The organism is Pseudomonas sp. BN411, from assembly GCF_029871235.1.
Taxonomy (GTDB): Bacteria; Pseudomonadota; Gammaproteobacteria; order Pseudomonadales; family Pseudomonadaceae; genus Metapseudomonas.
The window spans coordinates 1-110,834 of the sequence record NZ_SSOM01000069.1 but is presented as its reverse complement, the minus strand read 5'-3'; the positions used below and the strand labels follow the sequence as shown (position 1 = coordinate 110,834).

At 64.2% G+C, this 110,834-nt stretch carries 109 protein-coding genes, 1 pseudogene and 1 riboswitch (1 of these 111 running past the window's edge); of the genes and pseudogenes, 48 read left to right on the top strand and 62 right to left on the bottom strand.

Annotation, left to right across the window (positions count from 1 at the left end):
- The 4 genes from E8F06_RS16225 to E8F06_RS16210 form a co-directional block, all read right to left on the bottom strand.
- Nucleotides 1-974, bottom strand: partial view of a histone deacetylase family protein gene (locus E8F06_RS16225; protein WP_280369067.1) — the 5' portion only. The gene continues 67 nt to the left of window position 1, outside the view; 974 of the gene's 1,041 nt are visible here — the first part of the coding sequence; it begins with the start codon at nt 972-974; its stop codon lies beyond the left edge, outside the window.
- Between the two features lie 348 nt (nt 975-1,322).
- Nucleotides 1,323-2,342: an AraC family transcriptional regulator gene (locus E8F06_RS16220; RefSeq protein WP_280369065.1), complete on the bottom strand. Its 1,020-nt coding sequence runs from the start codon at nt 2,340-2,342 to the stop codon at nt 1,323-1,325.
- Nucleotides 2,343-2,347: 5 nt separating this feature from the next.
- Nucleotides 2,348-4,084: a bifunctional isocitrate dehydrogenase kinase/phosphatase gene (gene aceK, locus E8F06_RS16215; protein ID WP_280369063.1), complete on the bottom strand. Its 1,737-nt coding sequence runs from the start codon at nt 4,082-4,084 to the stop codon at nt 2,348-2,350.
- A 171-nt stretch (nt 4,085-4,255) separates the two neighbouring features.
- Nucleotides 4,256-5,170 (bottom strand): LysR family transcriptional regulator, encoded by a 915-nt coding sequence (locus E8F06_RS16210; protein ID WP_280369060.1) that lies wholly within the window; start codon nt 5,168-5,170, stop codon nt 4,256-4,258.
- 107 nt (nt 5,171-5,277) lie between these two features.
- Here E8F06_RS16210 and E8F06_RS16205 point away from each other — a divergent pair, with 107 nt between their 5' ends.
- Together E8F06_RS16205 and E8F06_RS16200 are read left to right on the top strand one after the other, a co-directional pair.
- Nucleotides 5,278-7,020 carry an amidohydrolase gene (locus tag E8F06_RS16205; protein WP_280369058.1) on the top strand — a complete coding sequence of 581 codons (1,743 nt, stop codon included), beginning with the start codon at nt 5,278-5,280 and terminating at the stop codon, nt 7,018-7,020.
- A gap of 104 nt (nt 7,021-7,124) precedes the next feature.
- Entirely contained in the window at nt 7,125-7,856 is a 732-nt protein-coding gene (locus E8F06_RS16200) for a TorF family putative porin (RefSeq protein WP_280369056.1), read from the top strand.
- 206 nt (nt 7,857-8,062) lie between these two features.
- Here E8F06_RS16200 and E8F06_RS16195 read toward each other — a convergent pair whose 3' ends face one another.
- Entirely contained in the window at nt 8,063-8,980 is a 918-nt protein-coding gene (locus tag E8F06_RS16195) for a LysR family transcriptional regulator (protein ID WP_280369054.1), read from the bottom strand.
- 106 nt (nt 8,981-9,086) lie between these two features.
- Here E8F06_RS16195 and E8F06_RS16190 point away from each other — a divergent pair, with 106 nt between their 5' ends.
- The 3 genes from E8F06_RS16190 (at nt 9,087) to E8F06_RS16180 (ending at nt 12,709) form a co-directional block, all read left to right on the top strand.
- Entirely contained in the window at nt 9,087-10,832 is a 1,746-nt protein-coding gene (locus E8F06_RS16190; protein WP_280369052.1) for an amidohydrolase, read from the top strand.
- 104 nt (nt 10,833-10,936) lie between these two features.
- Entirely contained in the window at nt 10,937-11,668 is a 732-nt protein-coding gene (locus E8F06_RS16185) for a TorF family putative porin (protein WP_280369050.1), read from the top strand.
- A gap of 132 nt (nt 11,669-11,800) precedes the next feature.
- Nucleotides 11,801-12,709: a DMT family transporter gene (locus E8F06_RS16180; RefSeq protein ID WP_280369047.1), complete on the top strand. Its 909-nt coding sequence runs from the start codon at nt 11,801-11,803 to the stop codon at nt 12,707-12,709.
- 137 nt (nt 12,710-12,846) lie between these two features.
- On the opposite strand, the gene E8F06_RS16175 is transcribed toward E8F06_RS16180, so the two are convergent.
- Nucleotides 12,847-13,932 carry a polyamine ABC transporter substrate-binding protein gene (locus E8F06_RS16175; RefSeq protein ID WP_280369045.1) on the bottom strand — a complete coding sequence of 362 codons (1,086 nt, stop codon included), beginning with the start codon at nt 13,930-13,932 and terminating at the stop codon, nt 12,847-12,849.
- A gap of 211 nt (nt 13,933-14,143) precedes the next feature.
- Here E8F06_RS16175 and E8F06_RS16170 point away from each other — a divergent pair, with 211 nt between their 5' ends.
- Nucleotides 14,144-15,802: an MFS transporter gene (locus E8F06_RS16170; protein WP_280369044.1), complete on the top strand. Its 1,659-nt coding sequence runs from the start codon at nt 14,144-14,146 to the stop codon at nt 15,800-15,802.
- Nucleotides 15,803-15,993: 191 nt separating this feature from the next.
- Here E8F06_RS16170 and cysK read toward each other — a convergent pair whose 3' ends face one another.
- The gene (gene cysK / locus E8F06_RS16165) at nt 15,994-16,968 is read right to left on the bottom strand and encodes a cysteine synthase A (protein WP_280369042.1); all 975 of its coding nucleotides are present in this window, start codon (nt 16,966-16,968) and stop codon (nt 15,994-15,996) included.
- Nucleotides 16,969-17,191: 223 nt separating this feature from the next.
- Here cysK and E8F06_RS16160 point away from each other — a divergent pair, with 223 nt between their 5' ends.
- The 5 genes from E8F06_RS16160 (at nt 17,192) to E8F06_RS16140 (ending at nt 20,745) form a co-directional block, all read left to right on the top strand.
- Nucleotides 17,192-18,037, top strand: a complete 846-nt coding sequence (locus tag E8F06_RS16160; RefSeq protein ID WP_151135431.1) for a MoxR family ATPase — start codon at nt 17,192-17,194, stop codon at nt 18,035-18,037.
- Nucleotides 18,038-18,110: 73 nt separating this feature from the next.
- Complete coding sequence (locus E8F06_RS16155; protein WP_280369039.1) at nt 18,111-18,506, top strand: GFA family protein; 396 nt, start codon at nt 18,111-18,113, stop codon at nt 18,504-18,506.
- A gap of 28 nt (nt 18,507-18,534) precedes the next feature.
- Complete coding sequence (locus tag E8F06_RS16150) at nt 18,535-19,713, top strand: VWA domain-containing protein (protein ID WP_280369037.1); 1,179 nt, start codon at nt 18,535-18,537, stop codon at nt 19,711-19,713.
- An 80-nt stretch (nt 19,714-19,793) separates the two neighbouring features.
- The gene (locus E8F06_RS16145) at nt 19,794-20,288 is read left to right on the top strand and encodes a PaaI family thioesterase (protein ID WP_280369035.1); all 495 of its coding nucleotides are present in this window, start codon (nt 19,794-19,796) and stop codon (nt 20,286-20,288) included.
- Nucleotides 20,289-20,364: 76 nt separating this feature from the next.
- Nucleotides 20,365-20,745 carry a MerR family transcriptional regulator gene (locus E8F06_RS16140; RefSeq protein WP_280369033.1) on the top strand — a complete coding sequence of 127 codons (381 nt, stop codon included), beginning with the start codon at nt 20,365-20,367 and terminating at the stop codon, nt 20,743-20,745.
- Here the strand turns inward: E8F06_RS16140 and E8F06_RS16135 are convergent.
- The 4 genes from E8F06_RS16135 to E8F06_RS16120 all read right to left on the bottom strand — a co-directional run bounded on the left by E8F06_RS16135 (nt 20,742) and on the right by E8F06_RS16120 (nt 23,687).
- The gene (locus E8F06_RS16135) at nt 20,742-21,728 is read right to left on the bottom strand and encodes an NAD-dependent epimerase/dehydratase family protein (RefSeq protein WP_280369030.1); all 987 of its coding nucleotides are present in this window, start codon (nt 21,726-21,728) and stop codon (nt 20,742-20,744) included. The genes E8F06_RS16140 and E8F06_RS16135 overlap by 4 nt on opposite strands.
- A gap of 191 nt (nt 21,729-21,919) precedes the next feature.
- Entirely contained in the window at nt 21,920-22,693 is a 774-nt protein-coding gene (locus E8F06_RS16130; protein ID WP_280369028.1) for a class II glutamine amidotransferase, read from the bottom strand.
- Between the two features lie 3 nt (nt 22,694-22,696).
- Nucleotides 22,697-23,143: an HIT family protein gene (locus E8F06_RS16125; protein ID WP_280369025.1), complete on the bottom strand. Its 447-nt coding sequence runs from the start codon at nt 23,141-23,143 to the stop codon at nt 22,697-22,699.
- Between the two features lie 64 nt (nt 23,144-23,207).
- Nucleotides 23,208-23,687 (bottom strand): MFS transporter, encoded by a 480-nt coding sequence (locus tag E8F06_RS16120; protein WP_280369023.1) that lies wholly within the window; start codon nt 23,685-23,687, stop codon nt 23,208-23,210.
- A 95-nt stretch (nt 23,688-23,782) separates the two neighbouring features.
- On the opposite strand from E8F06_RS16120, the gene E8F06_RS16115 reads away from it, so the two are divergent.
- A complete protein-coding gene (locus tag E8F06_RS16115; RefSeq protein ID WP_280369020.1) occupies nt 23,783-25,825 on the top strand; it encodes a S9 family peptidase in 2,043 nt (680 codons plus the stop codon).
- Here the strand turns inward: E8F06_RS16115 and E8F06_RS16110 are convergent, their stop codons facing one another.
- Nucleotides 25,826-26,152, bottom strand: a complete 327-nt coding sequence (locus tag E8F06_RS16110; protein ID WP_280369018.1) for a hypothetical protein — start codon at nt 26,150-26,152, stop codon at nt 25,826-25,828.
- Nucleotides 26,153-26,285: 133 nt separating this feature from the next.
- On the opposite strand from E8F06_RS16110, the gene E8F06_RS16105 reads away from it, so the two are divergent.
- Together E8F06_RS16105 and E8F06_RS16100 are read left to right on the top strand one after the other, a co-directional pair.
- Nucleotides 26,286-26,660, top strand: a complete 375-nt coding sequence (locus E8F06_RS16105) for a YajD family HNH nuclease (RefSeq protein WP_280369015.1) — start codon at nt 26,286-26,288, stop codon at nt 26,658-26,660.
- 41 nt (nt 26,661-26,701) lie between these two features.
- Entirely contained in the window at nt 26,702-27,397 is a 696-nt protein-coding gene (locus tag E8F06_RS16100) for a type 1 glutamine amidotransferase domain-containing protein (protein WP_280369012.1), read from the top strand.
- Between the two features lie 510 nt (nt 27,398-27,907).
- Here the strand turns inward: E8F06_RS16100 and E8F06_RS16095 are convergent.
- The 6 genes from E8F06_RS16095 to dapA form a co-directional block, all read right to left on the bottom strand.
- Nucleotides 27,908-29,131: a hypothetical protein gene (locus E8F06_RS16095; protein WP_280369010.1), complete on the bottom strand. Its 1,224-nt coding sequence runs from the start codon at nt 29,129-29,131 to the stop codon at nt 27,908-27,910.
- 124 nt (nt 29,132-29,255) lie between these two features.
- On the bottom strand, nt 29,256-29,705 hold the full coding sequence (locus E8F06_RS16090) for a YcgN family cysteine cluster protein (RefSeq protein ID WP_190832661.1): 450 nt from the start codon (nt 29,703-29,705) through the stop codon (nt 29,256-29,258).
- Nucleotides 29,706-29,798: 93 nt separating this feature from the next.
- The gene (locus E8F06_RS16085) at nt 29,799-30,728 is read right to left on the bottom strand and encodes a D-2-hydroxyacid dehydrogenase (protein WP_280369009.1); all 930 of its coding nucleotides are present in this window, start codon (nt 30,726-30,728) and stop codon (nt 29,799-29,801) included.
- Complete coding sequence (locus tag E8F06_RS16080) at nt 30,728-31,021, bottom strand: YcgL domain-containing protein (protein ID WP_190832665.1); 294 nt, start codon at nt 31,019-31,021, stop codon at nt 30,728-30,730. Before E8F06_RS16080 ends, E8F06_RS16085 begins: the two co-directional genes overlap by 1 nt.
- A gap of 47 nt (nt 31,022-31,068) precedes the next feature.
- Entirely contained in the window at nt 31,069-32,196 is a 1,128-nt protein-coding gene (gene rnd / locus E8F06_RS16075; RefSeq protein ID WP_280369007.1) for a ribonuclease D, read from the bottom strand.
- Between the two features lie 129 nt (nt 32,197-32,325).
- The gene (dapA, locus tag E8F06_RS16070; RefSeq protein ID WP_280369005.1) at nt 32,326-33,180 is read right to left on the bottom strand and encodes a 4-hydroxy-tetrahydrodipicolinate synthase; all 855 of its coding nucleotides are present in this window, start codon (nt 33,178-33,180) and stop codon (nt 32,326-32,328) included.
- A gap of 414 nt (nt 33,181-33,594) precedes the next feature.
- On the opposite strand from dapA, the gene E8F06_RS16065 reads away from it, so the two are divergent.
- Entirely contained in the window at nt 33,595-34,656 is a 1,062-nt protein-coding gene (locus tag E8F06_RS16065) for an SMP-30/gluconolactonase/LRE family protein (protein WP_280369003.1), read from the top strand.
- 107 nt (nt 34,657-34,763) lie between these two features.
- Here E8F06_RS16065 and E8F06_RS16060 read toward each other — a convergent pair whose 3' ends face one another.
- The gene (locus tag E8F06_RS16060; RefSeq protein WP_280369001.1) at nt 34,764-35,573 is read right to left on the bottom strand and encodes a lysophospholipid acyltransferase family protein; all 810 of its coding nucleotides are present in this window, start codon (nt 35,571-35,573) and stop codon (nt 34,764-34,766) included.
- 126 nt (nt 35,574-35,699) lie between these two features.
- On the opposite strand from E8F06_RS16060, the gene E8F06_RS16055 reads away from it, so the two are divergent.
- The 5 genes from E8F06_RS16055 (at nt 35,700) to E8F06_RS16035 (ending at nt 40,687) form a co-directional block, all read left to right on the top strand.
- Complete coding sequence (locus E8F06_RS16055; protein WP_280368999.1) at nt 35,700-36,176, top strand: Lrp/AsnC family transcriptional regulator; 477 nt, start codon at nt 35,700-35,702, stop codon at nt 36,174-36,176.
- A 203-nt stretch (nt 36,177-36,379) separates the two neighbouring features.
- On the top strand, nt 36,380-37,555 hold the full coding sequence (gene metC, locus E8F06_RS16050; protein WP_280368996.1) for a cystathionine beta-lyase: 1,176 nt from the start codon (nt 36,380-36,382) through the stop codon (nt 37,553-37,555).
- A 106-nt stretch (nt 37,556-37,661) separates the two neighbouring features.
- Nucleotides 37,662-38,516, top strand: coding sequence for a sulfurtransferase (locus tag E8F06_RS16045; RefSeq protein WP_280368994.1), 855 nt, complete (start codon nt 37,662-37,664; stop codon nt 38,514-38,516).
- Nucleotides 38,517-38,758: 242 nt separating this feature from the next.
- A complete protein-coding gene (locus E8F06_RS16040) occupies nt 38,759-39,238 on the top strand; it encodes a hypothetical protein (protein ID WP_280368992.1) in 480 nt (159 codons plus the stop codon).
- 180 nt (nt 39,239-39,418) lie between these two features.
- Complete coding sequence (locus tag E8F06_RS16035) at nt 39,419-40,687, top strand: outer membrane protein transport protein (protein ID WP_280368989.1); 1,269 nt, start codon at nt 39,419-39,421, stop codon at nt 40,685-40,687.
- Nucleotides 40,688-40,742: 55 nt separating this feature from the next.
- Here E8F06_RS16035 and E8F06_RS16030 read toward each other — a convergent pair whose 3' ends face one another.
- The 3 genes and pseudogenes from E8F06_RS16030 to E8F06_RS16020 form a co-directional block, all read right to left on the bottom strand.
- Nucleotides 40,743-41,297 carry a redoxin domain-containing protein gene (locus E8F06_RS16030; RefSeq protein WP_280368987.1) on the bottom strand — a complete coding sequence of 185 codons (555 nt, stop codon included), beginning with the start codon at nt 41,295-41,297 and terminating at the stop codon, nt 40,743-40,745.
- A gap of 171 nt (nt 41,298-41,468) precedes the next feature.
- Nucleotides 41,469-42,673 (bottom strand): annotated as a pseudogene (locus tag E8F06_RS16025) (MFS transporter).
- Between the two features lie 43 nt (nt 42,674-42,716).
- Nucleotides 42,717-43,130 carry a MarR family winged helix-turn-helix transcriptional regulator gene (locus tag E8F06_RS16020; protein ID WP_280368985.1) on the bottom strand — a complete coding sequence of 138 codons (414 nt, stop codon included), beginning with the start codon at nt 43,128-43,130 and terminating at the stop codon, nt 42,717-42,719.
- Nucleotides 43,131-43,302: 172 nt separating this feature from the next.
- On the opposite strand from E8F06_RS16020, the gene E8F06_RS16015 reads away from it, so the two are divergent.
- Both E8F06_RS16015 and E8F06_RS16010 read left to right on the top strand, forming a co-directional pair.
- On the top strand, nt 43,303-45,120 hold the full coding sequence (locus E8F06_RS16015) for an acyl-CoA dehydrogenase C-terminal domain-containing protein (RefSeq protein ID WP_280368983.1): 1,818 nt from the start codon (nt 43,303-43,305) through the stop codon (nt 45,118-45,120).
- A gap of 76 nt (nt 45,121-45,196) precedes the next feature.
- On the top strand, nt 45,197-45,571 hold the full coding sequence (locus E8F06_RS16010; RefSeq protein ID WP_348532258.1) for an endonuclease domain-containing protein: 375 nt from the start codon (nt 45,197-45,199) through the stop codon (nt 45,569-45,571).
- Nucleotides 45,572-45,707: 136 nt separating this feature from the next.
- Here the strand turns inward: E8F06_RS16010 and E8F06_RS16005 are convergent, their stop codons facing one another.
- The 11 genes from E8F06_RS16005 to btuB form a co-directional block, all read right to left on the bottom strand.
- Nucleotides 45,708-46,439, bottom strand: coding sequence for an adenosylcobinamide-GDP ribazoletransferase (locus E8F06_RS16005; RefSeq protein ID WP_280368979.1), 732 nt, complete (start codon nt 46,437-46,439; stop codon nt 45,708-45,710).
- Nucleotides 46,436-47,002, bottom strand: a complete 567-nt coding sequence (cobC, locus tag E8F06_RS16000) for an alpha-ribazole phosphatase family protein (RefSeq protein WP_280368977.1) — start codon at nt 47,000-47,002, stop codon at nt 46,436-46,438. The genes E8F06_RS16005 and cobC overlap by 4 nt, the downstream gene beginning before the upstream one ends.
- Nucleotides 46,999-48,057 (bottom strand): nicotinate-nucleotide--dimethylbenzimidazole phosphoribosyltransferase, encoded by a 1,059-nt coding sequence (gene cobT, locus E8F06_RS15995; RefSeq protein WP_280368975.1) that lies wholly within the window; start codon nt 48,055-48,057, stop codon nt 46,999-47,001. Before cobT ends, cobC begins: the two co-directional genes overlap by 4 nt.
- Complete coding sequence (gene cobU, locus E8F06_RS15990) at nt 48,054-48,575, bottom strand: bifunctional adenosylcobinamide kinase/adenosylcobinamide-phosphate guanylyltransferase (RefSeq protein WP_280368973.1); 522 nt, start codon at nt 48,573-48,575, stop codon at nt 48,054-48,056. The genes cobT and cobU overlap by 4 nt, the downstream gene beginning before the upstream one ends.
- 87 nt (nt 48,576-48,662) lie before the next feature.
- Entirely contained in the window at nt 48,663-50,120 is a 1,458-nt protein-coding gene (locus E8F06_RS15985; RefSeq protein ID WP_280368971.1) for a cobyric acid synthase, read from the bottom strand.
- On the bottom strand, nt 50,117-51,109 hold the full coding sequence (gene cobD, locus E8F06_RS15980; RefSeq protein ID WP_280368969.1) for a threonine-phosphate decarboxylase CobD: 993 nt from the start codon (nt 51,107-51,109) through the stop codon (nt 50,117-50,119). The genes E8F06_RS15985 and cobD overlap by 4 nt, the downstream gene beginning before the upstream one ends.
- Nucleotides 51,102-52,010, bottom strand: coding sequence for an adenosylcobinamide-phosphate synthase CbiB (gene cbiB / locus E8F06_RS15975; protein ID WP_280368967.1), 909 nt, complete (start codon nt 52,008-52,010; stop codon nt 51,102-51,104). The genes cobD and cbiB overlap by 8 nt, the downstream gene beginning before the upstream one ends.
- Nucleotides 52,007-52,657: a 5,6-dimethylbenzimidazole synthase gene (bluB, locus tag E8F06_RS15970; RefSeq protein ID WP_280368964.1), complete on the bottom strand. Its 651-nt coding sequence runs from the start codon at nt 52,655-52,657 to the stop codon at nt 52,007-52,009. Before bluB ends, cbiB begins: the two co-directional genes overlap by 4 nt.
- A complete protein-coding gene (locus tag E8F06_RS15965; RefSeq protein ID WP_280368962.1) occupies nt 52,654-53,943 on the bottom strand; it encodes a cobyrinate a,c-diamide synthase in 1,290 nt (429 codons plus the stop codon). The genes bluB and E8F06_RS15965 overlap by 4 nt, the downstream gene beginning before the upstream one ends.
- The gene (gene cobO, locus E8F06_RS15960) at nt 53,943-54,554 is read right to left on the bottom strand and encodes a cob(I)yrinic acid a,c-diamide adenosyltransferase (RefSeq protein WP_280368960.1); all 612 of its coding nucleotides are present in this window, start codon (nt 54,552-54,554) and stop codon (nt 53,943-53,945) included. The genes E8F06_RS15965 and cobO overlap by 1 nt, the downstream gene beginning before the upstream one ends.
- A gap of 13 nt (nt 54,555-54,567) precedes the next feature.
- Nucleotides 54,568-56,490: a TonB-dependent vitamin B12 receptor gene (btuB, locus tag E8F06_RS15955; protein ID WP_280368959.1), complete on the bottom strand. Its 1,923-nt coding sequence runs from the start codon at nt 56,488-56,490 to the stop codon at nt 54,568-54,570.
- A 31-nt stretch (nt 56,491-56,521) separates the two neighbouring features.
- Nucleotides 56,522-56,736: riboswitch (cobalamin riboswitch) on the bottom strand.
- A 260-nt stretch (nt 56,737-56,996) separates the two neighbouring features.
- Here btuB and E8F06_RS15950 point away from each other — a divergent pair.
- Together E8F06_RS15950 and E8F06_RS15945 are read left to right on the top strand one after the other, a co-directional pair.
- A complete protein-coding gene (locus E8F06_RS15950) occupies nt 56,997-57,284 on the top strand; it encodes a type II toxin-antitoxin system Phd/YefM family antitoxin (protein WP_280368957.1) in 288 nt (95 codons plus the stop codon).
- A complete protein-coding gene (locus E8F06_RS15945) occupies nt 57,268-57,609 on the top strand; it encodes a type II toxin-antitoxin system RelE/ParE family toxin (protein WP_280368955.1) in 342 nt (113 codons plus the stop codon). Before E8F06_RS15950 ends, E8F06_RS15945 begins: the two co-directional genes overlap by 17 nt.
- Before the next feature lie 96 nt (nt 57,610-57,705).
- On the opposite strand, the gene E8F06_RS15940 is transcribed toward E8F06_RS15945, so the two are convergent.
- The 8 genes from E8F06_RS15940 to ttcA all read right to left on the bottom strand — a co-directional run bounded on the left by E8F06_RS15940 (nt 57,706) and on the right by ttcA (nt 63,187).
- On the bottom strand, nt 57,706-58,452 hold the full coding sequence (locus E8F06_RS15940) for an NAD-dependent deacylase (RefSeq protein ID WP_280368953.1): 747 nt from the start codon (nt 58,450-58,452) through the stop codon (nt 57,706-57,708).
- Complete coding sequence (locus tag E8F06_RS15935; RefSeq protein WP_280368951.1) at nt 58,453-58,773, bottom strand: hypothetical protein; 321 nt, start codon at nt 58,771-58,773, stop codon at nt 58,453-58,455.
- A gap of 5 nt (nt 58,774-58,778) precedes the next feature.
- Nucleotides 58,779-59,429 carry an O-methyltransferase gene (locus E8F06_RS15930; protein ID WP_280368949.1) on the bottom strand — a complete coding sequence of 217 codons (651 nt, stop codon included), beginning with the start codon at nt 59,427-59,429 and terminating at the stop codon, nt 58,779-58,781.
- A 7-nt stretch (nt 59,430-59,436) separates the two neighbouring features.
- Nucleotides 59,437-59,961, bottom strand: coding sequence for a C40 family peptidase (locus tag E8F06_RS15925; protein WP_280368946.1), 525 nt, complete (start codon nt 59,959-59,961; stop codon nt 59,437-59,439).
- A gap of 143 nt (nt 59,962-60,104) precedes the next feature.
- Nucleotides 60,105-60,725: a C40 family peptidase gene (locus tag E8F06_RS15920; protein WP_280368943.1), complete on the bottom strand. Its 621-nt coding sequence runs from the start codon at nt 60,723-60,725 to the stop codon at nt 60,105-60,107.
- Nucleotides 60,726-60,794: 69 nt separating this feature from the next.
- A complete protein-coding gene (locus E8F06_RS15915; protein ID WP_280368941.1) occupies nt 60,795-61,559 on the bottom strand; it encodes an NAD-dependent deacylase in 765 nt (254 codons plus the stop codon).
- Between the two features lie 42 nt (nt 61,560-61,601).
- Nucleotides 61,602-62,273, bottom strand: a complete 672-nt coding sequence (locus E8F06_RS15910) for a DNA-3-methyladenine glycosylase I (protein ID WP_280368939.1) — start codon at nt 62,271-62,273, stop codon at nt 61,602-61,604.
- A gap of 89 nt (nt 62,274-62,362) precedes the next feature.
- Nucleotides 62,363-63,187, bottom strand: a complete 825-nt coding sequence (gene ttcA, locus E8F06_RS15905) for a tRNA 2-thiocytidine(32) synthetase TtcA (protein WP_280368937.1) — start codon at nt 63,185-63,187, stop codon at nt 62,363-62,365.
- Nucleotides 63,188-63,287: 100 nt separating this feature from the next.
- Between ttcA and E8F06_RS15900 the strand changes: the two genes are divergently transcribed.
- The 3 genes from E8F06_RS15900 (at nt 63,288) to E8F06_RS15890 (ending at nt 65,260) form a co-directional block, all read left to right on the top strand.
- A complete protein-coding gene (locus tag E8F06_RS15900; protein ID WP_280368936.1) occupies nt 63,288-63,887 on the top strand; it encodes a DNA-J related domain-containing protein in 600 nt (199 codons plus the stop codon).
- 155 nt (nt 63,888-64,042) lie between these two features.
- The gene (locus tag E8F06_RS15895; RefSeq protein WP_280368934.1) at nt 64,043-64,642 is read left to right on the top strand and encodes a Yip1 family protein; all 600 of its coding nucleotides are present in this window, start codon (nt 64,043-64,045) and stop codon (nt 64,640-64,642) included.
- A gap of 126 nt (nt 64,643-64,768) precedes the next feature.
- Nucleotides 64,769-65,260: a SprT family zinc-dependent metalloprotease gene (locus E8F06_RS15890; RefSeq protein ID WP_280368932.1), complete on the top strand. Its 492-nt coding sequence runs from the start codon at nt 64,769-64,771 to the stop codon at nt 65,258-65,260.
- 162 nt (nt 65,261-65,422) lie between these two features.
- Here E8F06_RS15890 and E8F06_RS15885 read toward each other — a convergent pair whose 3' ends face one another.
- The 5 genes from E8F06_RS15885 to E8F06_RS15865 all read right to left on the bottom strand — a co-directional run bounded on the left by E8F06_RS15885 (nt 65,423) and on the right by E8F06_RS15865 (nt 71,912).
- Entirely contained in the window at nt 65,423-66,604 is a 1,182-nt protein-coding gene (locus E8F06_RS15885; RefSeq protein ID WP_280368929.1) for a CaiB/BaiF CoA-transferase family protein, read from the bottom strand.
- A gap of 29 nt (nt 66,605-66,633) precedes the next feature.
- A complete protein-coding gene (locus E8F06_RS15880; protein ID WP_280368927.1) occupies nt 66,634-68,277 on the bottom strand; it encodes an AMP-binding protein in 1,644 nt (547 codons plus the stop codon).
- Between the two features lie 52 nt (nt 68,278-68,329).
- On the bottom strand, nt 68,330-69,160 hold the full coding sequence (locus tag E8F06_RS15875; protein WP_280368924.1) for an amidohydrolase family protein: 831 nt from the start codon (nt 69,158-69,160) through the stop codon (nt 68,330-68,332).
- A 78-nt stretch (nt 69,161-69,238) separates the two neighbouring features.
- Nucleotides 69,239-70,378 carry an acyl-CoA dehydrogenase family protein gene (locus E8F06_RS15870; RefSeq protein ID WP_280368922.1) on the bottom strand — a complete coding sequence of 380 codons (1,140 nt, stop codon included), beginning with the start codon at nt 70,376-70,378 and terminating at the stop codon, nt 69,239-69,241.
- Between the two features lie 238 nt (nt 70,379-70,616).
- Nucleotides 70,617-71,912 carry a dicarboxylate/amino acid:cation symporter gene (locus tag E8F06_RS15865; protein ID WP_280368921.1) on the bottom strand — a complete coding sequence of 432 codons (1,296 nt, stop codon included), beginning with the start codon at nt 71,910-71,912 and terminating at the stop codon, nt 70,617-70,619.
- 323 nt (nt 71,913-72,235) lie between these two features.
- Here E8F06_RS15865 and E8F06_RS15860 point away from each other — a divergent pair, with 323 nt between their 5' ends.
- Entirely contained in the window at nt 72,236-73,234 is a 999-nt protein-coding gene (locus E8F06_RS15860) for an AraC family transcriptional regulator (RefSeq protein ID WP_280368919.1), read from the top strand.
- Between the two features lie 125 nt (nt 73,235-73,359).
- On the opposite strand, the gene E8F06_RS15855 is transcribed toward E8F06_RS15860, so the two are convergent.
- The 3 genes from E8F06_RS15855 to E8F06_RS15845 all read right to left on the bottom strand — a co-directional run bounded on the left by E8F06_RS15855 (nt 73,360) and on the right by E8F06_RS15845 (nt 76,072).
- Entirely contained in the window at nt 73,360-74,706 is a 1,347-nt protein-coding gene (locus E8F06_RS15855) for an ATP-binding protein (protein WP_280369118.1), read from the bottom strand.
- A gap of 17 nt (nt 74,707-74,723) precedes the next feature.
- The gene (locus tag E8F06_RS15850; RefSeq protein ID WP_280368917.1) at nt 74,724-75,401 is read right to left on the bottom strand and encodes a response regulator; all 678 of its coding nucleotides are present in this window, start codon (nt 75,399-75,401) and stop codon (nt 74,724-74,726) included.
- Nucleotides 75,402-75,466: 65 nt separating this feature from the next.
- Complete coding sequence (locus E8F06_RS15845) at nt 75,467-76,072, bottom strand: outer membrane beta-barrel protein (protein WP_151135549.1); 606 nt, start codon at nt 76,070-76,072, stop codon at nt 75,467-75,469.
- A 390-nt stretch (nt 76,073-76,462) separates the two neighbouring features.
- Here E8F06_RS15845 and E8F06_RS15840 point away from each other — a divergent pair, with 390 nt between their 5' ends.
- The gene (locus E8F06_RS15840; RefSeq protein WP_280368915.1) at nt 76,463-77,179 is read left to right on the top strand and encodes a 4'-phosphopantetheinyl transferase superfamily protein; all 717 of its coding nucleotides are present in this window, start codon (nt 76,463-76,465) and stop codon (nt 77,177-77,179) included.
- A gap of 316 nt (nt 77,180-77,495) precedes the next feature.
- Here E8F06_RS15840 and E8F06_RS15835 read toward each other — a convergent pair whose 3' ends face one another.
- On the bottom strand, nt 77,496-79,112 hold the full coding sequence (locus E8F06_RS15835; protein WP_280368913.1) for an ATP-binding protein: 1,617 nt from the start codon (nt 79,110-79,112) through the stop codon (nt 77,496-77,498).
- A 15-nt stretch (nt 79,113-79,127) separates the two neighbouring features.
- Nucleotides 79,128-79,850, bottom strand: coding sequence for a response regulator (locus E8F06_RS15830; protein WP_280368911.1), 723 nt, complete (start codon nt 79,848-79,850; stop codon nt 79,128-79,130).
- Nucleotides 79,851-80,565: 715 nt separating this feature from the next.
- Here E8F06_RS15830 and E8F06_RS15825 point away from each other — a divergent pair.
- The 5 genes from E8F06_RS15825 to E8F06_RS15805 all read left to right on the top strand — a co-directional run bounded on the left by E8F06_RS15825 (nt 80,566) and on the right by E8F06_RS15805 (nt 87,577).
- Nucleotides 80,566-83,457 (top strand): ribonucleoside-diphosphate reductase subunit alpha, encoded by a 2,892-nt coding sequence (locus E8F06_RS15825; RefSeq protein WP_280368908.1) that lies wholly within the window; start codon nt 80,566-80,568, stop codon nt 83,455-83,457.
- A 252-nt stretch (nt 83,458-83,709) separates the two neighbouring features.
- Complete coding sequence (locus E8F06_RS15820) at nt 83,710-84,957, top strand: ribonucleotide-diphosphate reductase subunit beta (protein ID WP_280368905.1); 1,248 nt, start codon at nt 83,710-83,712, stop codon at nt 84,955-84,957.
- A 206-nt stretch (nt 84,958-85,163) separates the two neighbouring features.
- Nucleotides 85,164-86,081 carry a hypothetical protein gene (locus E8F06_RS15815; RefSeq protein ID WP_280368903.1) on the top strand — a complete coding sequence of 306 codons (918 nt, stop codon included), beginning with the start codon at nt 85,164-85,166 and terminating at the stop codon, nt 86,079-86,081.
- 101 nt (nt 86,082-86,182) lie between these two features.
- Nucleotides 86,183-86,716, top strand: coding sequence for a transposase (locus tag E8F06_RS15810; RefSeq protein ID WP_280368900.1), 534 nt, complete (start codon nt 86,183-86,185; stop codon nt 86,714-86,716).
- A gap of 405 nt (nt 86,717-87,121) precedes the next feature.
- Nucleotides 87,122-87,577, top strand: a complete 456-nt coding sequence (locus E8F06_RS15805) for a BRO family protein (protein ID WP_280368898.1) — start codon at nt 87,122-87,124, stop codon at nt 87,575-87,577.
- Nucleotides 87,578-87,688: 111 nt separating this feature from the next.
- Here E8F06_RS15805 and E8F06_RS15800 read toward each other — a convergent pair whose 3' ends face one another.
- The 4 genes from E8F06_RS15800 to E8F06_RS15785 form a co-directional block, all read right to left on the bottom strand.
- On the bottom strand, nt 87,689-88,093 hold the full coding sequence (locus tag E8F06_RS15800) for a hypothetical protein (RefSeq protein WP_280368896.1): 405 nt from the start codon (nt 88,091-88,093) through the stop codon (nt 87,689-87,691).
- A gap of 624 nt (nt 88,094-88,717) precedes the next feature.
- Nucleotides 88,718-89,377, bottom strand: coding sequence for a twin-arginine translocation pathway signal protein (locus tag E8F06_RS15795; protein ID WP_280368894.1), 660 nt, complete (start codon nt 89,375-89,377; stop codon nt 88,718-88,720).
- Nucleotides 89,378-89,665: 288 nt separating this feature from the next.
- Entirely contained in the window at nt 89,666-90,544 is an 879-nt protein-coding gene (locus E8F06_RS15790) for an alpha/beta fold hydrolase (RefSeq protein WP_280368891.1), read from the bottom strand.
- Between the two features lie 5 nt (nt 90,545-90,549).
- Nucleotides 90,550-90,951, bottom strand: a complete 402-nt coding sequence (locus E8F06_RS15785; protein ID WP_280368889.1) for a radical SAM protein — start codon at nt 90,949-90,951, stop codon at nt 90,550-90,552.
- 446 nt (nt 90,952-91,397) lie between these two features.
- On the opposite strand from E8F06_RS15785, the gene E8F06_RS15780 reads away from it, so the two are divergent.
- The 4 genes from E8F06_RS15780 to E8F06_RS15765 all read left to right on the top strand — a co-directional run bounded on the left by E8F06_RS15780 (nt 91,398) and on the right by E8F06_RS15765 (nt 94,615).
- Nucleotides 91,398-91,631, top strand: coding sequence for a hypothetical protein (locus E8F06_RS15780; protein WP_280368887.1), 234 nt, complete (start codon nt 91,398-91,400; stop codon nt 91,629-91,631).
- A 436-nt stretch (nt 91,632-92,067) separates the two neighbouring features.
- Nucleotides 92,068-92,577, top strand: a complete 510-nt coding sequence (locus E8F06_RS15775) for a DUF417 family protein (RefSeq protein ID WP_226282374.1) — start codon at nt 92,068-92,070, stop codon at nt 92,575-92,577.
- Between the two features lie 130 nt (nt 92,578-92,707).
- Nucleotides 92,708-93,592 (top strand): LysR family transcriptional regulator, encoded by an 885-nt coding sequence (locus E8F06_RS15770; RefSeq protein ID WP_280368883.1) that lies wholly within the window; start codon nt 92,708-92,710, stop codon nt 93,590-93,592.
- Nucleotides 93,593-93,778: 186 nt separating this feature from the next.
- The gene (locus tag E8F06_RS15765) at nt 93,779-94,615 is read left to right on the top strand and encodes a bifunctional allantoicase/(S)-ureidoglycine aminohydrolase (protein ID WP_280368880.1); all 837 of its coding nucleotides are present in this window, start codon (nt 93,779-93,781) and stop codon (nt 94,613-94,615) included.
- A 127-nt stretch (nt 94,616-94,742) separates the two neighbouring features.
- Here E8F06_RS15765 and E8F06_RS15760 read toward each other — a convergent pair whose 3' ends face one another.
- Nucleotides 94,743-95,636 carry a LysR family transcriptional regulator gene (locus E8F06_RS15760; protein WP_280368878.1) on the bottom strand — a complete coding sequence of 298 codons (894 nt, stop codon included), beginning with the start codon at nt 95,634-95,636 and terminating at the stop codon, nt 94,743-94,745.
- Nucleotides 95,637-95,722: 86 nt separating this feature from the next.
- Here E8F06_RS15760 and E8F06_RS15755 point away from each other — a divergent pair, with 86 nt between their 5' ends.
- Both E8F06_RS15755 and E8F06_RS15750 read left to right on the top strand, forming a co-directional pair.
- Nucleotides 95,723-96,505 carry an NAD(P)H-dependent oxidoreductase gene (locus E8F06_RS15755; RefSeq protein ID WP_280368876.1) on the top strand — a complete coding sequence of 261 codons (783 nt, stop codon included), beginning with the start codon at nt 95,723-95,725 and terminating at the stop codon, nt 96,503-96,505.
- Between the two features lie 152 nt (nt 96,506-96,657).
- On the top strand, nt 96,658-97,986 hold the full coding sequence (locus tag E8F06_RS15750) for a hypothetical protein (RefSeq protein WP_280368874.1): 1,329 nt from the start codon (nt 96,658-96,660) through the stop codon (nt 97,984-97,986).
- A 14-nt stretch (nt 97,987-98,000) separates the two neighbouring features.
- Here E8F06_RS15750 and E8F06_RS15745 read toward each other — a convergent pair whose 3' ends face one another.
- The 3 genes from E8F06_RS15745 to E8F06_RS15735 form a co-directional block, all read right to left on the bottom strand.
- Entirely contained in the window at nt 98,001-98,852 is an 852-nt protein-coding gene (locus E8F06_RS15745) for a CAP domain-containing protein (protein ID WP_280368872.1), read from the bottom strand.
- A 363-nt stretch (nt 98,853-99,215) separates the two neighbouring features.
- Entirely contained in the window at nt 99,216-100,982 is a 1,767-nt protein-coding gene (locus tag E8F06_RS15740; RefSeq protein ID WP_280368869.1) for a diguanylate cyclase, read from the bottom strand.
- A 141-nt stretch (nt 100,983-101,123) separates the two neighbouring features.
- Nucleotides 101,124-101,873, bottom strand: a complete 750-nt coding sequence (locus tag E8F06_RS15735; protein WP_280368867.1) for a TIGR01458 family HAD-type hydrolase — start codon at nt 101,871-101,873, stop codon at nt 101,124-101,126.
- Between the two features lie 208 nt (nt 101,874-102,081).
- Here E8F06_RS15735 and E8F06_RS15730 point away from each other — a divergent pair, with 208 nt between their 5' ends.
- The 3 genes from E8F06_RS15730 (at nt 102,082) to E8F06_RS15720 (ending at nt 103,692) form a co-directional block, all read left to right on the top strand.
- Nucleotides 102,082-102,558 carry a YbhB/YbcL family Raf kinase inhibitor-like protein gene (locus tag E8F06_RS15730; RefSeq protein WP_280368865.1) on the top strand — a complete coding sequence of 159 codons (477 nt, stop codon included), beginning with the start codon at nt 102,082-102,084 and terminating at the stop codon, nt 102,556-102,558.
- A gap of 200 nt (nt 102,559-102,758) precedes the next feature.
- Entirely contained in the window at nt 102,759-103,463 is a 705-nt protein-coding gene (locus E8F06_RS15725) for a YebC/PmpR family DNA-binding transcriptional regulator (protein WP_151132535.1), read from the top strand.
- Nucleotides 103,441-103,692 (top strand): hypothetical protein, encoded by a 252-nt coding sequence (locus E8F06_RS15720; protein WP_280368864.1) that lies wholly within the window; start codon nt 103,441-103,443, stop codon nt 103,690-103,692. The genes E8F06_RS15725 and E8F06_RS15720 overlap by 23 nt, the downstream gene beginning before the upstream one ends.
- Before the next feature lie 93 nt (nt 103,693-103,785).
- Here E8F06_RS15720 and E8F06_RS15715 read toward each other — a convergent pair whose 3' ends face one another.
- On the bottom strand, nt 103,786-104,685 hold the full coding sequence (locus E8F06_RS15715) for a DMT family transporter (protein WP_280368863.1): 900 nt from the start codon (nt 104,683-104,685) through the stop codon (nt 103,786-103,788).
- Between the two features lie 131 nt (nt 104,686-104,816).
- Here E8F06_RS15715 and E8F06_RS15710 point away from each other — a divergent pair, with 131 nt between their 5' ends.
- Nucleotides 104,817-105,254, top strand: coding sequence for an Lrp/AsnC family transcriptional regulator (locus tag E8F06_RS15710; protein WP_280368861.1), 438 nt, complete (start codon nt 104,817-104,819; stop codon nt 105,252-105,254).
- Nucleotides 105,255-105,379: 125 nt separating this feature from the next.
- Nucleotides 105,380-107,227: an ABC transporter ATP-binding protein/permease gene (locus tag E8F06_RS15705; protein WP_280368859.1), complete on the top strand. Its 1,848-nt coding sequence runs from the start codon at nt 105,380-105,382 to the stop codon at nt 107,225-107,227.
- Nucleotides 107,228-107,384: 157 nt separating this feature from the next.
- On the opposite strand, the gene E8F06_RS15700 is transcribed toward E8F06_RS15705, so the two are convergent.
- On the bottom strand, nt 107,385-107,708 hold the full coding sequence (locus E8F06_RS15700; protein WP_280368858.1) for a carboxymuconolactone decarboxylase family protein: 324 nt from the start codon (nt 107,706-107,708) through the stop codon (nt 107,385-107,387).
- A gap of 174 nt (nt 107,709-107,882) precedes the next feature.
- Between E8F06_RS15700 and E8F06_RS15695 the strand changes: the two genes are divergently transcribed.
- Entirely contained in the window at nt 107,883-108,671 is a 789-nt protein-coding gene (locus E8F06_RS15695; RefSeq protein WP_280368855.1) for an SDR family oxidoreductase, read from the top strand.
- A gap of 45 nt (nt 108,672-108,716) precedes the next feature.
- A complete protein-coding gene (locus E8F06_RS15690) occupies nt 108,717-109,481 on the top strand; it encodes an alpha/beta fold hydrolase (protein WP_280368851.1) in 765 nt (254 codons plus the stop codon).
- On the opposite strand, the gene E8F06_RS15685 is transcribed toward E8F06_RS15690, so the two are convergent.
- A complete protein-coding gene (locus tag E8F06_RS15685; protein ID WP_280368848.1) occupies nt 109,478-109,792 on the bottom strand; it encodes a putative quinol monooxygenase in 315 nt (104 codons plus the stop codon). The genes E8F06_RS15690 and E8F06_RS15685 overlap by 4 nt on opposite strands.
- A gap of 158 nt (nt 109,793-109,950) precedes the next feature.
- On the opposite strand from E8F06_RS15685, the gene E8F06_RS15680 reads away from it, so the two are divergent.
- Entirely contained in the window at nt 109,951-110,541 is a 591-nt protein-coding gene (locus E8F06_RS15680; RefSeq protein ID WP_280368846.1) for an NAD(P)H-dependent oxidoreductase, read from the top strand.
- Nucleotides 110,542-110,834: the final 293 nt, after the last annotated feature.

Sequence of the window (110,834 nt, the reverse complement as noted above, 5' to 3'; positions counted from 1 at the left end):
TAGCCGCCTTCCATGATGAACAGGGTCGGCAGGCCCAGTGCGGCGATGCGCTGGCCCATGCGGATGTAGTCCGGCGAGTCCAGCTTGAACTTGGAGATGGGGTCGTCCTTGTAGGTGTCCACGCCGAGGGAGATCACCAGCGCGTCCGGCGCGTAGGCAGCGATCTTGCGGCAGGCATCGTCCAGAGCGGCGGACCAGCCGTCCCAACCGGTGCCGTGGGGCAGCGGGTAGTTGTGGTTGAAGCCGGCTCCCTCGCCTTCGCCGCGCTCGTCGGCATGGCCCAGGTAGTAGGGGTATTCCACCAGCGGGTCGCCATGGATCGAGGCGAAGAGCACGTCGCTGCGCTCGTAGAACAGCTCCTGGGTGCCGTTACCGTGGTGGTAGTCGACGTCGAGGATCGCCACGCGCTTCGCGCCCTGGTCGAGGAAGGCCTGGGTGACGATGGCGGCGTTGTTGAAGAAGCAGTAACCGCCCATGAAGTCGCTGCCGGCGTGGTGTCCCGGCGGACGGCAAAGGGCGAAGGCGGTGTTGGCGCCCTGGCGCATATGGTCCTGGGCGGTCAGCGCCACCTGGGCGGAGCTGTACACGGCCTGCCAGGTGCCGGCGGTGATGGGCGCCTCGGTGTCGAAGCAGTAATGGCCGAGCTGGCCATGCAGCGCGGTAGGAATCGGGCCGTCGCGGCGCAGGCGGCGCGCCGGGAAGGTGCTGGGCAGCATGTCGCAGCTGTGGCCTTCGGCGGCCCAGCGGGCCCAGGCACCCTTGAGGAACTCCACGTAGGCAGCGTCATGCACCCGCAGGATGGGCTCCAGGCCGAAGTCCTTCGGCTCGATGACTTCACCGATTTCCTGCTGGCGAACCCGCGCCAGCACGGTGTCCGCACGGCTGGGCATTTCGAAACAGGGCTGGAGCTTGCCGTCGACCAGTTCCGACTGGCCAAAGTGGAGACGGTGATCGTCGCTATAGACGGTCAGCATGGAGGGCACCTCATCCGGGTCTTGTTATTGGTGGTTGGATTCTGTGGGGGATCGGGGGTATTTGCGCAGAGGTTCGGGCGGCCAATAGGGGATCAATATGGCCAACTTCAATGGCCAGCAACCCCTTCCACTTCGCTGCATTTCGCTAGCCCCGTAGGTTGTGGCTGAGCTACGCGAAGCCCAACATCCTGGCCCGCCGATGACTCCGCTGTTGGGCTTCGCTGCGCTCGCGGAACGCCGCCCGGCCCAACTTACGAGCCATGGCGCCAATCCAACACCAGAGAGGGCGGACCTGCGGTCCGCATTGCGATTGAAATCGCCCCCACAGGTTCTCCCTACTCCCCTCCACTACCCCCGGAAATGGCTCGGCGGCTGGCCGCTCCAGCGCTGGAAGGCGTGGCGCAGGCTGGCAGTTTCGCTGAAGCCGAGCGCCTCGGCGATGCGGTAGATGGGGATGTCGCCCTGCTGGAGCATTTCCTTGGCGCGGGTGAAGCGCAGTTCGTCCAGCAGTTGCTGGTAGCTGGTCTGCTGCTGGGCCAGGTGGCGACGCAGGCTGCGCGAGGAACAGTTCATCTGCTTCGCCAGTTCCTCCAGCCCCGGCGGGTCGGCCAGGCGGGCGGCGAGCAGGCCGCGCACCCGTTCCAGCCAGGCGCGGCGGGCGGCGAACTCGACGTTCTGCCGGCGGCATTGTTCGAGCATTTCCTTGTGGGTCACCGGGTCGGCGAGCGGCAGGCGGCGGGTCAGCCAGGCAGCGTCGAAACCGATGGCGCTGCGGTTGGCGCCGAAGCTCACCGGGCAACCGAATCCCCGTGCATAGGGCCGCGCCATGCCGCTGCCGGAGGGATAGTCCACCTGCACCGCGTGCAGCGGCAGGGGCTGGCCCAGCAGGTCGGCGAAGGTGACCTTGAGCGAGCCCAGGCAGACTTCGGTGTTGAACGCCCGTAGCGACTCGTCCTCGCTGTAGCCGGTGGCGGTGAGCCAGGCGATGTCGCCATCCTGCTCCAGCGCCAGGCGGAAGTAGGTACCCAGCAGCACCGGGTAGCTCAGGCCGACGCGCAGGGCCTCGCCGAAGGTGGGCGCGGACAGCATGGCGTAGCCCAGCAGGCCGTAGGCGGAAATGCGGGTGCGCAGACCAAGGGCCAGGCCCATGGCCGGGCGCGGCGCCAGGCGCGCGGCGTTGGCGTAGACCTGCTGCTCCTGCTCGGGGTTGACCAGCTTTTGCAGTTCGGCGAGGTCCTGTTCGCTGATGCCACTGCCGGCCAGCAGATCGCAGGCAGCGATGCCCTCTTCCTGCAGCAGCGCCACGGTGAGCGCCGACATGTGCAGCGAGTTCAGCCAGGTGGCGCGGGAGAAGGTGTGCTCGACCATGATCCTTACTGGATGGCCTCGGTGAGTTCTCGTTCCTGGCGCCTGTAGGGGAAGACGTCGATCACCTTGCCGGAGCGGATGGCGGCCTGCAGGGTCTTCCAGTACTCGGCGTCATAGAGCTCGCCATGGAGCTTGGCGAACAGCCGGCGCTGACCGATGTCGGCGAAGAGGAAGCGCGGGAATTCCTCGGGGAATACGTCGTTGGGCGCCACCGAATACCAGGGCTCGGCGGACATCTCGTCCTCCGGGTAACGCGGCGGCGGGATGACGCGGAAGTTCACCTCGGTGAGGTAGCAGATCTCGTCGTAGTCGTAGAACACCACGCGGCCGTGGCGGGTGACGCCGAAGTTCTTCAGCAGCATGTCGCCGGGGAAGATGTTCGCTGCCGCCAGCTGCTTGATGGCCAGGCCGTAGTCGTAGAGCGCCTCGTGCACCTGGGCGTCGCTGGCGCTTTCCAGGTAGATGTTCAGCGGGGTCATGCGGCGCTCGGTCCAGCAGTGGCGGATGAGCACCACATCGCCCTCCAGCGCTACGGTGGACGGCGCCACCTCCAGCAGTTCGGCCAGGCAATCCGGCTCGAACTTGGACCTGGGGAAGCGGAAGTCGGCGAACTCCTGGGTATCGGCCATGCGCCCTACCCGATCGACGTTCTTCACCAGGCGGTACTTCTCGATCACGGTGTTGCGATCCACCGTCTTGGCGTGGGCGAAACGGTCCTTGATGATCTTGAACACGGTATTGAAGCCCGGCAGCGTGAATACGCTCATCACCATGCCGCGCACGCCGGGCGCCATGATGAAGCGGTCGTCGGTGTTGGCCAGGTGATTGATCAGCGCGCGGTAGAACTCCGACTTGCCGTGCTTGTAGAAGCCGATGGAGGTGTACAGCTCGGCGATGTGCTTGCCCGGCAGGATGCGCTTGAGGAAGCCGACGAACTCGGCGGGCACGGCCACGTCCACCATGAAGTAGGAACGGGTGAAGGAGAAGATGATCGACACTTCCGCTTCGTCGGTGATCACGGCGTCGGCCTGGATGCCGCGGCCCTCGCGGTGCAGCAGCGGCAGCACCAGCGGCCATTGCTCGTCGCGGGTGTAGATGCGCCCCACCAGGTACGCGCCCTTGTTGCGGTACAGCGGCGAGGCGAAGAGTTCGATGCACAGTTCCGGGTCCTTGCAGACCCAGTCCGGCAGGTTCTCGCGCAGCTGGGTTTCGAGGCGTTCCAGGTCGCCGGCGCGGTCGTCGTAGGGCACGTCGAAACGGAAGTCATCGAGCACCGCCGAGAGCGCCGCATGCAGCCGGCCTGCGGGGTGGTAGCTGCGGGTCTGGGGCGCACGCTCGTGGGCCCGTAGCGAAGGCCGGGTGGTGTGGATGAACATGCAGCCGTCGCTGATCAGGTCGTGGCTGAACAGGCTGCAGAAAATCGAGTTGTACCAGGTCTCGGACAGTTCATCGTCGAGGCGCAGGTCGATCAGGCCGATGTAGGCGCTTTTCACCAGCGGCCAGAGCTGCACGTCCAGCAGTTCATCCACCGCGTAGGCCGCGCTCAGCCGTTCGCTGGTTTCACCGACCTTTATCTCATAGAGAGCAATCCGCTCGGCCGCCGCAAGCTGCGTGGCCTGCCACTGTGCCTCCTCGAAGCGGGCGCGGGCGCCATCGGTGATCTGGCGGAAATGCTCACGGTAGTCGTCGAACCCTTCGAGGATCAGTCGGGCGATGCCTTCGGCCGGCCATTGCTGCGCCATGTTGATGTCTCGGCTGCGGAAACGGGAAAGGCGAGCTTATCCAGAAAAAATTGCGCGTTGTAGGGGCGAATTCATTCGCCATGGGTGGCGTAGCTACCCCCTTTAGCCGAAAGGGCAGGCCTGTGGCCTGCTTAGCGATTGAAATCGCCCCCACAATGTGGAGTCACGCAGTCAGGCAATCCCCTTCTCCCGTATGTACCCCTCCAGCATCTCGATAAACACCCGAACCTTGCGGGTGCGGCGGCGGTGGGCCAGGTAGAGGACATGAACCCAGGGGCCGAAGGCGTCGGGCTCCAACTCGTAGTCGGTCATCACGCGCACGAGTTGGCCGTTGGCCAGATAGGGCGCCGCACTCCAGCGCGGAAGCACCTGCAAACCGTGGCCGGCCAGCAGGCAGGCGAGCAGGAAGTCGTAGTTATCGCTGGCCATCCTGGGCACGGGTTGCGGCAAGCGTATGCGCTCGCCGTCGCGCCACAGCCACCAGAAGTGCCGGTGGAGCAGAGGGTGCTGGAAGATCAGCCAGTCATGCTGCAGGTAGGTTTCCAGGGTCACCGGCAACCCTTTGCGCTCCAGATAACCGGGGCTACCGCACAGGTAGATGCGGTTCTCCGTCAGCGGCCTTGCAATCAGCCCCGGCAGGTCGGTGGGGCCATCGCGCAGGGCGAGGTCGTAGCCACCGTCGATCAGGTCGACGAAGGCGTCGTTCAGGTCCACCTCCAGGCGCACCTGGGGGTGGGCATCCATGAAGCGGCAACAGACCTCGTTGAGAAACGCCGGGCCGAAGGATGGCGGCGCGGTAAGGCGCAGCGTGCCACGCAGTTCGTGCTGCAACTGGTCCACTTCCTCGCCGGCCAGTTGCAGTTGCATCAACGCCTGCCGGGCGCCCTCCAGGTAGATATGCCCGGCTTCGGTCAGCGCCATGCGTCGGGTGGTGCGTTCGAACAGCCGCACGCCCAGCTCGTTTTCCAAATGCCCTACCGCTTTGGTCAAGGCCGAGGGCGTCTTGCCCAGCTGTTCGGCGGCGCGGCTGAAGCTGCCGTATTCGGCAGTGGCGACGAACATGGTGAGCGCGCTGAGCTTGTCCATCTATCTGTTCCGGTTCGGCACAAAAGTTGTGCGAGAACATAGCATTCTGCCGCTTCACCGGCTTGGTTAGGCTCACCGCCAGACCAACAAGAACCGGAAATCACCCGATGAAAACCTTCGCCCCTACCCTACTGGCCGTCGCGCTGGCTTGTTCCTCAATGGAAAGCTTCGCGGCGGTCGATCTCATCCTGCACAACGCCAAGGTCTACACCGCCGAACCCGGCCAGGCCCTGCAACAGGCCGTGGCCGTGGAAGACGGCAAGGTTCGCGCTGTCGGCAGCAACGATGACGTACTGAAACTCAAGGAATCCGGTACCCAGGTGATCGACCTCGGCGGCAAGGTGCTGATGCCGGGCTTCATCGACTCCCATTCCCACGCCATCTTCGGCGGGCTGGAACTGGATTCGGCCAGCCTCGGCGGGCAGTTGATCCCTGCGGCGGAACTGGAGCAGCGCCTGCGCCAGTGGCGCGACAACGGCAAGGCGCGGCATGGCGATGTGCTCAGCGTCAGCGGCATGCCGTCGGCCGCCTGGGGCGAGGTGGCTGAGCTGGAACAGCGCTTCAACCAGGGCGAATGGGCCGAGGTGCCGATCTTCTTCATGGGCTGGGACCACCACACCGGTTGGGCCAACCGGGCGATGCTGAAACGCGCCGGCGTCGACGCCGCCCTGGTGAAGAGTTTGAAGGGCGAGGCGCAGGCCACCATCGGTCATCACGACGATGGCCAGCCCAATGGTTTTCTCGCCGACGCCGGCCTGGACCCGGTGATGGCGCAGCTGCCACCGGCTACCGCCGATCAACTGCTGAAAGCCGCCCGCTCGGCACTGCGCTACAACCTCAGCCTGGGCATCACCGCCTGGATGGACCCGGCGGCCAACGCCGCGCCGGGCGAGCCTCTGTTCGACTTCAAACCCACCGCCCAGACCTTGGGTGTGTTGCCGGCCTACAAGGCACTGGCCGAGAAGGGTGAGCTGACCGCCCACGTCGCCGCCCTGCTGGTGGCCAACCCGAAGAGCCGTCCCGCCGACCTCGACACCCTGGACAAGGTGCGCCAGCAGTTCCAGGGCGTGCCCAACCTCACCCTGCCCGGCATCAAGGTCTTCGCCGATGGGGTAGCCGAAGTTCCAGCACAGACTGCGGCGATGCTCGATCCCTACAAGAATTCGAACAAGCGTGGCGAGCTGCTGATCGACCCCGCGCACTTCGGCGAATTGGTCAGCGCGGCCGACGCCCGTGGCTGGCTGGTGCATGTCCATGCCATCGGCGACCGCGCGGTGCGCGAATCCCTGAACGGCATCGAGCAGGCGCGCAAGGACCGTCAGAGCGGCATCGCCCACTCGGTCACCCACCTGCAGATGGTCAACCCGAAGGAATTCGCCCGTTTCAAGCCGCTCGGTGTGATCGCTTCCATGCAGCTCTACTGGGCTAGCGCCGATGAGGTCAGCATCGACCTGGTGCAGCCCTACATCAGCGCGATGGCCTTCCAGTACCAGTACCCGGCCCGTTCGCTGCTGAAGAATGGAGCGACCATTTCCGGCGCCAGCGACTGGCCGGTGACCACCCCCGAACCCTGGAAAGCCATCTACCAGGCGGTCAGCCGCAAGGGGCCCAAGGGCGTGCTGAATGCGGACGAGGAGATCGACCGCGAGACGATGTTCCAGGCCTACACCCTCAACTCCGCCCGCACCATTGGTCTCGACAAGCAGATCGGTTCGCTCGCGCCCGGCAAGCAGGCGGACCTGATCCTGCTGGACCGCGACGTGTTCCAGGTCGAGCCCGAAGCCCTGCGTGACACCCAGGTACTGAAAACCTGGTTCGCCGGCCGTGAAGTCTTCAACGCCTCTCTCTAACGACCAGTAACCACCTGCTCCGCACTCATCCCCCGCCACTTGGCGGGGGTTGGCGGAGCCTTGCCTGCATCTGCCCGAACAATCACAACAACGGGAAACCCTCGATGAAACGCTTCACCTTCCTAGCGCTCGCCCTGGCTCCGCTCGCCTGCCAGGCCATTGAACTGAACGACGAATTCTCCCTGCAGGTCGATCTCGCCCTGCTCAGCGACTACCGCACCCGCGGCATCTCCCAGACCCAGAACGATCCAGCGGCCCAGGCCAGCGCCACCCTGCTGCACAGCAGCGGGCTCTACGCCGGCGTATGGACCTCGAACGTGGACTTCGGCTTTGGCCTCAAGACCCGCCAGGAAGTGGATTACTACGCCGGCTGGTACTGGCAGGCCACCGACGAGGTGAACCTGGACCTCGGCTACATCAAGTACAGCTACCCGAAGGAAGGCCAGTTCAACCAGAGCGAGGCCTACGCCATCCTCGGTGCATACGGCTTCAAGCTCGGCGCCCAATACTCCAATGACGCGAAGAACCTGATCGGCGAGAAGCAGGACACCTTCTACAGCTACGTCAGCTACGAGAACACCCTGCCCCTGGATGTGGGCCTGAAGCTGCGTTACGGGCGCAATGACTTCAAGGACCCGCTGTTCTGGTCCGCCCAGGGCGAAAGCTCCGACGCCTATCACGAGTGGGAAGCCAAGCTGACCCGCGACTTCGTCGGCGTCACCTGGGGCCTCGCCTACATCGACACCGATCTCTCCGAGTCGGAGTGCGCGAGCTACTACGGCTTCACCGATGTGTGCAGTTCGACCTGGGTGGCGAGCGTGAGCAAGCGTTTCTAGAGGGCTGCCTTGGTAGGGTGGAAATCGCTCTTCATTTCCACCATCGGTGTGGCACCTGACTCCGACGGTGGACCGTGTGGGGCGAATTCATTCGCCAAGGAGCACGCAGTGCTCCCTCAGGCGTCAAAGGGCAGTCCTGCGGACTGCTTAGCGAATGAATTCGCCCCCACAGGTAATCTCCCCCACAGGCAATCAGCACCAATCCTTCACGCCAACCCGCGCTCCGCAAGAAAACCGGCCAGGTAGTCGATGAACGCCAGCACCTTGCCGGTGGCGCGGCGGTGGCTGGGGTAGACGGCGAGGATCTGCGCGCCGAAGACGTCGGGGTCGATCTCATAGTCGGCCATCAGGCGCACCAGCCGACCATCGGCGAGATAGGGGGCGGCACTCCACAGCGGCACATGGTAGAGGCCGACACCAGCCAGGGCGCTGGCCATCAACAGGTCGTGGTTGTCGCTGTCCATGCGCGGCGTCGGCGGCCTGGGCAGGCTCAGGCGCTGTCCGTCACGTTCCACCCACCACCAGGTGCGATCCAGGGCGGCGTGGTAATAGAGCAGCCAGTCGTGCTGGTCGAGGGTTTCCGGCGTCACCGGCGTCGGGTTGCGGGCGAGGTAGGTCGGGCTGGCGCACAGGGCCAGGCGATTGCTCCCGACCGCCCTGGCGATCATCCCCGGCTGGTCGCTGCGGCCCTCTCGCAATGCGAGGTCGTAGCCGGACTCCACCAGATCGACGAAGTCGTCGGACAGGTCCACCCGCAGGCGAATCTGTGGGTACTCGGCGAGAAAACCGACGCAAACGTCATCGAGAAAGGCCCTCCCGAAAGCGAGCGGCGCCGTTAGCCGCAGGCTGCCATGCAGGCCGTGCTGCAACTGGCCCACCTCCTCCCCCACGTCCTGCAAACGCTGCAGCACCTGCCGGGCGGTTTCCAGGTAGACCCGCCCGGCCTCGGTCAGCACCGTGCGCCGGGTACTGCGCTCGAACAGCAGCACGCCGAGGTCATCTTCCAGATGGCTGACGGCCTTGGTCAGGGCCGAAGGGGTCTTGCCCAGATGCTCGGCGGCACGGCTGAAACTGCCGTGATCCGCCGTGGCGACGAACATGCTGATGGCGCCGAGCTTATCCATGGGTTTTGCCATTCCGGAAAAAAGGTTTTGCACATTTCGGGCGTTCTGCCAGCCCGGGCCAGCCGCTAGTCTCGCTGCCAGATCAATAAAAACAAGGGGATTCCCAATGAAAGGCTTCACGCCCACCCTGCTGGCCATGTCGCTGGCTTTTTCCTCGATGGATTCCATGGCGGCCGCCGATCTGGTGCTGCTCAACGGCAAGCTGTATACCGCCGACCCTTCCCAACCCTCGGCACAAGCCATGGCGGTCGAAAACGGTAAGGTGCTGAAGGTGGGCACCGACGCCGAAATCAAGGCCCTGGCCGATGCGTCCACCCAGGTCATCGACCTGGCGGGCAAGCGCCTGCTGCCGGGGCTGATCGATACCCACTCCCACGCCATCTTCGGCGGCCTGGAAATGACCGCGGCCAACCTCGACAGCGAAGAGAACGTAGCCCTGGCGGATCTGGAAAAACGCCTGCGCGGTTGGCGCGACGACGGCACCGCCCGCCATGGCGACGTGCTCAGCGTGGCCGGCGTGAGCTCCACCTACTGGAGCAAGGCCGAGGAACTGGGGAGCATCTTCAACAACGGAGAGTGGGCGAAGGTGCCGGTGGTGTTCATGGGCAGCGATCACCACACCGGCTGGGCCAACCAGGCCATGCTCGACCGCGCCGGGGTGAACGCCGCGCTGGTCGCTTCCCTGCCGGAAGCCGAACGGGGCACCGTGGGCACCAGCAAGGACGGCAAGCCCAACGGTTTCGTGGTGGATGCCGGCTGGGACCGCATCGCCGCCGCCATGCCGCCAGCCAGCGCCGATGAGCTGCTGCGCGCCGGCGAGGCCGCGGTGAAGTACAACAACAGCCAGGGCATCACCGCCTGGATGGACCCGGCCGCCAACGCCGCGCCGGGCGAAGCGATCTTCGCGCTCAAGCCCACCGAGAAGTCCGTCGGCGTGCTGCCAGCCTACAAGGCGCTGGCCGACAAGGGCGAGCTGAGCGCCCACATCGCCGCCCTGCTGGTGGCCAACCCGAAGAGTCGACCCGCTGACCTCGACACCCTCGACAAGGTGCGCCAGCGCTTCCAGGGCATCCCCAACCTGACCCTGCCCGGCATCAAGGTGTTCGCTGACGGCGTACTGGAATACCCGGCGCAGAGCGCGGCGCTGATCGACCCGTACAACAACTCGCAGAAGAAAGGTGAGCTGCTGATCGACCCGGCGCATTTCGGCGAGCTGGTGAGCGCGGCGGATGCCCGTGGCTGGCTGGTGCACATCCACGCCATCGGTGACCGCGCGGTGCGTGAATCCCTCAACGGCATCGAGCAGGCGCGCAAGGATCGCCAGAGCGGCATCACCCACTCGATCACCCACCTGCAACTGGTGAATCCGAAGGAGTTCGCCCGCTTCAAGCCGCTGGATGTGATCGCCTCCATGCAGTTGCTCTGGGCCTCGGGCGACGAGTACACCCTGGACATGGTCAAGCCCTACGTCAGCGCCTTCGCCTTCCGCTACCAGTACCCGGCCCACTCTCTGCTGCAACAGGGCGCGACCATCGCTGGCGCCAGCGACTGGCCTGTGTCCTCGCCCAACCCCTGGCAGGCGATCCACCAGGCCATCAGCCGCGAAGGTCCGAAAGGCGTGCTCAATGCCGACGAGCGCATCGACCGGGAAACCATGCTCCAGGCCTACACCCTGAACGCCGCCCGCACCATCGGCCTGGAACAGCGGATCGGCTCGCTCAGCGCCGGCAAGCAAGCCGACTTCATCATCCTCGACCGCGACGTGCTCAGCGTCGATGACAAGGACCTGGCCGAAACCCGCGTCCTCAAGACCTACTTCGCTGGCCGCGAGGTCTTCAGCGCCCCGCTCTAAGCACCCAGCTCCTCCCGCTCCACGCCCTGCTCCCGGCGCAATGCCGGGGGCCGGGCGGAGCCTTGCCCGCATCTGCCATAACAATCACAACAACGGGAAACACCATGCGCCGCATCACGCTCCTCGCCCTCACCCTGGCCCCGCTCGCCTGTCAGGCCGTGCAACTGAATGACGACTTCGCCCTGCAGATCGACCTGAACCTCGCCAGCGACTACCGCACCCGAGGCATTTCCCAGACCCAGAACGATCCCGCTGCCCAGGCCGGAGCCACACTGCTGCACAGCAGCGGTCTCTACGCCGGGGCCTGGACCTCGAACGTGGATTTCGGCTTTGGCCTGAAAACCCGCCAGGAAGTGGACTACTACGCCGGCTGGTACTGGCAGGCCACCGACGAGGTGAACCTGGACCTCGGCTACATCAAGTACAGCTATCCGAAGGAAAGCCAGTTCAACCAGAGCGAGGTCTACGCCATCCTCGGTGCCTATGGATTCCAACTGGCGGCCTACTACTCCAATGACGCCTCCACGGTGTTCGGCGAAGACCAGGACGCGCTCTACACCTACGTCGGCTATCAGACCAGCCTGCCCCTGGAAGTCGGCCTGGAACTGCGCTACGGACGGATGGACTTCAAGGACCCGATGTTCTGGTCCACCAATGGCGACAGCACCGACAGCTACCACGAGTGGGAGGCGAAGCTGACCCGGGACTTCGTCGGCGTCACCTGGGGCCTCTCCTACATCGACACCGACCTCTCCGAGGCCGAATGCGCCAGCAACTACGGCTTCACCGATGTCTGCACGGCGACCTGGGTGGCGAGCGTGAGCAAGAGCTTCTGATAGCTGTTGCTGTTGTGGGGGCGATCCCCCGCCCTGCCCCGAAAAACTGTTCCGCCAATTTGAAAGCAAGTTGTGGATTGCGCCGCCTTCCCGGGCGGCGCATCTTGCCGGCTCCACCGCCCGGAGCCTGCCATGAAACCCGCCGACCTCGTCCGCCTGCTGAGCCTCGCCGCCATCTGGGGTGCCAGCTTCCTGTTCATCCGCATGCTGGTGCCGGAAATCGGCGCGCTGCCCACGGCCTTCCTGCGGGTGCTTCTGTCGGCCATCGGCCTGGCGGTGATCCTGGCTGTGCTGCGCAGCAACTGGGACTTTCGCGGCAAGCTGGGCAAGACATTGGTGATCGGCATCGTCAGCTCGGGCGTTCCGGCAGCGATGTACGCCCTGGCGGCCAAGGTGCTGCCGGCCGGCTACTCGGCCATCTTCAACGCCACCACACCGCTGATGGGGGTTTTGATCGGCGCGCTGTTCTTCAGCGAGAAACTCACCGGCACCAAGGCGGGTGGCGTGTTGCTGGGGCTGGCGGGTGTTGCAGTACTGACCCGCACCGGGCCGGTAGCCTTCGACGCGCAGTTGCTCTGGGGCGCGGCGGCCTGCCTGGTGGCGACCACCTGCTACGGCTTCGCCGGCTTCATGACCAAGCGCTGGATCACCGAGGCCGGTGGCATGGACAGCGGCATGGTGGCGCTGGGTTGCCAGATCGGCGCCACCCTGTGCCTGGTGCCGGTGTTCGCCTGGGATGCCCCGAGCATGCCGCTGGAACCCCTGCTGCAACCCGGTACCTGGCTGGCCCTCGCGGCGCTGGGGTTCGTCTGCACCTCGTTCGCCTACATTCTCTACTTCCGCCTGATCGCCAATGTCGGCCCGGTGAAGACCATGACCGTGACCTTCCTGATCCCGCCCTTCGGCGTGTTCTGGGGTGTGCTGCTGCTCGGGGAGTCGGTATCGATGGCGCACCTGCAAGGCGGCGTGCTGATCGCCCTGGCGCTGTGGCTGGTGCTCAAGCCGGCGGCGGTGCCGGCTGCGGCGAAATCGGCGGGGTAAGGTCCGACAAAAATCTTCCATGAACCTGGGCGGGCGAATTCATTCTCTATGGGCTGCGCAGCAGCCCCCTTGGCCGGCCTACGGCCTGCTTTGCGAATGAATTCGCCCCCACAAGGCGCTTTCAGGCGCGCACGTGATCAACGCCCCGTCTTGATCGCACTCCACACGCGGGTGCGCACGCGGTCGATCTTCGGCGGCATGGACTCCAGGGCGAAGAGGTTCTTCATCACATCGGCCGGCGGGTAGATCGCCGGGTCGGCCTTGATGCCGGCTTCCACCAGCGAATCGGCGGCGGAGTTGCCGTTGGCGTAGCGCACCGAGTTGCTGATACCGGCCATCACCTCAGGACGCAGCAGGTAGTTGAGGAAGGCGTAGCCGGCTGCCTCGTCGGGCGCGTCGGCGGGCATAGCGACCATGTCGAACCACATGGGCGAGCCTTCCTTGGGCGTGGAGTACTGGATATTCACGCCGTTGTTGGCTTCCTTGGCACGGGTGGCGGCCTGGAGGATGTCGCCGGAGAAGCCGACGGCCACGCAGATGTCGCCATTGGCCAGGTCGCTGACGTACTTCGAGGAATGGAAGTAGGTGATGTAGGGGCGCACCTTCATCAGCTCGGCCTGGGCGGTCTTGTAGTCCTCCGGCTTCTGGCTGTGGTGCGGCAGGCCCAGGTAGTTGAGGGTGATGGGCAGGAGTTCCGGGCCGTTGTCGAGCACGGCGACGCCGCACTTGGCGAGCTTTTCCATGTTCTCCGGCTTGAAGAACAGGTCCCAGGAATCCACCGGGGCGTTGTCGCCCAGCACGGCTTTCACCTTGTCGACGTTGTAGCCGATGCCGGTGCTGCCCCAGAGGTAGGGGAAGCCGTACTGGTTGCCCAGATCGTTCACTTCCAGCGCCTTGAGCAGCACCGGGTTGAGGTTCTTCCAGTTGGGCAGCTGGCTCTTGTCCAGCTTCTTCAGCGCGCCGGCCTGGATCTGCTTGGCCATGAAGTGGTTGGAAGGCACCACCACGTCGTAACCGGATTGGCCGGTCATCAGTTTGCCGTCGAGGGTCTCATTGCTGTCGTAGACGTCGTAGCTGGCCGGGATGCCGGTTTCCTTGCTGAAATTGGCGACGGTGTCCGGGGCGATGTATTCGCTCCAGTTGTAGATCTTCACCGTATCGGCTGCCTGGGCGGCGGCGGACATGGCCAGCGTCAGAAGGAGGGGCGCGAAGGAACGTGTCATTGTCTTTGTGTCCTGGCTGCTTGTGAATCGAGACCCCCGTCGTGCGGGGCCTTCAGCTTCTCCATCACCGCCGCCAGTGACAATGCGGGGCAAGTCCCAGCGTGCCCGCGAGGAAGCCTGATCTGAGGCAAAACCGGACCATCGGCGCCGTCTACACTTCAGCCTTGACCGGCCCGCCTGTCCGGGGCCGCGCACTGCAAGGATGGCCCTGATGCTCCAGTCCGTCTCCCCGAAAAACGACCTGCCCCTCGACGCCGACCCCGAAGCCAAACCACGCCAGGGGCTGTTCAGTCCCTTCGCCGTAACCGCGTTCCGTATCATCTGGATCGCCAACCTGTTCGCCAACCTCGGCACCTGGGCGCAATCGGTGGCCGCTGCCTGGGTGGTCACCGAGGCCCACGCCAGCCCGCTGCTGGTGGCGATGATCCAGGTGGCTTCCGCCCTGCCCCTGGTACTGCTGTCGATCCTCTCCGGGGTGCTGGCAGACAACCACGACCGGCGCAAGATCATGCTCGCCGGGCTCTGCTTCGAGATGAGCGGCGCCATCTTCCTCAGCACCATCGCCTTCCTCGGCATTCTCGATCCCATCCTGCTGATCATTTCCATTCTCTGGATCAGCATCGGCGGCGCCGTCACCATCCCCGCCTGGCAAGCGGCGGTGAGCGAACAAGTGCCCGGCGAAATGCTGGGCAATGCGGTGCTGCTCAACAGCGTCAACTACAACGTCGCCCGCGCCGCCGGCCCCGCACTCGGCGGGCTGATGCTCAGCGCCGTGGGCCCGGCCTGGGTGTTCCTGTTCAACTGCCTGTGCTACCTGGCGCTGATCTGGGCGATCTGGCGCTGGCGCCGCGAATTGCCGGTGCGCACCTTGCCGCCGGAGGGGCTGCTCCAGGGCGTGGTAGCAGCGCTGCGCTTCACCCAGTACTCCAGCGTCACCCGCCTGGTGATGCTGCGCTCGTTCTCTTTCGGCATTTCCGCCAGCGCCGTGTGGGCCTTGCTGCCGCTGCTGGCGCACCGCAATCCGGAGGGCGACGCTGCGGTGTACGGCTACATGCTCGGCGCCCTGGGTGCCGGTGCCATTGGCGGCAGCCTGCTGGTGAACCGGGGACGGCTGCTGATCGGCACCAGCCGGCTGATCAGCCTGGCGGGCCTGGTGTTCGGCCTGGTGATGCTGGTGCTGGGCACGCTGGACAGCCTCTGGGCGATCTTCCCTGCCCTGCTGACGGGCGGCATCTGCTGGATCGCGGCGGTGGCCAGCTACAACTCGGCGGTGCAGATCCTGGTGCCGGACTGGGTCAAGGCGCGCGCCCTGGCGCTGTACCAAACGGCGATCTACGGCGGCCTGGCACTGGGTTCCTATCTCTGGGGGCACCTGGCGGAAAGCATGGGCGTGAAGGGCGCGCTGTTCAGTGCGGGCGTACTGATGATCGCTTGCGCCTTCCTGCTCTACCCGCGCCGCCTGCCTGAGCTGGACGCTTCCAGCATCGCCCACGCCGACAGCCCGCAACCGGGCCAGCCGGGCTTCGCCTTCAACCCGGACCGGGGCTCAGTGCTGGTGACGATCGAATACCGCATCCCCCAGGAGCGCACCCGCGATTTCGTCCGCGCCAGCCGCCCGTTACGCCGCCTGCGGCTGCGCAACGGCGCCGACCGCTGGGCGCTTTATCGCGATGCCGGCGATCCGGAGCTGTGGCAGGAAACCATGGTGGTGGAGAACTGGCTGCAGCACTTGCGGATGCTCGATCGCCTGACCATCGCCGACAAGGCGATCATCGACAACCTGACCATGCTGCACGAAGGCGACGGCCCACCCCGCGTGCGCCACGGGGTGAGCTATGAGTCGGGGAGCTATGAACCCATTCAGTCGTAGGTTGTGGCAGAGCGTAGCGAAGCCCAACAGTGCGAGGCCCACCCTCTGAACGTTGGGCCTCGCGGAGCTCGGACCAACCTACTGTTGGAGTTCCTGCTCAGGAGCTCACGTAGGTTGTGGCAGAGCGCAGCGAAGCCCAACAGTGCCAGCCCCACGGACTGAACGTTGGGCCTCGCGGGGCTCGGACCAACCTACTGTTGCAGTTCCTGCTCGGTGAACAGGCCGTCGAACAGCATGCTGGAGAGATAGCGCTCACCCGAGTCCGGCAGGATCACCACGATGGTCTTGCCCTGCATTTCCGGGCGCTCGGCCAGGCGCACAGCCACCGCCATGGCGGCGCCGGAGGAAATTCCGCAGAGGATGCCTTCCTCACGCATCAGGCGCAGGGCCAGGGCCTTGGCCTCGTCGTCGGTGCTCTGCTCGACGCGGTCGACCAGGGTCAGGTCGAGGTTCTTCGGCACGAAACCGGCGCCGATGCCCTGGATCTTATGCGGGCTGGGCTTCACTTCTTCGCCGGCCAGGGTCTGGGTGATGACCGGGGACGAAACCGGCTCCACCGCCACCGAGAGGATCGGCTTGCCGCAGGTCTGCTTGATGTAGCGGGACACGCCGGTGATGGTGCCGCCGGTGCCCACGCCGGCCACCAGCACATCCACGGCTCCGTCGGTGTCGTTCCAGATTTCCGGGCCGGTGGTCTTCTCGTGGATCGCCGGGTTGGCCGGGTTCTCGAACTGTTGCAGCAGCAGGTATTGCTCGGGGTTGGCGGCCGCCAGTTCGTTGGCTTTCTCGATGGCGCCCTTCATTCCCTTGGCCGGCTCGGTCAGCACCAGTTCGGCGCCCAGGGCCTTCAGCACCTTGCGACGCTCCAGGCTCATGGAAGCGGGCATGGTGAGGATCAGCTTGTAGCCACGGGCCGCGGCAACGAAGGCCAGGCCGATGCCAGTGTTGCCGGAGGTGGGCTCCACCAGGGTCATGCCCGGCTTGAGGCGGCCGGAGGCTTCCGCATCCCAGCTCATGCTGGCGCCGATGCGGCACTTCACCGAATAGGCCGGGTTGCGACCCTCGATCTTGGCGAGGATGGTCACACCGCGCGGCCCCAGGTGGTTGATGCGCACCAGGGGCGTGTTGCCGATGGCTTGCGAGTTGTCTGCGAAGATGCGGCTCATGGCGGAATCCTTGTCATGGCGGGAAAAAGGAGCCGCAAGCCTAAGGCGGTGCCAGGGCAGCGTCCAGCGCTCCCCGGGTCGGACAGAGGGCATTCCTGCCATTCAGTGACTGAATGAAGGTTCTGCGTTCACAGTCGACTTGTGCCCGCGTTATAGTCAGCCCTTTCCCAAATACTGAACCGTCCGGTTTTCCAACCGGAGTGATACGTCCGAGGATTCCCTGATGAAGTTCGAAGGCACCCAGTCCTACGTCGCCACCGACGACCTCAAGCTCGCGGTGAACGCCGCCATCACCCTGCAGCGCCCGCTGCTGGTCAAGGGCGAGCCAGGTACCGGCAAGACCATGCTGGCTGAGCAACTGGCCGAGTCCTTCGGCGCCAGGCTGATCACCTGGCACATCAAGTCCACCACCAAGGCACACCAGGGCCTGTACGAGTACGACGCGGTGAGCCGCCTGCGGGATTCCCAGCTGAATTCCGACAAGGTCCACGACGTTCGCAACTACATCAAGAAAGGCAAGCTGTGGGAGGCGTTCGAGTCCGAAGAGCGCGTGATCCTGCTGATCGACGAGATCGACAAGGCCGACATCGAGTTCCCGAACGACCTGCTGCAGGAACTCGACAAGATGGAGTTCTACGTTTACGAGACCAACGAGACCATCAAGGCCAAGCAGCGCCCGATCATCATCATCACCTCCAACAACGAGAAAGAGCTGCCGGACGCCTTCCTGCGCCGCTGCTTCTTCCACTACATCGCCTTCCCGGATCGCGACACCCTGCAGAAGATCGTCGACGTGCACTACCCGAACATCAGCAACTCGCTGGTATCCGAGGCGCTGGACGTGTTCTTCGACGTGCGCAAGGTACCGGGCCTGAAGAAGAAGCCCTCCACCTCCGAGCTGGTGGACTGGCTGAAGCTGCTGATGGCCGACAACATCGGCGAAGCCGTACTGCGCGAGCGCGATCCCACCAAGGCCATCCCGCCTCTGGCCGGCGCCCTGGTGAAAAACGAGCAGGATGTGCAGCTGCTGGAGCGCCTGGCCTTCATGAGCCGCCGCGCTAGCCGCTGACAAACCTCCCCTCTCCCGCTTGCGGGAGAGGGGCCGGGGGTGAGGGTAATCCCGCCCACTTAGGAGACCAGCCATGCACCACGGCAGTTGCCTGTGCGGTGCGGTGAAGTACGAGATCGACGCGCCCATCAACTCCGCCACCCATTGCCATTGCAGCCAGTGCCGCAAGGGCCACGGGGCGGCGTTCGGCACCTATGGCAACGTGCGCTGGAGCGCCTTCCGCCTGGTGCAGGGTGAGGACGCGTTGGCCCGGTTCCACTCCTCCCCCGGCGTGACCCGGACCTTCTGCCGGCAGTGCGGTTCCACCTTGCAGTGGTACAGCGAAAACGCCCATCCCGACTGGGTTTCGGTCGCCCTGGGCACGCTGGACTCACCGCTGGGCCCGATCCCGCAGAAGCACATCTACCCGGAATCCAAGGCCGACTGGTACGCCATCGCCGACGGCCTGCCCCAGGAGCCCCGCTCCTGAGAACCAACAGATAGATGAGGGTGCAGCCATGCTGCTCAACCTGTTCAACGAAATGCGCGCAGCCAAGGTGCCGGTGTCGGTACGCGAGCTGCTGGACCTGATCAACGCGTTGAAGCACAACGTGGTGTTCGCCGACATGGACGAGTTCTACTTCCTCGCCCGCACGGTGCTGGTCAAGGACGAGCGCCATTTCGACAAGTTCGACCGCGCCTTCTCCGCCTACTTCAAGGGCCTGGAGAAGCTCGACGACTACCTCCAGGCGCTGATTCCCGAGGAATGGCTGCGCAAGGAGTTCGAACGCATGCTCACCGACGAGGAGCGTGCGCAGATCCAGTCCCTCGGCGGCCTGGACAAGCTGATAGAGGAGTTCAAGAAGCGCCTCGAAGAGCAGAAGGAACGCCACGCCGGCGGCAACAAGTGGATCGGCACCGGCGGCACCAGCCCCTTCGGCTCCGGCGGCTTCAACCCCGAAGGCATCCGCGTGGGCGATGCCGGCAAGCGTCAGGGCCGGGCCGTGAAGGTCTGGGACCAGCGTGAGTACAAGAACCTCGACGATCAGGTGGAACTGGGGACCCGCAACATCAAGGTCGCCCTGCGTCGCCTGCGCAAGTTCGCCCGCGAGGGTGCTGCGGAAGAGCTGGACCTGGACGGCACCATCGACCACACCGCCCGCGACGCCGGCCTGCTCAACATCCAGATGCGCCCGGAACGCCGCAACACCGTGAAGCTGCTCCTGCTGCTGGATATCGGCGGCTCCATGGACGCCCACGTGAAGGTCTGCGAAGAGCTCTTCTCGGCGTGCAAGACCGAGTTCAAGCACCTGGAGTACTTCTACTTCCACAACTTCGTCTATGAGTCCGTGTGGAAGAACAACCTGCGCCGCACCTCCGAGCGCACCTCCACCCTCGACCTGCTGCACAAGTACGGCCCGGACTACAAAGTGGTCTTCGTCGGCGACGCCGCCATGGCGCCCTACGAGATCACCCAGGCCGGCGGCAGCGTCGAACACTGGAACGAAGAGCCGGGCTACGTCTGGATGAAGCGCTTCATGGAGAAGTACAAGAAACTCATCTGGATCAACCCCTACCCCAAGGACACCTGGAACTACACCGCCTCCACCAACATCGTCCGCGAGCTGATCAACGAGCAGATGTTCCCGCTGACTCTGCAGGGATTGGAGGATGGAATGAAGTTTCTGTCGAAATGAGAACGGGCCCTGCGGGGCCCGTTCTGCTTTGTTGCCAAAGCCGCTAGGCTTGGCGCTTATTTCCTGGAAACGAGCCGATCATGCAAGACATCTCCCTGCAGGACATCGCCGCGCCAGACGGCGTCTGCTACGGCTGTGGCGGCCGCAACCATCACGGCCTGCAAATCAAGAGCCGCTGGCACGAGGACGGCGTACACGTCGTGGCCGAACACGTGCCGGATGCCAAGTACTGCGGCTGGCCGGACCTGGTGTATGGCGGGCTGATCGCCATGCTGGTGGACTGCCACTCCAACTGGACCGCCATGGCCTACCACTACCGTGACGAGGGCCGCGAACCCGGCAGCCTGCCACGCATCGAGTGCGTCACCGGCAATCTCGGCATCAAGTTCATCAAGCCGACGCCCATGGGCGTGCCGCTGCTGCTGCGTGCCCGGCTTGAGGGTGAAGCGGGCCGCAAGACCCGGGTGATCTGCGAGGTCTATGCGGGAGAGCTGCTGACCGCCGTTGGCGATTCCGTCTTCGTCCGGGTAGACACCGGGCAGTTGGCCGCGGCGGCTCACGGCCGCGAGTCCTGAGTGCGGCAGGAACCCGACCAACCTCCAGCGAGATGCCGCGCTTGCAATCGAGCCCCTCACGGATGAGAAACCTGCCATGTATATCGGAAAGCTCGCCAAGTTGACCGGCTGCACACCCAAGGCGATCCGCCTGTACGAGGAACTGGGGCTGTTTGAGGCGCCGCCACGCCAGGGCCGCTATCGCGTCTATACGCCGCATCATGTGGATATAGTGCGGCTGATTCGGGTAGCCCAATCGGCAGGCTTCAAGCTGGCAGAAATGGGCGAACTACTTGCGGAGAAACAGCGTCAACGGCGCTTCCCACTGGAGTTGGCGAGCGCGGGTATCGAGCTGAAGCGCCTGCAAGTACAGGCGCAGATCGCAGAACTGCACGCCCTTGACGCTCGCCTGGTGGAGCTCAAGCAGGAAGTCTCCCGGCTGTTCTCCGAGCAGCCGCAGCAACAGTGCCGCAGTTAGCTCGGGCGCTCCCGCAGGAAGTCGAAGGCCTCGCGCAACGCCTGGGCGGGCGGTCGCGGCCGATAACCCAGTTCGGCCCGTGCCTTGGCGATGTTGTACTCCTGACGTACCCCATGAAACAGCCGCACCTGGCTGACCAGTAGTCTGGCCGGGCGGCCGGTCAACTGCGCCCAGCGTTCCTGCAACCAGGCCAGGGACAACAGAAGCCAGCGCGGCGCGGGCGGCGGAAGGCGATGGCCCGGGCTCATCGCGTTGGCGGCCTCGACCAGTGCCTGCAGCGGAGACGAATGTTCGTTGGCGAGGATATATCGCTCACCTGCACGCCCTCGTTCGGCGGCCTGAATCAACCCTTCGGCCACGTCGCGCACGTCGACAAAGTTGAAGTGGAAGCCAGGATCGAGCGGTACTTGTCGATCCGCCACTGCCTCAAGAAAATTCATCGTATCGGTCAGCCGTTGTGCATTCGGACCAACCATGGCCGACGGCAGCACTACCACCAGATCGAGCCCCAGGCGCCGCGCAACCTCCCAGGCCAATTGCTCGGCGAGTATCTTGGAGCGGTAGTAGGCATTGTCCGGCTCATCGTTCCAGTGCTCCTCGCTCAGTGGCTGACCGTTGTGCCCTACTGCGGCGACCGAACTGACATAGACCACTCGCTTCACACCCGCCTCGGCGGCTGCCTCCAGGACATTCCGGGTGCCTTCGACGTTGGGCACCACGATTTCCGCCTGCGGATCGCGCGCCCAATGGCGGAACACCGCGGCGACCTGATACAGCACCTCCACCCCGTGCAACGCTTGCAGAAGCGCCTGTTTATCCTGCAACTCGGTATACACCAGCTCGCAATCGAGCCCGGCAAAGGCCGAGCGGTCGCTCAGATCGCGTACCCCCGCCCGCACCCTTTCCCCACGCGCTACCAGCGTGCGCACGAGTGTATTGCCGAGATGGCCATTGGCCCCTGTGACCAGACACAACCCATTCATCTGAAGCGCTCCCTGCATAAAAGGTAGCGTCAGCCTAGGGTCTGCCCCTAGGGACAGAGTCAAGTGCCTGGTTGCGCACTGTGAAACATTTCGGTTCGACGAGCCACGCCCAATCGTAGAATCCATTCCCCGTGAGCCGCATGACCACGGCCGTCCAGGGAAAGGTGACTTTGGTTGGCCTGCTCTACGGGTCAGGTCCGGCCCTGCGTGACGATCTCGCCACGGCGCCAGAGGATCCACTCGCCCGGCTGGTAGATGTTCCAGGTTTCGTTGTCGGTCAGAGGCTCGGTGGCGATCACCGTGACCACATCGTTGGGCGTGGTTTCGGCCTGGAAGTCCACGGTGAGGTCGGCGTCCTTCAGGCGTGCGGGGCCGAACGGCGCGCGACGGGTAATGTGGGCGAGCTTGGTGGAGCAGAAGCTGAACAGCCAGTCGCCGTCGCTCAGCAGGCAGTTGAACACCCCCTTCTGGCGGAACTCGAAGCAGGCCTGGATCAGCACCGGCAGGAGGATTTCCGCCATCACCGGTTCAGGGAAGGCACCGCGCACCCGATTCAGCAGGTCGCAAAAGGCGGCTTCGCTGTCGGTGTCGCCTACGGGGCTGTAGAAGCCTTTCGGCGGCTCGAAACCGGCCAGTTGACCGTTGTGCGCGAAGCACCAGTTGCGGCCCCAGAGTTCGCGCACGAAGGGATGGGTGTTGGACAGGCAGACCTTGCCGACGTTGGCCTGGCGGATATGCCCGATCACCGTCTCGCTCTTGATCGGATAGCGCTGCACCAGGCGCGCCACTTCGGATTCGACGCTGGCCGACGGGTCCTGGAACAGACGCAGGCCGCGCCCTTCATAGAAGCCGATACCCCAGCCATCGCGGTGCGGACCGGTGCCGCCGCCGCGCTGCATCAGGCCGGTGAAGCTGAAAACGATATCGGTGGGGACGTTGGCGCTCATGCCAAGCAATTCGCACATGGTTCAGAATTCCAGCTTCAGGGCGTTTTTCAATTGTTCGGCTTCGCGTACCAGTCGCGCCTGCACAGCAGAGCGGCCAAGGGGCAGGAAGCGGGTCAGGGCTCGCCAGAGCAGGCCGGCAAGGTCGCCACGGCGACGGGGTATCAGGTGCAGATGCAGGTGCGGCACGTGCTGGTTGGAGGCCGGGCCGTCGTTGACCAGCAGGTTGATGCCCTCGCGTCCGTAGCCGGCCCAGCGCAGGGCCTGGCTCAAGCGCGCAGTCAGCGCGAGCAGGCGGTCGCGGGCGTCGGCGGAGAGATCAGTGAGCAAGGGAGCGTGTTCGCGGCTGACGACCAGCACATGAGCCGGCCGTAGCGGGTAGATGTCCAGCAGCACCAGGAAATGCTCGTCTTCATGCAGCAGATGGGCCGGCAGCCTGCCAGCGGCGATGGCACAGAACACACAGTCCATGGGCGCTCCTTCACGGGAATGGCTCATGCTGAACGTGTCGTGCCCAGGCTGCAAGGCCCCGGCGTTACAGGCGAGGTTCGATTCGCAGGCGGCGGTCGCCGTTCTGATCAAGGCGGGTATCGGCTTCGGGCCGGCCGTCGCGCATGACTTCACGCAGGGTCGGCTCTTCATCGGCCTGTTGTGCGGCCTCGCGCTCGGCGCGGCGTGCCTTGAGCTTGTTCTCGATGGGCCAGCGAATAGCGGCGAACACCAGGTACAGGGTCAGGGCGATGATGCTGTACATGGTCAGGTCCAGCGCCGCCTTCCAGGCGTTGTTGCCGACCTTGAACACGACGTCCAGGGCGGTGATGGCCACGGCCGGGGCGAACTGGTCCTTGGCCGGGTCGACGATGGTCGGGGTCAGCAACAGGACCGCTACCAGCAACCGCAGGGGCTCACGCAGCCAGCGCCACATCCAGCCGGTCATGCGGAACCACACCAACAGGCAGCCAAGCGCAGCCACTCCGTAGGCGGACCAGGCGAGCAGGTAGTCGTGTTCAGTCATTGGCGTCCGTGGCAAGGCTGGCAAAAGGGCGCTTATGATAAACGCTTTTCGCGGTTCCGGCGCTCCTGCCGTCGCCGCCCGGCCTGCCTTCGAGAATGCCCATGTCCCAAGTCCCCATCGCCCGCATCGAACCCGGTGACGACCCCTACCGCTGGCTGGAAGAGCGCGACGCTCCCGAGGTACTCGCCCACCTCGAAGCGGAGAACGCCTGGCTGGAAACCGAACTGGCCGACCAGAAGGAGCTCCGCGAGACGCTGTTCCAGGAGATCAAGGGCCGCATCCGCGAGACCGACCTGTCCCTGCCGGTGCCCTGGGGCCCCTGGCTCTACTACCAGCGCACCACCACCGGCGACGAGTACGGGCGCCATTACCGCTGCCCGCGTCCGGCGGACGGTTCCCTGACCCCGGACACGGCGGCCGAGGAGCTGCTGCTGGACCCGAACGAGCTGGCGGCCGGCGGCTTCCTCTCCATCGGCGCCTTCAGCGTCAGCCCCGACCACGCGCGCCTGGCCTACAGCCTGGACACCAGCGGCGACGAGATCTACCAGCTGTTCGTCAAGGAACTGGCCAGCGGTGAGGTGACCGCCCTGCCTTTCGAGCAGTGCGACGGCAGCATGACCTGGGCCAATGACAGCGCCACCCTGTTCTTCGGCGAACTGGACGACACCCACCGCCCGCACCGCCTGCACCGCCATCGCCTGGGCGAAGCCGGCGCCATCCAGGTGTTCGAGGAAGGCGACGGCCGCTTCTTCCTCCACTGCTATCGCGCCAGTTCCGAGCGCCAACTGATCCTGCTGCTGAACAGCAAGACCACCAGCGAAACCTGGGTGCTGGATGCCGAGACGCCTGAAGGCAGCTGGACCTGCCTGGCACCGCGCGAGGAAAACCACGAGTACTACGCCGACCACGGCAGGCTGAACGGGCAATGGGCCTGGCTGCTGCGCAGCAACCAGACCGGCATCAACTTCGCCCTCTACCACGCCACCGAGAGAGAACCCACCCGCGCGCACTGGCAGGAACTGATCGCCCACGACGAGGCCCGCATGCTGGAGGGCATCAGCCTGAACGCCGGCGGTTTCGTCCTCAGCCTGCGCGAAGGCGGCCTGCCCATCGTCCAGGTGCACCCGGAAGGCGCCGCGCCCTACCCGCTGCAACTGCCGGACGCTGCCTACAGCCTTTACGTGCAGGACAACCTGGAGTTCGACAGCCCGTTCGTTCGCCTGCGCTACGAAGCCCTGAATCGCCCGGCCCAGGTTCGCCAGCTGGAACTGGCCAGCGGCGAGCAGAAAGTGCTGAAAGAAACCCCGGTGGAAGGCCCGTTTGATGCCGATGCCTATGTCAGCCAGCGTCTCTGGGCGACGGCGGCGGACGGCACGCGCGTTCCCATCAGCCTGGTGGCCCGCCGCGAAGCCCTGGGCAAGCCCGCCCCGCTCTACCTCTATGGCTACGGCGCCTACGGCGAGAGCCTCGACCCCTGGTTCTCCCATGCGCGACTGAGCCTGCTGGATCGCGGCTTCGTCTTCGCCATCGCCCATGTGCGCGGCGGCGGTGAGCTGGGCGAAGCCTGGTACCGCGCTGGCAAGCTGGAGCACAAGGCCAACACCTTCGGCGACTTCATCGCCTGCGCCGAACACCTGATCGCCGAGGGCTACACCAGCCGGGCGCAGTTGGCCGTCAGCGGTGGCAGCGCCGGTGGCCTGCTGATCGGGGCGGTGCTCAACCTGCGCCCCGAACTCTTCGCCGCGGCCATCGCCGAAGTACCGTTCGTGGATGTGCTGAACACCATGCAGAACCCCGACCTGCCGCTGACTGTGACCGAGTACGACGAATGGGGCGACCCGAACGACCCCGAGGTATTCGAGCGGATCAAGGGTTATGCGCCCTACGAAAACGTCCGCGCCCAGGCCTATCCGGCGATGCTCGTGGTGGCCGGCTACAACGACAGCCGTGTGCAGTACTGGGAAGCGGCCAAGTGGGTGGCCCGCCTGCGCGCAACGCGCACCGACAGCAACCCGCTGCTGCTCAAGACCGACCTCGGCGCCGGCCACGGCGGCATGAGCGGCCGCTACCAGGCGCTGCGCGACGTGGCGCTGGAATACGCCTTCCTGCTCAAGGTGCTGGGCCTTTCCGGTAACTGATCAGGGATTGCCGGTGCTGGTCCCAAGCCCCTTGGAGTTGCGCTCCAGTTGCTGCTCCAGCACCGGAATGGGCTGGTCGCGCTGCTCCAGGGACTCGCGCAGGCGCTGTTCCTGGTCTGGACGCTTCATCAATTGCGGACTTCCGCTCTGCGGCGACGGGCTGGTGACCGCGCGCGGCACCACTTGCGGGTACGGCTGCGGATTTGCCGTACCGGGTGCTCCTGCCGGCGCCTGCAGCGGCGCCCGCAGCAGAGGGGGATTCTGCGCCAGCGCCCCACCGGCGATCAGGGCCAGCGCCAGGAGAAGAGGAATTCGGGAGCGAGTCATGATGCGGCCTCCTGCTCATCACTGAAACCAGTCTAGTTCCCGCCGGATCGGACGCTTCCCGACGCGACGGGATGCCAGCGATCCGGCGTCCTCGCAACTAGACTTTTCACAGGTTCAGGCACGGGAGCGAAAGATGAGTACGGGACCGTCGGCGACGCCGACCGGCAAGCTGGACAAATTGCTCGCCGACGAACGCAAACGGCGCGAACACAGCTATCGGGAGCAGGCGCTGAAGCTGTTTCCGTGGATCTGCACCCGTTGCGGTCGCGAGTTCAGCGGCAAGCGCCTGTCCGAACTTACCGTGCACCACCGCGATCACAACCATGACAACAATCCGGCCGACGGCTCGAACTGGGAGCTGCTCTGTCTCTACTGTCATGACAACGAGCACTCCCGCTACACCGACCAGCAGTGGCACAGCGAAGAACAACCCGGCGCGCGGCAGGGACCGCGCGCCACCTACAAGGCATTCGCCGCTATCGGCGACCTGTTGAAGCGCGAGGAATAGCCCGCCGGGCCGTTCGAAACCGAGTCTGCAAGGAGATCACGATGAAGATCCTCATGGTACTGACCTCCCATGATCAGCTGGGCAACACCGGCAAGAAGACCGGTTTCTGGCTGGAGGAGTTCGCCGCCCCCTACTTCGCGTTCCGCGATGCCGGCGCCGAGGTGGTGCTGGCTTCCCCCAAGGGCGGCCACCCACCGCTGGACCCGAAGAGCGACGACCCGGAGGCGCAGACCGAAGCGACCCACCGCTTTCGCGACGATGACGAAGCCCGTCGGGCGCTCGCCAACACCCATATGCTGGCCGGCCTGCAGCCTGGCGACTACGACGCCCTCTTCTACCCCGGCGGCCACGGCCCGATGTGGGACCTGGTGGACGACCTGCATTCCATCGTGATGGTCGAAGCCTTCTACGCTGCCGGCAAACCCGTCGGCGCCGTTTGCCACGCGCCGGCGGTACTGCTCAACGCCAAGGCGCCGGACGGCGCGCCGCTGGTGCAGGGCAACGCGGTGACCGGCTTCTCCAACTCCGAGGAAACCGCCGTCGGCCTGGCCGACGTGGTGCCCTTCCTGCTGGAGGACGAATTGAAGGAAAAGGGCGGCCACTTCTCCAAGGTGGCGGACTGGCAGCCCCATGTGGTTGCCGACGGCAACCTGATCACCGGGCAGAACCCGGCGTCGTCCGAGCCCACGGCGGCGGCCATGCTGGAGCTGCTGAGCGGACGAAGGGGGGAGATGTAACCCGATTGGCGACGGACCAATGCGTGTAGGGGCGAATTCATTCGCCAGGGGTTTCGCAGCAGCCCCTTCCAACGCAGGCCTTCCAGACTTTCGCGCCAGCCCGCCCCCCTCACCCCCGGCCCCTCTCCCGCAGGCGGGCGAGGGGTGACTCGCGTCGGCGCGGCTAAAACAATCCTGAAGCCCATACACCGCCTGAAACTGAGCGAAATAGGTGGGGCGGGGACTCCGCCCCTTCAGGAGGCCGAGCGAAATCGTTGCAGAGGGGGACGAGCGGCATGGATGCCGCGAGAGGCGTGTGGGGCCATGGATGGCCCCTCTCGCCGTGCCCCCGGCGCAACGATGAAGGGAGGGAACCCCGGCGAAGCCGGGGCCGAATGCAGGGGCAAGCGTTTTGGTTCCTTTTTGTGGGCGGCATTCCGACGTTTGAAAAAGGGACTCGCCTGGGAAGGCGAAACCAGATACATCCGCAGAACTCGGTAAGCAGCCGGGACTAGGACGTTCCAGCAATGCTTAACGCAACAGCTTGGTATCCAGCACGTCCGACGCGCCGCCCATGATGTTCTCGGTGATTTCGATGAAGTCCTTGGTGCTGGCCTTGTCCAGGCGCATCAGGCCGCGGGCGACGTCGTCCATGGAGTGCTTGCCGTCGGTGCGCAGGCGGATTTCCTTGTCCAGGTCCTGCAGCAGCAGTACGGCACGGGCGGTGATGGCGCCGCTGGCATGTTCGCCGCGCAGGCTATCCACCTTCTTGCTCCACTGGCGCAGCTGCCCGCGGATCGCCTCGTAGCGGTCGTCGCCCAGGCCACCTGAGCGGCGCAGCAGTTCGATGGCGTAGTACTCGGCCACCCCTTCGCTGATCCAGTCACTGCGGTCGGTATCGCTGATCCGGCTGAGCACGTGCACCAGCTCATGCACCAGGGAGCTGGTGCCGTTCTCGCTCACCATCGGGCGCCCCGAGTGCATGAAGAACGAGTTGGGTGCCGACAGGCCGCCGCGCCACATGGGGTCGTTGGCGCCGACGATCAGCAGCTTGCCCGGCTCGCGGGGGAAGACTTCCTGGGCATGGGGCCAGACGAAGGTGAGCATGGTCAGGATGTCCATGCGCCGCATGCCTTCGCCCACCGGGGCGCTGACGGTGACGTCGGTCGTACCCAGGGTGACCCGGCGGCTGCCCAGCTTGCCGGCGAGGATCCAGCCGGTGGGGCGATCGAGCATGCGCTCGGGATTGTCGATGCGGAAACGGTTTTTGCCGATGCGCGGCCAACCGGTTTCCACCGACTGCCAGCCGCTGGGCAGTTCGAACTGCAGGCGCGCCACCAGGTCGACGCCTTCCACCATGTCCAGGCGTGCCGCCGGCACCAGGTCGTCACCACGCAGCAATGCCCAGTCCGGGGTCATGCGGGCGTCGAAGCGGCCGTCGCCACGGGGATGGCTGATGCGCACCTTGTAACTGAGGCTGGCCTTGCCCTTGCCGGGCACCCAGGTGCCGTGGCCCGGGTCTTCCTGGTTCCAGGTGCCGCTGGCCTTGAAGTCGCTGTAGTAGCCCTTGTCGCCCAGGTCGAAGCGCAGGCTGCGCACGCCGTCACCCTTCTCCAGCACCACATTGACTTCCGCCTGGTCGCTCTCGGGCAGAAAGCGCACCTGATAGTCGAGATCGACCTTCTTCGCCGCCCACAAGGGGGCGCTCAGGGTGAGCAGGACGGTGGACAGCACGAGCTGGGAACGGGCGGACATCGAGAATGGCTTCCTTGGTGGGTGTGACGATCAGTCCCTGAGACTCGAAAGGTGGCGATTTGATCCGTTACCACCCCTGCAGCACGTTGAAAACGTGAGCGACGCGCCAGCTTGCAACTGCCTGCTAGCCAGCGCGGAAAATCAGATAGTCCTCCCAATCATCCTCGGAGACGCTGTTCTCGCTGAGCATGCGACCGGATTGGGAGATACCCGTCTTGTGCACCGCTTCGGGGTCATTGCAGACCAGGTGGTGCCAGGGCGGCAGGTCCTTGCCCTCAGCCACCAGGCGATAACCGCAGGTGGGCGGCAGCCATTGGAACTCGTCGGCCTGGGCCGGGGTGAGCTGGATGCAGTCGGCGACGAACTTGCGGCGATTGGCGTAATCGGTGCAGCGGCAGGTCTTCAGGTCCAGCAGCTTGCAGGCGATACGCGTGTAATAGACGCTGCCGTCGTCCTCGTCTTCGAGCTTCTGCAGGCAGCACAGGCCGCAGCCGTCGCAGAGGGATTCCCACTCTTCCTGATCGAGCTGTGCGAGGGTCTTGCGCTTCCAGAAAGGTTCGACTTTGGCGGCCATGGCGTGCGGGGGGTTGGTTCGGGGGGCGCGTAGTCTAGTCGGGTACAGGGTATCGGCCAAGCATAGCTGACCGTCGGTTACAGCGCGGCGAACTCAGTAGCCGCGCTCGAAATTGACCTGCCCGCGCAACGGTTCGCCCGCCTGGTAGTGGTTGAGGTTGTCGACGAACAGCCGGGCCATGGCGCTGGGCAGCGTGGGTGCCGAGCTGTGGCCGGTGACCAGCAGGTTGGGCGCGTTCCAGAACGGGTGCCAGGCGGGCAACGGCTCTTCGCGACAGACGTCGATCACCGCCGCCGCCAGCTGGCCGGCCTGCAGTGCCGCCACCAGGTCGTGCTCCACCACCGCCACGCCGCGTCCGGCATTGATGAACAGGGCGGTCGGGCGCATGCAGGCGAAAGTCGCCGCGTGGTAGATGTCGCGGGTGGTCGGGGTATCCGGCAGCAGGTTCACCACGCAATCGGCCCAGGCCACCTGATCGGTCAGCGCCTCCATGCCGAAGACCCGCTCGAAAGGTTCCAGCGGGCGCGGCTCGCGGGCAATGCCGTGGAGCTCCACGCCGAAGGGTTCGAGGAAGCCGGCCACACTCTGGCCGATATCGCCGCTGCCGACGATCAGCACGCGCTTGCCTTCGAGGCTGCGCGGCAGGCGGTTGTCCCAGCGTTTCTCGGCCTGGGCGGCGGCCCGCGAGAACAGCTGCCGCTGATGGGCCAGCAGGTAGGTGAGGACGTACTCGGCCATCACCTGGCCGAAGATGCCCACGGCGCGGGTCAACCGGTAGTCCTGGGGCAGGTCGGCGGCCAGCAGCGGGGTGATGCCGGCCCAGGTCGACTGCATCCACTCCGGCTTGCAGCCCCTGCGCAGCAACTCCGCCATCAGGTCGGGCTCGCCCAGCCACACCGGGCATTCCCGCGCGGCCTCCGCCAGGCGCTCTACATCGCTGCCGCCATGGAACTGCAGGCCAGTCTGGGTGCGCAGCAGGTCGGCGTAGAGGGCGAACTCTTCTTCGGCGATGAGGATTTTCATCAGATGGGGTCGTTCATCCGCAGCAATTCTTCCGGCAGGTGCTCGATGTACTCGTCCTGGGCCGGCGGCATCTGCAGGTGATAGCCCTGCTTCTCGATGTTCTCCAGCACCTTGTTGATGTCCTCGCGGGCCAGCTGGCGCTCGGGCGTCAGCACCAGGTCAAAGGTGTGCTGCGGGGCGCCGAAGGCGGCGATCAGGGCTTCGGGCACACGGCTCAGGGCTTCGCGCTTGTCGACGTAGAGGTACATCTCGTTCTTGCGCGGGCTTTTGTAGATGGAGCAGATACGTTTCATGGTCGGGCTCGTGGGGCGAGCCGTGCCGGACGGCACGGCGGATTGGTTCATTGGCCGGCCGTGGCCAGGGTGTCCAGCAGGGCCTGGCCCATCAGCTCGCGGCGCCAGCCACGCAGGCCGTCGGGCAGGCTGTAGGGGCCATCGGGGAAACCGCTCTTGAGCAGGGCTTCCAGGTGCTTCTTGCGCAGCATCAGTTCCGGCGCCATTCCGAGGCGTTCGGCTTCGGAATGGCCGACGGCACGCAGCTTCTTCAGCAATGGCGAGGCATCCGGCGGCAGCGGCTCGGGCAGTGCTTCTGGCCATTGATCGGGCGGAGTCTCGGCGGCCTCGCGGATCAATTTAAGCAGGGTATTGCCGTCCTGACGCACGGTGCGCGGGTGCATGTCCTCGATTCGCGCCAGGGACACCAGGTTGTCCGGCTGGAAGCGCGCCAGTGGCCAAAGGCTGTGCTCACGCAGGATGCGGTTGCGCGGCTGGTCGCGCAGGCGCGCTTCAATCTCGCGCCAGGCGCACAGCTCGCGCAGCACGGCGAGCTGGGCACGAGAAAGCTTCCAGGCCAGCTTGGCTTCGCGGTAAAGCTCTTCGGGAAGGACTTCGCGGCGCAGGTTGGCCACCAGTTCGGCGCCATCTTCCAGCACCCAGGCGCGCTTGGGCTCGGTCAGGCGCGGTTCCAGGGCGGCGTAGAGCTCGGCCAGGTGCTGCGCGTCTTCGGCGGCATAGCGCACTTGCATCTCGGTGAGCGGGCGCTGCAGCCAGTCGGAACGGGTTTCGTCCTTGGGCAGGTCGATGCCGAGGACCGCCTGCACCAGACGCGAATAGCCCATGGAGTAGCCGATGCCGAGGTAACCGGCGGCCAACTGGGTGTCCAGCAGCGGCTGCGGCAGGGAACCGGTCAGGCGCAGGAAGACCTCCAGGTCCTCGCTGCAGGCGTGCAGCACCTTGAGTACAGCCCGGTCTTCCAGCAGTTCGGCGAAGGGGGACCAGTCGCGAATCAGCAGCGGGTCGATGAGGAAGGCGTGTTCACCGTCGCCGACCTGCACCAGGCCGGCCTTGGGGTAGAAGGTGTCGACCCGCATGAACTCGGTGTCCAGGGCCACGAAGGGCAGGCGCCGCCACACGGCGCAGTGTTCGGCCAGCGCAGCGTCGTCGCGGATCCAGATAATGTCGATGGCCACAGGGCTCTCCTTGAATCAGTGGCGCGCAGTATATATCGCGCCGGGTCATCGCTTCGCGCCTTGCATCACTCCCGCCCCGCCGCTGCCGGTCCGCAGGGGGCGGGCGAGCGCCAAGGTTTTGTACATAACCTAGGCCAGTTCCGTGCGCAGCCGCTGCAACAGGGCTTCGGAACTGGGTTGCATGGGCTGGCGCAACTCGTCGCGGATCAGCCCCTGCATCGCCAGCAGGCTTTTCACCGGGGCCGGATTGGGTTCGGCGAAGGCCAAGCGAATCAGAGGCTGTATTTTCTGGAAGATCGCACGCGCGGCCTCAAGTTCACCTTTGCCGATGCATTCGGCCATTTTCACGAACTGGCGCGGGTGGATATGCGCCGACGCCGCGATCGCGCCACGACCGCCCATGCACAGGGTGGTGAAGATCTGCCCGTCTTCGCCGGTCAGCACATCCAGCTCGCCGTCGGCGATCAGCGCCAGGGTGGTTTCCGGGTTGCCGCCGCAGTCCTTGATGGCCACGATCCGGGGGTGGCGGGCGAGCTGGCGCAGGGTGGCCAGTTCCAGGCGTACGCCGGTGCGGTAGGGGATGTCATACAGGATCACCGGCACGCTGGAGGCATCGGCGATGGCGCCGAACCAGGCCAGCAGGCCTTCCTGTGACGGGCGGATGTAGTAAGGCGCCGGCACCAGCACGCCGGCGATGGGACGACGCTGCACCTCGCGCTGGAAAGCCAGCAGCTCGGCCAGGTTGTTACCCGCCAGCCCCATCACCAGGCGGTCGCCGGGCACCTCTTCCAGCAGCGCGTCCAGCACCGCCAGTTGCTCGTCCTTCGACAGCGCCGCTGCTTCTCCCGTGGTGCCGCAGGCCACCAGTCCGGCAACGCCTTCATCCAGCAGGTGCCGGGCCAGGCGGCGCAGGGCGGGGAAGTCGATGGCGCCATCGTTGAAGGGGGTCACCAGGGCAACCCAGATTCCAGAAAACACAGGCATTGCAGATCTCCTTTGGCTGACCGTCAGAGTCACCGTCGGAGGGATGCAGGGAGGAGATTCGAAGGGGGGAAGACCCGGTTCACGCCTACTGTCCTGTCAGCCCATCTGACGGGACAGCGCGCCCCGGTCAAATGAGCGACTGTTTCTTGGATTTCTTGCCCGCGGTAACGCCATAGGCCGACGCCTGGGCCGGGAGGGCCAGGGCAGATACGGCGGAGTGGGCGATTGCGGACATTGAAAAGCTCGGTTGGATCAAGCGAGGCACCGATACTGCTCAGTCCGCCCCTGCACTGTCAACCGCGGTCTGTCTGATGGCGCAACATTCAGCCCTGGCGCCGGCCTCGGGCGGCTGCTAAAAAGCCCGCGCAGAACAATAGGCCCCGGCCATCACCCCACCTCAACGGATACAAGAAGATGAAGAAGCTGCTGGGCGTGCTCGCCCTGCTGATCGCCGCCGTGGCGGTCTACCTCGCCGTCACGCCCTCCCCCATCGACCCGCTGGCCTGGGACGCACCCAAGGCACCGACCATGACCGGCGTACTGGAGCCCAACGACACCCTGATGAAGGCCGAGCTGGTTGCCCAGGGCCAGGTACACGGACCGGAAGACACCGCTGTCGACGGCCAGGGCCGCCTCTACGCTGGCCTGCACGACGGTCGAATCGTGCGCATCAGCGAGAAGGGCGAGGTGGAAACCTTCGTCGAAACGGGCGGCCGCCCGCTGGGCATGGACTTCGATGCCGCCGGCAACCTGATCGTCGGCGACGCCTACAAGGGCCTGCTGCGCATCGACCCGCAAGGCAAGATCACCGTTCTGGCCACCGAGGCCGACGGCGTGCCCTTCCGCTTTACCGACGACCTGGACATCGCCCAGGACGGCCGCATCTATTTCACCGACGCGTCCAGCAGGTTCCAGCAGCCGGATTACCTCCTCGACCTGCTGGAGGCCCGCCCCCATGGCCGCCTGATGCGTTTCGACCCGGTGACCGGCAAGACCGAGGTGCTGCTCAAGGACCTCTACTTCGCCAATGGCGTGGCCCTGTCGGCCAACGAGGACTTCGTGCTGGTCAACGAGACCTACCGCTACCGCATCACCCGCTACTGGCTGAGCGGCGAAAAGGCCGGCACCCACGACGTCTTCATCGACAACCTGCCGGGCCTGCCGGACAACCTCCAGGGCGACCACCAGGGCAACTTCTGGGTCGCCCTGCCCACCCCGCGCAAGGCCGACGCCGATTTCCTCCACACCCAGCCCTGGCTGAAGGCGCAGATCGCCAAGCTGCCGCGCATGTTCTGGCCCAAGCCGGTGCCCTACGGCCTGGTGCTGCAACTGAACGAGAAAGGCGAGATCGTCCACAGCCTGCACGACACCAGCGGCACCCACCTGCGCATGGTCACGTCGGCCAAGCCGGTGGGGGACTACCTGTACCTGGGTAGTCTGGACAATGACCGGATCGGCAAGTTGAAGATTCGCTGAGGCACGGAAGGCTCTCTCACGGGGACATCGAACATGTAGGAGCGAGCTTGCTCGCGAACGGGCGAGCTCAAGAGCTTCGCGAGCAAGCTCGCTCCTACATTGCCTGCTTACAAGGCTCGCGCTGGCGGCAGGTGGGAAGTCGCCTCTACAGAACTCGTAGTGTCACCAACGTCCTGCCCCAGAAGCCCCTGCATCCGCCCTCGGGTATCCGCCATCAGCTCGCCGAGCCGCGTCGCGTCGTACCGGCTGGCGTCGATGGGTTCGCCCACATGCACTTCCACCTTCTGCCCCAGGTTCAGGCGGAAGGTGCGGGCCGGCAGCACGCGGTGAATGCCACGAATGGATACCGGGATGATCACCGCGTCAGTATCCAGGGCCAGATGGAAGCAGCCCTTCTTGAACTTCAACAGACGGCCATCGTCGGAGCGGGTGCCTTCGGGTGCGGCCCAGAGGACGATGCCGCTCTCCATCATGCGCCGCGCGGTTTCCAGATCCGCCAGGGCCTGGCGGCGGTTGTGCCGGTCGATGGAGGGGAACTCGGCAGCACGCATGGCCGGGCCGAGGAAGGGGATGCGGAACAGCTCCTTCTTCGCCAGCATGCGGATCGACCCAGGCAGGGCAACGAAGCTGGCCGGAATGTCGTAGTGGCTGGAATGGCTGCAGAGGATCAGGTAGCGGCGGCCATCGTTGAAGTCGGGAATCGCACCGTGCACCGACAGGTCCATGCGTACCAGGCGCAGCAGCAGGCGCGACATGGCACGCGTATAGCGGTCCACGCAGGCGCGGTCGAGGCGCTTCATTGGCGCACGTACCAGAACCTTGCAGCAGTAGTAGAGGACCACCGACAAGGTCCCCAGGATCACGCCCAGGCGGCGGATCAGCGAGGCACGTTCACTCAGTATTTGCAGGCTTGGCATCGGGCTCTCCCATCTTCTCCCGGCGCGACTTCATGCACGGGTGACCTTATGATGCCGATTGTCATTGTTTCGACACACTTGGCCCGCCAGCCTCCTGACCAAACGCACCCGCCACGGACCCAGCCCATGGACAAGAAAGACCTGCAGATCATCTCCCTCCTGCAGCAGGACGCCTCCATTTCCCTTGCAGAGCTGGCCGAAGCGGTGAACCTCTCCCCCACGCCCTGCTGGCGGCGCCTGCAGAAGCTGCGCGAGGACGGCGTGATCACCCGGCAGGTGGCGCTCTGCGATGCCGAGCGTCTCAAGCTCGGGGTCACGGTATTCGTCACCATCCGCACCAGCCGCCACAGCGACGACTGGACCCGGCAGTTCATCGAAGGCACCCGTGACATCCCGGAGATCGTCGAGATCTACCGCATGACCGGCGACGTCGATTACCTGCTGAAGATCGTGGTGCCGGACATCAAGGGCTATGACGCGGTGTACAAGCGACTGATACGGGTGGCCGACCTGTCCGACGTCAGTTCCGGCTTCGCCATGGAAGTGATCAAACACACCACAGCGCTGCCCCTGGACCACCTGACGCAGGCCATCGACTCATGACTTCCCCGTCAGCGCCATCTTTTGAAAAATATTTCTACTTAGAAATAAATCAGTAGAAATTATTTCCACCTCACCGGTATTCCCAGCAAATCAAAGCAAAGAAATTCCCCGCATCCATCGGTAATCTTTTCGCCATCCCGGACGCCTTCCGCTCCAGGCAGGCACTGCTCCATTTCGCTATCCCGATCCAGAGGTACACCCAGGTGGACGAACGCAAGCTGCATCTCGAAACGCTGCTGGCCCATGAAGGCCGTGAACGGGGCCGGGTCGGCGGGACCGTGAACACCCCGGTCTACCGCGCCTCCACCCTGCTCTTCCCCAGCGTGGAAGCCCTGCACGCGCAGAACGGCACCCTCAACACCTACGGCCGCCACGGCAACCCCACGACCCGTTCGCTGGAAACCGCCCTGGCCGAACTGGAAGGCGCCTACGGGGCCATGCTCACCCCTAGCGGCCTGAGCGCCCTGACCACCGCCCTGCTGGCCACCCTCAAGCCCGGTGATCACCTGCTGATGACCGACTCGGTGTACGACCCGACCCGCGCGTTCTGCGACGAAACCCTGAAGCGCTTCGGCATCGAGACCACCTACTACGACCCGCTGATCGGCGGCGGCATCGCCGAGCTGATGCGTCCCAACACCCGTGTGGTGTTCCTCGAATCGCCCGGCTCGCTGACCTTCGAAGTGCAGGACGTGCCCAGCATCGCCGAAGTGGCCCACGCCCACGGTGCGCTGGTGATGATCGACAACACCTGGGGCACGCCGGTGCATTTCGCCTCCTTCAAGCACGGTGTGGATATCTCCATCCATGCCGCCACCAAGTACATCGTCGGCCACTCGGATGTGCTGATGGGCGTGATCATGACCACCGAGGCGCTCTTCCCGCAGGTGCGCGGCTTCTACAAGCAGCTCGGCCTGTCGGTCAGCGCCGACGACGCCTACCTGGCCCTGCGTGGCCTGCGCACCCTCTCGACCCGCCTGGAGCGCCACCAGCGCAACGCGGAGAAAGTGACCCAGTGGCTAGCCGAGCAGCCGGAAGTGGCACGCATCCTCTACCCCGCCTTGCCCGGCGCGCCCGGCCACGAACTGTGGAAGCGCGACTTCACTGGCGCCTGCGGTCTCTTCAGCGTGGAATTCAAGGCGATGCCCGAACAGGCGATGCGCGCCATGCTCGATGGCATGCAACTGTTCGGTATGGGTTACAGCTGGGGCGGTTTTGAGAGCTTGATCCTGCTGACCAATCCCAGCGCCCACCGCAGCGCTACCACCTGGAAGACCGATGGCCCGCTGGTGCGCCTGCACATCGGCCTGGAGCATCCGGATGACCTGATCGCGGACCTCGACGCCGGCTTCCAGCGCCTGCGCGCCGCCTGCCGCTGACCCCACGGGCGGCGCGGCTTCCGCGCCGCCGCCGATAGCGCGCGACAGTCTGTGCGGGCGTCCTTATGATGCTTGCCACAACAATGGTCACGACAAGGACCCCGCCATGTCGCTCGCACAACTCATCAGCCCTGCCCAACTCAGCGCCCGCCAGGAAGAACCGGGCCTGGTCATCCTCGACTGCCGCTTCTCCCTCGACGATCCGGCCTACGGCCAGCGCAGCTATGCCGAGAGCCATATTCCCAAGGCTCGCTTTGCCGATCTGGAGCGCGACCTGTCCGGCCCGGTGACCAAGGGCGTGACCGGCCGCCATCCGCTGCCGGACCCGACAGCGCTGACCGAGAAGCTGCGCAACTGGGGTATTGATGCTGAAAGCACCGTTGTGCTCTACGACGACGGCCCCGGCGCCTTCGCCGCGCGCGCCTGGTGGCTGCTGGCCTGGCTGGGCAAACGCGACGGCGTGTTCCTGCTGGATGGCGGCCTCAAGGCCTGGCGCGACGCGGAGCTCCCGCTGACGGCCGTGACGCCGACAGCGCAACCCGGCGCCTTCTCCGGACAGCCCGATTCCAGCCTGCTGGTCGATGCCGATGCGCTCCAGCAACGTCTGGGCAATGCGAACCTGACCCTGCTGGACGCCCGCGCCCTGCCGCGCTTCAAGGGCGAGGTAGAACCCATCGACCCGGTGGCCGGCCATATCCCCGGCGCCCAGTGCACGGCCTTCACCGACAATCTCGGCAGCGACGGCCGATTCCTTCCGGCCGACGCCCTCAAGCAACGCTTTGCCGCCCTGATCGGCGACCGCCCGCTGGACGAGGTGGTGGCCTACTGCGGTTCGGGCGTCACCGCCTGCCACAACCTCTTCGCCCTGAGCCTGGCCGGCTATCCCCTGGCGCGGCTCTATGCCGGTTCCTGGAGCGAGTGGATCACCAACCCTTCCCGTCCCCTGGCCACGGGCGAATAAGGCAGAAAGCCAGCAGGCATGGGGCTTTGCGGCCCTTGCCTGCTGGCTGTTTTTTAATCACAGCCAGCTATATAGACAATAACCAGAAGCCTGAATCGGTTTAAAAACAGGCCTTTACAGCATAAATTTCCCACTAGACTTCAAATCGAGCGGCTAACCCCGCTCCCGGTGGGGCTCTTTCCTAGAACGACGAGAAGCTGCCAAAACGCCCCAGCCCCGCCGGCACCCTTCGCGAGGGCCAAATGGGAATAGCCGCCTGCGATCTCCGCCAGCACGTGATACGACCGACGTTGCATTACCTGCAGCGCCCCTCCTCCACCGCCGAAACCCTCCTGCTGGGCGCCGCCGCATGCCAATCGGCACTGGGCTCCACCCTGGACTGCGGCAACGGACGCGGCCTCTATGGCATCAGCGACGAGCGCCACCAGCAGCTCTGGGACCATCACCTGGCGCTCGACCCGGACCTCGCCAGCCAGGTCCGCGGGCTGGCCAGCCAACATGCCTTCCTCGCCGCACCGCACCTGGAGCTGACCATCAACCTGCGCTATGCCACCGCCATCGCCTGGATGCTGGTGGAGTCGAGCGTCCTGGTGCTGCCCGCTGCCGACGACCTGATCGGCATGGCCATGATCTGGCGCCAGGTCTTCCATCCCGAAGGCAGCCCGAGAGACTTCATCGACGCCTGGCAACGCCATGTCGGAGGACTCAGCCAGGTCGCCTGATCACTGACCGATCAGTCAGGAACTACCGTGCCAGGCAATTTGCACGATCAGCGGAAATACCGACAATTTCTATATTGTTCGACAATCTTACAAAGAAATTCGCCGAAAACAGCCAAGCTGGAAAGGCCTCCTGAATCCTGTTAGCGTGCCGGCCTTTGCACCACCGCTCAGGAGTTCACCGTGATAAGCAGAGTCTTCAAGACCGCCCTCGCCCTGGCCGTCAGCGCCGCTTCCAGCTACAGCCTGGCCGCTGGCTTTGCCCTCAACGAGCAAAGCGTCAGCGGCATGGGTACCGCCTTCGCCGGCCGTTCGTCCTCCGCCGATGACGCCACCACCGTGTACGGCAACCCCGCCGGCATGGCCCGCATCAAGCGCGAGCAGGTGAGCGTCGGCGCCGCCGCCATCTTCGCCAGGACCGACATCGACGATGCCCGCGGCACCTTCGGCGGCAGCAACGACGGCGACATGGTTCCCACCGTGGGCGTACCGATGGGTTATTACGTCAAGCCGATCGACGACAAATGGTCCTTCGGTCTCGGCATGTACGTGCCCTTCGGCCTGATCACCGACTACGAAACCGGCTTCGCCGGCCGTTATTACGGCGACAAGAGCGAAGTGCGCGTGATCACCCTGCAGCCCACGGTCAGCTACCGCATCAACGACCAGCTGTCGGTCGGCTTCGGCCCCACCATCAACCGTATCGACGGTGAACTGACTTCCGCGGTCCTCAACCCGCTGTCCCCGGGCCGCAACGACGGCAAGGTGAAGGTCAAGGGCGATGACACCGCAGTGGGCTTCAACGCCGGCGTGCTCTTCGAGCTGGACGCACGCACCCGCTTCGGCCTGACCTACCACTCCAAGGTGGATTACAAGCTGAAAGGCGACACCACCGTTTCCGGCAGCGGCCCGGTACTGGGCAGTTCCGCAGGTAAGTACGACGCCTCCCTGGAGCTGGAAACCCCGGAATCGGTCGACTTCTCCGTCACCCACGACCTGAACGACAGCTGGACCCTCTACGCCGGCAGCACCTGGACCCGCTGGAGCCGCCTGGAAGAGATCAAAGTGGAGAACGAAGGCGTTCGCGGCCTGCTGGCCCCGGCCCTCGGCACCATCACCGAAGAACAGGACTGGCGTGACACCTGGTCCTATGCCGTCGGCGCCGCCTACAAGCTGAACCAGCAGTGGGTCCTGCGTGCCGGCCTGGCCTACGACCAGTCCCCGGCCCGCAACGAGTTCCGTTCGCCGCGCATCCCCACTGACGACCGCAAGATCTTCAGCCTGGGTGCCGCCTGGAGCCCGAACGACGACGTGACCGTCGATGTCGCCTACTCCTACCTGAAGGAAGAAGACACCGACATCAACCAGGTCAACGCCAGCAAGGGGGCCTATCGCGCCACCTACAAGAACAGCGCCCACGGCCTGGGTGCGCAGCTGACCTATCGTTTCTGATCAGTCAGCAGGAAAAACAAAGCCCGGACGAGTCCGGGCTTTTTTTGCCTGTCGATCAGGGTTGGCTCGCCAGCGCCTGCTCCACCGCCTTCAGCAGGTCGGGGTCATCCGGCTTGGTCAGGCTGGAAAAGTGGGCGATCACCTTGCCCTGGCGGTCCACCACGTATTTGTAGAAGTTCCAGCGCGGCGTCTGCCCGGACTGGGCGATCAGCTCCTTGTAGAGCGGTGTCGCCTCGTCGCCCGTGACGTGCTGAGGCTGGGTCATGGCGAAGGTCACGCCGTAGTTCACGTAGCAGACCTTGGCGGTCTCCTCGTTGGAGGCGGCCTCCTGCTTGAAGTCGTCCGAAGGCACGCCCAGCACTTCGAGCCCCTGGTCCTTGTAGCGCTTGTAGAGCGCCTCCAGGCCCTTGAACTGCGGGGTGAAACCGCAATGGCTGGCGGTGTTGACCACCACCAGCGGCTTGCCGGCGAAGCGCTGGCAGAGATCGATGGTGTTCTTGGAGCGGAGTTGCGGCAGGTTGTGCTGCAACAGCGAAGGACACTCGGCGGCCATGGCCTGGCCGCCGAACAGGGCCAGCAGCGACAGTGACAGGATGGGCAAGGCTTTCATGGCGGGCTCCGGCGCAGATCGAGTTATCTGACTACGCTACCGCCGGGCAGGCCGACTAGCAATTGAATCCCAACTGCATCAGTGCCAATCCGCCTTGCTGCCAGCCCCACCAGCCGAGGGCCAGCAGCAGGCCGGCCGCCAAGGCGCCGAGGATCCAGCCCAGGCGCAGACTCATGCCGTCCCGACGGGCTGCAGGCGCGCTACCGGCTGCTCGCGCACCGGCCAGTTCAGCACCGCTGCCATCAGACTGAGGAAGATGGATATCTGCCATACCAGTTCGTAACTGCCCGTGTGGTCATAGAGATAGCCCCCCAGCCAGCCGCCGAGGAAGGCGCCCAACTGGTGGAACAGGAAAACGATACCACCGAGCATGGACAGGTTGCGCACGCCGAACAGGGTTGCGACGGTGCCGTTGGTCAGGGGAACGGTGGACAGCCACAGCAGCCCCATGGCCATGCCGAAGGCGTAGGCGCTCCAGATGGTCAGCGGCGAATAGACGAAGGCCACGATCACCACGCCGCGCAGCAGGTACAGCGCGGTGAGCAGCTTCGGCTTGGCATGGCGGCCGCCGAGCCAGCCGGCGATATAGGTGCCGAACACGTTGAACAGCCCCACCAGCGCCAGCACCGTGGTGCCCACCGAAGCCGGCAGATGCTGGTCCACCAGATAGGCTGGCAGGTGCACACCAATGAACACCACCTGGAAGCCGCAGACGAAGAAGCCCAGGGCCAGCAGCCAGAAGCCCGAATGACCGGTGGCTTCGCGCAGCGCCTCGACCAGGCTCTGTTCATGGGCCTGCGGCGGCGGCGGGTTGTCCTTGAGCAGCCCCACCAGCGGCACGATCAGCGCCACCAGCAGCCCCAGCGCCAGCAGTGCGGAAGACCAGCCGAGCCAGCTGATCAGGCCGAGGGTGCCGGGCAGCATGGCGAACTGGCCGAAGGAACCGGCAGCCGCGGCGATGCCCATGGCCATGCTGCGCTTCTCCATCGGCACGGCACGCCCCACCACGCCGAGATCACCGAGAACGAAGTGCCCGACAGTCCGATACCGATGAACAGGCCGGCGCTGATCGACAGCGACAGGGCCGAATCGGAGAAGCCCATCAGCACCAGCCCCAGGGTGTAGAGCACGCCGCCGACGATCACCGTCTTAGCCGCGCCGAAGCGGTCGGCCAGGGCACCGGTGAAGGGCTGCGCCAGGCCCCAGATGAGGTTCTGCAAGGCGATGGCGAAGGCGAACACTTCCCTGCCCCAGCCGAACTCGCTGCTCATGGGCGCCAGGAACAGGCCGAAGCCGTGGCGAATGCCCAGCGACAACGCCAGGATCAGCGACGCCCCCAGGAGAACCCAGCCACTCGTACGCCATACCGAAGTCATAGAAAATCCTTTGCGGGTATATACCCGTATTCCAGCGAAAATATCAGTCGATTTGTTCCAGATTATCCAGCAGCGCCATCAGCTCTGCCCGCTTCTCCAGTCCCATGCGTTGCCCCAGCTGTACCTGCACCTGCTCCCAGGCCTGCAGCGCCTCGTCCAGGCAGGCGCGCCCGGCCGGCGTCAGGGAAACCAGGCGATTGCGCTGGTCCTCGCCACCTTCCAGATGCACCAGCTCCCTGGCCTCCAGCACCTTGAGGTTGCGCCCCAGCGTGCTGCGATCCAGCCCCAGCGCTTCGGCCAGGCTGGTGATGCTCGGCTGGTCCAGACGGGCCAGGTTCTTCAGCAGCGAATACTGGGCGACATTCACCCCAACACCAGCGAGGGCGTCGTCGTAGAGCCGGGTCACGTTACGGGTGGCACGGCGCAGCTTGGTACAGAGGCATTGGGTCGGCAACATGGATGCGTGTATATACCCGCATCAACCGGGACGTCAATCGAAGGCTGCGTACGAACGATGGCCGGACACCCGCCGATTGTCCCAAGTGCCAGACGAAGCCGTTGCCGCTGCCAAGGCTCCCGCCCCGTCCGACCTCGTATAAACCGGGCCATCAACGCACGCCGAGGTCACCATGCCCAGCTACAAAGCCCCGCTGCGCGACATGCGCTTCCTGCTCAATGAAGTCTTCGACTTTCCCGCCCACTATCGCGCCCTGGCCAACGGTGGCGAGGCCACGCCGGATATGGTCGAAGCCATCCTCGGCGAATGCGCACGGCTCTGCGAGGAAGTGATCGCCCCGCTCTACCACACTGGCGACGAGGAAGGCTGCCACCTGGAGAACGGCGAAGTACGCACGCCCAAGGGCTTCAAGGAAGCCTACGACGCCTATGTAGCCGGTGGCTGGCAAGGCCTGTCGCACCCGGTGGAGTACGGTGGTCAGGGCCTGCCCATGAGCTTGGGCGCACTGAAGCAGGAAATGCTCGGCACCGCCAACTGGCCGTTTTCCATGTACCCCGGCCTCTCCCTGGGCGCCATGAACACCCTGATGCAGCACGGCACCGAAGAGCAGAAGCAGACCTACCTGGTCCCCCTGACCGAAGGCCGCTGGGGCGGCACCATGTGCCTTACCGAACCCCAGTGCGGCACCGACCTGGGCCAGGTGAAGACCCGTGCCGAGGCCAACCTCGATGGCAGCTATGCCCTGACTGGCACCAAGATCTTCATCTCCTCCGGCGAGCACGACCTGACCGAGAACATCGTGCACATCGTCCTCGCCCGCCTGCCGGACGCGCCCAAGGGCACCCGTGGCATCTCCCTGTTCATCGTGCCCAAATTCCTCCCCGCCGACGGCGGCCTCGGTCCTCGCAACGGCGTAAGCTGCGGCGCGCTGGAGAAGAAGATGGGCATCAAGGCCTCCAGCACCTGCGTGATGAACTTCGACGGCGCCACCGGTTTTCTCATCGGCCCGCCGAACAAGGGCCTGGAATGCATGTTCACCTTCATGAACAGCGCCCGCATCGGCACCGCCATCCAGGGCGTGGCCACCGCCGAACTGGCCTACCAGGGCGCCCTCGCTTACGCCCGCGAACGCCGCTCCATGCGCGCCCTGTCCGGCACCAAGGAGCCCGGCTCGGTGGCCGACCCGCTGATGGTCCACGGTGACGTGCGGCGCATGTTGCTGACTCAGAAAGCCGTGGCCGAAGGCGGCCGCGCACTGGTCTACCTCGCCACTCAATACGCCGACCGCATGATCGAAGGCATCCTGCACAAGGACGAGCAGCAATGCGCCCACTGGGACGACAAGCTCGGCTTCCTCACCCCTATCCTCAAGGGCTGCCTGACCGAACTGGGCCTGGAAAGCGCGAACATTGGCATGCAGGTATTCGGCGGCCACGGCTACATCCGCGAGCACGGTATGGAACAGATCGTCCGCGACGCGCGCATCGCCACCCTCTACGAAGGCACCACCGGCATCCAGGCCCTCGACCTGCTGGGCCGCAAGGTGCTGCTGATGACCCAGGGCAAGGCCGTGCGCGACTTCACCGGTCAGATCGCCCGCTTCGCCGTGGACCTGCTGAAAACCGAACCCGCCATGCGCGGCCGCGCCCTGGTGCTGCTGAAACTTGCGGCCGAGTGGAACTGGCTGACCCTGCGCATCGCCCTGCGCGCCCGCAAGGACCGCGACCTGGTCAGCACCGCCAGCCACGACTTCCTGATGTACTCCGGCTACGCCGCGCTGGCCTATTCCTGGGCCCTGCAGGAGCGCGCGGCTCGCGTGCGGCTGCGCGAAGGCGGCACGGAATCCACCGACTTCTACCGCGCCAAACTGGCCACCAGCGACTTCTACTTCGCCCGCCTGCTACCCCGCGCCAAAGGGCACGCGGCGGCGATGCTGAAGCCGACGGGGTCGGTGATGGGGCTGGCGAGTGAGCATTTTGTGTTTGAGTAGATCGGGGGAGTCGCGGGGGGCTTTCGGACCAATCCGAATGGAGATGCGCTGACAATCGAGCTTTTGCCAGGCAGGGATGCTTATGGAAAAGCACGCGTTTGCGCGTCAACTCAGGGCTGGCCAGACAGAGGCCGAGAGATTGCTATGGCAACGGCTACGGAGCCGACAGTTGCTCGGATTGAAGTTTCGGCGGCAGCGCCCCTTAGGGCGCTATGTCGTCGACTTCATCTGCTTTGAGCGAATGCTGATTGTGGAACTGGATGGCGGACAGCACTTGGAGAGCGACAGGGACCAGGCGCGTGACGATTGGCTGAGAAGCAAAGGATTTCGGGTTCTGCGCTTCTGGAATCATGATGTCTTTCTGCAGACGGAGCCCGTCATGGAAGCGATCCGCCAGGCAGCTGAGGAAGCATTTCCCGGCAATCCCCTCACCCCCGGCCCCTCTCCCTGAAGAGGAGAGGGGTGACTCGCGCCTGACGTTTTCGAGTTGGCCGGCAACTCGGTGTTGGGCCAAGCACAGGAATTGCTCAAGGCACGGACAAGCTCCCCTCTCCCTTTCAGGGAGAGGGGCTGGGGGTGAGGGCAGTTCAGGCTAACAACGCCACAACTACCAACACCCCCACCTCCACAATCTCCACCATCGCCCCCGCCGTATCCCCGGTCGTTCCCCCCAGCCGCTGGATGAACCGACCACGCAACCAGCCGGACAACACCAGCGCCATCACCAACGCAATCCACGCCACCCAACCGAGCACCAGCATCACCACCGCCTGCCCACCCAACCACAGCGGAAGTTCCCGGCGCGGCAGGTGTTCGGCCAGCGCCTGGCCCAGGCCGCCGGGACGCACGTATGGGGTAGTGAGGAACAGCAGCGGCAGCATCCCCCGCGCCAGCCAGGGCGCCAGCAGCAGGGGCAGCCACTGCCCTGCCTGCAGCAACGCCGCCAGCGCGGCGAACTTGAGCAACAGCACCACCACCAGTACGACCACGGCGATGGGTCCGCTGCGGGGGTCTTTCATGATGGTCAGGGTGCGTTCGCGATCACCGTAGCCGCCCACCCAGGCATCCGCCGTATCGGCCAGGCCGTCCAGATGCAGGCCACCGGACAATCCCACCCAGAGCGCCAGCAGCAATGCCGACGACAGCAGGACCGGACGGCCGTCCAACAGCCAGGCGCCTGCCAGCAGCAGCGCACCGATCAGCACGCCTACCAGCGGATACCAGAGCAGCGAGCGGCCGATCTGCCGGGGCTCAGGCATGCCCGGCAGGCGCACAGGCAGACGGGTGAGGAACTGCAGGGCGATCAGCAGCGGCGTCATGGGCGTTCCCGCAGGCCGTGTTCGTCGAAGGCCAGATGGAACAGCTCGCCGTGGGCGACTTCCACCTGCATCAGCTGGCTACGCGGCAGTTGCCGGGCGCGGGCCACCAGGATGCGGATCACCCCGCCGTGGGTGACCAGCAGCACCCGCTTGCCGGCGAAGCGTTCCCGCAGGCGCTCGCCGGCCGCCAGCACCCGTGTTTCGAAATCCAGTAGGGTTTCGCCGTCCGGCGGCGTGTAGCTGTAGGGGTCGTTCCAGAACAGCCCCAGGCCTTCGGCGTGATCCTCCATGAGCTGCGCCGCGCTACGGCCCTCCCACTGGCCGAAGTGCAGTTCGCGCAGGTCGGCATCGAAACTCAGCGGCAGGCCGAGGCGCGCTTCGAGCTCGCGGGCGAAGGCAGCGCAGCGCTGCAAAGGCGAGCTCACCAACACATCCCAGGGGCCCGCACCATCGATGCCGGCGCGCATCTGCGCCCAGCCGGTTTCGGTCAGGGCGTCGTCCAGGCTGCCGCGAAAGCCGCCGCCCAGCTCGGTTTCACCGTGGCGCAGGAGGTCGAGTTTCATGCCGGGCGGTCCGACACGGAAGCTTCGGCGAACGTGGCCATGCCGCCGTGCAGGTCACAGGCCAGGCGCAGCAGCGGCAGGGCGATGGCCGCACCGCTGCCTTCGCCCAGGCGCAGGCCCAGGTCCAGAAGCGGCTGTGCTTCCAGCGCTTCGAGCACAGCGACATGACCGGGCTCGGCGGAACGATGGGAGAACAGCAGCCACTCGCGGCACGCGGGGTTCAGGCGCACGGCACAAAGCGCCGCCACGCTGCAGATGAAACCATCCACCAAGGCTGGCAGGCCCAACTGGGCGCAGGCGAGGTAGGCGCCGGTCAACGCCGCCACCTCGAAGCCGCCAAGGCGGCGCAGGGTTTCCTGCGGGCTGTCACAGTCCTTCCGGTGCAAGGCCAGGGCGTGCTCTATCACCTGGATCTTGTGCGCCACGCCCTTGCCATCCAGCCCGGTGCCGGGGCCGGCCAGCGCGGTGGCCGGCAGCTCCAGCAGGGCACAGGCCAGGGCACTGGCGGTGGTGGTGTTGCCGATGCCCATCTCGCCGCCGACATAGAGGTCGGCACGGGCGCCCAGGGCGCGCTCGACGCTCGAACGCCCCGCCTGCAGGGCAATCAGGCACTGTGCGGCGGTCATCGCCGGCTCACGGGCGAAGTTCGCCGTACCGGCCCCGACATGTAGGTGCAGCACACCTGGCAGCGGTTCCAGCGGCAGTGCGGTGCCCAGGTCCACCAGTTCCAGGGTGGCGCCGAGGCTTTTGGCCAACACGCTGATGGCGGCGCCGCCTCGGACGAAGTTGCGCAGCATCTCGCCGGTCACTGCCTGCGGATAGGCGGACACGCCCTCCTCCACCACACCGTGGTCGCCGGCGAATACGGCGAACCAGGGACGGTCGACAGCGGGCCGTTCACGCCCTTGCTGGGCAGCCAGGGTGATGGCCAGGTCTTCCAGTTGGCCGAGTGCGCCGCGGGGCTTGGTCAGCTGGTCCTGGCGGGCCTGGGCCTTGGCGCGGGCCACCGGATCGAGCGGCTGGCAGGGCGCCTGCCACCAATGCAGTGAAGTCATAGGGGGTCTCCCTTGAGAGTCATGGGCAGGCCGGCGACGGTGAAGATCACCCGCTCGCTGCGTTCGGCCAGGGCCTGGTGCAGCCAGCCGGCCTCGTCGACATAGCGACGGGTCAGCTCACCAAGGGGCACGACGCCCAGGCCGGTTTCATTGCTGACCAGCAGTACGCGGCCGGGCAGCGTGGCGATGCAGCCGAGCAGCGCCTCGCGCTCCTCGTCCAGCCGCGCCGGGTCGTCCAGCATCAGCAGGTTGGTCAGCCAGAGGGTCAGGCAGTCCACCAGCAGGCAGGTATCGGCAGCGGCGTCTTCGCGCAGCACGCGGGCGAGTTCCACGGGTTCTTCCACCAAGCCCCAGTGCTCGGGGCGGCGGGCGCGGTGATGCGCCACCCGCGCGCTCATCTCGCCGTCCAGCGGCTGGCTGGTGGCGATGTAGACGACCTTGAGGCCGCTTTCAGCTGCCAGCTTCTCTGCCAGCCGGCTCTTGCCGGAGCGGGCTCCGCCGAGGATGAGTTCAGGCATCGGTAAACCTCGTGGGTCGCAGGGCACGCCCGTGGGAGCCAGCTTGCTGGCGAAGGGTGGTCCGAAGGTTCGCCAGCAAGCTGGCTCCTACAGAGAGAGTCCGCACAGTGATCGCAGCCTCCCGGTATCCAGGTGCTGCTCCACCTGATCGGCCAGACGGTCGATATCGCGTTCGCGTAGTGCGTTGTAGTCCACCGTTTGGACAGCGGCGAGACCGGCCCAGCGAAGGATGGCGGCACTGGCGGTGGAGGATTCGAACAGTCCATGCAGGTAAGTGCCCAGGACCTGGCCGTCGGCACTGCGTGCACCATCGCTGCGGCCGCCGTCCAGCACGACCATGGGCGTTTCGAGGCCAATCCCGGTGGTGACGCCGGCATGGATCTCGTAGCCACTCACTTTCGCGCCATCCGGCAGCAGGTGACCAGAGACATTTCGCAGCTGCTTCTCCGGCTCCAACACGGTATCCACGTCCAGCAGGGCGAGACCGGCGCTCTCCCCTGCCGGGCCTTCCAGGCCGTGGGGATCGGCGATGCTGCGGCCAAGCATCTGGTAGCCGCCACAGATGCCCAGCACCTTGCCGCCGTAGCGCAGGTGGCGCTGCAGGGCCTGGTCCCAGCCGTGTTCGCGCAGCCGCGCAAGGTCGGCGCGCACGCTCTTGGAGCCGGGCAGGATGATCAGGTCCGTCGGCGGAATGGGCTGGCCGGGGGCGACGAAGCTGAGCTGCACCTGCGGATGCAGGCGCAGGGGATCGAAGTCGGTGTGGTTGCTGATGCGCGGCAGCACCGGCACCGCCACCCGCAGCAGTTCGCCGGACTTGGCGGCCTGGCGCAGGTCAATGGCGTCCTCGGCTTCCAGGTGGAAGTCGGTGAGATAGGGCAGCACGCCCAGCACCGGTTTGCCAGTGCGCTGTTCCAGCCAATCCAGCCCCGGCCTGAGCAGCGCGATGTCGCCCCTGAAGCGGTTGATGACGAAGCCCTTCACCCGTGCCTGCTCGCTTTCCGAGAGGAGTTCCAGGGTGCCCACAAGATGGGCGAAGACGCCGCCGCGGTCGATATCAGCCACCAGGATCACCGGGCAGTCCACCGCCTCGGCGAACCCCATGTTGGCGATGTCGTTGGCCCGCAGGTTGATCTCCGCGGGCGAGCCGGCGCCCTCGACCATGACCACGGAATACTGGCCGCAAAGGCGCTGGTGGGACTCCAGCACCGCCGCCATCGCGACCTTCTTGTAGTCGTGGTAGGCGGCGGCATTCATGCTGGTGACGGCGCGGCCGTGGATGATCACCTGGGCGCCGATATCCGTATTGGGCTTGAGCAGCACCGGGTTCATGTCGGTGTGCGGCGCCAGAGCACACGCCTGGGCCTGAACCGCCTGGGCGCGGCCGATCTCGCCACCGTCGGCGGTCACCGCGCTGTTCAGCGCCATGTTCTGCGGTTTGAAGGGTGCCACTGCCACACCCTGGCGCTTGAGCCATCGGCACAGCGCCGTCACCAGGGTGCTCTTGCCGGCGTCGGAGGTGGTGCCCTGCACCATCAGGGTGGTCATGGACGCTCCTTGGAGTAATCGATCAAGACCCGGCCCAGCCGCTCCCAGCCGGCCTCGTCCGGCGGCAGGCCGAAGCGCAGGCTGGGCGGTGCTTCGAACAACCGGGTGAGGATGCCGCGAGCAGCGAGAAATTCGTGCAGGGCCCGCGCGTCGTCACGCAGCAGACGCTGGAACAATGCGGTGCCACCGTTGGCTGGCAGGCCGCAGTCGCGCAACAGGCTCTCCAGGCGCTGGCCGTCCCGCAGCAGGGTTTCCCGCTGCCGGGCCTGGCCCGACTGATCCTCGAGCAGGGCCTTGGCCAGTGCGCGCGCCGGGCCGCTCACCGTCCAGGGGCCGAGCCACTCTTCGAGCCGCTGCAGCAGCTGCGGCTCGGCCAGTACGAAGCCCAGGCGGATACCCGCCAGGCCGAAGAACTTGCCGAAGGAACGCAGCACCACCAGCCCCGGCAACGGGCAATCACCCGCCAGGCTTTCCTGCGGCGTGCAGTCCATGAAGGCTTCGTCCACCAGCAGCCAGCCGCCCTTCCCCTCCAGCCGCACCCGCCACTCCAGCAGGGTCTGCCGGTCAAGGCGCTGACCGGTGGGGTTGTTGGGGTTGACCACCAGCAGCACGTCGAATCGTTCCAGTTCGCGCTCGGCGGTTTCCGCATCCAGCGCTTCCAGCTCGTGACCCTCGCGGCGCCAGGCATGAGCGTGCTCGGCGTAGCACGGCGAGATCACCCCTACCCGGCTGCGCTCACGCAGGCGCGGCAAGGCCTGGATCGCTGCCTGGGAACCGGCCACTGGCAGCAGGGATGCACAGCCGTAATAGCGGCGGGCCGCCTCTTCCAGGCCATCGTCCAGTTCGGGCAGGCGCGCCCAGGCGGCTGCCGGAATGGCCGGCAAGTCCCAGCCATAGGGCGCGATGCCGGTAGAGAGATCGAGCCAGTCAGCCTCGGCTATGCCGTAGCGCCGCGCCGCTGCGCGCAACCGTCCGCCATGTTCAAGCAAGGAACCAGCCTCCGATGATCAGTGCCGCCAACCAGAGCATCACGCCCTGCCGCACCAGGTCCATGGCGCGACTGATGTCTTGTGCCCGGGCCGCCGGGCCTTCGCCCAGCACCGGTCGTTTATGCAACTCGCCGTGGTAGACGGCAGGTCCGCCCAGGGCCACGCCCAGGGCGCCGGCACCAGCGGCCATCACCGGACCGGCGTTGGGGCTGTCCCACTGCGGTGCCTGGCGGCGCCAGCAGCGCAGGGCCAGGGCGGTCTTGCCGAGCAGCGCGTAGGTCAGTGCCACCAGACGGGCCGGGATGTAGTTGAGCACGTCGTCGATGCGCGCCGCCGCCCAGCCGAAGCGCTCGAAGCGCTCGTTGCGGTAGCCCCACATGGCATCGAGGGTGTTGGACAGCCGATAGAGCACCACGCCCGGGGCGCCGGCCACGGCGAACCAGAACAGCGCGGCGAACACCGCATCGCTGCCGTTCTCCAGCACCGACTCGGTGGCGGCGCGGGCCACGGCGGATTCGTCCAGCTCGCGGGTTTCGCGGCTGACCATGTAACCCACGCGCTTGCGTGCTTCCGGCAGGTCGCCCGTTTGCAGGGCGTTGGCCACGGGCTCGGCATGTTCGTTCAGGCTGCGCAGGCCGATGGCGGCATAGAGGGCGATCACCCCCACGAGCCAGCCAATGTAAGGCAGCGCCGAGAGCAGCCAGGCGCCTACAGTCAGCGGCAGCACCGCCAGTACCCAGGCGCTCACGCCATGGCTACGCCAGCCACGGCCGCCCGGATTGAAGCGGCGCTCCAGGCGGTTGGCGAACTTGCCGAAGGCCACCAGCGGGTGCCAGCCCTTCGGCTCGCCGAACAGGGCGTCCAGCGCCACCGCGCCGAGGGTGAACAATCCCAGACTCATGGACGCTGCCCCCAATGGTTCTCGAACACCAGCTCGGCCAGCGGACGTGGCTGGGCCCAACCTTCGAGCGCAAGCATGGGCGCTGGGTAGAACTCAGTCACCGGCCCCAGGCAGAGCACCGCCAGGGGCTTGCTGCCCTCGGGCATCCCCAGCAGTTCGGCCAGGGCCGCAGGATCGAACAGGGACACCCAGCCCATCCCCAGGCCTTCGGCGCGGGCCGCCAGCCAGAGGTTCTGGATGGCGCAGGAAAGCGACGCGAGGTCCATTTCCGGCAGAGTGCGGCGACCGAACACATGGGCTTCGCGACCATCCATCAGGGCCGCCACCAGCAGTTCAGCGCAGTCGCGGATACCTTCCACCTTGAGCCGCATGAATTCGTCGGAGCGTTCGCCCAGGGCTTCGGCGGTGCGTACCCGCTCGGCTTCCACCAGGGCATGAATGTTTTCCCGCAACTCATTGGCGGTGACGCGGATAAAACGCCAGGGCTGCATCAGCCCCACGCTGGGCGCCTGGTGGGCCGCCTCCAGCAAGCGCGCAAGCAGCTCGGGGGCTACCTCGCCGCCGCTGAAGTGGCGCATGTCGCGGCGCTCGGCGATGGCCCGGTAGACCGCTGCGCGCTCATCCGGGCTGAAGGCGTGTTCGCTCATGGTCGGAACAGCTCCACGGCCGCCCGGGGATTGGACGGCAGGTAGAAGTGAATGTAGGAGGCGGTCAGCCGGCCGCTGCGGAACACTGCCTCGGCCACCGGTTTGTCATTCGGGCAGAGGCCGCGAACCAGGGGTTCCAGCGGTGAATCCAGCAACGAATGGTGGAAGGTGTGACCACGCAGATTGCCTTCCGGCAGCGGTGCTTCCTGCAGGGCCAGCGCCGCCAGGCGCTTCTGCATGGTGGCGCGGCCGGAGAGCAGACCAACCAGTTTGGCGCTTTCTCCGCTCGCGTCGGTCAGGGCGTCGAGCAGGTAGAGCATGCCGCCGCACTCGGCGAGGATCGGCTTGCCGGCCCCATGGTGCGCGCGGATGGCCTCGGCCATGGCGCGGTTGCCTTCCAGCTGGCGCAGATGCAGTTCGGGATATCCGCCGGGCAGGTAAAGGCTGTCCACCTCGGGCAGGTGCTCATCGGCCAGCGGCGAGAAGTACACCAGCTCGGCGCCCAGTCGCTGCAGCAGGTCGAGGTTGCCCTGATAGAGGAAGGCGAAGGAGGTATCCCGCGCAACGCCAATGCGCACACCGGCCAGCTCTTCACCGACCGCCTGAACCTCGGGCGCGGCGAAGCTCACAGCCGGCGGCAAGGCTACTTCGGCGCTGGCGGCCAGGGCATCGGCGGCGGCGTCGAGGCGCGCGTCCAGGTCCGCCAGTTCTTCGGCCTGTACCAGGCCCAGGTGACGGCTGGGCAGCTCCACTTCCGCGCTGCGCGGCAGGGCGCCGTACCAGCGAATCCAGTCCGGCAGGCTGTCGCGGATCAAGTCGCTATGACGCTGGCTGCCAACACGATTACCGAGCACGCCGGCAAAGGGCAGGTCCGGCTGGTAAGTGGCCAGGCCCACGGCCAGGGCGCCGAAGGTCTGGGCCATGGCGGCGCCATTGATCACGCCGAGTACCGGTACACCAAAGTGGCGCGCCAGGTCAGCGGCCGAGGGAGAGCCGTCGAACAGCCCCATCACGCCCTCGATCAGGATCAGGTCCGCCTCCCCCGCCGCCTCCCAGAGCAGGCGGCGGCTTTCCGCCTCGCCCACCATCCACAGGTCCAACTGGTAGACCGGAGCCCCGGATGCTCGGGCAAGGATCATCGGGTCGAGGAAGTCCGGTCCGCACTTGAACACCCGCACGCGCTTGCCCTGGCGGGCGTGCAGGCGGGCCAGGGCGGCAGTGACGGTGGTCTTGCCCTGGCCGGAGGCGGGTGCGGCGATCAGCAGTGCGGGGCAGGAGCGCGACATCAGAACTCCACGCCCTTCTGGGCTTTCACACCGGACTTGAAGGCGTGCTTGACCAGGGTCATTTCGGTGACGGTGTCGGCGGCGTCGATCAGCCCCTGGGGCGCGCCACGGCCGGTGGCGACCACGTGCTGGTGCTCGGGGCGGGACTCGATGTCCCGCAGGACGTCGTCCAGTTCCAGGTAGCCGTGCTTGAGGGCGATATTCAGCTCATCCAGTACCACCAGGCCTACTTGCGGATCGTCCAGCAGGCCACGGGCCACGGCCCAGGCAGCGCGTGCTTTCTCGATGTCGCGCTGGCGGTCCTGGGTGTCCCAGGTGTAGCCCTCGCCCATTACGTGGTAGCTGACTTCTTCAGGGAAGCGGCGGAAGAAGTTCTCTTCGCCCGTGGACATGCCGCCCTTGATGAACTGCACCACGCCGACCTTGAGGCCGTGGCCGAGGGCACGGGCGACCATGCCGAAGGCCGAGCTGCTCTTGCCCTTGCCATTGCCGGTGTGCACCAGCAGCAGGCCGTACTCATCCTGGGCCTGGGCGATCTTCTCGTCGATCACGGCCTTCTTGCGTTGCATGCGGGCCTTGTGGCGGGTGTCGCGGTCGGCGGATTCGGTCATCAGATGTTCCTCGTCACAGAGCTTGGTAACGGACGGTGAAAAACACTGCCTGCCCCGGCTGGTTGAAGTCCAGCGCGGTTTCGTAGTCGGCGTTCAACAGGTTGGTCACCTTGGCTTGCAGGCGCCATTCCTCGGTCAGCCAGTATTCGCCACGCAGGTCGACGGTGGCATAGCCGGCCAGGCGGTCGTCGTTTTCCACGTCGTCGAAGCGCCGCCCTTCGGCATGCAGGGTCGCGCCGAGGCCGAAGCGCCCAATGCGGCGATCGAGGTCCAGGTTGAAGACTTCGCGGGCGCGGCGCGGCAGTTCATTGCCGTGATTGTCGTCGTGGGCGCGGTTCTCGGTATCGAGAAGGGTCGCGTTGGCCTGCCAGTCCCAGCCCAGCCAATGGCTGCCGAGCACCAGTTCGATGCCGTCGATGCGTGCCTTGCCGATGTTGGTTGGGCCTCCGCGGGGTTTACCGCTCCAGCTTTCAATTGGGCCGTAGCTGGGATCGTGGACGATCAAATCATCCACAAGGCTGCGGAAACCATTGACGGACCAATTCCCCCAAACATGCGTGCCTGAAATTGAGACTTCGTAAGTTTCGGATGTCTCGGCATCCAGACTTGGATTGCCGTAGTTTGGGAAATACAACTCGTTGAATGTGGGTGCCTTGAAGGCTGTGCCATAGCTCATGCCAAATCGGAGTGAGTCGGAAAGCGCATATCCCCACGCAGCATTGCCAGTGTCGTGAGTGCCGAACTGTTCGTTATCGTCGCGACGTAATGCCAGTTGCCAGTCTTGCCGACCATGCTCTCCCAAATACTGGATAAACCAGCCTCTATTGAATCGGGAGTCCTTGTCAAAGACCTCGGAACTGCTCACCTCGTCACGCTGCCAGTCGTATCCAAGGGTCAAGACATGCCCCTCGGCTAACGTCAAATCGTTCAGCCAGGAGGCCGAGCTCCGCTTGGAATCGAAACGTGACGAGAAGAGGCCGCCCATCTCTTCGCGAGAACGATCCTCGCTCTGACCGGCCTGCAGGGTCACCTCCCATGGCTCGATCGGGCTATAACGGGCACGCCCACCGATGACCCGTTGTTCATTATCGGCGTTAGTACTCAAACCTCCCCCCGGATAGAAGGAGGCGACCCGGTCATAGTCATTATGGCCTTGAGAGCGAAGCAGAGTGCCATCGAGCTCCCAACCATTTTCGAAGCGATAGCCACCTCGCAAAGTGTTGGACAAGTTGCGGTAACCATCGGAATCAGGTTCGTGGTAGCTGCTGCGCGAGTCGAGCGCATCGATACCGTCGGTGTCCAGACTACTGACACCCAGGCTGTACCAGGCTTTGTCATCACCGCCGGCCACGCCGGCGCTTCCCTCGTAACTGTCATGGGTGCCGTAGCCGGCGGAAAACCAGGGCTTGGCGCGCCCGACTACCCCACCCTTGCGGGTGAAAATCTGGATCACGCCGCCGATGGCTTCAGAGCCGTAAAGGCTTGAACGCGGACCGCGAACCACTTCAATGCGGTCAATCAGTTCCACCGGCAGGTCTTGGAATGCGGTAATGCCCAAACTAACCGAGCCCACCTTGACGCCGTCTATCAGCACCAGCACGTGATCCGATTCGGTGCCGCGCATGAACAGTGTGGTGGTCTTGCCCGGCCCGCCGTTGTTGCTGAGGGTCACGCCCGGCACCCTGCGCAGAAGCTCGGGCACCGAGCGGGCCTGGCTGCGCTCGATCTCTTCGCGTTCGATCACGGTGCTGGCGGCCAGGCTGGCGCGCACCGGCCGTTCGCTACGGTTCGCGGTGACCACCTGTTCGTCCAGCGTCAGGGGCGCGGCGGCCAGGAAGGGGGAAATGGAAGTACCGCCGAGCAGCGCAAGCGCCGCCGGCCTGAAGACAGGCTTGCGAATCAAGGTTGGATCTCCGTCGTGCCACCCGCGCGACATCTCAGTGGGTACTGCATGCGGAACAATCCGCGATGCCCTTTGTGCGACAGGCCGGTCTCCGGGCTTGCGAGTGGAGCGATGTGCTCCTGTGCCGCGCCTTCCCATGCTGGAGCACAGTGGCCGATTGCGGCATTCGACTCGCCTACCGTTGCGGGGGCAGCGCCGGAATCTTCGTAGGAATGGACCGGCTTCCCTGTTTCACCCCTTCGGCACGAGCCAAGGGGCACCTGAGGCAGCGGCGAAGGTTAGAGGGTGCGCGGGGTAGCGTCAAATCGGACAGGGCGTACGGCAGGTCAGGCAATTTCCCAACGAATCGATCGTAGGGTGGAAGTCGCCTTTCACTTCCACCAGCGCTACGGCGCGGCATTCAATTCAACTGGCAATTTCGGCCCGAACTTCCAATTGATGAAAGTCTGAATTCAGACTATAAACGGACCGATCGATTCACACTCTTTGGGGCGCTTCATCCCGCCGGGATGCGACGTCCTCAGCACCTGGGAGATGCCATGAAAATCCAGACCATCAGCTATCTGAAGCAGCATGCTGCCTCGCTGGACCTCAGCGAGCCCATGGTGATCACCCAGAATGGCGTACCGGCCTATGTGGTCGAGTCCTACGCCGAGCGCCAACGCCGTGACGAAGCGTTAGCGCTGATCAAATTGCTGTCCTTCGCCGACCGCGATGTGGCAGAAGACCGCTTGATCTCGGGTGACACCCTGCTGGAACGACTCAAGCAGCGCAGCCCTGCTGCTCAGGAAACGCCGGGAGCCGCCCAGGATGAGCAAAACGATTGAGATCGCCTACGCCTCGACAGCCGAGGAAAGCCTGATCGCCCAGATTCACCACCTCACGCCCTACCATGGACCCGAAGAAGCCCAGTTGCGACTGATCCAGCTGGTCAGGAGTGCCGAAAAACGCCTGAAGTCACACCCGATTGCCGCGCCAATATGCGAGCAGGCCGCTCTCCTCGGCATTCGCCATTATCGAGAACTGCATATCGGCGAATACCGCATCCTCTATCGCTACCTTGAGCCCGAGGCACGAGTCGTAGTGGCACTGTTCCTGCGCCAGAAGCAGAGCATCGAGGAACAGCTCGTCAACTATTGCCTGATGCGTTGAAGTCGAGCGTCAAGCGAATCTCAGGTGCAGGCGCTCCGCCAGTGCGCAGCGAAATCCAACGCTCCGATGATGGGTTTCGCTTCGCTCTACCGCATCCTACATCTGCGAACCAGCCCAGGCGGTTGCCAATAGCGCCGCCATCACCTCCCCCGCCGCACCTTGCAGGCAAAGGTCGGCACGCGCGCTGAGGGGCGTGGGCTGCGGGTTGATTTCCACCAGATAGGCGCCGTGGCGTTTGGCCAGGAATGGCAGCTCTGCCGCCGGGTAAACCAGGCTGGAGGTGCCGATGCTGAGGAACAGGTCGGCGTCCTGGCTGGCCTCGGCAGCTGCCTCCAGCACGGCTTCAGGCAGGCTCTCGCCGAACCAGACCACTGCCGGGCGCAGCAGGCCACCGCATTCGCAGCGCGGGATGGTGCGGACATCCTCTGGCCAGTCGCCGCCGTCGCGACGGCATTTGAAGCATTTCAGACGATGGATATTGCCGTGCAGTTCCAAGGGCGCGGTGCTGCCGGCGCGCTGGTGGAGACCGTCGACGTTCTGGGTGATCAGGGTGACCTTCGACAGCCGCTGTTCCAGTGCAGCGATAGCCAGGTGCGCCGGGTTGGGCTGTACCGCCAGGCAGCGCTCACGGCGCCAGGCGTACCAGTCCCAGACCGTCTGCGGATCGGCCCGGAACCCCTCGGGGCTGGCCAGTTCCTCGGGGCGGTATTTCGCCCAGAGGCCGGTCTGGGCGTCACGGAAGGTCGGGATTCCGCTCTCCGCGGAAACGCCGGCGCCGGTGAAGATCACCAGATGGCGGGTATTCCGTAGGCGGGAGACAAGGTCGTCGGGGATGCGTGTCATTCAGTGCCTCGGGGTGAAGCCCGCCGGCTTGCCCGCCAGCCAGTCGACGAAGGTGCGCAGGCGCTCGTCACCCAGCAGGGCGTCGCGGTTGTTGTAGGTCAGGGCCAGTTCCTTCTCGCTGAACAGCTTGTGGATCTGGTTATGGCAGGGACGGCAGACCCAGAGGGTGGCGGTGATGCGCTCGCTCTTGCCGAAGCGCTTCTGCACATAGGGCTTGTCGTGCAGCGCCTTGGGGATCAGGTGATGGCGGGTCAGCGTCGATGCGCGGCCACAGAGTTCGCAGGCATCAGGCTGGGGCGGAAGGCGGATCGGCTCGGGCATGCCCTTCAGCGCTTGCGGCAGAGGGTCAGGCCATCACCCACCGGCAACATCGAGAGGTCGACGCGCTGATCGTTCTTCAGGGCCAGATTGAGCGCCTGGATGGCGCGGGTGTCGGGGTCATCCGGCTGTCTTTCCAGAACCCGACCGCTCCACAGCACGTTGTCGAACAGGATCAGGCCGCCTGTGCGCGTCAGGCGCAGGGCTTCTTCCAGATAGGCCGGGTAATTGGCCTTGTCGGCGTCGATGAAGATCAGGTCGAAACTGCCGTCTTGCAGACCCGCGAGAGTGTCCAGCGCGGGGGCGAGGCGCAGCTCGATGCGTCCGGCAAGGCCAGCGTCCTGCCAATAACGACGGGCGACGGCGTTGTAGTCGCCGGGCAGGTCACAGCAGATCATTTGCCCATCGTCAGGCAGCTCGGCGGCCATGCACAGGGCGCTGTAGCCGGTGAAGGTGCCCACCTCGAGGATGCGCCGAGCGCCGGTGAGCTTGACCAGCATGGCCATGAACTGACCCTGCTCCGGCGCGATCTGCCAGCGGGCCATGGGCAGTGCCGCCGTTTCAGCGCGCAGACGTTCGAGGAGGGGCGACTCCCGCAGCGAAACCTTGAGGAGATAGCCGTAGAGGGCGTCGTCCAGGTTCAGCGTGCGGTTGGTCATGGATGCCTCAGTGGGATTGCGCCAGGCGTGGATCGAAGATTACGCGCTTGGCGCTGAGATAGCTTCGTTGCCAGTAGCTGTTCGACAGACTGTCGAGTCGCACCGTTCCGCCGGTGCGTGGCGCATGGACGAAGCGCCCTTCGCCCACATAAATACCGGCGTGGCTGACCTGGCCGCCGCCATTGGTGGCGAAGAACACCAGATCGCCGCTTTGCAGGGCATTGATGCCAATGCTGGGGGCGCGCATGGAAATCAGTTCGCGGGTGGAGCGCGGCAGGCTGATGCCCGCGGCGTCGCGGTAGACGTAGCCGATGAGGCCACTGCAGTCGAAACCGCTGTCCGGGGTGTTACCGCCCCAGCGATAGGGCGTGCCTACCAGGCCGAGAGCGCGGAACAACACGTCTTCGGCGGCCGGCGAGAACTGCTGGACGGGGGTGGTGACGACAGGAGGGGAAGGCGGCGGCGCCTTGCTCGCACAAGCGGTGAGCAGCGAGGCCAGGGCAAGAATGGCAAGGCGGTCCGGTGCGAGCATGGCAAGTCAGTCCTGACTTGAAGAATGCTCGCTAATTTGCTGATCTCACAGTGATATTGCAAGAGGTAGCTGTGCGATTGTGCACAAAAAAGCCGAGGCGACCATGAAGGCCGCCTCGGCTTGTCGTCTCGAACCCGGCTGGATCAGCGATGCAGCGGGTGGCGAGTCGCGGTGTTCATGGCCAGGACGCGCTTGGCTTCCATGTAGCTGGCCTTCCAGTAGCGGTCGTCGAGGCTATCGACGCGCACGCCGCCGCTGCGGCTGCTGCTGGAGTGAATGAACTGGTCGTCGCCGATATAGATGCCGGCGTGGCTGACGCGGCCACGGCCACGGTTGTTGAAGAACACGATATCGCCCGGCTGCAGCTCGTTGCGGGCGATCACCGGGGCATCCAGGTTGATCATCTCGCGAGTGGAGCGCGGCAGCTGGATACCGGCTTCTTCCTTGAACAGGTAACCCACGAAGCCACTGCAGTCGAAGCCGGTCTTCAGGGAACGGCCACCGAAGCGGTAGGGCGTGCCCACCAGCTCGAAACCGCGCTCCAGCAAGCCATCCGACAGGGACGGCATCTGGTACGGCTCGTCATCGGTGAGGTTCGCCAGGTCCAGGGCAGTGGGTTCACGATCCGCCAGCAGCGAATCGGGAGCGCCATCGGCTACGGGAGCCGCAGTCTGGAACTGGGGTTGCTGCTGCACGTTGTTTGCGCAAGCGGCGAGAAACAGGGCGAAGGTAAGAGGCACGAGGGGTGCGAAGCGCTTCAGCATGGGCACGACCGTGTCGGACAGTTTTTGATGAAGGCGCAACTATGCCCTCTATCAAACTCATTTGCAAATTTAATCGCCCGAAATGTGACTTAGGAGTCCCTGCAAAACTTCTAAGGCCTTTCCTCTGAGGTGTACATCGACGACGGGGCTGAGGTCGGTGAGCGCCGGATTGATTTCCACAGTGAAACCGCCTGCGTGGCGGGTGCGGATGACGGGCTCGATGATGTAAGGAAAGCTCGCCGTGGTTCCCACCGAGATCACCGCATCGAATCCCTTGCGTAGCTCGGCGTAGAGGCTGTCGATGGCCTGCTCAGGGAGCATTTCTTCGAACAGCACCACGGGTGGGCGGAGAATACCACCACACTCATGACATTTGGGAGGCATTTCCCCTGCCAGATGTCGGGCAAGGTCAGAACTTTCCGCCCCGCAGGATTGGCAGAACAGCGGTGACAGTTCGCCATGGATCTCGATCAACCGCTCCGGCGGCGAGCCCGCCTGGCGGTGGTAGCCGTCGATGTTCTGGGTCAGCACCCAGCACTCCGGCTTGAGCTGTTGCAGCTGTGCGATAGCTTCGTGACCGGCGTTCGGCCGGGCACTGAGGCAGGCGCGGCCAAGCTGGGCGAGGTATTTCCAGCAAAGCGCCGGATTGCGCCGCAGCATAGGGCCGGAAAGCGCTTCCTCTATAGGCAGGCCCTCTTCCGTCACACCGTTGTAGAGACCGCCCAGCCCCCGGTAGGTGGGCAGCCCCGAGTCGGCCGACAGACCGGCCCCGGTGATCACCAGGATTCGCTCAGCCGCCTTGATGGCTGCCGCCACACGCTGGATATCCGACATGCTTCCCTCCTCCGCCCGCCGGCATCAGGTGCCAGTTGTGGCTCAGTGATTGACGGTGTGCGCCAGCATCAAGGAAAGCTGGCAGAGCGGGCGGCCGCTCTCCGCTTGCCACTGATTGAAGGCGGCCTGCACTTGGGCCAGGTCTTTCTGGCTGGTGGGTGCCTTGTCGATGATGTCCTGGGCCTTGAGGGCCGCGACCATGTCATCGGTAGGGATGAAGGTGTCCTTGCCGACCATGCGCAGGAAGCGCGGCGCCGACAATCCGCCCAGCTGGTTGCCATGCTTGGCCAGGTATTTCCACAGGCCGACGATGTCGGTCGCCGGCCAGTCGGCGATCAAGGCACCGAAGCCGCCCTTCTCCCGCGCCACATCCAGCACGAACTGGGCATTGCGCGGCACGCTCTTGAGCTTGCCCAAGTGGCGGATCAGGCGCGTGTCCTGCATCAGCCGCTCCAGGTGCTCGGCCCCCATCAGCACCACCTTCTGCGGGTCGAAGCCGAAGAACGCCTCCTCGAAGGCCGGCCACTTGGCATCAACCAGGCTGTGCTTGAGGCCCGCACGAAACACCCGCAACGCTATCAGCGACAGGTAGCGGTCATCACTGAACGCCCGCAGCTCGGCATCACTGCGCGGCTGCGGCAGGCGCGCTTCCAGGGCCTCGGCCGAGCCAAAGCGGTTCAGGCAATACTCATGGAGCCAGCGGTAATCGCGCATGGAGTGTCCTTTCGATGCGGAACGATTCCCTGTAGGAGCCAGCTTGCTGGCGAACCTTCGCGAGCAAGCTCGCTCCTACATGGGCACGGTCAGATGTTGACGACGTCCAGGGTGCGCGGCGCCGCGGTTTCGTCGATGCGCAGATTGACGAAGTCGAACAGGTTGCGATCCGCCAGCTGCGACGGCACCACGTTCTGCAGGGCGCGGAACATGATCTCGGTGCGGCCCGGCGACTTGCGTTCCCAGTCGTTGAGCATTTCCTTGACCACCTGGCGCTGCAGGTTCTCCTGGGAACCGCAGAGGTTGCACGGGATGATCGGGAACTCCTTGAGAATGGAGTAGGCCTCGATGTCGGCCTCGTTGCAGTAGGCCAGCGGGCGGATCACCACGTTGCGACCGTCGTCCGCGCGCAGCTTCGGCGGCATGGCCTTGAGGGTGCCGCCGTAGAACATATTGAGGAAGAAGGTTTCCAGGATGTCGTCGCGGTGGTGACCCAGGGCCATCTTGGTCGCGCCGATCTCGTCCGCGTAGGTGTAGAGCGTGCCACGGCGCAGGCGCGAGCAGAGCGAGCAGGTGGTCTTGCCTTCCGGGATCTTCTCCTTCACCACCGAGTAGGTGTCCTTCTCGATGATGTGGTACTGCACGCCGATGGATTCCAGGTAGGCCGGCAGAACGTGCTCGGGGAAGCCGGGCTGCTTCTGGTCCATGTTCACGGCCACGATCTCGAACTTGATCGGCGCGACCTTCTGCAGGTACAGCAGCACGTCCAGCATGGTGTAGCTGTCCTTGCCGCCGGACAGGCAGACCATGACCTTGTCGCCATCCTCGATCATGTTGAAGTCGGCGATGGCTTCGCCGGCCAGGCGGCGGATGCGTTTCTGCAGTTTGTTCTGGTTGACCGAAAGGGTGCCCATGGTGCTCTGAAATCCGGGGGAGATGCGAAAAGCTGGCTATTTTACGCACAAAGCGGGCGCGGCCCCAGCCCCATCGACGGGCCGTGCTAGGCTTGCGCCGATGAACAGCGACCTCGACCCGTCTCTCGACCTCAGCGACCAGCTCCTCGAACTCTTGCGCGGGGCCCCCGAAGGCCTGAGCGAGCATCAGCTGATCCTGGCCCTCAAGGCCCGCCACTCCACTCACATCCCCCATCTGGAACTCACCGACAAGCTGGTGCTGTTCCGCACCCACTTCCTGGTGTTCAACGCCCTCTATCATCTTCGCGACCGTCTGAACGGCTCGGGCGACGCCCAGCTCTCCATCAGCCCGCTGTGCGTGCAGCTGCTGCCCTACGCGCCCGGCACGGCAGCGGCCCTCAGCGAACTTGACCCGCTGCGCGACTACTACCTGGACCTGAAGAATCTGCGGGACACCACAGAGGAAGACGTGGAACGGCTGCTGGCCAGCTTCTGGACGCGCATGCAGGGCAGCGAGGAAAAGCTCGCGGCGCTGGAGCTGTTTGGCCTGCACAACGGCAGCCAGCCCCTCAGCCTGGCCGTGATCAAGCAGCGCTACCGCCAACTGGTGAGCCAGCATCACCCCGACCGGGGCGGCAGCACATCGCGCCTGCAATCGATCAACAAGGCCATGGAAATACTTCAACGCTATTACAGCTGACGCCGAATCTTCGATTCGCTCTAAGGCGACGCCGGATGACCTGCCTATACTGCGACATAAGGTCGCATAAGTCGGTCGGGTACCGGTCGGCGCTGTCCACGCGCTGCCGGCGCTTCGCTGGGGGGCGACCTCATAATAATGAGGAGGTGTTCAGCATGATTCACCACGTTTGGGGGCTCTTCACCCATCCCGATCAAGAGTGGCAAGAGATCCGTGGCGAAGACGAAAGCGTCGGCCACATGTACCTCACCCACGTCCTGATCCTTGCTGCAATTCCCGTAATTTCCGCCTATATCGGCACAACCCAGGTCGGCTGGGTACTGGGCAAGGGCGATCCCGTGATGCTCACCCAGGCCAGCGCGATGCAGATGTCCATCATGTCGTACCTGGCGATGCTGGCCGGCGTGGCGGTGATGGGCGCGTTCATCCACTGGATGGCGCGCACCTACGACGCCAACCCAAGCATCACCGAGTGCATCGTCTTTGCCGCCTACTGCGCGACCCCGCTGTTCATCGGCGGCCTCGCGGCGCTCTACCCGCACCTCTGGTTCGGCGCAACGGTGGGCACCCTGGCCATCTGCTACACGGTCTACCTGCTCTACGTGGGCATACCGACGTTCATGAATATTCCGAAGGACGAAGGCTTCCTGTTCTCCAGCTCGGTGCTGGCGGTGGGCCTGGTAGTGCTGGTGGCGATGATCGCCTCCGCCGTGATCCTCTGGGGCTTCGGCCTGGGTCCGGTGTACACCAGCTGACGACATCCGCTGACAGAAAGGCCGCCTGGGGGCGGCCTTTTCTTTTGGCCGGGAATGACCGCTCGGCGCCATCAACTTCGGCAGCATCCGGCTTTACGGCATAATTCCGCGCCAACGGAGTGCCCTATGCCCGAGCAGCTACTTGCCCGCGTCGAGGCCTGTTATCAACAGGCCGAAGCCTTTTTCAAATGCCGGTTCACCCGCCCCGAAGTGAGTTTCAAGCTGCGCGGGCAGAAGGCCGGCGTCGCCCATCTGGACGAAAACAAGCTGCGCTTCAATCCGCAGCTCTACCGCGAAAACCAGGAAGACTTCCTGCGCCAGACCGTGGCCCACGAGGTGGCGCACCTGGTCGCCCACCAATTGTTCGGCCCACGCATCCAGCCCCATGGCGAGGAATGGCAGCTGATCATGCGCGGGGTCTACGAACTGCCGCCCAATCGCTGCCACACCTATGAAGTGAACCGGCGCAAGGTGACGCGCTACCTCTATCGCTGCGCGTGCCCTGACGGCCACCCCTTCTCCGCCCAGCGCCACGCCCTGGTGGCGCGCGGCCGGCGCTATTACTGCCGGCGTTGCCGGGTGACGCTGGTGTTCAGCGGGGAACAGAGCCAGGTCTAAACCCCAATGGGTCTGCTCTTGTAGGGTGGGCTTCAGCCCACGGTGACCCTGGTGGTGGGCTGAAGCCCACCCTACGGCTGCTACCAATCTCGCTGGGCAGGCCTTCGGCCTGCTTTAGCGAATGAATTCGCCCCCACAAGGTGTCCCACAAACCCGAGCGCCCTACCCCACCACCTTCGCCGCTTTCAGCGCCTCGATCTGCTCAGCGTTGAACCCGAGCCCGGCCAGTACTTCATCTGTGTGGGAACCCACGGGCCCACCAGCATGGCGCGGCGCAGGCAGGCCGGCGGAGAACTTGATCGGGCAGGCGATCTGCTTCTGCGGCGGTAGGCCGTCGCGCGGCACCTCCACCACCAGGTCGCGAGCCTTGATCTGCGGATGCTCCACCGCTTCGGACAACGGCAGCATGGGCTCCACGCAGGCATCCAGGGCGGCGAAGATCTCCACCCACTCGGCGAAGTCGCGTTTTTCGAACTCGATTTCGATAGCGAGTTTCAGCTCGCGCTGGTCCTCGGGCTTCGGCGACAGCCCCTTGGCCGCCAGCTCGGGACGGCCGATGGCGGCACAGAACTGCTGCATGAACTGCGGCTCCAGGCTGCCCACCGAGAACCAACGGCCGTCGCGGGTGCGGTAGTAGTCGTAGAAGCTGCCACCGTTCAGGGCCTGGTTTTCCATGTCCGGCTCCACGCCCGCACCGAGATAGCCGGCGCCAGCCATACCGTGCAGGGCAAAGGCGCAGTCGGTCATGCTGATGTCCACGTGCTGCCCCTCCCCCGTCGCCTGGCGATGGATCACCGCCGCCAGCAGGCCCATCACCCCGTGCAGGGAGCCGCCGCCGATGTCCGCCAGTTGTACCCCCAGGGGCAGCGGCCCGCTGTCACGGCGACCGGTGTAGGAAGCGATGCCGGCCAGCGCCAGGTAGTTGATGTCGTGCCCGGCGCGATCCCGATAGGGGCCGCTCTGGCCATAGCCGGTGATGGAAACGTAGATCAGCTTCGGATTGACCGCCTTCAGCGCCTCATAGCCCAGTCCCAGGCGCTCCATCACGCCGGGGCGGAATTGTTCGAGGACGATGTCGTAGTCGCGCACCAGTTGCTTGACCAGCTCCACCGCGTCCGGCTGTTTCAGGTCCAGGGCGATGCTGCGCTTGTTGCGGTTGAGGTAGGCGTGGCTGGTGGATTGGCCGCCATCGTGGGGCGGTAGCACGCGCACCAGGTCCATGCGCGTGGGCGACTCCACCCGCAGCACATCGGCGCCCATGTCGGCTAGCAGCAATGAGGCGAACGGCCCCGGCAGCAGAGTGGAGAAATCGAGGACTTTCAGCGAGGACAACGGGCCTTTCATGGCAACTCCTGATGCGTGTGTTCGAGCGGTCATTCCCAATGCAGCGCCTGGCGCGCATCAAGTCGGTCGACCGCCGGGGCGTAACGGGCTTCCAGCACGTTGCGGCGAATCTTCATGGTGGGGGTCATGCAGCCGTTATCTACCGTCCAGGGCTCGCGCACCAGCAGCAGATGACTGACGCGTTCATGGGGCAGCAGCCGGTCGTTGAGTTGTGCGAGGGTAGCCAGCAGGTCCGCCTCCACCTGGGCGCGGGCCTGCTCGTGGGCTGCCGGGCTCAGTTCGACCAGCGCCAGCGGCTGGTCCAGGCCGCTGCCCATCAGGCACACCTGCTCCACCCAGAGGCTCTTGGCAATCTCGCCTTCGATGGGCGCGGGCGCCACGTACTTGCCCTTGCTGGTCTTGAAGATGTCTTTCACCCGGCCGGTGATGCGCAGGTAACCATCAGCATCGATCTGCCCGTTGTCACCGGTGCGCAGCCAACCATCGCGTAGGGTTTCCGCGCTCTTTTCCGGTTCCAGGTAATAGCCAGTCATGAGCGAGGGGCTGCGGTAGAGGATTTCACCGTCGTCGGCGATGCGCAGTTCGTTGTCCGGCATCACCCGTCCCACCGTGCCGAAACGCACCTGCCCCGGCCGGTTGAAGTTGCCGTAGGCGAAGTTCTCGGTCATGCCATAGCCCTCGCAGATGGTCAGGCCGATGCGCTGGTACCACTCCAGCAGTGCCACGGGGATCGGCGCGGCGCCGCTCACCAGCACCAGCACCCGCGCCCGGTCCAGCCCCAGGCCACGGCGGATCTTCCAGGCCACCAGGGCGCCGAGCAGCGGAATCGCCAGCAGGCGGTCGAGCCGACGTTGGGGCAGTTTCTCCAGCACGCCCTGCTGGAAGCGCGTCCACAGGCGCGGCACCGAGAAGAACTGGGTCGGGCGGATTTCCCGCAGGTCCTCGGCGAAGGTCTCCAGGGACTCGACGAAGGCGATGCCACCGCCGCAATAGAGGCTGTTGGTGGCCACCAGGAAGCGCTCGGCGGCATGGGACAGCGGCAGATAGGAGAAGAACTGGTCTTCCTGTCCCAGCCCCGTCTCCGCCACCGAGCGGCTGGAGGCGAAGGCGAATGCCCGCGCCGTCTGCATCACGCCCTTGGGCTGGCCGGTGGTGCCGGAGGTATAGAGGATGCTGAGCAGGTCGTCGGGGCGCTGTTCGTGTCCCTCGCGCAGCGGCGCGTAGCAGGCCAGCAGTTCGCCCCAGGCATGGTCGGCGCGCAAGGTCGGATAGGGCATGGCGATGCGTACCACCTCGGCGGGAATGCCCGGCTCGAGACTCTCGGCATTATCCAGCTTGCCAAGGATGATCACCTTGCACGCCGAATGGCGCAGCACATAGTCGATGCTGTCCGCCGATTGCAGCGGATAGAGCGGCACGCTGACCAACCCGGCGAGCATGATCGCCATGTCGCTCAGGATCCACTCGGCGCAGTTCTTCGCCAGGATCGCCACCCGGTCGCCCGGCTCACAGCCCAACGCGCGCAGTGCACTGGCCAGGCGCCGGGCCCGGTCGTCGGCCTCACGCCAGGTGATCGGGTGCCAGCTCCGCTCCACCGGCTGGCGCAGCCAGACGCGGTCCGGCGTGGTCGCCACCCAATGGGCAAAACAGTGCAACGGCAGTTGCTCGCTCATCCTTCAGCCCTCTTGTTCTTGTTGTCGGCTCAATCTCCGATGGCCCGTCACTCTAGAGCTTGAACACCCTCCGCGCATTGGCCTGGAGAAACTTATCCCGCACCTCGTCCAGCAACCCCAGTTCGGCCACCTGCTCCATGCAGCGGGATAGCGACAACTGGGGGAAGTTGCTGCCAAACAGCACTTTGTCCTGGCCGTAGGTCTTCATGTACTGCAGCAGGGCCTGCGGGTAGTAGCGCGGCAGGTAGGCGGAGGTGTCGATATAGATGTTGTCGTGCTTCCAGGCGACCCCAATCATCTCCTCGGTCCAGGGGTGGCCGATGTGGCCGGCGACGATGCGCAGCTCGGGGAAATCCAGCGCCACTTCATCCAGGTAGGGCACAGGCCTACCGGTTTCCGAAGGCATCAGCGGGCCGGTGTGGCCGACCTGGGTGCAGAAGGGAATGTCCAGCTCGATGCACTTCGCATAGAGCGGGTAGTAGAGCCGGTGGTTGGGCGGCAGCTTCCATAGCCAGGGCACCACCCGCAGCGCCTTGAAGCCCAGTTCGTTGACGGCTCGGTCCAGCTCGCGCAAGGCGGCCATGGGTTTGCTCATGTCCACCGCGGCAACGCCGACGAAGCGGTCCGGGAAGGCACGCGTGTACTCGGCCACCTCGTCGTTAGTGCTGACCCAGCGCTCCGGCCGGCACCAGGCGCTGACCATCAGCTTGTCGATGCCGGCGCGGTCCATCTCGGCCACGGTTTCTTCCGGGCTCAGGCCCTTGTCGAGCAGCGCTGTGGTCCCGGACTTCTCGAACAGCCGCACCGCCTCGGGTATCAGCTCGCGGGTGCGACCGGTGGCCAACTGGGCCCAGGCATCGATGGCGCCTTGTGCTTGAGTCATGACGATTGCCTCAATGGAGTCAGTCGAAGGTGCGCACGGCACACCCACAGGTAGGGTGCGCCATGCGCACCGCTTGCCTCAGAGCTTCATCCCGCGGCTGATGATCTCTTTCATGATTTCCGAGGTGCCGGCGAAGATGCGCTGGATACGCGCGTTCGCGTACATCTTGCAGATGGGGTATTCCCACATGTAGCCCCAACCGCCATGCAGCTGCACGCCCTCGTCCACCACCTTGCACAGCAACTCGGTGGTGAACAGCTTGGCCTCTGCCGCCACTTCCGGGGTGAGCTTCTTCTGGTTGTGGTCCATCACGCAGCGGTCGGTGAACACCTGGGCAACGTCGATCTGGGTGCGCATCTCGGCGAGCTTGAAACGGGTGTTCTGGAAGTGCGCCACGGGCCGGTCGAAGGCCTTGCGCTCCTTCACGTAGTCGATGGTGGTGAGCAGCGCGGCCTCGGCGCCGGCCACCGCACCGCAGGCGTTGGTCAAGCGCTCCTGGGCGAGCATGTTCATCAGGTAGAAGAAGCCGCCCTTGGCATCGCCCAGCAGGTTCTCCTTCGGCACCTTGACGTTGTTGAAGAACAGCTCGGCGGTGTCCTGACTCTTCATGCCCAGCTTCTTCAGGTTGCGGCCGCGCTCGAAGCCTTCCATGCCCCGCTCCACCAGGAACAGGCCCATGGCGTGCTTGTTCGCCGGGTCGGTCTTGGCGGCGACGATCACTACGTCCGCCAGCAGACCGTTGGAGATGAACACCTTGGAGCCGTTGAGCAGGAAGTGGTCGCCCTTATCCACAGCGGTGGTGCGCATGCCGGCCAGGTCGGAACCGGCAGAGGGTTCGGTCATGGCCACGGCGAGAATGGTTTCGCCACGGATGATGCCCGGCAGGAAGCGCGCCTTCTGCTCGGCGTTGCCGTATTCGGCGATGTAGGGACCGCAAAGAGCCGAATGCAGCGGAATCATGAAACCCGGCTCGTTGATGTAGGCCAGCTCCTCGCACATGATCTGCTCGTAGCGGAAGTCCTTCAGCCCAGCGCCGCCATACTCCTCGTCCGCCCAGGGCAACAGGAAGCCCATCTCCCCCGCCTTCTGCCACACACTGCGGTCGACCACGCCGGCGGCCTCCCACTCCTCCTGATGCGGCACCACTTCCTTCTGCAGGAAGGCGCGAAAAGCGTCACGGAACAGGTTGTGCTCGGTTTCGAAATGAATGCGCTGCATGGCGTTGCCTCCCTGGGCCGAAGTCGTGCCGCAGGTTAGGCGCCAGCCGCTCGCCCCCTCAATGACGCAAGCGCTCAGTGCGAATTGACGCATTCGGCCAGGTATCCGGCGCACAACGAACCCTACAGTAAGCATCCTGCCCACGGGGACGGTTGAATCGGCAAAAAAAAGCCCGGCTACGGGGGCCGGGCTTGAGAAAGTCTCCTCACCAGGAGGAGAACGCTGTAGCAGGTGTCGATCAGGCAGCGGTCTGCGGAGCGGACGGTGCTTCGGCCTTGCCGCCGGAAGCCAGCTCACGCTGCAGGGTGTCTTCGTCCAGTTGCTTGCACCACTTGGCGACCACGATGGTGGCAACGCCGTTGCCGATCAGGTTGGTCAGGGCGCGGGCTTCGGACATGAAGCGGTCGATGCCGAGGATCAGCGCCAGGCCGGCAACCGGCAGGTGGCCGACGGCGGACAGGGTGGCGGCCAGCACGATGAATCCGGAACCAGTGACACCGGCGGCACCCTTGGAGGCGATCAGCAGCACGGCCAGCAGGGTCAGCTGGTGGGTGATGTCCATGGTGGTGTCAGTGGCCTGGGCGATGAACACCGCAGCCATGGTCAGGTAGATGGAGGTGCCGTCCAGGTTGAAGGAGTAGCCAGTGGGGATGACCAGGCCGACCACGGACTTCTTGGCACCCAGCTTTTCCATCTTGTTCAGCATGCGCGGCAGGGCCGACTCGGACGACGAGGTGCCGAGCACGATCAGCAGTTCCTCGCGGATGTACTTGATGAAGCGCAGGATGCTGAAGCCGTGGGCGCGGGCGATGCCGCCCAGGACCACCAGGATGAAGAACACGCAGGTGATGTAGAAGCACAGCATCAGTTGGCCGAGCTGCACCAGCGAACCCACGCCGTACTGGCCGATGGTGAAAGCCATGGCACCGAAGGCACCGATGGGGGCGACCTTCATGATCATGTTGATGATGCCGAACATGACCTGGGCGATGCGGTCGATGAACTCCAGTACCGGCTTGCCGTGGTCACCCATGCGTTGCAGGGCGAAGGCGAAGATCACGGAGAAGAACAGCACCTGCAGGATGTCGCCCGAGGCGAAGGCACCGACGATGGTGCTCGGGATCACGTTCAGCAGGAAGGCGATGGTGCTCTGCTGTTCGCCGGCGGCGGCGAAGGCGGCAATGCCCTTGGTGTCCAGGGTGGACGGATCGACATGCATGCCGACGCCAGGCTGGACGATGTTGACCACTACCAGGCCGATTAGCAGGGCAACAGTAGAAACGATTTCGAAATACAGCAGCGCGTAGCCGCCGGTCTTGCCCACTGCCTTCATGTCCTGCATGCCGGCGATGCCGCTGACCACGGTGCAGAAGATGATGGGCGCGATGGCCATCTTGATCAGTTTGACGAAGCCGTCACCCAGGGGTTTGAGGGCGACGCCGGTTTCCGGATAGAAGTGACCCAGCAGGATACCGATGGCGATGGCGACGATGACCTGTACGTACAGGCTCTTGTAGAACGGTTGGCGGGACATGGCAGTGTTCCTTTCAAGTGATCCCGACCTGTTCCGTAAGGCCTGGCGTCACTGTGATCGACGGATCTCCCTGTCTGGGAGACTTTTGTTGTTGTGCGGTCCAGTCGAATGGACGGCACAGTCCCTATTGCAGCCGCTATGCCAAGTCTTAATTTTCAATTAAACCTTTATATTTCAATAACTTAAATAAACACAAAAGCCGCACTCCGATCGGCATCGGGCGGATTTCCGCCAAGCACCCGGGGGGATTTCCGCCACTTGCGCCCTTGTGGCCGCCTTTGGCCGGGCCCTACCATCGGCCTCCCCGACCACGGATCGCCCCCATGCGTGAGCGCACCATCGCCAGCCATTTCGTCCGGGCCGCCCTGCGCGGCGCCATGCGCCAGGGCGTGGATTGCGCGCCCGTTCTGCGTGCAGCCGGCATCCAGCCTGCACTGCTGGACGAACCACGGGCACGGGTGGCCCCCGAGCAGTTCACCCGGCTGCTGCAATTGCTCTGGGAAGTGCTGGACGACGAGTACATGGGCTTCGGCCTGCAGCGCAGCAAGCGCGGCACCTTCGCCATGATGTGCCACGCCATCATCCACTGCCGCACCCTGGACAAGGCGCTCGGCCGGGGCACCCTCTTCTACGGGCTGTTTCCCGACGCACCGCGCATCAGCCTTGCGCGGGATGGCGACTTCGCCGTGCTGACGGTGGACGACGCGACACTGTCGGACCCGGACCACTTCCTCGTGGAAAGCCTGTTGGTGATCTGGCACCGCCTGGGCAGCTGGCTGATCGGTCAGCGCATCCGCCTGGAAGAAGCCACGTTCAGCTACGACGAACCGGCCCATGCCGCCGAGTACGAACTGCTCTTTCCCACCAGCCGCCAGTTCGCTGCGCCGCGCACCAGCCTGCGCTTCCATGCCCGCTATCTGGCAATGCCGCTGCTGCAGGACGAACGCACCCTCAGGCACTTCCTCGAACATTCCCCAGCCGATCTGCTGGCCCGCCCGGATGGCGGCGACAGCCTGACCAGCCAGATCCGCCGCCTGCTCGGTCGCGACTGCCGCACCTGGCCGGACCTGGAAGCGGTGGCCCAACAGCTGCACACCAGCCCGCAGACCCTGCGCCGCCACCTGCGTGAAGAAGGGTCGAGTTTTCAGGAACTGAAGGACCACCTGCGCCGCGACCTGGCCATCTACCACCTGGGCCGGGATGAACTGTCGATCCAAGACATCGCCGAACAGCTCGGCTTCTCCGAACCCTCTGCCTTCCATCGGGCCTTCAAGAAATGGACGGGGTTGACGCCAGGGGCGTACCGGGCGCAGGAGGCGTGAGCCAGCCGGGGATGTAGGGGCGAATTCATTCGCCAAGCAGGCCGAAGGTCTGCCCTGCCGGCCCATGGGGCAACTTCGCTGCCCATCGCGAATGAATTCGCCCCCACAAGGAAATCGGACCGTATTTACAACAACGGAAACCGAATCCTGAATTCCGCCCCGCCCAGCGGCGACTCTTCGAGGAACAGCTCGCCGTCGTAGCTCTCGATGATGTCCTTCACCACCGCCGTGCCGATACCCTGCCCCGAATGCTGGGCGTCCAGGCGTTCGCCGCGTTTGAGGATGCGCTCGCGCTGGTCCACCGGCACGCCGGGGCCGTCGTCTTCCACCTTCAGTTCGCAATAGCCATCGCGCACCCGCGCACTGACGCGGATTTCCCCCAGGCACAGGCGGAAGGCGTTCTCCAGCAGGTTGCCAAGCAACTCCAGCAAGGCGCCCTGCTCCATGGGGATCATCAGGGCCTTGTCGAAATCCCGCTCCACACGCACGCGTTTTTCCCGGTAGACCTTGTCCAGTGCATCACAGAGGGTGTCCAGCAAAGGCGCCAGTTGCACCCGATGGCGCACCAGGCCGCTCTTGCGCAGGGAAGCGCGCTGCAACTGGTAGCTGATCTGCTGGCTCATACGCTCGATCTGGCTCTGCAGCACCCGCGCCTGTTCGCGATCGTCGGGGCGGGCGGCGATGTTCTCGCTCACGCCCTGCAATACCGAGAGCGGCGTCTTCAGGTTGTGGGCCAGGTCGTCCAGGGAATGGCGGTAGCGCTCGCGCTGGCGGCGCTCGCTGTCCAGCAGGCGGTTGAGGGATTTGGTCAGGCGCAGCAGCTCTCGGGGGTGCTCATCGCTCAAGCTGTCGCGGCTGCCGGACTCCACCTGGTCCAGCTCCGCGCTGAGCCCGCGCAGGCTGCGAAAGCCCCAGGTCAGGCCGAACCAGAGCAGCCCCAGCAACACCAGCAGCGCACCACCCAACCAGACATAGAGCTGTTTGAGGAAGCCGTCGTACATGGACTGGTAGTCGCTCACCGGTTGCATGGTGACGACGCTGTAGGCCGCCTTCTGCCCGCGCAGCAGGTCCACCTCCACGTCATAAACGAAGAACTCGCGCCCCCTGGCATCCGCGACCCGGAGGAACTCGTGCCCCTGGCCGTCGTAGCGCGGGCTGTACTCCACACGCTCATCCCGCGACGAAAGCGACTGCCAAACCAGCCGCCCCTCGCTGTCATAGATGTAGCCGAGCTGGCTGGCTTCCAGGTTGTCGAATTCCTCGTTGGGCAGCTTGTCGGGCATTTCCAGCTGACCGTTTTCCACCCGGGCCGCAGCGATCAGCGCGCTGGCGTCAGCGGCCAGGCGCTGCTGGATGGACTGGTCGAGGGCAATAACGAAAGCCCCACGCAGGGCCGGCAGCAGGGCGAGCATGAACAGCACCGCCATCGCCGCGGCGCCGAGCATCAGCCGCAGGCGCAGCGACGATCCCAGCTTGCGCCAACTGCGGATCATCGGCAGCGCTCGGTGAACAGGTAGCCCTGGCCGCGTACGGTGTCGATGGGTTTGAAGCCGCTGCCACCCTCCAGCTTGCGGCGCAGACGTCCCACCAGCACTTCGATCACATTGGGATCGCGTTCCTCGTCATTCGGATACAGCTGCTCCATCAGCCGCTCCTTGGCCACCACCTGCTGGTGATGCCGCATGAGGTATTCGAGGATGCGGTACTCGTAAGCGGTGAGCGCAATCGGCTCGCCATCCAGCTGTGCCTGCTTGCGATTCAAGTCCAGCAACAGCGGCCCGGCTTCAATGGTGGACTGGACGAAACCGGACGAGCGCCGCAGCAAGGCATTGAGCCGCGCCTCCAGCTCCTCGAACTGGAATGGCTTGACCACATAATCGTCGGCGCCAGCGGCCAGGCCTTCGACCTTGTCCTGCCAGTTGCCGCGGGCGGTGAGAATGAGGATGGGGAAGTTCTTGCCCTGGCTGCGCAGCTGGCGGATCAGGTCCAGCCCGCTGATGCCAGGCAGACCGAGGTCGACCACGGCCAGGTCATGGTTGTATTCGGCAGCGCGATAGAGCGCCTCTTCGGCATTGGGAACGGCATCCACCACGTGGCCCTGCTCGCCCAGGCGGGTGTAGAGGTGATGGCGCAGCAGCGCTTCGTCTTCCACAACCAGCAGTTTCATGGGCAGTTCTCCCTTTCTATGAGTTGGCCGGGCAAAAGCCCGGCCGGATGCTGAACAAGGGCGGCTCAGAACTTGTAGTTCGCGCCGATGTAGGCCTGGCCGCTGCTGTGCAGGTCCAGGGAGCCCAGGCGCGGGCCGCCGTGTTCACCCATGTCGGTGCTGACGTTGGTACGCAGGTAACGGTAGCCGGCTTCGATCGACGCGTTCTTGCTCAGGTCCTGGAGGATACCGGCCTGCAGGCCAGCAGCGTAGTTGATGTTGCTGTCGCGGCTCATGCCCTTGCTTTCCTGCTCCAGCTTCACCAGGCCGAGGGTGGCACCGCCGAACAGCTTGGTGTTGTAGTCACCCACGGGAACGAACACATCGTAGCTGCCGAGCAGGTTCTGCTGGCGCAGCTTGTTGCCGCTGTCCGTATCGGAGAAGTTTTCGTAGGTCATGTAATAGCGGCCGCCATCAGTCATCTGGCCGGCACGCACACCCCAGGTGTCAGTCTTGTGGATAACTTTGTCCAGCTTGGGGTTGTTCAGGTTCGCGTTCAGCGAATCGGACTTCTGGATGTTGTTGTTGGTCTGGCCCCAGGTCAGGCCAACGAAGTTGTCGGCGGCCTGGGCACCAGCAGCGGCGAGGGCCAGGGCGGAAGCGAGGGCGATACGGCTGAAGATAGGGTTCATGATGTGATTCCTCTTCGAGTGGTCGAGTAGTTGGCTGAACTCGGAGCTAGATTGCTCGCCACCCACTGAACCGCTCCTGAACCCTTCTTGAACCTGAGCTGAACGAAACCTCTTACAGCGTCCTAAGACACTTTCAGCCTGCCCCCCCTGAATCGCAGGCAAAAAAAAACGGGAGCCCATCCGGGCTCCCGCACTCAATTCAGAGAAAATGTCCGGAACCGGCACTGCCAGGCTTCCAGACTACAACCTCACCTGCGTTCCAGAAGAAACGCCCGGCTAGTCTGGCAAAAACCAGGGCCCGGCTTCCGTTTCGCTTTGTTTGCCATTTGCAAACATATGTAAACGGCCGCTCCGCTGGCCGATTCCAACGACGCCGGGCAGAATGCCGCCATGACTTCGAACCACCCCGCCTGCTGCAGTCCCTTCGACGCCACCTGGCCCTTCCCTGAAGCCTTGCCGGGTGTGGTCATGCGTTCCTGCCGCTTCGACCCGGCCCTGCTCGCCGCCGACGACTTTGCCCGCAGCGCCATTGCCCCACCAGCCAACATCCAGCGTTCGGTGGCCAAGCGGCAGACGGAATTCCTCGCCGGCCGCCTCTGCGCCCGTAACGCCCTCCTCGCCCTGACCGGCCGCGCCGATGTGCCTGCCCTTGGTGAAGACCGCGCACCGGTCTGGCCGGTCGGGATCACGGGCTCCATCAGCCACAGCCACGGCCTGGCCACCGCGCTGGTGGCCAACAACACGCAATGGCGCGGCCTGGGCCTGGACCTGGAAGAGCGCATGACAGCCGAGCGCGCCCTGCGCCTGGCAAAAGAAATCCTCACCCCGGCCGAACTGCAACGGTTGGATGGCCTCACGCCCGAGCAGAAGGCCGAACGCATCACCCTGACCTTCTCCGTCAAGGAGAGCCTGTTCAAGGCGCTCTACCCCCTGGTGCACAAGCGTTTCTACTTCCATGACGCGGAAATGGTGGACTGCGACGACGCACGAGCACGTCTGCGGCTGCTGATCGACCTGTCGGCGGAATGGAAGGTGGGGAGTGAACTGGAAGGCTGGCACTGCGACTTCCAGGGGCGGTTGCTGAGCTTGGTGGCAGTCGCCGCCTGAAGCGAGCGGCTGGCAAATAACCCTGTGGGGGCGATTTCAATCGCGAATAAATTCGCTCCCACAAGGCATTGATGGGTATCGCTCCGCTCCACCCATCCTACGAACTGAATCCGCTCGGAACTCCTGTGGGGGCGAATTCATTCGCTGAGGACAGCGCAGCTGTCCCGAATTCTGCAAGACAGACCATCCCCTCAAGTACTCAGCCAACGGGGCGCAATGCACACCGATATCGGAATCACACCGGCGGTTCGCCCTCCCTTGTGGGAGCGATTTCAATCGCGAATGAATTCGCCCCCACAGAGAAGCGAAGCGAAACCTACAGCGTCTCCGCCTCGCTCTGCCGGCGCGGCCATACCAGGCTGAACCGTGCGCCGCCCAATGACTCGCTGCGGCCGACCTGTGCGCGGCCGGCGTGCCAGTAGATGATCCGCCGCACGATGGACAGCCCCAGGCCGTGGCCGCCGGAGGCGCGGGTGCGGCTGTCGTCCAAGCGCATGAAGGGTTTGAAGATTTTCTCCCACTGGCTTTCCGGCACGCCGGGGCCGTCGTCCTCGACGTCGATACGGCAGCGCTTGTGGCCGATCTGGTAATTCAGCTGCACCCGTGATTCCGCATGGCGCATGGCATTGCTCACCAGGTTCTGCAGAGCGCGGTGCAGGTAACGCGGCTCGGCTTCGACCCAGGCCCCGTCGTTGCCGACGTTCAGGCACAGGCCGCGCTCGATGCGTACCGAGGCACGCAAGGGCGACAGTTCGGCGATCACCTGGTCGAACAGTGCATCCAGGTCCACGCGCTGGAAATGCAGGGCCGGCGAGCCCTGCTCCAGGCGCGCGTAAGTCAGCATCTCGTCCACCAGCTTGTCCAGTTCCTGGATGTCGCCGTCCATGCCTTCCATATATTTGCGCCGGGACTCGTCATTGTCGGCGTCGCCGATCATCTCCAGGCCGAAGCGCAGCCGCGCCACCGGGGTACGCAGCTCATGGGACACCGCGCGGATCAGTTCGCGTTGCAGCATCAGCAGGCGCTGCAACTGCTCGGCCATACCATTGAAAGCAGCGGCCAGGCGCCCCACTGAGTCGGCGCCCCTGGTAGGAACCCGCGCATCCAGCTTGCCCTGAGCGATGTCGGTGGCAGCGCTCTCCAGCCCCATCAACCGATGCTCCAGCTGACGCACCAGGAAATATACGGTCAGACCAATCAGGGTCAGGCCGAGAAAGCCGATCAGCACCAGCATCTGTGGCGGATAAGGGTTCATCTGATGCAGCGGGCCCATCTCCAGCACCCAGGGCGTGTCCACCATGCCGGAGAATACGCGGATGGAGTCGCCATCCTTGCCGAGGGCCATCACCGTATCGCCCTCGTCCACCCGGCGACGCTGATCGACGTCCAGGTCGGCGTCTTTCAGCGGGATCAGCCGCATGTCGAAGCCGAACTGCTTGTTCTCCTTGATGGACGCCAGGCGCTGGGGCTGTTCGTTCACCGGGAAGCGCACCAGCTCATCCATCAATAGATAGACGGTGGCCCGCGCCAGCTGCTCGCTGATCTGCTCCACGTCACCAGTCAGCAGCAGCCGCTCGCCCACACTCACCAGGGCGAACACCCGTGCCGCATGGGGGCCGGTCTGCTCCACCAGTACCTGGCCGCGTGTCAGGCGATTGCGCGCGCTGTTGTCCAGCTTGGAGCCCTCCATGGGCTGCAGTTCCAGGGGAATGCCCAGCAGGCGCCCCCAGAGCACCACCGCGCGGCGGCGCTCCACTTCATTCATGGGCTGGAGGTTGTCGGCCATCAGGCGGAAGGTGCCACGGGCCAGGCTCTCGCGGTACTGGTCAGAACGCACCTGGTTGACCTGGTGGATAGTGAAGACGCCGAGCAGCGCCACCAGCACCAGGGTCACCAGCATGCCGCCGTAAATGCGCAGGAAGATCGAGTTCATGGACTGTCGCCAGCGTCAGAGGCCTTCAGCGGCCTCCCTGACAAATAGGTAGCCCTTGCTGCGTACCGTCTTGATCAGGCGCGGATGCATGGGGTCGTCACCAATCTTCGGGCGGATGCGCGAAATGCGCACGTCGATGGAGCGGTCCTGGCCGTCGTACTCGATGCCGCGCAGGGAATTGAAGATCTCCTCGCGGGACAGGATGCGCCCAGCGTTCACCGCCAGCAGCCAGAGCAGGTCGAACTCCGCACTGGTCAACTCGATGCTGCGCTCGTTGAGCCAGGCCTCGCGCATGGCGTTGTCGATCACCAACGGACCGAACTCCAGGCGGCGCTGGTTTTCCACAACGGGCACCTCGGCGACCACCTCGCTACGCCGCAACAGGGCACGGATGCGCGCCAGTAGCACACGCGGGCGCACCGGCTTGCACACATAGTCATCGGCGCCCAACTCCAGGCCCAGTACCTGATCCATGTCGTCGGTGCGCGCGGTGAGCATCAGGATCGGCCCCTCGTACTGGCCCCGCAGCTTGCGGCAGATGGACAGGCCATCCTCCCCCGGCAGCATCAGGTCCAGCACCACCAGATCCGGGCGCTCCTTGAGGATGCGCGCCACCGCCTGGCCGCCATCGGACTCGATGGATACCTGCAGGCCGTTGCCTTCCAGGTACTCACGAGTCAGATCGGCCAGTCGCTGATCGTCTTCGACTATGAGGATTCGCCAGGCTTCTTGCTCCACCACGCACTCCCTAGACAGCGTCAGGACCATCGAAAAACGGGTCCGCATTGTATCAATGCCGGATCGATAGCACAGCGCATGCCAGATGCGACCCAAAACACAAGATATTGTGTTAGCTTGCGACGCCATCGACAGCACGTCCAGACCTCGAAAACCGCCCATTCGGCGGCGACGAACGGCAGAGCCTAGAGCCACCGGGCCTTTGCCTCCGTTACCCCACAGTCACCCACAAATCACCCACAACTTATCCACAGGCTAGATGTTGTGGCTCGCCTTGCAATACCCCCAACAGCGCATTATCTTGTACCCCCATCGAGCTCAGCCCCTACATATAGGGGTGAGGGCGTACCACCGGACACTAATTAGAATCAAGCGCTAAAGGCTTTTTCCGAGCCTGACCACCGGTGTGTCACAAGCGGTATTTCACCCACCAAACGCCTCTGGCGAGTGGTGCCGGCCCAGGACACAAAGAACGTGACTGGGGGTCGGAAGCAGGTGAGGCGCCAACAGCGCCCACCACTAGGTATTGTGGTTGTCACGGATCGTTAACACCGTGGCGATTGACTTGTAGGGCCAGGAAGGCACTTGAGTCCTGTCCTTCAGCCCCGAAGCACCACGCGTTCGCACCCGGCGCCGTTGCCGTGCGTATTGCGTTGTGAAAAGGGAACGAAGGCGATTCAGGCGCCCTTACATAAATCAGAACATGGAGAACCCCATGCAGACCGACACCACTCGCGAGAACCCGCAGGCCACCGCGCCGCAGGCAGCAGATTCCAATCAGGATCTGGCCGCCACTGCGCCCGGCCAGCTGCGCGTGATCAAACGCAACGGCACCGTTGTCGCCTACACCGACGACAAGATCACCGTTGCCATCACCAAGGCGTTCCTCGCTGTGGAAGGCGGTACTGCCGCAGCTTCTTCGCGTATCCATGAAACCGTAGCCCGCCTGACCGAGCAGGTCACCGCGACCTTCAAGCGCCGCATGCCCTCCGGCGGCACCATCCACATCGAAGAAATCCAGGACCAGGTCGAACTGGCCCTGATGCGCGCCGGCGAGCAGAAAGTCGCCCGCGACTACGTGATCTACCGCGAGTCCCGCGCCCAGGAGCGCTCCAAGCGCAGCGCCGGCGGCGACGTCGCCCAACCGCACCCGAGCATCCGCATCACTCGCGCCGATGGCAGCCAGCAGCCGCTGGACATGGGCCGCCTGAACACCATCATCAGCGAAGCCTGCGAAGCCCTGGCCGAAGTCGACGGCGCGCTGATCGAGCGTGAAACCCTGAAGAACCTCTACGACGGCGTAGCCGAGAAGGACGTCAACACCGCCCTGGTGATGACTGCCCGTACCCTGGTAGAGCGCGAGCCGAACTACTCCTACGTCACCGCCCGCCTGCTGATGGACACCCTGCGCGCCGAAGCGCTGGGCTTCCTCGGTGTTGCCGAGAGCGCCACTCACCACGAGATGGCCGATCTCTACGCCAAGGCCCTGCCGGCCTACGTGGAAAAAGGCGTCGAGTTCGAACTGCTCGACCCGCAGCTGAAGACCTTCGACCTGGAAAAACTGGGCAAGGCCATCAACCACGAGCGTGACCAGCAGTTCACCTACCTCGGCCTGCAGACCCTGTACGACCGTTACTTCATCCACAAGGACGGCATCCGCTTCGAACTGCCGCAGGTCTTCTTCATGCGCGTGGCCATGGGCCTGGCCATCGAAGAGAAGCAGAAAGAAGAACGCGCCATCGAGTTCTACAACCTGCTGTCCTCCTTCGACTACATGTCGTCGACTCCGACCCTATTCAACGCCGGCACCCTGCGTCCGCAGCTGTCGTCCTGCTACCTGACCACCGTGCCGGACGACCTGTCGGGCATCTACAGCGCGATCCACGACAACGCCATGCTGTCGAAATTCGCCGGTGGCCTGGGCAACGACTGGACCCCGGTCCGTGCGCTGGGCTCCTACATCAAGGGCACCAACGGCAAGTCCCAGGGCGTGGTTCCGTTCCTGAAAGTGGTGAACGACACCGCCGTCGCCGTTAACCAGGGTGGCAAGCGCAAGGGCGCTGTCTGTGCCTACCTGGAAACCTGGCACATGGACATCGAAGAGTTCATCGAACTCCGCAAGAACACCGGTGACGACCGCCGCCGTACCCACGACATGAACACCGCGAACTGGATTCCGGACCTGTTCATGAAGCGCGTGTTCGACGATGGCCAGTGGACCCTGTTCTCGCCGTCCGAAGTACCGGACCTGCACGACCTGACCGGCAAGGCCTTCGAAGAGCGCTACGAGTACTACGAAGCCCTGACCCAGTACGGCAAGATCAAGCTGTTCAAGACCATCCAGGCCAAAGACCTGTGGCGCAAGATGCTCTCGATGCTCTTCGAGACCGGCCACCCGTGGCTGACCTTCAAGGACCCGTGCAACCTGCGCAGCCCGCAGCAGCACGTGGGCGTGGTCCACAGCTCCAACCTGTGCACCGAGATCACCCTGAACACCAACAAGGACGAGATCGCGGTCTGCAACCTGGGCTCGATCAACCTGGTCAACCACATCGTTGATGGCAAGCTGGACACCGCCAAGCTCGAGAAGACCGTCAAGACCGCAGTACGCATGCTCGATAACGTTATCGACATCAACTACTACTCGGTTCCGCAGGCTCGCAACTCGAACCTCAAGCACCGTCCGGTTGGCCTGGGCATCATGGGCTTCCAGGACGCCCTGTACCTGCAGCACATCGCCTACGGCTCCGACGCGGCCATCGAGTTCGCCGACAAGTCCATGGAAGCGGTGAGCTACTTCGCCATCCAGGCTTCCTGCGACCTGGCCGATGAGCGCGGCGCCTACGAGACCTTCGACGGTTCCCTGTGGTCCAAGGGCATCCTGCCGCTGGACTCCCAGCAGATCCTGATCGAGGCCCGTGGCCAGAAGTACATCGACGTCGACCTGACCGAGTCCCTGGACTGGGCCCCGGTTCGCGAGCGCGTCAAGAAAGGTATTCGTAACTCGAACATCATGGCCATTGCGCCGACCGCGACCATCGCCAACATCACCGGCGTATCGCAGTCCATCGAGCCGACCTACCAGAACCTCTACGTGAAATCGAACCTCTCCGGCGAGTTCACCGTGATCAACCCCTACCTGGTACACGACCTCAAAGCCCGTGGCCTGTGGGACCCGGTCATGGTCAACGACCTGAAGTACTACGACGGTTCCGTGCAGCAGATCGAGCGCATCCCGCAAGACCTGAAAGACCTGTACGCCACCGCGTTCGAAGTCGAAACCAAGTGGATCGTCGACGCCGCCAGCCGCCGTCAGAAGTGGATCGATCAGGCCCAGTCCCTGAACCTCTACATCGCCGGCGCCTCGGGCAAGAAGCTGGACGTGACCTACCGCATGGCTTGGTACCGTGGCCTGAAAACCACCTACTACCTCCGCGCCCTGGCCGCCACCAGCACCGAGAAGTCGACCATCAACACCGGCAAGCTGAACGCCGTATCGGCAGGCGGCAGCGAAACCCTGCAAGCCGCTCCGGCTGCAGCGCCGGCACCGGCTCCGGTACCGAGTGCCTGCTCCATAGACAACCCGGACTGCGAAGCGTGCCAATAAGGCATCGCACGGGCCGCCCCCTCTCCCCCGGGAGAGGGCTCTTCCCTCCCCTCTCCCGCTTGCGGGAGAGGGGCCGGGGAAGAGGGTAAAAAAGGCAGCACCGATTTCCGAACAGTCACACCCACAAACCGGGTGTGCACAGGCCAGGGCAAACCACCGCCCCGTCCTTGATCCAACGCTTTCGCGTGCATCCATCCACGCACCCAAACACCCAGGCCGGCACAGACCGGTCCGCAGACCAGGAGAGGAACAATGCTCAGCTGGGACGAATTCGACAAAGAAGACCCCACCGAAGCCAAGGCAGCCCCCGCCGTTGCCCAGGCCGCAGCCAAGAACATCGACAAGCTCGACGACGAAGCCGCCGGCTCCGTTGAAGACGCCCGCGCCGTATCGGCCAACGACTCCGACGCCGTCGCCCGCGCCAAGAAGGCCCTCGACGCCCTCGACATCCAGGAAGGCCTGGACGACCTCGAAGGCTCCGCCGCGCGCGTGCAGGTTGGCGACAAGCAGATGATCAACGCCCGCGCCGACCTCAACCAACTCGTACCCTTCAAGTACGACTGGGCCTGGCAGAAGTATCTGGATGGTTGCGCCAACCACTGGATGCCGCAGGAAGTGAACATGAACGCCGACATTGCCCTGTGGAAGAGCAAGGACGGCCTGTCTGAAGACGAGCGCCGCATCGTGATGCGCAACCTCGGCTTCTTCTCCACCGCCGACTCCCTGGTTGCCAACAACCTGGTGCTGGCCGTGTACCGCCTGATCACCAACCCCGAATGCCGCCAGTACATCCTGCGCCAGGCCTTCGAAGAGGCGATCCACACCCACGCCTACCAGTACTGCATCGAGTCGCTGGGCATGGATGAAGGCGAAATCTTCAACATGTACCACGAGATCCCGAGCGTCGCGAAGAAAGCGTCCTGGGGCCTGAAGTACACCCGCTCGATCTCCGACCCCGAGTTCAAGACCGGCACCCCGGAGACCGACCGCCAGTTCCTGCGCAACCTGATCGCCTACTACTGCGTACTGGAAGGCATCTTCTTCTACTGCGGCTTCACCCAGATCCTCTCCATGGGCCGCCGCAACAAGATGACCGGCACTGCCGAGCAGTTCCAGTACATCCTGCGTGACGAGTCCATGCACCTGAACTTCGGCATCGACGTGATCAACCAGATCAAGATCGAAAACCCGCACCTGTGGGATGCCCAGATGAAGGACGAAGCCACCCAGATGATCCTGCAGGGCACCCAGCTGGAAATCGAATACGCTCGCGACACCATGCCGCGCGGCGTACTGGGCATGAACGCCGCGATGATGGAGGACTACCTCAAGTTCATCGCCAACCGCCGCCTGACCCAGATCGGCCTGAAAGAGGAATACCCGGGCGCGACCAACCCGTTCCCGTGGATGTCCGAAATCATGGACCTGAAGAAAGAGAAGAACTTCTTCGAGACACGAGTCATCGAATATCAAACCGGCGGCGCGCTGAGCTGGGATTGAATCCGGGTCAAGACATTAGGAAAACAGAAACGCTTTGCCTGAAATGGAAGTTCGGGGTAGCGAATAGAAAGACAAAACCCCGCCTAGTGCGGGGTTTTTTTACTTTACCGAAAGTGCGGACTTGGACGACAGATAACAGCCAGAGGACGAATCCTAAAGGAGAGAATGAACTATGTCCTCCTATTTGGTAGCCAGACGGAGGAAGGATGTCTGAAACAACTGAAGAGATACCGTGCAGAGAGGCTCGAAGAGCAATACGCGAACTCTACGAGTCGGCGCACTTACTATTCCTGGAAAGGCTTGAGGTCTTCATAGACAAAATTGAGTATCCCCTATCCTACGATCTCTCGGACAAAATCCAAAAGATCTACTGGGGACCGGCATTTATGGAGTTAGCGATAGCAAACGACCTGAGAGAAACCATCAACCAACTTCACAGTTGGTATGGATACTTGGTGGATTGGTCTCTCTGGATTGACGTACTCAAGCAGTTCGAAGGTGAGCAGGAATGGTCTATACGCCGGCAGTATGTTGAGCATTTGGCCTTCTACTGCATGCTGCAACCAAGTTCGACTCGCGAACGCTTCGGCTCTATAGCAACCAACGCCCTGCATCAAGCCAATCTGGCATTACAAGAAGACTACAAGGATCGATTGGATCAGGACGAACATGGGTATCTGAGTCGCCGGAAGCGCGAGATGCAGTTAAAGCGAATAGGCGCAAATTACACGAGCTTCGCTCCTTTTCTGCAGGCGCTTACTCACCTAGATAACAAGGCCTTCAGCACAGCCAGCTACAACTTTCGTGACCTCGCCAGCCACGGAATTGCGCCACGTTTTGAGCAGGGTGAGACCAGCTTCGTGAGACGCTCTATCAAGCCTTGGAGCGAGTTGGTAAAGCAACCTGACGGTACTGCACAGTTTGTCGAGCATCCGACAAAGAAGGCAGTATGTTATGGCTTCGGTGGTACCCAGCCATTGAGCTTCCAACAAGCCTATGATGCCTGCTGGCAGGAGCTCCTCAAGGCAATTCAATTGTTTCACACTTACCAAGCACTGCTTAGAGAACTTTCGTCCACTCTCGCCCGGCGCTACCCCGGAACGGATAATGAGGGAACGAGGTAGATAACCGGGAAGCGTACAACTCTCAGGCTTGTGTAGGGTGGATGACGCTCTTTTCATCCACCACCCTCCAAGACACAAGGCCCAAAGACTCAGGAGGAGTCATGTCCAACTACCGCCGTGCACGGATGCCGGGCGGCACGTACTTCTTTACCGTCAATCTGCGCGACCGCCGCGACAACCTGCTGGTGCGTGAAATCGACTTGCTGCGCACCGTGGTCCGTTCTGTAAAACAACGTCACCCGTTCCATATCGATGCCTGGGTTGTGCTACCCGAACATATGCACTGCCTCTGGACGCTGCCTCCTGGCGACATGGCGTTTGCGGATCGTTGGAAGGCGATCAAATTCGCTTTCTCGAAACGCTTGTCGAATGCCGAATCACGCACCTATCCCCAACACGCCCGTGGTGAACGGGGAATCTGGCAGCGCCGCTATTGGGAACACCTGATTCGCGACGACCTCGATTACCAGCGGCACTTCGATTACATCCACTTCAATCCGGTCAAACATGGTCACGTACAAAGCGTGAGGGATTGGCCGTATTCGAGCTTTCACCGAGCGGTGCGAGATGGGATTTATCCGGTGGATTGGGCGGGTGATGCTTTGGAGAACGATGCGGGTAATTGGGGTGAATGAGCGGGGGATTGGCTCTGCTTGGCGGATGAAAGGAGCGTCATCCACCCTACACGGCTTCACGCCTCCCAATCAGCCAAATCCCACGCTGCAACTGCATTGCCGCTTCCCTGCTCCGCCCATAGCCTCTGTCCCCGGCGCCTAAGAAACGCCTAACACCAGAGCGGTCCTCCGCACCCGACAGCTATGCGGCTTTTTTGTGCCTGCGGCATACTCGCACCCGCACAAAACCTCTGCTCTGTCGGGAGTGGACTAATACAAGACCCGAAAGGGGAATACGTCCGGCCCGTCTCTGGTGGGTTTCTTAGCTCCCGACTCCAACCAAGCCCTAAGAAGCGACCAGAGGTAATGGATATGCCCGAGTTCCCCCAGTTTCACCCCGCCCCTCCCCCGCACGCCGAAGTCCTGATGCCCGCCACCTTCATCCGCCACAAGCGCCAGTTGCGCGCGGTGCTGCTGGATGAAGAGCCCTGGTTTTCCGCCAGCGATCTGGCCCGGTTGATCAACCATGCGCCGCTGCCTGAGCGTGTGTCGCGCAACCTGGATGAAGACCAGTTGCAGCGCGTCTGGATGCGCAACAGCCATGGCGACTTCGAACAGGAATTGCTGATCAGCGAGTCCGGCGTCTATGCCGTGCTGATCATCTACTACCACCCGGAAAATCGCTGCATCCGCCAATGGCTGACCCGCGAGGTGATTCCTCGCCTGCGGGAAGAGGAACGTTTCCACGGCAGAGGCCCCTACCGCGAATTGATCCAGTGGCAGGAACGGGATATCGAAGTGCTGCATTGGCAGGGCAAGGCGTGGTTGTATCTGGGCGATTGCCCGGACCTGCTCCAGCGCCCGCCGATTGTGATCGGCTGATCTGAAGCGGTGCTCAGCAAGCGGAGCGATGCCCACCGCGACAAGATTGATGGGTTTCGCTCCGCTCTACCCATCCTACGAATCGGTAGAGCAACTTGCAGGCCACAAGGATCAAAGTGTGATAGTGGCAGCCGGATAGAACAAGACATTGAGCACGAAGAGGATCATCCAGAAGCCTATCTCCAATGTTTCGGTGATCGGCTGGATTCGTTTTATTGCGCCATATACATGCACGACAAACATCAGCGTGAACACCAGAAAGAGAATATCGAAGGCATAGCTATAACTGGTACCAGTCGTGACAGAGCGCAACATGGTTATTTCAACGATGAGGATAAAGGCGCCAAGGCATCGGCCGAAATAGATAGCCAGGTGCTTATGCTCCGGAATGGTCCAGCGCATGGCTCTTGCCCAGGCTAGCGGGGCAATGAATATCGGCAGGGCAAAAAACAGCGTGGTCACGATCATCAGGGTGGTGATGTATTCCTTGCTGTATTGCGCGTAGTAACCAAGCATCACAGAACTCCTTGTTCCGCAGCCACAGAAGGGCATTGCTGGATAGTTATTGTTATTTCCGATGGGTTTGCGGCGGCAAGAATTGTAATGACAGGTCACACGCGTCAAGCGCATGAAGTAAAACCGCTACCAAAGAACGCAATAGGTGCAATAAGGATTACTACGCAAGTGCAACTTTCTGGCGGCAATCGGGCGCCTGAACGGCCAGCTCAAGGGTGTGGCGAAACCCAGACTGCAGCCGGGGTTACGACGTATCGCAGGAACACGCAAACGCCCATCGGCAGGCCCTTTCGCCCGCTCATTCCATCCCTCAGGTGAGGCAGCAATCGCCGATCTAACCTCTGGTTGTTGGCGCCCCACCGGAGTGAGAAACGATGAATACGAACGACAAGCCGAACCTCGACAAACTCAGCCGGAAACCCATCGATCCTTCAGAGCCAACGCCGTCCGCGCGGGGCAAGGCGCGGTTCCAGATCGAAACGCGCTGCAGCGGTGATGGGCGAGCCAGTGGAATGGATCGGGCGCACCACGAGGAACGAAATCCATAGCGCTCCATTGATGGGTATCGCTTCGCTCCACGCCATCCTACGAGCTACCCCCGGAGGCCACGTCCGCTAGGCGAGGTCACGCAAAGCCCCGCGCCAGCACGATGTCGAACACACCTCTGCGCAACTCGCCGTCCTGTTCCAGTTCGATGGTGTTGGTGGTCCGCTCGTGGGCCCAGGGGTCGCTGGCGATGAAGGGGTCGCCCTTGAAGTAGAGCTGCAAGGTCACGGGCACATGGAGCGCCTCCATGACCCGAAAATGGATGTGCGCGGGGCGCATGATCCCGCCGTATTTCTCCAGCCCCGGCAGGTTCGGTGGCACGGGGTAGCGACCCGGCATCACGGTCTCGATGCGGTACTTGCCCTGGGCGTCGGTGTAGAGCATGCCGCGCAGGCGGAAGTTGCCCTTGTCGGTGTAGTTGCCGGGCGTTTCGGTGTCGTACAGGCCGGCGCCGTTGGCCTGCCAGACTTCCACCAGCGCGTTCGGTACCGGCGTGCGGCAATCCGCGCTGAACACGGTGCCGGTCACCACCAGACGCTCACCCGGTTCTTCGGGCCCGGCCAATCGTGACTGGAAGGGTGCACCGAAGCGGTAGTAGGGACCGAGGATATCGCCCTGGGTGATTGGGCAACCCTGCTGCGCGAGGGCCGACCTTGCCAACAGTCCACCGCCCAGAAGCACCATACCGCCGCCCAGGAAGTGACGCCGCGAGATGCCCGCCAATGCATGCTTGTCCACACCCGCCTCCTCCCCATCAAGGGCCCGGCCACAGTGACGACGGCACGCCAGACTTCCCGGACGACGAGGCGTGTGCCTGATGAGTCTAGCCATAGGCCAGTACCTCGCCAGGCCGGATTGCCAGTGTGATGGAAACCACTCCGCCCGGATTGAATCGCAGGCCGAGCGGGCGCAATGAGTAGGATGAGGTGGAGCGGAGCGATACCCATCGTGACGAAACCGATGGGTATCGCAAAAACTGTACTGCTCAACCTCCAACGCTAATAGCCGTCGAGAAGTTGAGAGTGCTCAGTAGCGAATGCCGCCAAGCCAGTCCGGCGATGAAACCAGACTCTGATGAATCAGAGGCCAGACTGCTTCCGAAGCATCGCGAGAGAACATCTTGAAATGCCCTATCTCGTTCATACCCGTCTCTTCAGGGGAAATGCTCTGTAGTGATGAATGTGAGGCCTGGCTGTAGTAGTCAACGACCTCCGCAACGCTGCTCAGGGGGGCCATACGGTCATCGCTGAACGCCAGCGCCGCGAGCGTTCCCTTGAACCTCCGATATCCTTCCCGGTTCAGTCCGTAGTCAGCCTGAATGTATCCCGGCGCCTGCACCCATCGCCGCCAGCGATGAATCACCTTTCGGGGAATGTTTTCTCCAGCACCAATCTTCTTCGCCGGAAAATAACCTCGTATTGGAACCAGCAGTGGGATCAGGACATACACATACATGCCGAGCAACGCCCGGATGCGAGGATCGAAATGCCCCATGTAGCCACTCTGCGCCGACACCAGCACGATACGATCCACCAACCCAATTGCTGGAGACGCCCCCAGGGTCGCGCCACCGAAGCTGTGTCCGACGCAGCAAAGTGGCAAATCGGGATATTTCAGGCGTAGCCAATATAGGATGGTACTCAGGTCTTGGCTGAGCCAGGTCTCCAAATCAATCTCCGCCATCTCTTCGTCGGGAACTACATTGAGACCGAGACCACGATGATCGAAGGTCACTACGCAACAGCCCTTTTCAGTAAGCCAGCGCGCAAAGGATTGATAGAACACTGCATTGATCCCGAGTCCACCACAGATGACCACCAGGTGACCAACTGGCTCGCGGATAGGACAGAACTCGCGAACGAAGAATTTTCCGTTGCCGTATAGATCGATCTTCTCAATACGCATTCAAATCACCTCCTCGACAGGGAGGTGGCCTCGATTTCTCGGATGATATCGTGACCATACAAACTGACTGAAATAGGACCAGGTATCTTTTTTAGCCCATTGGTTGAGACCGTAACCATTGGCATGTACTCCATGAAAAACTTGACCCAATCAAGAAAAATTGACGGTTCACCGCTAATTAGAAGCGGAGCATTTATTCCACGCTCAGCCTCTTGTCGCCCCCGTTCTTGCCAAACCTCTATATCATCCAATTCGTGAACTCGAGTATCAAATTCAAACTCGAAGAACCAGCAACCCTTGCAGCGCGAATTGCACTTGTTCGTAAGATGATACAAGGAGGACCGCATACTCTTCACTTCTTGCCTTACATCTTCAAACCTCTTATTTGGCCCCTCACGTTCGCTCATCACTCTTCCTCCATTCTTAGAGCACCTAGAGCAGAGCACTTGAACTCAAATCCAACAAGAACCAACCATTAGATTCCTAACCCCTCCTCACGCAGAAATAGCTCTTAGGGAAACTCAAAATCAGAAATCTCTTACAATACTTCTTCTCGAATTATCTAAATGACAAGAAACTGGGAATATTCATGCAAAAAGGCAGAAGTTTCCTGACCATCAAAAAGCAAGGGCTTCTCTAATCCCCATACCTCTTTCATCCAGACAAGCCACTCACGCAGCAAACCGGGCGTGAACATTCAGGAAGACTGGCAAGGCCGTCTGCCCCCTCCGGATCATTCGTGCCCCTCCCTGCCCGTCAGCCCCCCGTAATCGCCCGCTCGTTCCATCCCCCAAGTACGGGGAAAAACCCCGATCTACCCTCAGTTCAGAAGTCGATCCACCGGAGCACAGAGATGAACACTGACGACAAACTGAACCCCGACGAACTCAACCTTGAGCCCATTGCGCCAACTGCAGCTGCGCCTTCTTCCCGAGGTAAAGCGGTGTTCAAGATCGATACCCGTGGAGGGGGTGATCGGCGCAAGGGCACTGATCGTCGTCAGTCGATCCGCTTCGAGCAGGACCGCCGCCAGGTCGACCGGCGCGCGAAGAGCAGCGATCCCTGGAGTCAGAGCACCGATCTCTGATCACCGTCGGTCCATGGCCTTCCCTGAAGGACGCAATAGAAATCACGCAGCGGGCTGTGCGTAGCCCGCTGCTTCGAAACATTCCCTCCAAAACCACGACGTCCCGGGCCCGCCTGACTCTTTTCATTCCGGCGGATGGCCCAGCACATCCCCCCGCCGCATTTAGACGATCTGCATCAAAATTCGTATTTTCTGAACCCAAAAGCTAGGCGCGCGAGGCAACACTATCTCCACGCCCAACGCATACCGCGTGGGGTCAGCGGGAGATAACCCATCAACGGCTCGAATGTGGTCGGTAACTGACGCCCCCTGGCGTGAGGGGCACGGAACAACGACTCGGTTGTTTTCACGCAGGTTGCACGTTGATCCATCGTCCCCCGGCCGCTTAGCCAGTTGCGTCGGGACGCCCCTAGCCAAGTTACGAGAAGCACGACAAATGAATACTTTGAACATCACCGGCAATGCCAACACCGCTCAGTCGAACAACCTGTCCCTCGGGGCTTTCACCACCGCAATCGGAACCTATGGCATCTACTTCGCCCTCGCCGTCATCTACTTCTGGTTCGGCGGCATGAAGTTCACGCAGTACGAAGCAGAGGGGCTGGTTCCCCTCGTGAGTAACAGTCCGCTGCTGGGCTGGTTGTACGATCTGTTCAGCGTGCGGACCTTCTCCACCCTGCTCGGTTTCCTCGAGGTGTCCATCGGCCTCCTGATTGCGGGGCGGTTGCTGTCGCCGAAGCTTTCGCTGGTGGGTGGTGCCCTCTCCGCCGGGCTGTTTTTCACCACGCTGAGCTTCATGTTCTCGACGCCCGGCGTGATTGAGCCCAGCGTTGGCTTCCCCGGCATCAGCGTCGCGCCGGGCCAGTTCCTCCTCAAGGACCTGGGGCTGCTCGCCGCTTCCATATTCGTCGCCGGCCACTCCCTGAGCCGCCTGGAAACCCGCTGAACCCCAACCAGCAAAAGGGCCTGGACGCGCCAACGCATTCAGGCCCTTTGCATTACCGCCGGCCAACACATTGCCGACGTTCAAGCGAGCTGATAAAAGCGGAATCGACATTCAGAAAATCGATACCGCCATGAGCGAAAGTGACAAATCGAATACCCGCCTGTTCGACCTCGACCTGCTCCGGGCCATCGTCACGGTGGCCGACTGCGGCAGCTTCACCACCGCCGCGACGCGCCTACATTCGACCCAATCCACCATCAGCCAGAAGATCCGCCGCCTGGAAGAGATGGCCGGGCATCGCCTGCTGGAGCGCGGCAACCGTGACGTACTGCCCACCGACGCCGGCGAGACACTGCTGGGCTATGCGCGGCGATTGCTGGCGCTGAACGATGAGATGGTCGAGGCGCTGTCCGGCGCCACGGTGGCGCTGACGGTGCGCATCGGCGTGCCGGATGACTTCGCCAGCGGACGCACCACCGAGCAGTTGGCCGCCTTCAACCGGCGCTACCCGCAGGTGAAGCTGGAGGTCACCAGCGGCCTCAGCCGCGATCTTTCCGCCAGCTACGACCGTGGCGAGCTGGACCTGGTACTGCTCAAGCAACGCCAGAACAGCCGCGAGGCGGTGGCCTGCTGGCCGGAGAAGACGCGCTGGGTGGATAGCGCGAAGAACCCTTGCATCGACCTCGACCCACTGCCCATCGTTACCTTCCCGCCGCGCGGGGTTTACCGCGACGAGATGATCGCCGCCCTGGAAGCCGTGGGCCGGCGCTGGCACATCAGCTTCACCAGTTCGAGCCTCTCCGGCATCCAGTCGGCCATTGCCGACGGCATGGGCATCGGCCTGCTGCCACTGCGCGCAGTGACGGCGGGCCACGCCGTGGTGCCGAAGAACACCGGCTTGCCGTCAGTGGATGTGTTCGAGGTGGCGCTGCTGCACCGCCCCGCAGCAGACCCAATGGTGAAGGAACTCGCTCGCGTGCTTTCGCGGGTTCTGGCCCAGGACACACGGGCCTGAGCGGTGCCAATCTCGCATTTGAAAACCGAATATGGTGGATTCCAACATTTAATTTGTGCATGAACTCATCGCTGGATATGGTGGTTCCCAGCGACGGCCAGCGCCCCCGGTGGCGCACCGATCTGCACGAATTGTTCGACCTGGCGCCGCGCGCCAGGCAGCAAGACAACAATGAGGAAATACCCCATGGCCAAATCCACCTATTACGCGCCGCACGGCGGGCACCCGGCACAGACCGAGCTGCTCACCGACCGCGCGATGTTCACCGAAGCCTATGCCGTGATCCCGAAGGGCGTGATGCGTGACATCGTCACCAGCCACCTGCCCTTCTGGGACAACATGCGCATGTGGGTCATCGCCCGCCCGCTGTCCGGTTTCGCTGAAACCTTCTCCCAGTACATCGTTGAACTCGCCCCCAACGGCGGCAGCGACAAGCCGGAGCAGGACGTCAACGCCGAAGCCGTGCTGTTCATCGTGGAAGGTGAACTGACCCTGACCCTGCAGGGCCAGGTCCACACCATGCTGCCGGGCGGCTACGCCTTCATTCCGCCGGGCGCGGACTACAAGGTGCGCAACACCACTGGTCAGCACACCCGCTTCCACTGGATTCGCAAGCACTACCAGAAAGTCGACGGCGTACCGCTGCCGGAAGCCTTCGTCACCAACGAGCAGGACATCGAGCCGAAGGTGATGCCGGATACCGAAGGCCGCTGGAGCACCACCCGCTTCGTGGACATGAGCGACATACGCCACGACATGCACGTGAACATCGTGAACTTCGAGCCGGGCGGCGTGATTCCCTTCGCTGAAACCCACGTGATGGAACACGGCCTGTACGTGCTGGAAGGCAAGGCGGTGTACCGCCTGAACCAGGATTGGGTCGAAGTGGAAGCTGGCGACTTCATGTGGCTGCGCGCCTTCTGCCCGCAGGCCTGCTACTCGGGCGGCCCTGGTCGCTTCCGCTACCTGCTGTACAAGGATGTGAACCGTCACATGCGCCTGACTCTGAACCAGCCGCACTGATGATTCACCTCGACGGGAGCCTTAGGGCTCCCGTTGTCGTTTCTGCCTTCGAGGGTTTGTGTAGGAGCGAGCTTGCTCGCGAAAGATCGGCTCAGAAGGTTCGCGAGCAAGCTCGCTCCTACAAGCCTCACACCGCCTGAACGATCTGCTCCCGCAGCCACTGATGCGCCGGGTCGCGGTGGGAGCGTTCGTGCCAGAGCATGGCCATCTCGTAGCCCGGCACCTCCACGGGAGGCTCGACCACTTGCAGCGCGTGACTGCCCCGCGCCAGCCGCTCAGGCAGCATGGCCACCAGGTCAGAGTTCTCCAGAACCGAGCGCAGGAAGAGGAAGTGCGGCACCGACAGCACCACCCGCCGCTCCAGACCCCGTTCGGCCAGCATCTCGTCGGTGATGCCAAAGAAGCCACCGCCATCGGGAGAGACGATCACCTGCTCCAGCGCGCAGAACTGCTTCAGGGTCGGTCGTCGTTTCAATGCCGGATGGCCAGCACGGCCGGCGAGCACATAGCGCTCGGCGAACAGGGTGCGGCGCCGCAGGTTGGGCGGCGAGCCTTCGGCGGTGTGGAAAGCCAGGTCGATTTCGCCCTGCTCTGCCTGCCGGGCGATACGCGCCGGCACCATTTCCACCACCGCCACCCGGGTCCCCGGTGCCCGCGCCCGCAGCCCGGCCATGGCCGGCAGCAGGATGGACGACTCCCCATAGTCGGTCGCGGCGACGCGCCAGGTCTGTTGCGCCTGGGCGGGATCGAAGGCGCTGGCCGGCGCCACTGCAAGCTCAAGGGCCTCCAGTGCCTGGCGCAGGGGTTCACGCAGTTCCTCGGCACGGGCGGTGGGGCGCATGCCGCGCGGCCCCGGCAGTAGCAGCGGGTCGTCGAAGATCTCCCTGAGCTTGGCCAGGTGCACGCTCACCGAGGGCTGGGAGAAGTTCAGCCGCTCCGCCGCGCGGGTGACGTTGTGCTCAGCCAACAGCACGTCCAGGGTCACCAGCAGGTTGAGGTCCAGACGCCTGAGATTATTCATTGAAATACCTGGAATACTGGATATTCATTTCCAATATACCTGGCGGATCACCATCCTGCGCCTATCCCGCACTGGAGGTTTTCCCCATGAATGTCCTGATCGTTTTCGCCCACCCCGAACCCCGCTCCCTCAACGGCGTCCTCAAGGATTTCGCCGTACAACGCCTCGAAGCCGCCGGTCATCAGGTGCAAGTCAGCGATCTCTATGCCATGGGCTGGAAGGCCACGCTGGATGCCGATGACCACCTCGACTACCAGCCCTCCGCCCCGTTCTCCCCGTCCGGGGATTCGAAGCAGGCCTTCGCCAATGGCCGGCAGAGTGACGATATCGCCCGCGAGCAGGACAAGCTGCGCTGGGCCGATGCGCTGATCCTGCAGTTCCCGATGTGGTGGTTCACCATGCCGGCGATCCTTAAGGGCTGGGTCGAGCGGGTCTACGCCTATGGCTTCGCCTACGGCGTGGGCGAGCACTCCGACAGCCGCTGGGGCAACCGCTACGGCGAGGGCAACCTGGCCGGCAAGCGCGCCATGCTGATCGTCACCACGGGTGGCTGGGACTCCCACTACAGCCCTCGCGGCATCAATGGCCCCATGGATGACCTGCTGTTCCCCATCCAGCACGGCGTCCTGCACTACCCCGGCTTCGACGTGCTGCCGCCGTTCCTGGTCTACCGGACCAGCCGCATGGACGAAGTCCGCTTCGCGGCCGTACGTGAAGAACTGGGCCAGCGCCTGGATAACCTCTGGCAGACGGCCCCCATTCCCTACCGCAAGCAGAACGCAGGCGACTACGAGATTCCTGCCCTCACCCTTCGCGCAGAGCTCGCCGAAGGTCAGAGTGGCTTCGGAGCCCATCTCGACCAGGACTGAAAATTCGGCGAATGCCCGAGAAGGGGCGCCAGCCGCGCTCCGCACTGCGGGTCCGATCGCCGCGCGCCTGCTGTCCATCCGTCTAGGCTTCCGGTAAAAACACCGGGTTGCCGTGGAGCACGACCAACAAGGGACAGGAGCGAATAACAACAATGAAAATCACGACATCGCCATCGGCCGTACCCCGCGCCCGTGCGGCATCCAGCCTTGCCCTCTGGTTCGCGGTCAGCCTGTTGGCCGCGTGTGCGCCCGTGCCGCCCCAGTCCGGCTTTACGCAAGCAGTACCGCCAGCGGACTTCAGCATCCGCGTCAATGCAGACCCAGCGGTGTGGGGCGCGTACGCCTCTCTCGTGGGACATCGCTTCACGCCCCAGCAGCAGGACGTGCCCGGCTACGAACTGTCCTGGAGCAAGCCCGGCCAGGAAATCCGCGAAACGGCGCGAAGCCCCGCTGGCGATGTGCTGTTCAGCCGAACCATTCGCCCCGGAGCAAGGCCGGGCCAGTTGATCAGCAACCTGTATGGAGTCGAATGGCTGGGCAGCCTCGAAGCCGATGGTTCCGTGCTGTTCCTGGGCGTCGCGCCCTACCGTATCCGCCAGTCCGCCGATGGCGCTTATGTACATGAGATCGTCGAAGCGGACGCTGACGGCAAGGTGACGAAAGTCCTGTTCTCCACGCCCTATCCGGAAGAGAACGCGCCCAAGCCGGTGATTGCCCAGCCCACCCCGCCGGTGCCGGCAGAGCAGCAACTGGTCGCTGAGCAGGCTGCCCCATCCCCGACGCTAACCCACAGCGAGCAATCGGTCCCCGCCATGGAGCCGATCCACTCCATCTCGACCGATGCGCCAACCACCTCCGAGCCCGCTCCGCCTGAATCAGTCGGAACTCAGTCCAGTCTGCCGACAGCCAGTGCGGATAGCGCTGCACAAGACGCCCAGGTAGCCGCCTTGATGGCCCAGCACCAGGCGATGATTCAGGAGATGGGAATCGAGGAAGAGGTGAACGCCGAAGCGGCCGAGATACTGGCGCAGATCGAGCAGGAGAACGCCGCCAGCCAACCCACGCCTGCGAGCACGGAAGCCCCAGCCCCGGCAGCCAATGGCCTGCTCACCAAAACGGTCAATGGTGTGGATTACAGCGTGAGTCCCAGCCTTCCGGCGCCAATCAAGGGCACCTACGAATACGAAGGCGATGGAGCGCCCTTTGTCCGGATCCATGACGGCGAGATGGCGAGTGCCTTCCAGCCCCACGGCGACCCGGAAATCCCCATCACCGCCTGGATAGCCAAAGCGCCCGATGGCTCGGAACTGAGGGAGGACGGCATAAACGGTCGCTATCAGGTGACGCTGGTTATCCAGTATGGCGCCGGTGGTGGCGGCAACTATCCGCAAGGCAGCTACTCGCTGCTACCGGTCGTGGTAGCCCCCGACCGGGGCAAGGCCTACATTCTCGGCGAACGAGTCAAGAACAGCCTTAACTGATCGCCCCGTCGCGCTCACTGCGCCCCGAACATCGCCGTCCAGTAGATGCCCGCATCGCTTTTCGGGTCCACCGCGTAGGCGGCGCCCAGTTCGCGGAACTGCGGGTTCATCAGATTGGCGCAGTGGCCGGGGCTGGCCAGCCAGCCTTCCACTACCTTGCTGGCGCTATCCAGGCCGGCGGCGATGTTCTCGCCGATCAGCTGGGCGGTGTAGCCGGCCAGTTCGGCGCGGTCGCCGGGGGTGCGGCCGTCGCGGTCCTTGTGGTCGAAGAAGTTCTGGTTGGCCATGGCACGGGTGTGTTCCTGGGCGGCACCGGCGAGGGTGGCGTTCCAGGTCAGCGGCCCTGCGGCCGAGAAGGACTGGGAGCCGCACTGGCGAGCCTGGCCCCGGGCGGTGTTGATCTGATCCAGCAGCTTCTGCCCTTCGACCTGCCAGTCGCCCAGGCCACCGGCCAGCAGCGGCCGCGCCAGCACGATGCGCCAGTCCTGGCCCTCGCGGCTGACGCCGACATCGACGAACTGCGGGTCCAGCACCACCTGGCAGAAGCTTTCCTGCAAGGCCTTCATCGCCGCCTGCGCATCGCGCGGGCCGGAAAGGTTGACCGCCTGCACGTTGACCAGGGGATAGGCCGTGCGCGTCAGCGCCTGTTGCAGGTCGCCGATGCTGCCGGCCGGCAGGATCAGGCGTGGATCGGGCTTGAGCGGAGGCAGCTCCATCGAGGCCTGGCCGGCGCAGGGCTGCGCCTGGCTGCGATAGGCGTTGATGGACTCCACCAGCTGCGTCTCTTCACTGGCGACTGCGGTGCTGGCGAGCGCCACTCCCAGCGACAGCGCGGCAAGGCGCAGAACGGATGACATGACCTCCATGGAAACCTCCCTCGAACTGACTGCGCCCAATGATGCGCGATTCCGCCCCATCCTGTGCACTCTCCGTGGCAATTGGCGGCGCGCAGGTCGGTTCTTCACCCTACTACGCCCTGGATAAGGCTTTGTTACCCCGTGCTGCTCTCCGGTTCCCCACCGCTGCGGAAGCAGACGTGGGTGACGCTCAACCTTGTGGGGGCGATTTCAATCGCCAAGCAGCCCGAAGGGCTGCCCGTGGGAGGCGCAGGGGGCAACTGCGTTGCCCTTCGCGCATGAATTCGCCCCCACAGAAATCAGCTTGTCGGACACGCTATCAGGCCGGAAACGGCGACCTGAAAGGAAACGGACTAGCCCGATCAGCTCGCTTCAATGGCACTCGATTCGGTTGCGGCCGCCCCGCTTGGCGCGGTACAGCGCCATGTCGCTACGCGACAACGTGGTTTCGGTGTTCACATCCGAGGCGTTGATGGCGGCGATTCCGACGCTGACGGCCAGGGAGATTCGTGCCTCGGCGTGTAGCACGGGTGCATTGGCAAGTTCGTTCTGGATGCGTCGGGCAAACGTCACGGCCTGGTCAATGCTGGCATCGCTCAGCACCACCGCGAACTCTTCGCCCCCCATCCTCCCCGCTGCGTCGGTCTTGCGCAGCTGCGAGCAGAGGATCGCCGCGAAATGCCGCAGCGCCTGGTCGCCCACGGAATGTCCCCAGCGGTCGTTGATCGCCTTGAAGTGGTCCAGGTCGAACATCAGGATCGTCGCGCAGTGGCCTGCTGTACGCTGCACCCGAGCCAGCTCGGCATCGAGCTGCTGCATGAAGTGCCGACGGTTGGACAGCTGGGTCAGGGAGTCCGTGGTGGCGAACACCTGCAGTTCGGCTTCGATCTGCTTGCGCTCGGTCACATCAGTGATGAAACCGTGCCAGACCACGCTGCCGTCCTCCAGCCGCCTGGGGCGTGCATCGCCCTGCCGCCAGGCGTCGCCTTGCCCCGGCAATTGCACCCGATATTCCAGGTGCCAGGGTGCCAGCGTGCGTGCCGACTCATCGAAGGACGCGTGGTATCGGCACAGGTCGTCGGGGTGGATGATCTCCAGCAATGCGTCTTCGTTGGCCGCCAGCTGTTCCGGGGTCAAGCCGTAGATGTCCCGAACCCCGGCACTGACGTAGGAAAAACAGGATCTGCCATCCGGCAGGCGCCGATACTGGAAGGCCATCCCCGGAATCTCATTGGTCAGGTCGGTCATCAGCGCGGCGGTCTGCTGCACCTGCTCAGACATCAAGCGCATGGCGGTGATGTCAGTGGTCGTTCCGATCATGCGCAATGGCTTGCCGGCCGCATCACGCTCGACCACCTTGCCCCGGCTGCACACCCACTTGTAACTGCCGTCCTTGCAGCGCAGGCGATGCTCAACCTCGTATGACTCGGTTCGTTGCTCGAAGTGGGCCTGGATGGTCGCCTTGACGTATTCCAGGTCCGCCGGATGGACGCGCGTGTAGCTTTCCTCGATGCGGTTGCCCACTTCGTGCTCGGCGTAGCCCAGCAACGCTTTCCAGCCGTTGGAGTAGTGGATTTCGCCCGTGGCTGCGTTGCGGTCCCAGATTCCGGTGCCGCTTCCGGCGATGGCCAGGGCCATGCGCTTTTCGCTCACGCGCAGCGCATCCAGTTCCCGTTCCAGATGAGCGTCAGCCTGCTCCCGCGCCAGCAGGCTGGCAGCGAGCCCGGCCAACTCGCGAAGCACCTGCTGCTGGCTCGGGTCCAGCTCGCGCGGCTGGTCGTGCAGCAGGCAGATCGTGCCGAGTATCGCCCCGTCCGGAGCCGGCAGCGGACACGCCGCGAGGAAGCGGACATGGGGCGAAGCCACCACCAGATGGTGATCGCGGAAGCGTTCATCGCAATGGGCATCGGGCACCACGAGCACCGTGTCGGTGCGGCGCCAGGCCAGGTCGAGGGGATAGAGCCCGGAGGCATTACCCAGAGCCAGGCCATCGCAGGTCAGGACCTGCTGGCTCTCCCCGGCGCCTGTCGTCAGCAATGCGGCCATGACCCCGAAATGGCTCCGGGCCAGGCGGGTCAGACCATCGAATCGCTCATCGTTGGCGCTCTCTGACGCCTTGAGAGAGTACAGCGGCTGCATGCGGACTCCGGCCGTGCCAGGACTTCGGACGACACCTGGCGATGATCGTTCATGGGGAATTGCAGTCTATCCATAATGGCAATCCAGCATCACATCACCATTACAGCGGGCCTTGCGCGGATTCGCCATGCGGCACCCGGCTCAGCAGTAGTGTTTTACCGCTTCCGCCAGATCCGCCGCTACCCAGGCAGACGGCGCCTGTGCCTCGTCGCCCGCGCGGTACTTGCCCGTGCGCACCAGGCAGGCGGGCAGCCCGGCCTGTTGGGCACCCAGCACATCGGCGATCACATCGTCGCCGATCATCAATGTGGAAGCCGCGCTTGTACCCAAGTCATCCAGCACGCTGGCGAAGAAGGCGGCGGAAGGCTTGCCCAGCACCAGCGCCGACGTTCCCGCCGCGTACTCCAGCGCCCGCACGAAGGGGCCGGCATCCAGGTGCAGGGCGCCCTGGCTGCGGAAGTAGCGGTTGTCACCCATGCAGATCAGCGGCGCACCTTCGATCAGCAACTGGAAGGCGCGATTGAGGTGGGCATAGTCGAAGCGCAGCTCCGCATCGCCAAGAACCACCGCGTTGGGATCGGGCAGGTCCAGCAGGTCGGCGAACTCCTCCTCCAGCCCCGGATGGATCAGGCAATACGGCCTCAGGCCCTGGGCCCGTACATGACGCAGCACGGCTCGCGGTGCGGTGAAGATCTGCTCGGGGTCCACGGCAAAGCCCATCGCCGTCAATTGCCGATGTACCGCCGCCCGATCCTGGCGCGAGGTATTGGTGATCAGGCGCAATGGCACGCCCCGCGCTTGCAGCAGTCGAACCGCTTGCAGCGCGCCCGGCAGGGGCTGGTCGTCCACATGCAAGACGCCGCTGATGTCGAGAAGAACCGCCTGCAGCATGGCCGTGTCGAACCTTCAGGTGGATGGGCCGGAGCCCTCACGAGCACGGAATCCGTGCCTGAACAGTCTAGGCAGACCCTCTCGCCCCATCCGCCCCATCCGTCCGCCAGACGCGATTCACTATGCTTTGAGGTAGCAACGGCGGCGGAATGGCCGTTGCCGTTGCGGTCAGCTGCTGAATCCACCTGGCAACCTGGGAGATACGGCCATGACCTTCCGACTTGGCTCCACCGCATTCACCCACAACGAGACGATTCCCGCCCTGCACACCTGCGACGGCCGCGACCTCTCGCCCCCGTTGACCTGGACCGAACCGCCAGCAGGCACCCGCAGCCTGGTGCTGATCGTCGACGACCCGGACGCTCCGGACCCCGACGCACCGAAGATGACCTGGACCCACTGGGTGCTCTACAACCTGCCGCCCACCGCCGGCATCCTGCCTGAAGGCGTGCAGGACAACGCCCTGCCACCGGGCACCCTGCAAGGGTTGAACGACTGGCAACGCACGGGATACGGCGGCCCCTGCCCACCGATCGGCAATCACCGCTACTTCCACAAGCTGTTCGCCCTGGACAAGACGCTGCCCGACATGCGCCGTCCCACCAAGGCGATGCTGATCCACTCGATGGACGGGCACATCCTCGCCCAGGCGGAACTGATCGGCCGGTATCAGCGGCATCGCTAGCGCGACGTTGCGGCCTTCCGCCTGCTTCGCAGCGGCTGGTTGTAGGGTGCGCCATGCGCACCAGAACCTTCGTGCGAGGTACTTGGTGCGCACAGCGCACCCTACAGGCAGACCCGACCCGACGAGCCAACTGGCAGCCTCCCCCGCCGCCCCAGTAGAATCGTCGCCCGTCTCCAATCCGAACCTGCGAGAGAGCCGACATGGGCGCCCAGTGGAAAGCCAAACCTAAAGAAGCCGCCGCCAACGCCCGAGGGAAGATCTTCGGCAAGCTGGTGAAAGAGATCATGATCGCCGCGCGTAACGGCGCCGATCCGGACATGAACCCCAAGCTGCGCCTTGCCGTGCACCAAGCCAAAAAGGCCTCCATGCCGAAGGACACCCTGGAGCGCGCCATCAAGAAAGGCGCTGGCCTTTCCGGCGAAGTGGTCAACTACGACCGCACCCTCTATGAAGGCTTCGCGCCGCACCGCGTGCCGGTGATCGTCGAGTGCCTGACCGACAACGTGAACCGCACCGTTGCCGAAGTGCGCGTGCTGTTCCGCAAGGGCCAGCTGGGTACCTCCGGTTCCGTGTCCTGGGACTTCGACCACCTGGGCATGATCGAGGCCGAGCCGGCCAGCGCCGACGCGGACGTTGAACTGGCCGCCATCGAAGCCGGCGCCCAGGACTTCGAAGCCGCCGAAGACGGCGCCACCCTGTTCTACACCGACCCGACCGACCTGGACGCCGTGTGCAAGGCCCTGCCGGAATTCGGTTTCACCGTGCAGTCGGCCAACCTGGGCTACAAGGCGAAGAACCCGGTCAGCCTGTCCGGCGCCGAGCTGGAGGAAGTGGAAGCCTTCCTCGAAGCCCTGGACAACCACGACGACGTACAGAACGTCTATGTCGGCCTGCAAGTCGACTGATCCCCAGGGCCGCCGGCAGTTCCACCAGGAACATGCCGAGCAGGCCTTGGCCGAAGCGTTGCGCCTGCTGGCGCAGCGCGAGGCCATGGGCCCGCGCTGGCTGGCCTGGGTCGCCACCGAGCTCTACCACCTCAAGCCTTCGGCGTTCGCCAACATGGTGCGCCGCGAACTGGAGCGCCTGAGCACGGCAGATCGCCAGTTCGGCCAGGTTTCGAAAGAAGTGCATTGAGCGCACCGCGCCCGTAGGTTGCGGCTGAGCGCAGCGAAGCCCAACGATGCGGGAATCGGACCAATCGTTGGGCCGCGCTTCGCTGGCGCCAACCTACGATTGAGCTTGTGCCGCCCGGCGCAGGTTGAAGCCCCACCCCTGCTGCATGCCCAGCGCCGCGACGAGAATGGCCGCCACGCCCACCCACTGCAGCAGTTCGAGGTGCCGGCCGAAGGCGAACCAGTCGACGAAGATCGCCGCAATCGGGTAGATGAACGACAGCGCGCCGGTCATGGCAGTCGGCAGTTTCTGGATCGCGCCATAGAGCAGCACGTACATCACGCCGGTGTGGATCACCCCGAGGGTCAGCAGGATCGACCAGGTGTCGCTGCCCTGGGGCAGGCTGGACAGGTTCGCCATGGGCGCCAGCAACAGCACGCCGGTGGTGACTTGGACCAGCGCGATCAGGTGCGGAGGCACCCCGCTCAGCCGCTTGATGATCAACGCGGCGATGGCATAAAGCAGTGCCGCGCCCAGCGCCAGGGCAATGCCCGCCAGGTAATCGCTGCCACTTTCGCCCTGCCCGCCGTGGGCGCTGACGATGGCCAACATCCCCGCGAAGGACACCGCCAGCCAGGCCAGCTTCTGCGCGGTGATCTTCTCGCCAAGGAACAGCGCCGCCAGCCCCACCAGCATGAACGGCTGGACGTTGTAGATCGCCGTACCGATCGAGATGGACGCCCGCGAATAGGAGGCGAACAGCAGCACCCAGTTGCCGACGATGGCCACACCGCTGAGTACCGCCAGAAGGAAGGTGGTGCGGGTCAGGATGCCGGGGCGCAGGAAGCCCATGAAAGCGCAGATGACCAGCAGGGTCACTGCGCCGAACAGGCAGCGCCAGAACACCACATCCAGCACCGACTGTCCCGAGAGCATCACCAGCCAACCGATGGTGCCGGAGATGAGCATGGCGGCGACCATTTCCAACGAACCGCGATGAATTGATTTGTCCATGATTGGGCTCCTCTGCATGGGGCACAGTATGCCGAGCCACATTGGGGCGACTCCATGCGAAAGCGAAGGCCTGATTAACCATCTACCTTTACTATCAAGGCACTTTCGTCCGTTTACCTAACGAGGCATCCATGACCGACGATATCGACCAGTTGTTGCTTTCCGCACTGATGGAAGACTCCCGCCGCTCCCTCAAGGCGCTGGCGCAGATCAGCGGCCTCTCCTCCCCCAGCGTGGCGGAACGGCTGCGCAAGCTGGAGGAACGCGGCGTGCTCACCGGCTACACGGTGGACGTGGACCCGAAGGCGTTCGGCTACCAGTTCCAGGCCATCGTCCGCATCCGCCCCCTGCCCGGCCAGTTGCAGGTGGTGGAACGCAAGATCCAGGAAATTCCGGAGTTCACCGAGTGCGACAAGGTGACCGGCGACGACTGCTTCATCGCCCGCCTCTGCGTGCGCTCCATGGAGCAGCTGGACACCCTGCTCGACCGCATCAATGTCTACGCCGAAACCAGCACCGCCATCGTCAAGAAGACCCCGGTGAAGCGTCGCCTACCGCCGATGGCGTGACCGTGATTTCACGGAAGCGCCCCGGTATCAGCCGCGCCAATAAGCCGTATCAGCCGGGAAACGTCGCGATGCGCCCGTCGCTGGAGTAAGGTCGCCACATCTCCGTAACAGAAGGCAGGTGGGCGATGGCAGCCCTGGACAACAACCCCACGCCGCAGGACGCGGTCAACAGCAAGAACGACGGCTCCGCGCCCATCGCGCGCAAGGCAGGCTCCCGTGGCGATGCTGCGGTGATCGCCACCCTGTTGCCGTACCTGCGGCCCTATGTGGGCCGCATCGCCCTGGCCCTGGGACTGATAGTCGCGGCCAAGCTGGCCAACCTCTACGTACCCATCGCCCTCAAGCAGATCGTCGACCAGCTCAACGTCGAGCCCAGCCTGGTGGTGCTGCCGATAGCGCTGCTGCTGGCCTATGGAGCTTCGCGCATCGGCGTCACCCTGTTCACCGAACTGCGCCAGGTGGTGTTCGCCCGCGTGATGGCGCGCGCCTCGCGGCAGATCACCCTGAAGGTGTTCCAGCACCTGCACGGGTTGAGCCTGAAGTTCCACCTCAGCCGTCGCACCGGCGGCGTAGCACGGGACGTGGAGCGTGGCGGCAGCGCCATTTCCGATCTGCTGGACTGGACCCTCTACACCATCGTCCCGACCTTGCTGGAGGTGTTGCTGGTGACGGCTGTGCTGGTCTGGGCCTATGACTGGGGCTTCGCCTTCATCACCCTCGGCACCCTGGTGGCCTACGGCCTGTGGACCTTCGCCGTCACCGAATGGCGCACCCGCTTCTACCGCGCATCCGTAGAGGCGGACACCCGCGCCAACGAGCGTGCCGTGGATTCGCTGCTCAACTACGAGACGGTGAAGTACTTCAACAACGAGGCCCACGAGTCGGCGCGCTACGACGAGAACCTGCGCTTCCTGGAAAACGCACGGGTCAAGGCCACCAAGTCCCTGGCACTGCTCAACCTGGGCCAGACCGCCATCGTCGCCATCGGCGTCACCGCCATGATGTGGCGCGCGGCTGCCGGCGTGGTGGCCGGCGAGCTGACCATCGGCGACCTGGTGCTGGTGAACACCTACCTGCTGCAACTCTCCGCGCCGCTGTTCATGCTGGGGATGATGTACCGCGAGGTGAAACAGGCGCTGACCAACATGGAGCGCCTGTTCGGCCTGCTGGACGAGCGCCAGGACGTACAGGATGCCCCCGGCGCCATCGCGCTGCAGACCAGCCGCCCACGCGTGCGCTTCGAGAATGTGCACTTCGGCTATGACCCGCGCCGGGAAATCCTCCACGGCGTGGACTTCGAAATTCCCCCCGGTGGCACGGTGGCGGTGGTCGGCCATTCCGGCTCGGGCAAATCCACCCTCGCCCGCCTGCTCTACCGCTTCTACGACATCGACGCCGGGCATATCCGCATCGACGGCAAGGACCTGCGCGAACTGACCCAGGGCTCGGTGCGTAGCGCCATCGGCATCGTTCCCCAGGACACGGTGCTGTTCAACGACACCATCTACTACAACATCAGCTACGGCCGTCCCGGCGCCAGCCGCGAGGACGTGGAAGCCGCCGCCCGCGCCGCCCATATCCACGACTTCATCCTGCGCCTGCCCGATGGCTACGAGACGCAAGTTGGCGAGCGCGGCCTCAAGCTGTCCGGCGGCGAGAAGCAGCGCGTGGCCATCGCCCGCGCCCTGCTGAAGAACCCGGCCATCCTGATCTTCGACGAAGCCACCTCGGCGCTGGACTCCAAGTCGGAGAAGGCCATCCAGACAGCGCTGGACCGCATCCAGGTCGGCCGCACCACGCTGGTCATCGCCCACCGCCTGTCGACCGTGATGGACGCCGACCAGATCCTGGTGATCGACGCCGGCCGCGTGATCGAAAAAGGCACCCACCGCGAATTGCTCGAAGCCGGCGGCACCTATGCGCAGATGTGGATGCTCCAGCAGCAGGAGCCCGAGGTGGCGGGTTCGCCGTAGGGTGTGATGGGTATCGCGGAGCTCAACCCATCCTACGAATCTGGCGCATGATCTCTGCGCCTGGCTCATGGCCGAACGTGTAGGAGCGAGCTTGCTCGCGAACCTGCTGAGCCTGCTCTTTCGCGAGCAAGCTCGCTCCTACCTGAAGCAATGCGCCCTACTCCCCACCCTCCAGCACATCCCCCGCCCAGCTCAGGGCGGCGACCACGGTTGGAAAGCCGATGGTGCTGGTCAGCGCCAGCAGGGCGTGGTGGATCTGTTCGGGGGTGGCGCCGGCTTCCAGGGCGCGGCGGGTATGGCTGTGGACGGCGCCTTCGGAGTGGACGGCGGCAGCGGCGGCGAGCTGGATCAGCTGCAAGCTGCGCTCGTCCAGGGGGCCGACCTGGCGCACCACGGCGCCAAGGGTTTCCACCGCCTGGAAATACGCCGGGTGCTGTTTCTTCAGGCGCTTGTAGGTATCGAGACCGTGTTTGCGTTCCATGGGACCACCTCGCTGGGACATGCCCTTTCAGCTTAGGAAAGCTTTCGGCCCGGGGACCTGGCCAATCCACGCGGGGCGTCTATACCGAATCCGTGGATATTCGGTGCCAGGCGTCTCCGCCCGGAAACAAACGGGCATTGCCTGGCCGCTTTTTCCCATGCGGAGATTCCCTCGATGGACTTCAGACTCTCGAACAAACTCGCCCTGGTTTCCGGTTCGACCAAGGGCATCGGCTTCGCCATCGCGCAGGGACTGGCGCGGGAGGGCGCGCGGGTGATCGTCAACGGCCGCTCCCAGGTTTCGGTGGACGAGGCCATTGCCCGGCTGCTCGCGGCGCAACCGGGGGCCAGGGTGGAAGGCTTCGCCGGCGACCTGGCCGACCCGGCGCAGATCGACGCCCTGACGGCGCGCTACCCGGCGGTGGACGTGCTGGTGAACAACCTGGGCATCTTCGATCCCAAGCCCTTCGAGGACATTCCGGACGAGGACTGGCTGCGCTTCCTCGACATCAACCTGATGTCCGGTGTGCGCCTGTCCCGCGCTTACCTGCCGAAGATGAAGGCGAAGAACTGGGGCCGCGTGGTGTTCATCAGCAGTGAAAGCGGCGTGCAGATTCCGGTGGAGATGATCCACTACGGCGTCACCAAGATCGCCCAACTCGGCCTGTCACGCGGGCTGGCCGAGAGCTGCGCGGGCACCGGGGTGACGGTCAATTCCGTGCTGCCCGGCCCGACCAGTTCCGAAGGCGTGGAGGAGTTCGTCGAGAAGCTGTCCGGTGGTCAGTCGTTCCAGACGTTCGAGAAGGAGTTCTTCGAAACCGCACGCCCCAGCTCCCTCATCAAGCGCTTCGCCAGGCCCGACGAGGTCGCCAACCTGGTGGTGTATGTCTGCTCGGAAGCATCCTCCGCCACCAATGGCGCGGCGCTGCGGGTGGATGGTGGCGTGGTCCGTTCGGCGTTCTGAGCCCTTGCTCAGGGCAATCGGGCGATTTTCGCCGGCTGGGCTGCCATGAGCCGCAGCCTGGTCGGCGTCGTCCTGATCGCACTTGCGCTCTACCTCGGCGTGGGCGTGCTGCTCATGGTGTTCCAGCGTTCACTGATCTACTTCCCGCAGCCGCGCGCCATTGGCGGCCCGGACCGGCAGCTGATGCTGCCGGTGACGGATGAGCAGATCGTCGTCACCGTGCGTCCGCTGGCCAGTTCCAGGGCGCTGATCTACTTCGGCGGCAATGCCGAGGATGTGTCCCGCAGCCTGCCGGATTTTGCCGAAGCCTTCCCCGACCACGCGCTCTACCTGTTGCACTACCGGGGTTTCGGCGACAGCACCGGCAAGCCCACCGAGGAGGCCATCCAACACGACGCCCTGGAGCTGTTCGACAAGGTGCATGCCCTGCACGGCGACGTGGCCGTGGTCGGCCGCAGCCTGGGCAGCGGCGTTGCCATCCGCCTGGCCAGCCAGCGTCCGGTGGCGCACCTGGTGCTGGTTACGCCCTATAACAGCGTGCTTGAACTGGCCCAGCGGCAGTTCCCGATCTATCCGGTTCGCTGGATGCTGCAGGACAAGTACGAGTCCTGGCGCTACGCCCCGGCCATCACCGCTCCCACCCTGCTGATCGTCGCCGGGCACGACGAGGTGATTCCGCGCTGGAGCAGCGAAAAGCTCTTCGCCCAATTCCGCTCAGGCGTGGCTCGGCGGGAGGTGATTAGCAATGCGGGGCACAACGACATCGGCGGACGGCCGGAGTACCTGCGGCTGATCCGCGACGCGTTCTAGGCGCGGGCCGAGGACGTGCTGAGCATCTCGATCTCGCGGATCTCAAAATCCCGTTGCAGAAACTCCATGCGCTGCTCATGGAAGCGCCGCATGTGCGGCAGCGCGCTGTGGATAGCCAGATGGGCGCGGCTTTTCCAGACCTCGTAGAAGATGAACAGGCTCGGGTCCCGGGCATCCCGCAGCATGTGGTACTCGATGCAGCCCTCTTCCGCGCGGCTGGGTTCGACATAGGCGCGGAACAGTGCCTCAAACTCGTCCGCCTTCTCGGGTCGGGTATGGGCATGAAGGATGAAGCCGTAGGGCTGGGTCATGGCGATGGCCTTGCAGGTGATAAGTTTTATAAACCCTATAGCAAGGCAAAGACCTGAATTAATGACTTTTGAGCAAATATCAATTGCGCCTGCGCGGATTTTTCCGCGGGGGCGCGACCGGTAGTCTGCCGCCACATCGATTTACGGAGGCTACTGCCATGAAAAAAGTCCTGTTGCTCAACGGCGGCAAGAAGTTCGCCCACTCCGACGGCCGCTACAACGCCACCCTGCATGAGGCCGCGCTGGCCTTCTTCGACCGCGCCGGTTTCGACGTGAAGGAAACCTTCATCGACGGCGGCTACGACGTGGCCGAAGAAGTACAGAAAATCCTCTGGGCCGACGTGGTGATCTACCAGATGCCCGGCTGGTGGATGGGCGCCCCCTGGACCGTGAAGCGCTACCTGGACGAAGTGTTCACCGCCGGTCACGGCAGCCTCTACGCCAACGACGGCCGTACCCGCTCCGACGCCTCGCAGAAATACGGCAGCGGCGGCCTGATCCAGGGCAAGCAGTACATGCTGTCGCTGACCTGGAACGCGCCGCAGCAGGCGTTCGACGATCCCACCGATTTCTTCGAGGCCAAGGGCGTGGATGCGGTCTACTTGCCCTTCCACAAGGCCAATCAGTTCCTCGGTATGAGCGCCCTGCCCACCTTCCTCTGCGTGGATGTGATGAAGCAGCCGAACATCGCGGCCGATGTTCAGCGCTATGAAGAGCACCTGGCAGAAGTGTTCGGCATCACCGCCTGATCCGCGCCGATGCCCGTAGCCAAGGCGACCGACGCGTTGGGCTTCGCAAGCTCAGCGCCAACCTACGGGGCTGCTGCGCAGCCCTTGGCGAAGGAATTCACCCCCCGGAGTTCTCGTAGGTTGGGTAGAGGAACGAAACCCAACGTTTCGTAGCCGAGGCCGGAATCGTTGGGCCTCGTTGCGCTCGGACCAACCTACGGGGCTGCTGCGCAGCCCTTGGCGAAGGAATTCTGAAGTGGTCAAGTAAAACTGGACACCGGTTTAGGTCTATCCGGCCAGCGCTTCGCGCTGTA

Coding starts and splice junctions, on each gene's coding strand:
- E8F06_RS16220 (WP_280369065.1), bottom strand. CDS start 2,342: ATGGTCGAGCACACCTTCTCCCGCGCCACCTGGCTGAACTCGCTGCAC.
- aceK (WP_280369063.1), bottom strand. CDS start 4,084: ATGGCGCAGCAATGGCCGGCCGAAGGCATCGCCCGACTGATCCTCGAA.
- E8F06_RS16210 (WP_280369060.1), bottom strand. CDS start 5,170: ATGGACAAGCTCAGCGCGCTCACCATGTTCGTCGCCACTGCCGAATAC.
- E8F06_RS16205 (WP_280369058.1), top strand. CDS start 5,278: ATGAAAACCTTCGCCCCTACCCTACTGGCCGTCGCGCTGGCTTGTTCC.
- E8F06_RS16200 (WP_280369056.1), top strand. CDS start 7,125: ATGAAACGCTTCACCTTCCTAGCGCTCGCCCTGGCTCCGCTCGCCTGC.
- E8F06_RS16195 (WP_280369054.1), bottom strand. CDS start 8,980: ATGGATAAGCTCGGCGCCATCAGCATGTTCGTCGCCACGGCGGATCAC.
- E8F06_RS16190 (WP_280369052.1), top strand. CDS start 9,087: ATGAAAGGCTTCACGCCCACCCTGCTGGCCATGTCGCTGGCTTTTTCC.
- E8F06_RS16185 (WP_280369050.1), top strand. CDS start 10,937: ATGCGCCGCATCACGCTCCTCGCCCTCACCCTGGCCCCGCTCGCCTGT.
- E8F06_RS16180 (WP_280369047.1), top strand. CDS start 11,801: ATGAAACCCGCCGACCTCGTCCGCCTGCTGAGCCTCGCCGCCATCTGG.
- E8F06_RS16175 (WP_280369045.1), bottom strand. CDS start 13,932: ATGACACGTTCCTTCGCGCCCCTCCTTCTGACGCTGGCCATGTCCGCC.
- E8F06_RS16170 (WP_280369044.1), top strand. CDS start 14,144: ATGCTCCAGTCCGTCTCCCCGAAAAACGACCTGCCCCTCGACGCCGAC.
- cysK (WP_280369042.1), bottom strand. CDS start 16,968: ATGAGCCGCATCTTCGCAGACAACTCGCAAGCCATCGGCAACACGCCC.
- E8F06_RS16160 (WP_151135431.1), top strand. CDS start 17,192: ATGAAGTTCGAAGGCACCCAGTCCTACGTCGCCACCGACGACCTCAAG.
- E8F06_RS16155 (WP_280369039.1), top strand. CDS start 18,111: ATGCACCACGGCAGTTGCCTGTGCGGTGCGGTGAAGTACGAGATCGAC.
- E8F06_RS16150 (WP_280369037.1), top strand. CDS start 18,535: ATGCTGCTCAACCTGTTCAACGAAATGCGCGCAGCCAAGGTGCCGGTG.
- E8F06_RS16145 (WP_280369035.1), top strand. CDS start 19,794: ATGCAAGACATCTCCCTGCAGGACATCGCCGCGCCAGACGGCGTCTGC.
- E8F06_RS16140 (WP_280369033.1), top strand. CDS start 20,365: ATGTATATCGGAAAGCTCGCCAAGTTGACCGGCTGCACACCCAAGGCG.
- E8F06_RS16135 (WP_280369030.1), bottom strand. CDS start 21,728: ATGAATGGGTTGTGTCTGGTCACAGGGGCCAATGGCCATCTCGGCAAT.
- E8F06_RS16130 (WP_280369028.1), bottom strand. CDS start 22,693: ATGTGCGAATTGCTTGGCATGAGCGCCAACGTCCCCACCGATATCGTT.
- E8F06_RS16125 (WP_280369025.1), bottom strand. CDS start 23,143: ATGGACTGTGTGTTCTGTGCCATCGCCGCTGGCAGGCTGCCGGCCCAT.
- E8F06_RS16120 (WP_280369023.1), bottom strand. CDS start 23,687: ATGACTGAACACGACTACCTGCTCGCCTGGTCCGCCTACGGAGTGGCT.
- E8F06_RS16115 (WP_280369020.1), top strand. CDS start 23,783: ATGCCCATGTCCCAAGTCCCCATCGCCCGCATCGAACCCGGTGACGAC.
- E8F06_RS16110 (WP_280369018.1), bottom strand. CDS start 26,152: ATGACTCGCTCCCGAATTCCTCTTCTCCTGGCGCTGGCCCTGATCGCC.
- E8F06_RS16105 (WP_280369015.1), top strand. CDS start 26,286: ATGAGTACGGGACCGTCGGCGACGCCGACCGGCAAGCTGGACAAATTG.
- E8F06_RS16100 (WP_280369012.1), top strand. CDS start 26,702: ATGAAGATCCTCATGGTACTGACCTCCCATGATCAGCTGGGCAACACC.
- E8F06_RS16095 (WP_280369010.1), bottom strand. CDS start 29,131: ATGTCCGCCCGTTCCCAGCTCGTGCTGTCCACCGTCCTGCTCACCCTG.
- E8F06_RS16090 (WP_190832661.1), bottom strand. CDS start 29,705: ATGGCCGCCAAAGTCGAACCTTTCTGGAAGCGCAAGACCCTCGCACAG.
- E8F06_RS16085 (WP_280369009.1), bottom strand. CDS start 30,728: ATGAAAATCCTCATCGCCGAAGAAGAGTTCGCCCTCTACGCCGACCTG.
- E8F06_RS16080 (WP_190832665.1), bottom strand. CDS start 31,021: ATGAAACGTATCTGCTCCATCTACAAAAGCCCGCGCAAGAACGAGATG.
- dapA (WP_280369005.1), bottom strand. CDS start 33,180: ATGCCTGTGTTTTCTGGAATCTGGGTTGCCCTGGTGACCCCCTTCAAC.
- E8F06_RS16065 (WP_280369003.1), top strand. CDS start 33,595: ATGAAGAAGCTGCTGGGCGTGCTCGCCCTGCTGATCGCCGCCGTGGCG.
- E8F06_RS16060 (WP_280369001.1), bottom strand. CDS start 35,573: ATGCCAAGCCTGCAAATACTGAGTGAACGTGCCTCGCTGATCCGCCGC.
- E8F06_RS16055 (WP_280368999.1), top strand. CDS start 35,700: ATGGACAAGAAAGACCTGCAGATCATCTCCCTCCTGCAGCAGGACGCC.
- E8F06_RS16045 (WP_280368994.1), top strand. CDS start 37,662: ATGTCGCTCGCACAACTCATCAGCCCTGCCCAACTCAGCGCCCGCCAG.
- E8F06_RS16040 (WP_280368992.1), top strand. CDS start 38,759: ATGGGAATAGCCGCCTGCGATCTCCGCCAGCACGTGATACGACCGACG.
- E8F06_RS16030 (WP_280368987.1), bottom strand. CDS start 41,297: ATGAAAGCCTTGCCCATCCTGTCACTGTCGCTGCTGGCCCTGTTCGGC.
- E8F06_RS16020 (WP_280368985.1), bottom strand. CDS start 43,130: ATGTTGCCGACCCAATGCCTCTGTACCAAGCTGCGCCGTGCCACCCGT.
- E8F06_RS16015 (WP_280368983.1), top strand. CDS start 43,303: ATGCCCAGCTACAAAGCCCCGCTGCGCGACATGCGCTTCCTGCTCAAT.
- E8F06_RS16010 (WP_348532258.1), top strand. CDS start 45,197: ATGCTTATGGAAAAGCACGCGTTTGCGCGTCAACTCAGGGCTGGCCAG.
- E8F06_RS16005 (WP_280368979.1), bottom strand. CDS start 46,439: ATGACGCCGCTGCTGATCGCCCTGCAGTTCCTCACCCGTCTGCCTGTG.
- cobC (WP_280368977.1), bottom strand. CDS start 47,002: ATGAAACTCGACCTCCTGCGCCACGGTGAAACCGAGCTGGGCGGCGGC.
- cobT (WP_280368975.1), bottom strand. CDS start 48,057: ATGACTTCACTGCATTGGTGGCAGGCGCCCTGCCAGCCGCTCGATCCG.
- cobU (WP_280368973.1), bottom strand. CDS start 48,575: ATGCCTGAACTCATCCTCGGCGGAGCCCGCTCCGGCAAGAGCCGGCTG.
- E8F06_RS15985 (WP_280368971.1), bottom strand. CDS start 50,120: ATGACCACCCTGATGGTGCAGGGCACCACCTCCGACGCCGGCAAGAGC.
- cbiB (WP_280368967.1), bottom strand. CDS start 52,010: ATGAGTCTGGGATTGTTCACCCTCGGCGCGGTGGCGCTGGACGCCCTG.
- bluB (WP_280368964.1), bottom strand. CDS start 52,657: ATGAGCGAACACGCCTTCAGCCCGGATGAGCGCGCAGCGGTCTACCGG.
- E8F06_RS15965 (WP_280368962.1), bottom strand. CDS start 53,943: ATGTCGCGCTCCTGCCCCGCACTGCTGATCGCCGCACCCGCCTCCGGC.
- cobO (WP_280368960.1), bottom strand. CDS start 54,554: ATGACCGAATCCGCCGACCGCGACACCCGCCACAAGGCCCGCATGCAA.
- btuB (WP_280368959.1), bottom strand. CDS start 56,490: ATGTCGCGCGGGTGGCACGACGGAGATCCAACCTTGATTCGCAAGCCT.
- E8F06_RS15950 (WP_280368957.1), top strand. CDS start 56,997: ATGAAAATCCAGACCATCAGCTATCTGAAGCAGCATGCTGCCTCGCTG.
- E8F06_RS15945 (WP_280368955.1), top strand. CDS start 57,268: ATGAGCAAAACGATTGAGATCGCCTACGCCTCGACAGCCGAGGAAAGC.
- E8F06_RS15940 (WP_280368953.1), bottom strand. CDS start 58,452: ATGACACGCATCCCCGACGACCTTGTCTCCCGCCTACGGAATACCCGC.
- E8F06_RS15935 (WP_280368951.1), bottom strand. CDS start 58,773: ATGCCCGAGCCGATCCGCCTTCCGCCCCAGCCTGATGCCTGCGAACTC.
- E8F06_RS15930 (WP_280368949.1), bottom strand. CDS start 59,429: ATGACCAACCGCACGCTGAACCTGGACGACGCCCTCTACGGCTATCTC.
- E8F06_RS15925 (WP_280368946.1), bottom strand. CDS start 59,961: ATGCTCGCACCGGACCGCCTTGCCATTCTTGCCCTGGCCTCGCTGCTC.
- E8F06_RS15920 (WP_280368943.1), bottom strand. CDS start 60,725: ATGCTGAAGCGCTTCGCACCCCTCGTGCCTCTTACCTTCGCCCTGTTT.
- E8F06_RS15915 (WP_280368941.1), bottom strand. CDS start 61,559: ATGTCGGATATCCAGCGTGTGGCGGCAGCCATCAAGGCGGCTGAGCGA.
- E8F06_RS15910 (WP_280368939.1), bottom strand. CDS start 62,273: ATGCGCGATTACCGCTGGCTCCATGAGTATTGCCTGAACCGCTTTGGC.
- ttcA (WP_280368937.1), bottom strand. CDS start 63,187: ATGGGCACCCTTTCGGTCAACCAGAACAAACTGCAGAAACGCATCCGC.
- E8F06_RS15900 (WP_280368936.1), top strand. CDS start 63,288: ATGAACAGCGACCTCGACCCGTCTCTCGACCTCAGCGACCAGCTCCTC.
- E8F06_RS15895 (WP_280368934.1), top strand. CDS start 64,043: ATGATTCACCACGTTTGGGGGCTCTTCACCCATCCCGATCAAGAGTGG.
- E8F06_RS15890 (WP_280368932.1), top strand. CDS start 64,769: ATGCCCGAGCAGCTACTTGCCCGCGTCGAGGCCTGTTATCAACAGGCC.
- E8F06_RS15885 (WP_280368929.1), bottom strand. CDS start 66,604: ATGAAAGGCCCGTTGTCCTCGCTGAAAGTCCTCGATTTCTCCACTCTG.
- E8F06_RS15880 (WP_280368927.1), bottom strand. CDS start 68,277: ATGAGCGAGCAACTGCCGTTGCACTGTTTTGCCCATTGGGTGGCGACC.
- E8F06_RS15875 (WP_280368924.1), bottom strand. CDS start 69,160: ATGACTCAAGCACAAGGCGCCATCGATGCCTGGGCCCAGTTGGCCACC.
- E8F06_RS15870 (WP_280368922.1), bottom strand. CDS start 70,378: ATGCAGCGCATTCATTTCGAAACCGAGCACAACCTGTTCCGTGACGCT.
- E8F06_RS15865 (WP_280368921.1), bottom strand. CDS start 71,912: ATGTCCCGCCAACCGTTCTACAAGAGCCTGTACGTACAGGTCATCGTC.
- E8F06_RS15860 (WP_280368919.1), top strand. CDS start 72,236: ATGCGTGAGCGCACCATCGCCAGCCATTTCGTCCGGGCCGCCCTGCGC.
- E8F06_RS15850 (WP_280368917.1), bottom strand. CDS start 75,401: ATGAAACTGCTGGTTGTGGAAGACGAAGCGCTGCTGCGCCATCACCTC.
- E8F06_RS15845 (WP_151135549.1), bottom strand. CDS start 76,072: ATGAACCCTATCTTCAGCCGTATCGCCCTCGCTTCCGCCCTGGCCCTC.
- E8F06_RS15840 (WP_280368915.1), top strand. CDS start 76,463: ATGACTTCGAACCACCCCGCCTGCTGCAGTCCCTTCGACGCCACCTGG.
- E8F06_RS15835 (WP_280368913.1), bottom strand. CDS start 79,112: ATGAACTCGATCTTCCTGCGCATTTACGGCGGCATGCTGGTGACCCTG.
- E8F06_RS15825 (WP_280368908.1), top strand. CDS start 80,566: ATGCAGACCGACACCACTCGCGAGAACCCGCAGGCCACCGCGCCGCAG.
- E8F06_RS15820 (WP_280368905.1), top strand. CDS start 83,710: ATGCTCAGCTGGGACGAATTCGACAAAGAAGACCCCACCGAAGCCAAG.
- E8F06_RS15815 (WP_280368903.1), top strand. CDS start 85,164: ATGTCTGAAACAACTGAAGAGATACCGTGCAGAGAGGCTCGAAGAGCA.
- E8F06_RS15810 (WP_280368900.1), top strand. CDS start 86,183: ATGTCCAACTACCGCCGTGCACGGATGCCGGGCGGCACGTACTTCTTT.
- E8F06_RS15805 (WP_280368898.1), top strand. CDS start 87,122: ATGCCCGCCACCTTCATCCGCCACAAGCGCCAGTTGCGCGCGGTGCTG.
- E8F06_RS15800 (WP_280368896.1), bottom strand. CDS start 88,093: ATGCTTGGTTACTACGCGCAATACAGCAAGGAATACATCACCACCCTG.
- E8F06_RS15790 (WP_280368891.1), bottom strand. CDS start 90,544: ATGCGTATTGAGAAGATCGATCTATACGGCAACGGAAAATTCTTCGTT.
- E8F06_RS15785 (WP_280368889.1), bottom strand. CDS start 90,951: ATGAGCGAACGTGAGGGGCCAAATAAGAGGTTTGAAGATGTAAGGCAA.
- E8F06_RS15780 (WP_280368887.1), top strand. CDS start 91,398: ATGAACACTGACGACAAACTGAACCCCGACGAACTCAACCTTGAGCCC.
- E8F06_RS15775 (WP_226282374.1), top strand. CDS start 92,068: ATGAATACTTTGAACATCACCGGCAATGCCAACACCGCTCAGTCGAAC.
- E8F06_RS15770 (WP_280368883.1), top strand. CDS start 92,708: ATGAGCGAAAGTGACAAATCGAATACCCGCCTGTTCGACCTCGACCTG.
- E8F06_RS15765 (WP_280368880.1), top strand. CDS start 93,779: ATGGCCAAATCCACCTATTACGCGCCGCACGGCGGGCACCCGGCACAG.
- E8F06_RS15760 (WP_280368878.1), bottom strand. CDS start 95,636: ATGAATAATCTCAGGCGTCTGGACCTCAACCTGCTGGTGACCCTGGAC.
- E8F06_RS15755 (WP_280368876.1), top strand. CDS start 95,723: ATGAATGTCCTGATCGTTTTCGCCCACCCCGAACCCCGCTCCCTCAAC.
- E8F06_RS15750 (WP_280368874.1), top strand. CDS start 96,658: ATGAAAATCACGACATCGCCATCGGCCGTACCCCGCGCCCGTGCGGCA.
- E8F06_RS15745 (WP_280368872.1), bottom strand. CDS start 98,852: ATGGAGGTCATGTCATCCGTTCTGCGCCTTGCCGCGCTGTCGCTGGGA.
- E8F06_RS15740 (WP_280368869.1), bottom strand. CDS start 100,982: ATGCAGCCGCTGTACTCTCTCAAGGCGTCAGAGAGCGCCAACGATGAG.
- E8F06_RS15735 (WP_280368867.1), bottom strand. CDS start 101,873: ATGCTGCAGGCGGTTCTTCTCGACATCAGCGGCGTCTTGCATGTGGAC.
- E8F06_RS15730 (WP_280368865.1), top strand. CDS start 102,082: ATGACCTTCCGACTTGGCTCCACCGCATTCACCCACAACGAGACGATT.
- E8F06_RS15725 (WP_151132535.1), top strand. CDS start 102,759: ATGGGCGCCCAGTGGAAAGCCAAACCTAAAGAAGCCGCCGCCAACGCC.
- E8F06_RS15720 (WP_280368864.1), top strand. CDS start 103,441: ATGTCGGCCTGCAAGTCGACTGATCCCCAGGGCCGCCGGCAGTTCCAC.
- E8F06_RS15715 (WP_280368863.1), bottom strand. CDS start 104,685: ATGGACAAATCAATTCATCGCGGTTCGTTGGAAATGGTCGCCGCCATG.
- E8F06_RS15710 (WP_280368861.1), top strand. CDS start 104,817: ATGACCGACGATATCGACCAGTTGTTGCTTTCCGCACTGATGGAAGAC.
- E8F06_RS15705 (WP_280368859.1), top strand. CDS start 105,380: ATGGCAGCCCTGGACAACAACCCCACGCCGCAGGACGCGGTCAACAGC.
- E8F06_RS15700 (WP_280368858.1), bottom strand. CDS start 107,708: ATGGAACGCAAACACGGTCTCGATACCTACAAGCGCCTGAAGAAACAG.
- E8F06_RS15695 (WP_280368855.1), top strand. CDS start 107,883: ATGGACTTCAGACTCTCGAACAAACTCGCCCTGGTTTCCGGTTCGACC.
- E8F06_RS15690 (WP_280368851.1), top strand. CDS start 108,717: ATGAGCCGCAGCCTGGTCGGCGTCGTCCTGATCGCACTTGCGCTCTAC.
- E8F06_RS15685 (WP_280368848.1), bottom strand. CDS start 109,792: ATGACCCAGCCCTACGGCTTCATCCTTCATGCCCATACCCGACCCGAG.
- E8F06_RS15680 (WP_280368846.1), top strand. CDS start 109,951: ATGAAAAAAGTCCTGTTGCTCAACGGCGGCAAGAAGTTCGCCCACTCC.